Genomic DNA, 115,343 nt, shown 5'->3' with positions numbered 1-115,343 from the left:
CATCGAAGTCCGGAAGCCGACACCTTACCCCCGCTGACCACCACTGTCCGGCGGTCCGGCCCACCCGTCCGGGGCACCCGGTTCACCGCGGACAGTCCGGTCCGGGCCCCGGCGAGCGCATCCCCAGCGAACCTCGTGCGCATTATGCCGAAGTCGATTCGGACGGGGTCCGTCGCACCCGGAAAAAGAAGCAGCGGCTTCCGCTGAACCTCGGTCAGCCCGGGCTTCCGGACGAAACGGAGGAGCCGGTTCTGAGCAGCGTCGGTGATCGTGTGGAGGGTGGTTTCGTAAGCCCCGCGTTCGCACGTCCTGTCGAACCCGCCTTCGCCACTCGACTCCGGCCTCCGGCGGTCGCCCCGTTCACTCGTCGCTCAGGCTCACTGCAGTCAGTCACACTGCTCATCAACTCTCCCGGCAAGAAGGCGAGTTCCACGGTTAACGGTAATCGAGGGGCGGGGTGGTGTCAGCGGGTCGCGCGACACGGGTTCTGTTGCGAGGAGGCGGCGCGGCGTCGGCCGAAGTGGCGCCCGGAGCGCATAACAAGATCTTGCCAGGGCGCCCCTGCCGGGCACGGCCGGTTCGGGGAGCGGCCGTGGACGGTGGACGGCGAAAAGTGCGGCTGCCCCCGCCGATCGGCGGGGGCAGCCGTGGGGTGTGCGCGGTGGGTGGAGCTACCGCAGGGTGATGGCCCTGGTCGAGGTCTGCTCGACCCGGTTGCCGTCGTCGTCCCAGGCCTCTGCCCGGAGGCTGACGGCACCGGAGGTCTCGGCCAGGGCCGGATAGGCGAGGGTGACGGAGTAGACGCCTTCGCCGCGCTTGCGGACGGTGGCGTTCTCCCAGTCGGCCCCGTCGTCCGTGGAATAGGCGAGTTTCAGCCCGGCGATCTCCGGCATCCCCTCGGTGGATTCGGGATGTCCCACGTCCACCGTGAAGGTGTGCTTGCGGCCCGCGGGGACGGTGCTGTCCAGGGACAGGCTGCCGGACAGGTCGTAGCCGACGAACACCAGCGGCTGCGGGTTGCACGGGTCGGTGTTGCCGAGTTGCACGAGGAAGCACATGTCGTTGGGGCCTGTGGTGTCCTCGTCACGGACGCGGGAGCGGAACGTCCACTCGTTGGCCGTTCCCCCGCCGCTCTGACTGATCCGGTAGGTGCCCTCCTCCTTCGGCATCCGGAACGCCGGGACGGGCAGCGGGGTCTTGACCCGCTCCAGCTCCACGCCGTCGCGGGTCACCGTGACGTTGGTGTTGGCGACCGTGGGCCCGCTCTCCGTGCCGTCCCCGATCACCTGGTCGTAGGTGGGCAGGAGCAGATCGCCCTGGACGCAGAACGAGCAGCCCAGCTTCCAGTCGACGCCGGGGACGTTGCCGCCCCGTACCCACCCGGGCGTCAGCGGGGTGGAGAGCCAGTCGAACGTGGTGCGCAGCGGCCGGTCCACGACCGTGGAGACCGAGCGGTCGGCGGTGGGCTGCACGGTCTGGACGTGGACGTTGCGCAGCGCGTCGGGGTAGAAGCCGCCCACGTACACCGGGCGCTCGCTACCGGACCGGAACGCCGAGCCGACCGCGAACGAGACCTTCTCCAACGGCTTGTGGCTGTGCCACGCCTCGGTGGTGTACCGGCTGTCGTTCGCCTGGCGGAAACGGGACTTGACGGTGGCGAGCTGGTTGTTCTTGTAGGTGTAGGTGAGGCTCGCCGGGATCTGCCCTTCCTCGTACCGCAGCAGGCTGTACGTGTAGTCGATGCCGGGGTTGCTGTCGATCTCGACGGTGACCGGTCCGCTCTCCATCTGGGTGCGGATCTTCTGTCCCTCGTCGGGCAGGATCTGGCCGACGGGCAGCGGGACCCGCTCGTTCTCGCGGCCGCCGGTGGGCACCGAGCACCCCTGGTGCACGTACTTGGCGTAGAGGAGCACGCCGACGGCGCCGGCGTCCTTCAGCTGCTGGAGCCGGTCGTTGAACAGGATGCAGCCCCAGTTGGCCCCGTCCTCCTGATCGGGGGTCATCATCAGCAGGGCGACCTTGCCCTTGAGGTCCGCCCCCGCGATGTCCTCGGCGGTGGCCAGGCCCGCGTCGGCCACCTGCCTGCGGTAGCGGCCCTCCGGGAACGGTGTGAACTCGCCCCGCGGGGAGGAGAACTCCCCGTCCGACTTCCCGTAGGTGTACACGTCCAGGGGTGTCCTGGTGGGAGAGGTGACGCCGATGTCGAGCTGGGAGTTGGCCAGTGTCGTCCTCGTGGAGAACAGGAACTCGCCCTTGGTCACCTTCCTGGTGGGCGTGAAGTACCGCTCGCCCTGGAACAAGCCGAACGACCCGGACAGGATCGGCGTCCCGTCCCACGCTGTCCGCACACTCTGGACCGCGATGCCCTCCCACTTCTGACTGCTCGGGCGAGGTGTGCGGTACTGCAGCCGCACCGCGTCGCGGGCGTCCAGGGTGATCTCGGCCCCGTCCTCGCCGACGGCCACTTCGGGCTCGTACAGCCGCGTGACGGTTCCCGGGCCGCCGTCCTCGGTGTTGGCGAGAAGGGAGCCTTCGACACTCCAGGTACCGGGCTGGACCAGGAACTGCGCGTGGCCCTCACCGTAGCTGTTCGCCCCCTGGCTGTAGACCTCGGGCACGTCCACGGCCGAGGCGCCGACCGAGAGCATCTCCGGGTCGGCGGGGTCGCCCTTGCGGTCGATCACCTTGACGTCGAGGCGGACCTTCTTCGGCTGGCGCTGCAGGTTGACCGGCGTGGCCACGCGGTTGCCGCTGTCGTCGGCGGCGACGACGCTCCCGTAGTAAGAGCCCTCCTCCAGACCGCCGGGGTCGACGGTGACGGTGGCGTCGGCGGTGGCGTGCGCCGGGACGGTCACGGTGCCGGCGCCGGTGGTCAGCCGCCCCTCGGCGCTGAAGTCGCCGGTGAGGGTGAGGGTGACGTCGGTGTCGCCGTCGTTGGCGTACGTGATCGTACGGTCCACCGGGTCGTTCTCGCTGAACTCCACGGTGCCGTAGTCCACCGCGCCGGTCGTCGCCGTCACCTGCTGGCCGGTCGCCCGCGCCACGTCCAGCCGGCCGGCGCCCTGCTCCGCGGGGCTGTGGCCAGCGTCCCGGGACGTGGACATCAGGGCGGTCTTGAGCCGGGACCAGGACCAGTCCGGGTGCTGCTGCGCGAGGACCGCCGCGGCGCCCGCGACGTGCGGGGTGGCCATCGAGGTGCCGTTGGCGGCGGTGTAGTCGTCGTCCACGGGCGTGCCCATGGACGTACCCGAGGCGCGGGCGGCGGCGATGCCCGCGCCGGGCGCCGCGATGTCCGGCTTCAGGGCGCCGTCGCCGAACCGCGGGCCGCGGCTGGAGAAGTCCGGCAGGGCGTCGGACTTGTCGGTGGCGGCGACGGTCAGCGCGGCGTCGGCGGTGCCGGGGGCGCTCACCGTCTCCCTGCCGGGGCCGTCGTTGCCGGCGGCGATCACGAACAGGGAGTCCGTGGAGCTGGTCAGCTCGTTGACCGACCGCGACAGCGGGTCGCTGCCGTCGGTGGCGGAGCTGCCCAGGCTCATCGACACGATCTTCGCGTCGACCTCCTTGGTGGCCCACTCCATACCGGCGACGATCTGCGAGGTGCTGCCCGACCCGGCGTTGCTGAGCACCTTGCCGACGGCAAGCTCCGCCCCCGGGGCGACACCCTTGTACGAGCCGTCCGAAGCCGCGCCGGAACCGGCGATGGTGGAGGCGACGTGGGTGCCGTGGCCGTGCTTGTCCACGACCTCCTCGCCCTGGACGAAGCTCTTGCTGGCGGCGATCCTCCCCGCCAGGTCCGGGTGGGTGGCGTCCACGCCGGTGTCCAGGACGGCGACGGTGACGCCGGTGCCGTCCAGGCCCTTCCGCCACGCCTCGGGAGCGCCGATCAGCGGCACGCTCTCGTCCAGTACGGCCTCGACCTTGTCGTCGAGCCACACCTTCGCCACGCCCCCGGCGAGCGTCTTCGGCGCCTTCGCCGAGGCGCCCGCGCCGCCCGGCCCGGGCAGCTTGCCGCGCAGCGCCTCCCAGAACCGCTCGGCGCCGCCCTTGTCCACCTTCACAGCCGCGCCGTGCAGCGAGTCCAGCGACAACGGCGCACCGGCCGCAGGCAGTTCGCGCGCGGTGCGGGCCACGGACCCCTGCGGCGCGTCCCCCCGGTAGCTGAGGACCAGCGGCAGCCTGCCGGTCCGCGCGTCGGCGAACCCGTTCTTCGCCAGGTGGGCGACGTCGAACAGCTTGCGTTCCAGGATTCCGGCGCGTACAGCGGCCTGTGCGTCGTCGGGGATGACGAACGTGCCTTCCGGCCCGGAGTACGTCTCGAACGTCGGGATGTGCCCGTCCGGCCGCCGCTGCGGGTCCGCGGTGACCGAGAAGCGCCCGGAACCGTCCCGGGCGACCTGCACGGTGTCCCCGGTGATCAGGGTGACCGACCACGAACGGGCCCCGGGGCCCGATACGGGTACCACCTCGCCGCCGGGGGCGACGGCGGTCCTGCTCCCGGGTTCGGCGGCGGCCTGCGATGCCATCGGCGTCAGCGTCCCGGCGGCCAGCGCGGTCACCGCGACGCCGATGACCAGGCGCCGCCGGGACCGCGCCCGGCGGGGCACGGGCGATCTACTTGTGGACATGCGACGTTCCTGCCTTCCTCGGCACGGGGAAAGGGGATGCGTGCGGCCGGTCAGGCGTCCACCCAGCCCTCGTCCCCGGACTCCCCCTCGTGCTCGGACTCCCCCTCGGCGGAGGCGGAGCGTTTCGGCGCCGCGTCGGACCACGCGGACACGCCGAACAGGGGGGAGCTGTCGGGGAGCGGTGACGCCGGCTCGTCCGCGGCGGACGCGGCCTCACCGTCGTCGGGGCTGACGGGATGTGTCTGATCGGGCATGTCAGCCAGGGTCGCCGGGCGGCGCGGCGTCTCCCACCGTAGAACTACGGGTTCTGACCTCGGTGCGACCGGAGGTGGTTGGCCAGTTCGACGCGTGAACGCAGGTTGAGCTTCCGCAGGATCGTGCTGACGTGGCTCTCCACGGTACGTACCGAGACGAACAGCGTCTCGCTGACCTCCTTGCTGGTCAGCCCGCTGGTGACGAGTTCGGCCACCTGCATCTCGCGGGGCGAGAGGTGCAGTCCGTAGCCGCGCCGGCCGCCGCGGTGCCGGGCGGGCGCACGCCGGCCGGCGCGGTCCAGGTCCCAGGCGGCGCCGAGTTCGCGGTAGCCGTCGACCGCGGTGCGCAGCGCCTCGGCGGCGGCGGCCGGCTCACCGGCCCTGGCGAGGCTGACCGCGGCCTGCTCGCTCGCCTGGGCCCGCTCGTACGGGCACGGGATACGGGCGTACGCCTCCGCAGCGGCGGCGAAGTGCCGGGCCGCGGCGCCGTGGTCGCCGTCCGCGGCGGCGAGGAAGCCGCGGGTGTGGGCGAACGCGGCGGGCGCGAACGGGAGGTCCAGGCCGTCGGCCGCGGTGCTGTACCGGGCCGGCAACTCGCGGGCCTCCGCGGTTCGTCCGGCGGCCAGCAGCGCCTCGGCCAACGGCGGCAGCACCCGTACCGCGACCGGCCAGAACGCCTTCAGCTCCCAGATCCGCAGCGCCGCACGGGCCGCGTCCACCGCGGCGTCCACGCCTCCTTCGGCGTCCTGGCCGGCAGCGGCCAGCCGCAGCGAGGCCGCCACCGGGAGCAGCAGCACGTCGACGGCCGCGGACTCCAGTGCCTCCTCCCGGGCGGCGGCGAGCCGGGCACCGATGCCGTCCAGTTCCCCCCGGGCCAGCGCCAGCCCGGCCGCGACGCACTCGGCGGTGAGCCCGCCCTTGGGCCGGTCCCGAAGCCTGGTGTGCAGGTCCGCGGCCCGTTCGTCCAGGCCGGCCCAGTGGCCGAGGTCGTAGTCGAGCACGAGGCGCACCAGGTCGTCGAGGAGGCGGAGGCGGTGACCGCCGCGGCTCTCGGCGGCGGCGCCGAGCAGCCGCTGTACGGTGCCGAACTGCCCGGCCTGGCAGGCGCCGTCGGCGATCGAGACGTACGCGTTGACCTCCCTGGGGTGCTCGGGGATGCCGCCGGTCAGCTCCAGCACCCGGTCGGTCAGCGCGGCCCACCGCGGGTCGCCCTGCATCACCCGGATCATGGTTATCTTGCCGAGCGCGAAGGCGGCCCAGGCCCGCTCCCCGATCCGCGGGACGAGGGCCAGCGCCCGGTCGGTCCAGGCCACGTGCTCGGCCGCGGTCGCCTCGGCGCCGTACGGCAGCCCCAGCATGATCATGGCCCAGGCGGCCAGCACCGGGTGCTCGTCCAGGTCCTCCAGCGCCGCGGCCGCCGCGCCGCGCATCACGGAAGCCTCGGACCCGGCCTGCTCGTGCAGCAGCACGGTGAAGAACCGCAGCTGGCCGCGGACCGCCCGCGGCTGCTCCGCGGCGAGGGCCTGCTCGAACAGGTCGAGCACGTCCGCGTAGCGGCGCGCCTCGATCGCCGTGCGGCCCAGTTTGACGGTGAGTTCGCCGCGCCGGGCCGGCGCGAGCGGGGCGGTGCGCAGCACGTCCTCCAGCAGCCGGGCCGCCTCGGTGTCGTCGGCGAGCGCCGCCGCCTGCTCGGCGGCGGCCTCGGCCGCGTCCACCCAGGCGTCGTACCGGCGGGCCTGGCGCAGGTGGTGGGCGACCTGCCCGAGCGGGACGGGGGTGCGGGAGCGCACGGCGGCGGCGGCCCGGCGGTGCAGGTCCTGGCGGCGGGGCAGCAGGATCGACTCGTAGACGGCCTGCGCGGCCAGGGCGTGCCGGAAGCCGACGGTGCCGTCCTGCTCCTGGAGCAGCCCGGCGGCCAGCCCCTCGGTCAGTCCTTCCAGGGTGTCCGCCGCGGGCACCTGGCTGGTGGCGGCGAGCACCTCCACCGGCACCGGCTCGACCAGCACCGCCGCCGCCCCGACCACCGCCTGCCCGGCCGCGGAGAGGCGCAGCACCCGGCCCAGCACGGAGTTGCGCACACCGACCGGGATGTCGAGGTCGTCGATGGCCCGCCGGGACCAGCTTCCGCCACGCAGCACCAGGCTGCCGCGCTCCCGCAGCAGGGCCAGCAACTCCTGGATGGCGAACGGGATCCCCGAGGCCCGCTCGCAGAGGTGCACGGCGAACTCCTCGGAGACGTGCGCGTCGGTCCGCAGGATCGCGGACGCCAGCAGCCGGGTCTGCGCCGCGTCCAGGGGGCGCAGCGCCAGGTGGGTGTGTCCGACGCCGATCCGCGGCCGGGCGGTGACCTGCCGCAGCGCGGCGCCGGTCTCCTCACCGCGGTAGGTCAGGACCACGGTCAGCGCGGGCGGCGGATCGTCCAGCAGATAGCCGAGGAAGTCCACCGTCTGCTCGTCCGCCCAGTGCGCGTCCTCGATCACCAGCACGGCGCGGCCGACCTCGGCCAGCAGGCTGACCAGGCCGCGGAACACCCGGTGCCGCTCGGCGGCGTGGTCGTGCAGCGGGGCGGGCGCCTCCGGCAGCCGCTCGGCCAGCTCGGGCAGCAGCGGCCGCAACGCCCCCGTCACCGCGGACAGCCGCCGCCCCGCGGCCACGTCCCCGACCCTGCGCACCGCATCCAGCACGGGCCCCAGCGGAAACGGCTCCCGGATCTGCCGGCAGCCCCCGACCAGCACCCGCACCCCGGCCAGTTCCCCGTGCCCGGCCATCTCACCGACCAGCCGTGTCTTCCCGATCCCGGCCTCCCCCTCGACCACGACCACGCCGGGCGCCCGGCCGACGGCCCGTACGAGCCGGCGCAGCTCGTCGTCCCGCCCGACCAGGGCGGACGCCTCGGGCGCGGGATCAGCCTGCTCTTGCGGCACCGACGGTCACCAGCCCTTGGATCCACGCGGAGCCGCCGGAGGGCTTCGCGGCGCCGCGGTGCGGAAGAGAACCCAGGAAGTATCGCCAGAACGGGATCGCTGAAACAGCCCCTGATCATGGCGGAGTTGCGTCACGCCCCGGTATGGCACGCGGCGGCCGACCCGTTGAGCCGTCACACCGCAGACGGGTGCACGGGGGACGCGCTCAAGGTCGCCGACCCGGGCTCGTAGCCCTCCGCACCCGCGCCCGCCGGGCCGTCACGCGACGGGGTGCTGTCTCGTCTCCCTGGAGAGAAGCAGTATGGGGCGGACCGAGAAAGGTGAGCGGGTGGAACATCCGGCGGACCGGGAAGTGGGAGTGGCCCGGTCCACGGCGGCGACGGCTGGTATCGGACGGCGGAACGGGAGTGGGACCATGCGTGAGATTGTGATCGTCGGCGGCGGTTACGCGGGCTTCTACACGGCCTGGCGGCTGCAGAAGAAGCTGCGCAAGGGCGAGGCGCGCGTCACGATCGTGGACCCCCGCCCGTACATGACCTACCAGCCGTTCCTGCCCGAGGTGACCGCCGGATCGATCGAGGCGCGGCACGCCGCCGTCTCGCTGCGGCGGCATCTGCGCCGCACCCGGGTGATCGCGGGGACGGTGACCGAGATCCACCACGCGAAGCGCACGGTCACCGTCCGGCCCGAGCACAGCGAGGACTACCCGCTGTCCTACGACATCCTGGTGGTCACCGCGGGCGCCGTGACCCGCACCTTCCCCATCCCCGGCGTCGCCGAACACGCAATCGGCCTGAAGCACGTGGAAGAGGCCGTCGCCATCCGCGACCGGCTGTTCACCGCGTTCGACCAGGCGGCCTCCCTGCCTCCGGGCCCCCGGCGCCGCGCCCTGCTCACCTTCACGTTCGTCGGCGGCGGATTCTCGGGCGTCGAAGGCTTCGGCGAACTCCTCTCGCTGTCCAGGGCCGCGCTCAGGTCCTACCCCGAGCTGAGCGCCGACGACCTGTCCTTCCACCTCGTCGAGGCCCGCGGGCGCATCCTGCCCGAGGTGACGGACAAGCCGGGCGCGTGGGTGGTGCGCTCCCTGGAGAAGCGCGGCGCCCGCGTCCACCTCAACGCCCAGATCGAGTCCGCCAAGGACGGCCACATCGTCCTGTCCGACGGCGAGGAGTTCGACTCGGCACTGATCGTCTGGACCGCCGGCAACGCCTCCAACCCGGTCGTCCACAACCACACCGACCTGCCCCTCGACGACCGCGGCCTCCTCCTGACCCGCGCCGACCTCCGCGTAGGCACCGGCGGCGAACCCCTCGCGGACGTCTGGGCAGCCGGCGACGACGCCGCCATCCCGGACCTGGCCTCCCACGTCCCCGGAGCCCTGACGATGCCCAACGCGCAACACGCCGTCCGGCAGGGCAAACGCCTCGCCAAGAACATCGTCGCCAGCCTCCGCGGCCGCAGGATCCGCCCCTACCGCCACGACAGCCTCGGGGTGGTCGCCACCCTGGGCATGGGCCGCGGCATCTTCCAGTACAAGCGCCTCGTGATCAAGGGACTGCCGGCCTGGCTGATGCACCGCGGCTACCACGTCCTGGCCGTACCCACCTGGGAACGCAAGATCCGCGTCCTGGCCGTCTGGTCGACCGCGGCACTCTTCGGCCGGGACATCGTCTCGCTCCAGTCGGTCCAACACCCCCGCAAAGCCTTCACCAACGCCTCCAAGCCGGACCAGGCCGCCTGAACGAGCCGCGGCCGCCGCCGGCCGGGGCGCTGCCATACTTCTCCCCACCATCCAGGCGTGAAGTCGGGCAGGTGTCGGTGCATGCGGAGAACCGCGGCGAGACTGGCGCACCGTCACGTGCGGCGGCTCTCCCGCCGGTCGGCCGACCGCCTCATGGCCATTGCCGCCGAGACAGGGCTCGCCCACCAAGGCAAGCGCACGTGGCTCGCGGAACGGAACGAGTATGAGCGCTGCTACCTGATCCCGGTGCCCGCCGCCCCCCTGAGGTCCGCGGACGTACGCTGCCTCGTGGCGCTGCTCGACGACAGGAACCGGGCGGTCTGGATGTCCCTGGACGTCAGCCCCTGGCGAGTCCTCGGGCTGCCGAAACTCAGAGGGCGCGAGTTGACGGACGTCGTGGGCAGCCTCGCCGCCGCCAGTCCGGTGATTCGGTGGGACGGCACGCTGAGCCCGGGAGCCTCGGAACTCGAGTGAGGCTCGCCGGGGCCCACACGGCGTCAGGTCGTGAGCGGCACCGCGTGGATCTCGTCCGCCGGGTGGCCGGCGCGCTCGTGAACGCGCATCACCGCCTCCGCCGACGGCGCCTCCGACAGGCAGTAGACCTCGCCGGACTGAGGGTCTGCCCAGGCTTGCTTGAAGCGCACACCCTCCTCGGTCTCGATGGCGCGGTCCGCGCGGTGCGCTTCCTGCAGTTGCTCGTCCGTGATCCCCTGCATCCCGTGGTGAACGTCCATGAACTCGGCCATGATCATGCACCTCCTGATCGCCGGTACCTCCATACTGCACCCGGCACCGGAAGCGCACCTGCTGAGCGACCACGCGTCATCGATCAGTCGCCCAAGGTGGTGGAAACCGCGCTTGGAGGAGTCCCGGGACGCCCCGCACCATGCGCGCTTTCGGGTCATGTGACAGGCCGTGTTCGCCCGCCGACCGGCGAGGCGGAGATCACCCCGGTCCACACTTCGCGACAATGACCCGGAAGACATCCGAGTCCAGGCGAAAGGTACAGACGCGGCATGGGCGACGGCCGGCTCAACCTCGCCATGGTCGACACCGCGCGGGTACCCCCGCTGCTGGCCCTGGCAGCCCTGGTGGTCACCTTCCTCGTCACGCGCAGCATCACCCGCATGATCCGCGCCGGCCGGGGACCGTTCCGGAACGTCAACCCCGGCGGGATGCACATCCACCACGTGGTGCCGGGGGTCGTTCTCATGGTGATCGGGGGCTTCGGCGCGATCTTCGTGGAGGGAGGCGTGGTCGCCGAGTCCGTGGTCGCCGTCGTGTTCGGCATGGGCACGGGTCTGGTGCTCGACGAGTTCGCCCTGATCCTCCACCTGCACGACGTCTACTGGAGCGAGCAGGGCCGCACCTCGGTCGAGGTCACCGTGCTGACGTCCGTGGTCGTCGGCATGATGCTGATCGGCTCGTCCCCCTTCGACGTGGACGACCAGGGAGGGCTGCAGGAGCAGGGGGCGCTCCTGTGGGCGCTCAACCTCATCCTCGGCACCCTCATCGCCGTGGTCTCCTTCGCCAAGGGCAAGTTCCGCATGGGCGTGCTCGGCGTGGTGATCCCCTTCATCGGCGCGGTCGGCGCGATCCGCCTGGCCCGTCCCAAATCGCCCTGGGCCCACCGCTTCTACACCCACCGACCGCACAAACTCGCCCGCGCCACCCGCCGCGCGGCCCGTCACGACGCCCACTGGAGCGGCCTGCGCACCCGCTTCCAGAACGCCATCGCAGGCGCCCCCAACAAGCCCGAGCAGCAGGACCGCGACGGGGACGACCCGCCACCGCCGCCCGAGTAGTCCGGGGGACCGGGCAGGTCCGCCGGAGCCGGCTTCCGACCTCGAACTTCTCGCGAAGTCGCAGGTGCCTGGGTATGGTGCGGCAATGCGGTCACTTGACTACGCGGCGGTGTTGCCGTTACTGAGTAACGTCGAAGTCGTTGCCTCCACCGTCGTCGCCGTCTGCACCGCGATCACAGGAGCCATCGCCCTCACACGCGCCATCCGTTCCAACCAGCGGACGGTGCGGGCGAAGAACCTCAAGATCGGCTGGCAGGTCGATTCGGGCCCCGACTCGACAGGCGCCCTCGTCCTCAACGAGTCCACGGCCACGTTCCAGAAGTTGGTCGTCACTGTCACCTGTGGCGCACACCTGCGTACGGCCCGCAAGGACATCGCCGTCCTCAAGGCGGGCGACGCGCATCTGTGGCAGAGCGACGACGTCCACCGGTCGGTGAGGGCCAGGCCGTCTCCCGCGGATGCCTCGACCAGGCACCACGGCACACCGCACGATGTGCAGATCACCTTCCGGGACGGCAAGGGCTACTGGTCTCTCCACGAAGAGCGGCTCGACCGGGTGCGTTCGCTGGTGGTCTGGGCGGAGCGGACCCGGGCTCGCACTCTGGCGAAATACTTCGGGTCTTCCAGTGCTTTCCGCAGAAAGTACGCGGTCTCCGTCAGGGTGGAGTCGTTCGACCGCACCGAGGCGCTGGAAGAAGCGCTCACCGCACTCGTCGCGACCGGCCGCCCACCACGCGGCTACCACGTTCCGGATGTGGTGGCCGGGCCGCATGACTGGATCGGGCGCGTCGTGCAGGAAGGCTCGGTGCTGGAGCCGCCGTTCAGCCCTGCGGGGCTGGCTCGGATCTCCCCTGTCGCCGTGGAAGCGCTCACCAGCCAGGACCAGCTCTACGCGATACCGTACGTCTTCGACAGCGTGGCTCTGATCCGCAACAACGCGCTTGCGGGCAGCGGTCCGATGCCGACGACGTTCGCCGAGGCCGTCCGCGCCGGTGACGCAGCCGTCGAAGCCAAAGGGATCGAGGACGGCACCGGGGTCGCGCTCCAGGTCGGCTCCCCTGATCCGGCGGGGAATGCCGGCGACCCGTACCACATGTGGCCACTGTTCTCCAGCTGCGGCGGGACGTTCTTCGGCCTGCGCGGGACTCCCTCCGCAACGGGCGGCGCCGACAGGTTCGAGGACATCTCAGCGTGGCGCGAGAACTTCGTGAACGCGTTCGACCGGCTGAGCGGGCTCGGCACCGGCCCGGGCGGCAGCGGCGCGCTGAACCCGGACATCGGCCGCGCGGAAGCATTGCCGCTCTTCTTGGAGGGCCGCGCCCCGTTTCTGGTCTGCTCCTCACGGGCCCTCGCCTCGATCAAGGAGCAGCGCATGGACGTGAGCGTCGCCGCGGTACCTCCGCTGGGTGACGGGCAAGCCGTGTCGATGGTCTCGGTGTACGGCTTCTACATCTACCGGGGGGCACCGAACGTTCCCGCGGCACGCGACCTGGTGACCTCCTATCTGTCCCAACCGGACGCGGGTGAAGACCTCAACAGACTTCAGCAACTGGTACCCGTGCAGGAGGAGGCGATGGGCACCGTCGCCGCCCGGGACGCGGTCCTGCGTCCGTACATCGGTCAGTGCGGCGACGGCCAAGTGATGCCGTCGTGGCCGGAGATGCGTGCAGCGTGGCAGCTCCTCGGGCATACCGAGTACAAGGTGCTGGCCGGCGAGGGCGACCCGCGCGCCGTGGCCGGGGAAGCCGCCGAGGCCGGATGGGAGCTGCTCCGGGAGGCACGCGGCCCTCGGCCGACCTGATGGTTCGGGTGCGCGGCACCCGGAGCCTCCGGGGTCTCCACACATCTCGGTACGGCTCAGCTGTCCGGGGTGGACGGGCGGAGTGGAGCCAGGTTCGTCCCGGCTCCACTCCGTGGTGCGGGTGTGTCACTGGAACTGTGCGAAGAACCTCCAGATCTCTGCTTTGGTCCAGGTGGTGACGCCGCTTTCGCCGGTGGAGCCGTCGACCGGACCGGGTATGTGCCCGCCGTCGAACGCGGCCCATTGGACCGGGTACCCGGCACGGCAGCCCGAGTAGGTGGTGGTGATGTGCGTTCGGCTGCCCGGTGCGGGCTCGCGCGGGCTCTGCGGGGTGCAGCCGTTGTTGCTGACGAATTTGTCGCGCAGGGACCGTCCTTGCGAGATGTTGAGCACGGAGTCGCCGATGCCGTGGATTCCGAAGTAGGCGATGGGCTGGGTGCCGCCGCTGCACCCGCTGATCTGGGCGCCGGATATGACCGCGACGGCCCTGAAGACGTCCGCCCGGCTGCATGCGAGTGCGTAGCTCATTCCGCCGCCCCAGCTGAATCCGGTGGCGAAACGCTGTGCCGTGTTGACACAGAGGTCACCCTCGATCAGCCGGATCATGTCGTCGACGAAGGTGACGTCCTCACCGTTCGAATTGGCCCAGCCGTTTCCGAAGCCCTGGGGGGCGACGAGGATCGCGCTGTTGTTCGACTGTTCCTGCTGGCCGTAGTAGGACCAGGCGGTCCCGCTCGTTCCGCCCGAGGCGACGTCGCCGGCGGTTCCGCCCCGCCAGTGGAACGCGAAGATCAGCCGGTAGGGGTGGTTGTTGTCGTAGTTGGTGGGGACCCTGAGGATGAAGCTGCGGCTCTGACCGCCGCTTTGAATCGTGTGCGTACCGCTGGTCAGGGTCGGGGCGCTGCCGCATCCGCCGCCGCCGTCGGACGACAGCTTGATCATCTGCCATTGCTGGCTGGCGCCGCCCCCGTCGGTGTACTGGACGACGTTGGCGCCGTCGGCGGTGGAGTCGCCCTGCACCTGCACCGCCTTGCCGCTGTTGCGGTTGATCAGCCGGACGTGGCCGGCGTCGGAGTCGGCCAGGCGGAACTGCTGGTTGGCCCCGTTGTGGTCGGTCCACTGCTGGATCGCGGCACCGTCGGCGGTGGAGACGCCGGCCACGTCGAGGACCTTGCCCGAATGCCGGGCCTTGAGCCGGTAGAAACCGTCGCCGGAGTCCACGAACTGCCACTGCTGGTTGGCTCCGTCGTGGCGCGTCCACTGGCTGACCCGTGCGCCGTCGGCGGTGGACACTTCGGCGACGTCGAGCGCCTTGCCGCTGTGGCGATTGACCAGGACGTACCAGGCGTTGGTGTCCACCGTCGCCGCCTCGGCGGGCGCCGGATTCGCCACGGCGAGCATGCCGATCGCGAGGGCCGCCGCCACCACGGCGGCGATCCGGGACCACCAGCGATGTCTTCGCGGAGGGGCGGAGGAAGCCGTGCCGTAGGTCTTCATCGATTCACCCTTTCGCTCAATCAGGCTCCCTCAGGTGCGGGTCCAGAGTTGGTTGCTGCCGTTCGAGCAGGTGTAGAGCTGGATCGGGGTGCCGTTGGCGGTGCCGGTTCCGACGGCGTCGAGGCAGAGGCCGGACTGGACGCCGACGATGGATCCGTCGGAATTGAGGCGCCATTTCTGGTTGTCGCCGCCCCAGCAGCTGTAGATCTGGACTTTGGCGCCGTTGCCGGTGCCGGCGGCGTCCAGGCACTTGTTGCCGTAGACCCTGAGCTCGCCGTCGGCAGTGGACTCCCACTGCTGGTTGGTGCCGCTGTTGCAGTCCCACAACTGGACCTGGGTGCCGTCGGCGGTACTGCCGTTCGGCACGTCCAGGCAGCGGCCCGAACCGGCGCCCCTGATCTGTCCGGAATCCCCGGGGGGCGTGGTGGAGCCGCCGTTGAGGGCGTTCAGGACGGCGGTGTAGGCGGGCTTCTTGCTGCCGTCGCCGTTGAACAGCAGCGGCGTGTCCTGTGCCCGCCAGGAGTCGGTGTCGCGTACGCCCCAGACGGTGATGCCCAGGCAGCGCGGGACGGCCAGGCAGTCGTTGGTCACGTTGGCGTAGGTCGTGGGCGAGGCGCCCTGGATGTCGAGTTCGGTGATGGCCACGTCGACGCCGAGGGCGGCGAAGCTCTCCAGGGTGGTGCGGAAGTTGCTGTTGTACGGGCTGCCGCTGTTGAAGTGCGACTGGAAGCCGACGCAGTCGATCGGTACGCCGCGCTGTTTGAAGTCCCGGACCATGGCGTACACGGCCTGGGTCTTGGCCCAGGTCCAGTTCTCGATGTTGTAGTCGTTGTAGCAGAGCTTGGCGGCCGGGTCGGCGGCGCGCGCGGTACGGAAGGCGACCTCGATCCAGTCGTTGCCGGTGCGCTGCAGGTTGGAGTCGCGCCGCGCTCCCGAGTTCCCGTCGGCGAACGCCTCGTTCACGACGTCCCACTGGGTGATCTTGCCCTTGTAGTGGCTCATCACGCCGTTGATGTGGTCGATCATCGCCTGGCGCAGGGTGCTGCCACTGAGGCTCTGCATCCAGCCGGGTTGCTGGGCGTGCCAGGCCAGGGTGTGGCCGCGCACCTCCTTTCCGTTCTGCACCGCCCAGTTGTAGACGCGGTCACCGGCGGAGAAGTTGAACTGGCCCCGGTTCGGCTCGGTGGCGTCGATCTTCATCTCGTTCTCGGCCGTCACCGAGTTGAACTCGCGGCTCGCGATCGACGTGTACGCCGAGTCGCCCAGCCTGCCCGAGGCGATGGCGGTGCCGAAGTAGCGGCCGCTCTGGGCCGCCGCGGCGCCGAGCGTGCTCTCCGCGGCGTTCGCGGGCGGCGGTGCGGCCAGCGTGGCGACGGTACCGAGGACGCCGGCGACCAGCGCCAACAGCAGGCCGCGGAGCTTCCGGCGGATACCGGGTCTGGGAAGGGCATACGAGCCCATGGCTGTGCCTCCAAGGGAGAAGTCACGGAAGGACTGAAGGGCGGCGGAGTGCATCGTCTGCTCTCGCTCGGCAGACGGACGGGGCGGGGAGGAACGGGGGCGCGGCACGGAATCACCGGCCACCGCGGTCAGGGAACCGGGACGATCTCAACCGGCACGGACAGCATCCGCGCGGCCGGCGGGTGACGTACTGCGGGCGGCGGTGTTTCGACACGGGCATGGGCGTGCTCCATAGCGGCTCAGCCGGGGGACCGCCTCGGGGCGTCGCGTACCTCTCCGACGGCGCGAAGAGCCAGGACGCACTGGTGCGAACCTCACCGGGACGAAACGGGGTGGCACAGCGCTGTGGTGCGCGGATCTGTCGTGCAGCGGTACGTGGGGATCTGCCGTGCAGTGCAGATTGCTCGGGGCCGGGGGGTTCGAAATATCGAACTATGGTCAGCCCCTCAAACACGGATGATTGAGGGCTTGACGGTGAGTCGTCAACACTTTCCACGGAAGAGTTTCCGTTGTGCGCCCGAAAATTTCGGAAGCAAGGCGGGTCGAACGGGGAGCCGCCACGCCCCCCGCTCCGCCGTCGGCAGGATGGCGCAGGGCCGGGCCCAGGGCGAATCCGGGGCCGGGGTGGCGTGCGGACGGGTGGGCACAGTTGTGGACAGGTCGACAGAAGGTCTTGACCGGAAGCCCTCACATTCCTAGCTTGTGGCGTCGGAACATCCGGGAACTCTCCGAAACATTTCGAGACTGCCCCCGCCCCCGGCACGCCTGCCCCGCGGTTCACAGGGGTCACCTCACCCCGCCCTCAAAGGAGACCCTCCGATGCGGTTTCGCCACTCCTCCCCGGTCCACCTGAGACGCTTACTCGCCGTCCTTGCACCCTTGCTCCTCGTGGCCACCTTCCTCGGCGCCCAGCCCGCCGGCGCGGCGACCGTCGACACCAACGCCTGGTACGTGCTGGTCAACCGCAACAGCGGCAAGGCACTCGACGTCTACAATCTGGCGACCGACGACGGCGCCCGCATCACCCAGTGGGCCAGAAACGATCAGAACCAGCAGCAGTGGCAGTTCGTCGACTCCGGCGGCGGTTACTACCGCATCAAGTCCCGCCACTCCGGCAAGGTGCTGGACGTCCACAACTTCTCCACCGCCAACGGCGGCTCGATCGTCCAGTGGGCCGACCTGAACGGCACCAACCAGCAGTGGCGGCTGGCCGACAGCCCGGACGGGCACGTGAGGTTCGTCGCGCGCCACAGCAACAAGGCCCTCGAAGTGCAAGGCGGCTCCACCGCCGACAACGCGAACATCGTCCAGTACGACGACTGGGGCGGCGCCAACCAGCAGTGGCAGCTCGTCAAGGTCGGCAGCAACAACCCCGGCCCCTGCGATCTTCCGTCGACATACCGCTGGACATCAACGGGCGCGCTGGCGCAGCCCAGGCCGGGGTGGGTCTCGCTCAAGGACTTCACCGTCGCCCCCTACAACGGCAGGCAACTCGTCTATGCCACGACGCACGACACGGGGACGACGTGGGGTTCGATGAACTTCGGCCTGTTCACCGATTGGCCGGAGATGGCCTCGGCAAGCCAGAACACGATGTCAGCCTCCACCGTCGCGCCCACGCTCTTCTACTTCGCGCCGAAGAACATCTGGGTGCTCGCCTACCAGTGGGGCGGGACCGCCTTCTCCTACCGGACGTCGAGCGACCCCACCAACCCCAATGGCTGGTCATCCCAGCAGGTGCTCTTCTCCGGAAGCATCTCCGACTCCGGAACAGGCCCCATCGATCAGACGCTCATCGGCGATGGGACGAACATGTACCTGTTCTTCGCCGGTGACAACGGCAGGATCTACCGGGCCAGTATGCCGATCGGGAACTTCCCTGGCAGCTTCGGCACGAACTCGACGGTGGTCATGAGCGATACGACGAACAACTTGTTCGAGGCCCCGCAGGTCTACAAGCTCCAGGGCCAGAACCGCTATCTCATGATCGTCGAGGCGATCGGCTCGCAGGGCCGCTACTTCCGCTCGTTCACGGCCACCAGTCTGAACGGCTCATGGACACCCCAGGCCGCGACCGAGAGCAATCCCTTCGCCGGCAAGGCCAACAGCGGCGCCACCTGGACCAACGACATCAGCCATGGTGAACTGATCCGCACGAGCCCCGATCAGACCATGTCCGTCGATCCCTGTCACCTGCAGTTGCTCTACCAGGGACGCAGCCCCAACTCCGGCGGCGACTACGGCCTCCTGCCCTACCGTCCGGGCCTGCTGACACTGCAGCGCTGACGACGTGACAGGTGTCCGACTCCGGTATGGAGAAGGCGGGCTCGGCGAAAGGCCGAGCCCGCCCGGTCACGCGACAACGTCAGCGCTCAAACGGCGACGGAGCACCGAGTCGGGCAACACGGGCAGCATGGAGACCAACTCCCGAATCCCCCACCGCGGCGACTGGCCCGGCGACGGCCACGAAGACCTCCTCGTCACCGACGGCAGCGGAATCATCATCTACGACGGCATCAACCCCGACGCCCCCACCCGGCCGGGCCGAGTAGACCGGTCACAATGCACTCTGACCTGCATGCATACAGGCAAGTGGGGGTGTTCGAAAGATTCACGCGTTGAAGCGGAACACCGACTGCACAGCCTTGGCCTGCGGAAACACCCGAACGCCGAGCGGGATTCAGCCGGTTTCAGCCACCGGAAACGGCCGGGCCGTCGAACACTGATGTCCAGCTTGGCAGATCCCTCGACCGCTTCCCCTGGGCTAAGGGCCCGCGGCTGGAGGAGGTTCGGCGAAGTTCTGTGTCCTCGATGTGAAAGGTGCCGGCGAGGTTCCTCCCGATTACACTAATGGCACCATGGCTGCCATGTGAGCACTGCATTGTCTTCGTCAAATTGAAGAGATGTGTGCAACTCGAAGAGCATTGCCGCTGAGCCGATGAGGACAGACACCCTGCAGTATGGCCACATGCCACCGGCCCGTCGATGTCGTTCCCCACGACTGGCTCAGCCCGGAGGGCATGCGTTCACCGATAAGAACCCACCCTGGTCATGTCAGCCGGTGGGCGAGGGAGGCAAGGACGGTGCCTGGCACGAAGCGGACGAACGGTGGGCAGTCACCGGGCAAGGGCGGACCCAGCCGCCTGCCCAGGTCACTGTACGAGAAGGAGATGCTCCGTCTGCAGACCGAGTTGGTGATGCTCCAGGAGTGGGTCCGTGCTGAAGGGGAGCGGCTCGTGGTGATCTTCGAGGGCCGCGACGCGGCTGGTAAGGGAGGCGCGATCAAGCGGGTCACCGCGCTTCTCAACCCCCGTGTCGCGCGCATCGCCGCCCTGCCCGTGCCGACAGAACGCGAGCGAACACAGTGGTACTTCCAGCGTTACGTCGCGAGGCTCCCCGCCGCGGGTGAGATCGTGCTGTTCGACCGCAGTTGGTACAACCGCGCCGGCGTCGAGCACGTCATGGGCTTCTGCACTCAGGAGGAGTACGAGCGTTTCCTGCACCAGTGCCCCGTCTTCGAGCGGATGCTCATCGAGGACGGGGTCTTGCTGCGCAAGTACTGGTTCTCGGTGAGCGACGCCGAGCAGGAGCGGCGGTTCCGGCAGCGGCTGAGCGATCCGGCACGGCGCTGGAAGCTCTCGGCGATGGATCTGGAGTCCATCACTCGCTGGGAGGCGTACTCCCGGGCCAAGGACGAGATGTTCGTGCACACCGATCTTCCCGAGGCGCCGTGGTTCGTCGTGGAGAGCGACGACAAGCGGGCTGCCCGCATCAACATGATCGCTCACCTGCTGTCCACGGTCCCTTACCGAGAGATCCGGCAGCCGGAGCTCCGCCTGCCGCCCCGTCCGCCGCCGAGCGGGTACGAACGCCCACCGAAGCACCTTCAGACGTACGTGCCGGACCACGCCTCCGCATTCCTGAGCAGTTCCCGGCGCACGCCGTAGAGTCCCCGACCAGACGTCGTCACACTGTCTGCCTGGAAGAGCTGCGCCGGGCACTCGCGCGCAACCACCGCGACGTGGAGGGCATCTGCAACCGGCTTCTCGACGAACTGGTCACCGAACCCAGCACCGACTACCTGTCCCCGCGCCTCCGCCTCCAACGCCAAGCCAGCGACACCCTGGGCAACGCACTGGCTGCGGGCGACGACTCCGAGGAGCCGCCGCCCGCAGCAGTAGGTGTCCGTTGACGTTGCCGTCGGCGTTGCCGTCAAGCGCCTCGTGAGGGGCCGTCGGAGCTGCAGGAGTTACGCCTCGCATCGGCGCCCCTGCCTGCAAGACTTCGCGCCGCCCACCCCGCCGCCGGGCGACACGACCGACCGCATGTGACCCTCGGCGCGTTACGCGCGGGAAACCGGCGGCAGCCCTTCCCGGTAACAGGCGCTGCATAGACATGGCACCCCACCGCACACACCACACGTCACCACATCGTGGCATGTGTATACCGCGCTACGACGAGGGGCCTTGATGTCATACGAGCCGCGCGTGCCGACCGATCTCCCCGCCACGCCCGCAGCCGCCGCCATATCCGCCGAACTTCCCGTGGCGTACGAGGCGTTGGCGTCGCGCTTTGGACGGCGGGGTCTGCTGCGCATCGCGGCGGGGCTCGGTGCGGCCGGTGGGATGGTGGCCGCGGGTACGCACTCCGCCGCCGCAGCGCCCGCCGGGCCCGCCGCCGTCTCCCGCCCGCAGCGCATCCTGCAGCCCGGCAGGGGCCCCATCGACGGTCAGCACTATCTGCGCGCCACACCGGACACCGTCAGGTGGGGCTACGTGCCCGCCCGCGACGCCGCCCCCGTGCTGCACGTACGGTCTGGCGAGACGGTCACCGTGGACGCCCTCTCGCACGAGGGCCTGCTGGAGGACCAGGGCCGCGACCCCGTCGCATGGTTCGGTGAGCACGGCGTCGGCAGGGACCAGGTGCTGCGGGACGCGGTCGACCTCGCCCGCGACTATTCCCGCACACCCCGCTCCTTCGACACCGACGGCCCGCACGTCGTCCTGGGCCCGGTGCATGTCGAGGGTGCAGAGCCCGGCGATGTACTGAAGGTGGAGACACTGTCGCTGCTGCCGCGCGTGCCCTACGGCGTGGTGTCGAGCCGACACGGCAAGGGCGCCCTGGCCCGCACCCGGGACGGCGGCGCCCCCGCCGGCATCACCCGCGACGAGGTCATGCCGCCCGTCGACACGGACGGCCGGCCGTCCGCCGAGGACCCCGAACAGTATGGAAATGTTTCGGTGTTCGCACCGATCCGCAGCGGCGGCGCGGCCGGTGGCCGAGACGGCCACGGTGTCCTCCCGATCGACGGTCCCGGCGAGGTCACTTTCCCGCTCAACCCGCACATGGGGCTGATGGGCACCGCGTTCGCCGATGCCGCCTCCCTCACTGACCCGCTGCTCAATTCGATCCCGCCCACCCTCGGCGGCGGCAACATCGACATCCGCCACCTCGGGTCCGGCTCCGCGTTCTACCTCCCCGTACACGCCGACGGCGCCCTCTTCCACACCGGCGACCCGCACTTCGCGATGGGCAACGGCGAGGTGGCGCTCACCGCGCTCGAAGGATCGCTGCGCACCACCTTCCGCCTCACCGTCTGCAAGCCCGGCTCCGGCGACGCCCCCACCGTCGCGTACCACTACCCGTTCGGCGAGACCGACGAGGCGTGGCTACCCATCGGCCTCTCCGACCCGGACGGCTCCGCCGGAGCCGGGGGCCAGGGCTCCGATCTGGACACGGCGATGCGCCGCGCCGTCGTCAACGCCCTCGACTTCCTCCAGGCAGACCTCGGAATGCGCCGCCCGGTCGCGTACGCGTATCTGTCGGCGGCGGCCGACTTCGAGGTGTCACAAGTGGTCGACCGGACCACCGGGGTGCACGCGGTGATCAGGAAGAGCGACTTCGGCCGCTAGCGCCACTGACCCCTCAACTCGGGCCAACAGCACGCACATTGACGAGACCCAAAGGAACGCAGGCAGCATGAAGACAGCGAATCGAAGAAGGTTCCTCGGCCTCGCGGCCGCGGCGGGCGCCGGTGCGGTGCTACCCCTGGGCGGGCGCCCGGCCTCCGCGAGCTCCCTTCCCGACCCCACGGTGTGGCGGGAATTCGGCACGCCGCTCGTGCCCGCCACCGGGCACGGCCCGCTGTCCGGACTCAATGTGGCAGTGAAGGACCTGTTCGCCGTCCAGGGGCACCGGGTGGGCGCGGGCAACCCCGTGTGGCTCGCCGAGAGCCGCCCGCAGGCGACCACCGCCGCGGCGGTCGCCGCGCTGCTCGCTGCGGGTGCCGACGTCGTCGGCCTCGCCCGCACCGACGAGTTCGCGTACAGCCTCGCCGGCACGAACGGCCACTACGGTACGCCGCCCAACCCCGCGGCCCCCGACCGGATTTCGGGCGGCTCGACCTCGGGACCTGCCAGCGCGGTCGCCCTCGGTCAGGCCGACATCGGACTCGGCACCGACACCGGCGGCTCGATCCGGATCCCCTCCTCCTACCAGGGCCTGTACGGCATCCGCCCCAGCCACGGTGCGATCGACACCACGGGGCTGCTGCCGCTCGCCCCGTCCTTCGACACGGTCGGCTGGATCGCCCGCGACGCCGACACCCTGCGCGCCGCGGGCCGGGTGCTCCTGCCACGCGCCACAGGGCCCGCACCGTCGGCCGCGGTGTTCTCCCAGGAGATCGTCGACGTGGCCGACACGGAGGTCTCCGCCTCGGTGCGGCGGGCGCTCGCCGGGTGGCGGGGCGCGGCAGATCTGCCGCACCTGGGCACCGTACGGTTCGACGCCGGGGTGCTGCCGGGATGGGTGCGCGCCTTCCAGACCAAACAGGGCGTGGAGGCATGGCAGCACTTGGGCCCGTGGGTCTCGCGGCACTGGGACTCCCTCAACCCCGACGTCCGCTCCCGCTTCGAAGCAGCCTCGCGCTACACCCCCGCCGACCTGGCCGCCGCCGAACGCGTGCTGCGCGAGGCACGGACCCGCGTTGACGACCTGCTCGGGGACCGGATCCTGCTCCTACCGTCCGCGTCCTCGGTGGCGCCCACCCGCAAGGAGGCCGCCATCGGTGGCCCGGCGATCGAACAGACCCGGGCACAGACCTTCCAACTCACGTGCCTGGCGGGCCTGTCGGGCCGCTGCGCCGTCAGCGTCCCCATCCGCAGCCGCACCGCTCCAGTGGGCCTGTGCCTCGTCGGGCCGCAGGGCAGCGACCGCCACGTCCTGGATCTCGCGGCGCGGGTGTCGGCGGCGCTGTAGGCGGCGGCTGTGGGGGTGTGGCGAACCGCCCGCCCCGCACATTCCCGCCGAGGTGGCGCGCGGTCCGGGCAAGCTTGTCCATGGCAAGTCGAATGAGCGGCGCCCCCCGTCGCACGCGGCACCGGCGTCCAGGGCAGCGTTGCCCCGCCGAAACTCACCCGCCCTGATGGGAGACAGCGTGCGGAGTGTGAAGCGCGGCAGCTGTGACTCATGGCGCCGGGGCTCTCGCCCGGCTGACGAGAGCCCCCCCCGTGCGCGCGTTCGACCGATGAATATGACGGCTCGTCAGTTCACCCGGCCACATCCAGCCACCATGACGGTGACCGCACCGTCACACGCCCCTTCCGGTAGCCCTCCTACCTGCGCACACGTGAAACCCGCAGCTATCACCCAGCTACTCAAACATTCCGCGGGACCGCGACGACACACCATCCGCACAACCCACAAAACACCCCCTGACCTGCGAATTCATCGCGTGGGGCCAGGGGCGGGATCATTCACACATTGAAGCGGAACACCGGGCGCACAATTTCGGCCTGCGGAAACACCGGAGGACGGGGCTGGATCCAGCCATTATCCAGCCGCCGCAAACGGCCGATCCATGACCCCAGTTTTTGCTGGATCCACGGGCCACGCGAGACTCCACGCTGGCACCCCCTACGCTGGGCCACGAGGTTATCCGGCCGCAGGATATTCTGCTTGATCCGTCCCCAGCTCCGACCCATCGGGCGGGCCGGACCGGACTCCTTGATGTAAGTAAAGAGACTCCAAGCACAATAAAAGAAAAAGAGCACCGAGGAAACTCCCGGGAATCCCACCAACTCCTACACAGACCCATTACTTGGCGGAACTTCAAGTTTGATACCGCGACTTCAGGCTGGCGAGTATCTTCACTCCTCAAGGCCAGACTGAAGCCGCTGCCAATCCTCCTGGTGACCACGCCAGGCGGTGCTTGCGTAGATCGCGGTCTTCGCCTCAGGCAAAGACAGGCCAAGCACACGAGAAGCTACGTAAATCGCTTCGATCGGCGACAAGCCCAGTTCCCGCAGTTCTCGGAATACCGGTTCCCGCTCCACTTGCCCTCGGCCCGTGATACGCGACGCCAACCCGTCCAGTCGAGACCGATCCATTCTTTAATCCCCCAGCTTCTTGAGTCGTTAGTACAATGGCGGTTGTAGGGTGGGTTCATGCCTGGTCCGAAGCCGTTGCCGGTGGTGCTGTCCGATGACGAACTACGTGTGTTGCGGCGCTGGTTGAGGAAGCAGACGGCTTCTCAGGCTCTGGTGCTCCGGTCGAGGATTGTGCTGACGTGTGCGGAGGGTTCGTCGAACGCGCCGGTCGCGGATGACCTGGGGATTTCGCGGGAGACGGTGCGCAAGTGGCGCGCGAGGTTCGTCAGGGACCGGCTGGAGGGCCTGACGGACAGACCGCGTCGGGGGCCGCCGCGGAGGATCACGGACGAGCAGGTCGAGGCACTGGTGACCAAGACCCTGGACGAGAAGCCTTCGTCGGGGGATTCGCACTGGTCGACGCGGTCGATGGCCGAAGCGACCGGCATGTCGCAGTCCGCGGTCTCGAGGATCTGGCGGGCGTTCGGGCTCAAGCCCCACACGGTGCAGACGTGGAAGCTGTCCACAGACCCGGAGTTCGTCACCAAGGTCCGCGATGTCGTCGGGATCTACCTTTCCCCGCCCAAGAACGCCCTGGTCCTGGCCGTGGACGAGAAAACGCAGATCCAGGCCCTGGACCGCACCCAGCCCGTCCTGCCCCTGGCGCCGACGACGCCGGCCAGGATGACCCACGACTACGTCCGGCACGGCACCACCAGCCTGTTCGCTGCCCTGGACATCGCTTCCGGGTCGGTCATAGCCCAGCACTACCGCCGCCACCGCCACCAGGAGTTCCTCCGCTTCCTGAAAACCATCGACGCGGCCGTCCCGAAGGAACTGGACCTGCATCTGGTCCTGGACAACTACGCCACGCACAAGACCGAAGCGATCAAGAAGTGGCTACTGCGGCACCCGCGCTTCCACCTGCACTTCACCCCAACATCCGCATCCTGACTGAACCTCGTCGAGCGATGGTTCGCCGAGCTGACCTGCCGAAAGCTCCGCCGCTCGACCCACCACAGCGTCATCGAGCTGGAACGCGACATCTGCGGCTGGATCAACGAGTGGAACAAGGACCCCAAGCCGTTCGTGTGGACCAAGACCGCCGACGAGATCCTCGAAACCCGCGCCGCATACTGCACACGAATTAACGACTCAGGACACTAGGATTTTTGCGACATCCAAGGTCATCGCCCCCGGGCACGTGTAGCTGCCATCCGGCTTCGGGATATGCCGCTCATAGTTAGCACGACGGCGCTAAACCCCCGGGATCTCGCCTGCTCGGCGATGGAGTGCTTCATCTGGCGGACTGCATCTGGCCCAATCGGGGCGCGACTCAGTCCTTGGGTCCCCTTCGGGAAGACCATCAGTCCGTTTAGGTGCACGGTATCTACGGCCACCCCGGCTACTTCGGCGGCCCCACGTCCACTACACCCTCGAAGAGAACTGATTGAGTTTCGGATCAATAAGCCTGCCACTTCCGGCGCATCACACTACGAATGAAGAGGCTCAGCCTCCGGCCGAGGTGTCGGTAATTCGCATCCGGAGGGCAGGTCATTCATTCTGCCCGCCTTTTCAATTTGAAAAACTCCTATCATCGCGAAATTGTTCGAGCATAAAATCAGCCAGCGAGGCAGCGCACTTAACCATACCGCGTTCCGGCTCTTCGATTGAATACCCGAAAACAGAACAATCTATTTCATCACTTCGCAGCATGTAAAAGATGTATCCTTGATGCGCCATGAAGACAACATATTCACCAGTTCGTACGGGATCATTAATATCTCCCGATGACAGCTCTCGTTGCAATTCCTCCTTCAATCCGAGCATATCAGGATAGAAGATGTCTTCAGACGCAAGCACGGAATGACCCTTGAATCCGCGACCGCAAAGAGACAGGAATTCTCTATAGGACGCAGGAAGGGGGCATCCTTGATCATCCTCCACCTGCCTGATCTCCGAAGCGGTGGCGGCTTCAGCCTCATCCAAACGTCCGCCGGCATCCACGATGCTGTTTCGCACGGTATACTTCGCCATCATTTTAGTCTATCTCTCTTGTGGACCTTGCGGTGGAAATCTCCAGCACATCGCATAATATCAATTCGAGCGCATCGCTGGGCACATCAGCACCCCACGCAATTCTCACATGGGGAGTCTTCCATCAAGCATGCACTCGATCTCACACTCCTAGTGATCGTGATCCTGTTGTTGTTACTTTGCTTTGATTTGCACGTTGGACTGATGTGGATCTGAACTCTGAACAGGCCGCTGAGCTACGGGTGTTGACCTGGAGCCCGTCTGTTTCTGCTGATGTGGCGACGCGGGCCGGGATCCTGCTGTGGGAGGGCGAGGTCGACGCCGCGGGGACATCGCGGAGTTGGCCGGGTTTCGCTGTCGACCGTAGCCCGCTGGAAGAGCCGATACGCTGAATCGGGGCTTGCCGGTCTGATCGGAAAGAAGCCCGGCCGGGGACGCGCGCAGGTGCCCGCGCGGACACCCGGCCGGGCGATCGCGTTGACGAAGACGACTCCGCCGGCCGCCTCCGGGCTGTCGCACTGGTCTGCCCTGCCCCTGGCCGACTACCTCAACCGGCATGAGGTATCTCGGTGTCCTGGCATCCGCGGTTTGCGGACAAGGTTGCCAATGTCGTGGGCCTGTACCTGGACCCGCCCGGGGCGCGGGGTCCTGCCTTGGACGAGAAGACGCAGATCCAGGCCCTGGACCCAGCCGGCGCTGCCGGTCACGTTCGCCGCAATCGAGAAGCGCACCTACGACTACATCAGGCACGGCACCACGAACCTGTTCGCCGCGCCGTCGCCACCGGCGAGGCACTCGGCAAGTGCACACCGAACCGGAACGCCGCCAACTTCCTGGCCTTTTTGAAGAAGGCGGTCAAGTCGCATGCCGAAATGCAGATCCACGTTGTCCTGAACAAGGGCAACCTCTCCACCCACACGACCCTCGAAGTGAAGGCGTGGCTGGCGAAGCACCCTCACGTGCACTTTCGCTTCACTCCCGTCGGCTCGTCCTGGCTCAACCAGGTCGAGATCTGGTTCGGCATCATCACCCGGCAGTCCATCCAACCGAGGCACGTTCCCCAGCGTCCACGTGCCGGTCAGACAGATCCACGATTACATCGACTCCTGGAACGCGAGCGTGAAGCCCTTCATCTGGACCGCGACCGCGACCGAGATCCTCGCGAAGGTCCGGCTCGTTCAGACCGCGTGAAGAAGCTCATAAACAACAATTTGAAATAAATCGAACCGGGTCACGAGACACCAGCGCAGCGTCGAAATTCCTGCTGGGCATCAAAATGACACTGCGGACTCGTCACGACTGGGCATCGTCGGTGATGGTCGCGCAGTCCCTCAGCGCATCTGGCACACCGTGATTGACACCTGAGAGCCACCGCCCTTGCCCGCGTCTCTCGCCTACACCCTCATTCTCCGATCCCAATACGAATCCAGACGTTTGGGTACCTCTCAGCGAATTGATCTATAACGCCTCCGCAAGACGTGCATGGGGTCTTGCCGATTTGGAGAGTCAGAATTCCACGCTGGCCGGACGGCGCGCCGAGGGCTTCGGCAGCACGCTCCAGAATCTTATATTCGGCGTCTGCTCCGCGTGAGAATTTTCCACCTGATGTACTTACAGTCTCGAATACGGGGTTGCTTGGCTTCCCTACCAAACCTGCCTTGTCCGGCCCGCTAGCTGCATTGAATACCTGCGAACCATCCTCAGTTTGCAGAACTCCAGAAGCTACTACTCTCTTCTTGCCGATATTCCAGGTACTGCGGATTTTTCCAATATTTGCAGCAACGACCGCGTTATGCACGCTAGCCAGTCTCTCAACGCCTCCTGCTATGCGGAGCCCCTTGGACAACCTGCCAAGAAGCGTGCCTGCCTTCCCCCACGGCGTAAATGCTGCGGCCAACCATCCACAGTCTCCTAGAGCTCCGCTATCGCAACTTCTGACAGTTGCTGCTGGAATTAGACCGAATGAGTCTGCTTCTATGTGCTGCGCAACGCAATCGGAATCGCAAACCCAGTCCGGAACGGGAAGTGGGGGTGCCTGCGGCTGGGGACTGGGGGATCGATCGTCACTGCTCCCGGTTTTGGAGCCGCATGGCGAGCCGTTCATGTTCAGACAGGGACTTGGGTTGTAGTTGGTGGGGCTGCTGCTGATGATCTGAATGGGGCGTCCGGTGCCGGGTCCCGTGCCGCCGATGGGGCAGCCGACTCCGCAGGCGTCGGCTCGGCTGAGTCCCTCCGGGTCGCTGAACGTCAGCGGGCTGCTGCCGGCGTAGGAGTAGCCGTGCAGTGATTCCGGATCAGTGGGATCCATGATCGGGTCGACGGAGAGGAAGCGGCCGGTAAGCGGATCATATTCGCGGGCGCCGAGGTGTTGCAGACCGGTGCTGGTGGTGTCATCGACTCCGCCGACGAAGCCGCGGGTTCCGGGCCAGGGCCCGTGGGGTGTGCCGCGGAGGGCGCCGAAGGGCAGGTTGCGGCGTTGGGTGAGGTTGAGGGTGTCAGCGTCGATGGCCAGGTTGCCGGTGCCGTTGTGGTCGGCGAGGGTGAGGGACCAGTTGCCGTCGTTTTCGAGTACGGCCTGGTTGCCGTTGCCCAGTGGGACGTAGCGGGTGGCCTTGCGGGTGGTGCTCCCCTTGGGGAGGAAGACCTCGGTGTGGTCGCCCCAGTAGAGGGTGGCGCCTGAGGGGGTGCGGGCGATGAGTCGGTTGCCGTCTGCGTCGTAGACGTAGTCGGTGACCTTCTCGGCTCCGCCGTCGACCTTCCTCAGCTGGCCTTCGGCGTCCCAGGTGAGTTGCTGGGATGCGCCGTCCTGGGAACGGGTGGTGGTGTTGCCGGTGGGGTCGTAGCTGAAGTTGTCGGTGGCGGTGCCCGATTGTTCCTCTGTGGTGACCGAGGTCAGTGTGTGCGGTTGAGGAGTGCCCGGCGCCGGATAGGTGTAGGTGCGGTTGACGTCTCTGCTGGTGTCGCCGCCGATGTCGTGCTGCGCCTCGGTGAGGCGGTTGCCGACCTTGTCGTAGGTGAAGGTTTGCCAGTACGGGGCCGGGCCGCCGATGCCCGTTGCCGGCGGTGCGGTCTCGCAGGCGGTGTCGGCCTCTGTCCAGGCTTCTGTCAGGCGGCGCAGGTGGTCGTACGTGAAGCACTGCGTGTCGGTCCCGGTGCGGGAGACGTCTGAGATGGAGAGGAAGTTGCCTGCCTGGTCGTACTGGTAGGTGTTGTGCTGGTCGACGCCGGGCTGGCCGGGGCGGTCGACGCGCGAGGTCTTGAGGCGTTGGGTGCCGCCCTCGTAGGTGTTGGTGACTTTGGTTCTCTCTGCGTCGCCGGTGGCGCCGAGGAGTTGCGTATAGGGCTTGCCGAGGAGCGTGTAGGTGGTGTCGGATCGAACGCCGTCGGAGACGACCGCAAGCGGCCACTGGGTGTTCGGGTCGTACTCGTAGTTCCAGCCCTTGGCAGCGATATTGCCGACCGTAGAGAACGTGCGGGACTTGACCAGCCCGCTCGCGGTGTAGGCGGTGCCTTCCTGGTAGGTGCCGGCGAGGGCGCCTTCTGCAGGAGGGATGACGGTGGCCTGTCTGGATGGGCGGTAGTAGTCGTCGTACTGGGTGACCTTGTGGGTGTAGGCGCTGCCTTCCACGTAGCGGGTGGACTCGGCGAGCTGGCCTTGTGCGCCGCTCAGGGTGTCGTAGATCCACTTCGCTCGGAGCTCTCCGGACGGCGCGCCTTCCCGCAGTTCGGTCTGGCGGCCGAGTCCGTCGTAGATGTTGACGAGCTTGACGTCGCGGGCGTCTGTGGAGGACACGAGTTGGCCGCGGTCGTCATAGGTGGACGTGCTCTTGCCCTTGTCGGGGTCGTTCGCTTCGACCTGGCGGCCGAGTTGGTCGTAGGTGTACGTCCAGGCGTTGCCGGCCGGGTCCGTGACCTTCGCGAGTTCGCCTCGTGGAGTGTGATCGTAGGCGATGGTGTCGTAGCTCGATGTCGGGGACCGCTCGTGGTGCTGACGGACCTCGGTGGTCTGTCCGCGGGCGTCAGTTAGCGTCGTTGTGGTGGTGTCGCCAACCGGTGGGACGACGGTGACCCGGTCACCGTGGTAGGTCGTCTTGGTGGTGGCGAGGACTTCGCCCCCGTCTCCGCTGCCGGACATGAGACGGTTCTCGGTCTCTCGGCCGAGTCCGTCGTGCACGTGGCGGGTTTGCGTTTCCACGTCCTCGGCGTCGTTGGGTTCGAACAGGATGCGGCTCTGGCCGCCGTCGGCGTGGTAGGGGGCGAAGGTCTGATCGACCAGACCACGCTCGTCGTAGAAGTTGTCGGCGATGAGGCGGCCCCCATTGGGGCCGGCTGTTTGTGTCTGGCGCTCGCGGAGGAAGCCGTCGTAGAGGGTGTACGAGGGGATCTGGTTCGTGACTGTGAGCCCCAGCGTGCGGGTGGCCACGGCGACCGGCTGGTTCTCCTCGACGAAGTACGTGAACTCGTAGTCCGGCAGCGTGCCGGTGAGCCTGCCAGCCAGCCAGATCTTCGTGGTGCGGCCCAGCGCATCGTAGGTGTAGGCGGTGCGCTTGTCGTTGGTATCGAGGATCGCCGACGGCTGGCCGCGCAGCGGTTCCAGTTCGCGGACCTCGGTCTGGGCCGTGCTCGCGTTCCCCTCGAGTGCAGGGGGTGTTGTCTTCGTGACCTTGGTCGGGAACCCGCTGGTCGGGGTGTAGGCGATCGTGGTGGTGCGGCCGTCGGTGCGGGCGTTGCGCTGTGGCGGATCCGTGCCTGTGACGGTGACGTTGGCGGTCAGGTCGGTGGCCGAGCGCTCGCGCCCGTAGCTGTCGTAGGTGGCGCCGCTCTCCAGGTAGGTGGCAGTGGTGCCGTTGTGGGATTTCAAGGTCGCCACCGCGGTGGCGTCCCCCGCAGTGGGCGTGTCTCCGTAGGAGCCGGAGTCGTATGCCGTGCGGACGTCGTTGACGACGTCCTTGGAGCGGTCGACCGTGTCGTCGCAACTCGCCGCCACGGTCTCCACCCGTCCTGGCAGGGTGAGGATGTTGGCTTCGGCGTTGGTGGCGTAGGTGGTACGGGTGCACCGGTTGTCGGCGGCAGTCGAGTTGTCTCCGAAGTCATCGACCTTGGTGATCCGGCCAGCGACGGTGTCATGGGTGCTGGCCGTCGAGGAGACGCGCCACTTGCTGCCGGCGCCCTGGTCGAGGGAGACCCAGTTCTTGGTGTATGCGGTGCCGCTGAAGTTGGCGGTTACCGTGCCCCAGTTGCGTTCCTTCTTGGCCGTCTGGTGATGCCAGGGGCGGTTGACGGTCTTGCTCAGAACCTTGCCGTCGGGCGCGGAGTAGTCGACGGTCTTGTACGCGAACCCCGCCGCCGACTCGTGATCGGTGATGGGATCGCCTTCGCCATCGCCCAGCGATATCTGTACGCTCCTGGTGCCGCCGCTGGTGCTCTCACGGTCACCGTGCATGCCGCGTAGGAAGTAGCTGTCCTTCTGCGACTTGAGTGCGGACTCGCCGCCGGCTCCGCCGGTCTTGACGCGAACGTGGTCGTAACCGCGCCACTGGGACCAGGTTTTGAACTTTTCCTTGGTCAGGCCGTCGTCATCGTCGTAGTGCCAGGCTGCCCCGCCCAGGTACTCGTAGCGGGTGAGTTTGTCGGGTGCGCCGCCCGTCCGATCGGTCTCCGTAAGGAACGTGGCAACGTATTTGTTGAACCACTGGCGTTCCGGGTCGTCGCTGGACGATCCTCCGATGTACTGGGGGAAGCAGCGAGTGGTGTTGCTCTGCGGAGTTGGCAACGAGTCCCAGGAGCAGGCTTCCCCGGAGTAGTTGACGGATATTCGGCCACCATATTCGTCCTCGACATCGGACAGTCGGGCTTTGATGAATGGTGCGTAGCCGTCGCCCGTCTTGTCGAGTCGATTTGCCTTCTGGATGTAGGTGAAGGTGGTTTTCGGCAGTGCGATCGTTGGGGATGCGGTGTGGCCGGTGCGCTGTATCGAGTCCAGTAGCAGTTGGTAGTCGATGTCGGCCTGGCCCCAGCGGTGCTGAAGTTTCCAGGAGTCCACGCTGGCGTAGCTGCCGTCGCTCTTCAGGACCTCGGTGTTCACGCCGGTCAGGCGCTTGCGGGTCCAGAAAGTCGGTGCCAGCCGGCCGTTGTCGCAGTCCACGTCCGCGCTGCAGTTGAGATCCCACGGAGTGTCGTACCAGTAGAAGGAGTCCGTGGAGATGCTTCCGCAGTCGGTCTGGGTGTTGGGCAGGCAGCGCTCGCTGCTGGTGAAGTCGACCTTCGCCAGCGGTTTGGTCCCGTAGACGGCCGAGGACTTCAGGCCGTACTCGATGCGGTCCAGGTTGCCGCCGCGGTCGTAGCGGGTGTTGTTGGTCGCCTTCAGATTGCGGCCGTAAGAGTTTTCTTCCTTGTTGTAGTAGTAGGCGATGGCGTTGCCGTGCGGGTCGACGACGTAGTCGAGGTTCCACCGCCAAGCCTGCTGACACCACGAGGATCCGAAGCCTGCCGAGTCATGGCAGGGTTCATCGGCATCATCGCCGAATACAGGAACGTTCCAGGTGGAATCGGTAGTTTCGTCACCCGAAGCCCATCCTGGCAGCCGGTGGTAGCCGTAGTAGTACCGAACCCCGTTGGGATCGGTGACGCGCCAGTACTCGTCGTTGTTGTCACCGTTGTTCCGGTCGCTGGATGTCAGCCGCTTGATGAGCGTGCCGTCGTCCTTCTTCAGCTTCCACTCGTCATTCCCAGCTGGGACCAGCTCACCGCCCTTGCCGTTGATGGCAAGGAATGCGTTGTCGTAGCCCCAGCACTGGTCGCCCGGCTTGTTCCCGTCGGGGTTCTCCACCCCGTCGTCCGAACAGGACTTGTAGCGGCGCTCGATGTAACCCGGCCAGAGGTCGAAGCCGTCACCGACCCAGGAAGACTGGTTGTTGGTACCACCGGTGCGGCCGTCCACCGAACCGGACGAGTACGACATCTGTACGGTCGGATGCAAGCCTCCTGGGACCTGGGGTATCTGAAAGTCGTAGCCCCATGTGAAATCGCCTGTGTTCAGTCCCACGTTCCACGCGGCCGAAGGCGTCAGCGGCGTGGCCTTGAAGTCGCCCTGGCCGCCCTCCTCCGCAGCCACAGCAGCGAGGATCGTGGGGGTGCTGCCCCCTACGACGACGTCCGCGGCGTTCAGGGTTTGCTGCTCGGTGTCGTTGGTGGTTTTGACCGGCTCGCCGGTACGGCACTCCGGACGGACTGGGCGAGTCAGGGCACAGGCCCGCAGTTCCGTAAGCGTCAGGCGAGAGCCGTACGCGCCACCGAAGGACTCGGCGAAGTCCGCATAGTCCAGCGTGACATCGACCGCCCCTGACCGGCCACGGGCTTCCGCTGATCCTTGGTCCTGCTCAGGCTGAGACTCAAGGGTGAACACCGGGCCGACAATACCCGCGCTGCGGGCCGTAGCGCGGTCCAGCATTTCCACACGAACAGTGCCCTGGAGAGGATCGGCGTCGGTGTGTTCTCCGTGGTTCGACGGGGTGCTGAGCCGTATAGGCAGATCGCCTGCACGGATGTCACTTGCAGCGCGGCCCTGCGGTTTCGGGGCCAGGTTCACCGTTGCCGTGCCAGGTTCCGCCCACGAGGCCTGCGGCTTGTCCCCCGGAGTTCGAGGGCCAGGCGTGGTCTTGCGCGGCTTGACCTTGTCGGCGGGGCCGCCAGGCACAGACTTCCCCGGATCCGGGGCCTCGGACGCGGCACGAGAGCCACCGGCCACGGCGTTCGAGACCGCCGTCGCTGTCGGTGTCGCCTGCAGCAAGGTGCCGGTCATCACCGCGGCACACAAAAGGGCAATCGCTTGCCGAGCACCGGCTATCGGTCTGTGTACGCGTGTCCTCTTCGTCATCGTCCCCACCCCTCGCCTGCTGATGTGCGCACGCCGTGGCCCACGCGGTTGTCGAAGTGTGCTGCCTGCCTCGGTTCGTGCCGATGCCTAATCGGCATTCGGTACGTCCGTCGGCAACTCGAACCACTCACCAGCGATGCGCCCCACCTGCGCATCCGATAAGGCACCTTGGAAGGTCCACACGTCGTCGACCGCACCGGGCCAGTACTCACCCCACGTACCGCCGGTCTTGGCCCTTCCGACCTCCAGCGAGGCGCTTGCCTTGAACGTCAGGACGTTCTCGCCCCACGGCACCTGGTCCACACACGTCGGGTCATCCGCTTCACCGTCTCCGTCGTCGTCGGCGCAGGCGATCTCCTCCAGCTGGCCGTTGACGTACAGGCGAGCTTCCTTCCGGAAGCCGTCGTAGACCAGGGCCAGGTGGTTCCACGACTGCACGTCGTCGAACGCCTCGTTCTCGACACGCGAGACCGCAGCTACTGCACTGTCCGCACCCGGCAGCGCGAGTTGCCATCGGCCTGGCTTCTCCGGGTTCTGACTTGGCACGTAGCGCACTTGGAAGGCACTTTGCTGGGCTCCGGCGGCGCTGAGCACCGTCTTCGCGGCGGTGGGTGCCGCGGCTGCCTGCGCCCAGCCGGTGACAGTGAAGCTTCCCGTGGTGTCCACCGGAACGCCGGAGGTTGCTGCGTGGTCGTCCACGCCGTCGAGGAGCAGACCGTTCGCCCCCATAAATGCCCCGGAGAAGTCGACGGAGGCTCCCCCGCGCAAGGTCATCCCGGTTCGCCGAGGCGAGTCATCCGGGGTGACGGCCGGACTGGCCCCATCGGTCTCCTCGAACATCCACCGGCCGGTGGCCTCTGGTCGCTGCTTGTACATCTGCAGCACCTCGGCGGCTGATACCGGACGGTCGAACAGTCTCACGTCGTCGACGGTGCCGGGAAAGTGACTCTTCAACGCACCGTTCAGGGAGCTGGCACCAATGAGCATGGACTGATCCGCGTAGAAGGCATCGACGAGCGTCGTCTCGCCGGCCTTGCGGCCGTTGACGTAGAGGGTCAGAGTGTTGGCCGTGGTGTCGTGAACTCCGACAAGGTGCGCCCACGTGCCTGCGTACGCAGTGGTCCCTTCCGGCTGCAGGGCGCGGATCGGGCGGGCGTCCGGTGAGTCGGAGTCGAACTGGGTGAATCCCCAGCGGTCGTAGGCTTCGGAGTAGTACAGCTCGAAGCCGGGTGCGTAGCGGCCTGTCTGGGCCACGACAGCCGCGGGATGGTTTGGCTTGCTGTCCAGCTTGGCCCAGGCCGAGACCGTGAACGAGCGTTCCGAATTGATATGGGGCCCCGACGTCTGCCCGATCTTCGCGTAACCGTCTGTGCCGTTGAACTTCGCTGCCTTGCCCGCTATCCCGGGCACGCCGGTAGTGGTGCCGCCGTGGTAGTGGGCGGGCAGCACGCCACCGCGCCCGGATATCTCCGTGGTTCCAGCCTGCTCGTCGAGTTCGAATACGGCTACCGCGGGGCGGCCGGGGTCGCCGACGGACTGCTTCGCATAGAGCTTGTCGACTTCGTCCTGAGCTATGCGCTTGTCGAAGATCTGCAACTTGTCGATGGTCCCGGGAAAGAAGTCCTTCGCTACGCCACTCCCGATGCCTGCACCGATGTGCAGACCCCGCCGGGCGTTCCAAGTTGCGGTAAAGGGGGTCTCCCCGACCAGCTCGCCGTTGACGAACAACTGCAGCTTGTCCTCGACTGAGTCGTACGAGCCGACGAGGTGCGTCCACTCCCCGACCACGACTCCGCCGGCGGCAGGGGCCATGGCCCGATAGACCACCGCATCCGGAGAGTCATCGGAGAAGCCATTGAAGATCCAGCGGTCGTACGAGGCCGAGTAGTGAAGTGCGAAGCCCATTCTCGTGTTGCCCGGTTGGGAAGCCACCACCGCCGAGCCAGTCGTTGGCTTGGCATCCAGCTTTGCCCATGCCGATACCGTGAATCCGCCAGTGTTGTTGATCACGGAAAGATCTGTGGACGCGTACGCGTCGGTTCCGTTCAGTTGCAGTGCAGTCCCGTCGACCCCGGCGCCACCGGTGGTGGCGCCACCGCGAAGCGCGAGCGTTCTGGGAGGAGTGGAGCCTTGTCCTTCGGTCGCACCGGCTTCTTCATCGAGCTGCCAGGTTGCCCGGTCCGGCTGGCCGGCCTTGACCCGGAACTGGTACGTGCGGATCTCGCTCCTGTTGCCAGCAGCGTCGTACGACCTCACGGTGACGAAGTTCAGGCCCGGCCGTTCGGGGAGGATCTTGACATCCTTCGCAGCACCACCGGATGTCGAGACTTCATTCGCCGAGATGGGGTCACCGTTGACCCCGTATCGATAACGGACAACATCGGTGTCGGGGGCATCAAAGGTGAAAGTGCCGTACTGGCCCACACCGTCCCACCACGGATCTTCCGGATTTGCCGGATCGGAAGCCGGATACTCGCCGGAAGAAATGCTCGGCGCCTTGGGGACACTGGCATCGTAAACGAAATAACAGCCCGTCCGGTCGCCGGCATACGACCACGGCGAGTACTGCGCCCCGTCATAGGCTCGCACATACCAGTGAACGGTCTTGTTCTCAGGGATCTTTGATGTGCCCTCAGTCGGCAGCGACATGCGGAAGCTCGCCCCAGAGCCCTTGGAAGGGGTCCGGGCAGGCTTCCACCGGGCAATCAACCCCTTCCCGTCCCCAGCATCCCACTTGGCCTGGAACTGCACCGAAACACTGTCGCCATCCGGGTCAGTAATGTCATCGGCGCGAATCGTGCCCAGAGATCGGACGTACGCCTTGTCATCCGGTCGCTTGCAGACACCGCCGTACTCCATGGTCAACTGCGACATCTTCACCTGCGGCGGGGGCCGGTTGTATTTAACCCGCAGAAACGCCTTGTCTGAGAATCGCTTCCAGCCGTACCGGTCGTCCTCGCTGGAGGCTCGCATGCCGAAAGTCATCGTCGACCACTTGTTATTGGCGGCTTGCTGAACCACAGCCTTGACTCCGAACTCGGCGTCCTTTGCGGCACAGCCGTCGTAGCCGTAGGCAAACGATCGGGAGTCCACCTGATCAAGCCAGAAGCCCGACCCACTGTCCTGGCTGTTCCACGTGGTCGACGAACTGATGTCCTTCGTACGCCACAGCTCCACGCCACGGTCAGCACACGACGCCGACCAGACATTACGAACCACGAACTCCGCCGAAAGGATCGACTTCCCTGCAAACCGGGACGTGGGAATCCGATAGAAAAGCCGCTTCGTGTCGTTGGGGTTGCAATAGTTCCAGTTGCAGTAGCCCAAGCCGGCGTTGTCCTCACCGTTGAACTTCCACTGCGGCGAGCCAGCCCAGTACTTGGAGACGAACGTCCAGGCAGAAGCCCGCGGCGAGTACCACTGCGGATCGATGAACACCGGGTAGACGGTGTCGGCCCCCTTCAAAACCTGAGCATCCGGCGTCAGGAGCAACTCACCGCCGCCCTCAGTCACCTCGGCCGCCACCTCGGCCAGCTTGCCGGACTCCGAAGCACCCGGCTCATCCTCCGAAGCAGGCATGGCGGCATCCTTGGCGCTGGTGCCGCCCGCCGCGCCGCTGGAATCCCACATCATCGGCTGCGGTGCCTCGAATACCGCCGACCCAGCCCCTGCATCGATCGCAGCAAGTCCGCCCCCGCCGACCTCCTGCACCTCCATGTCGCCGGCTGCCAGCTCCAGCCGCAGCTGCTCCAACTCCGGGTTCTGTGCCGCTTCGGCGGTCTTGACCACCACGAGCTGAGTGAAGCCATCCGGCTGTGCTCCCAGCCTGAGATCCACCCCAGGGAGCACGTCACGATATGTCGCCGTGTCAGCTTCCAAAACCGGCTCAGGCAGGGTGCCCGACCACGACAACGCCAGCGTGCGGCCGGCCTTCGTCATGCGCACCAGCGGAGCGTCCCCGCCGCCGGAGAATTCCAGCCCGACCGTCGTCGCCTTGGTCGCCACCATGCCGCCAGCCGAAGGAGCCAAGTCCGTGTCGACAGGCAACCACTCGCCGCCGACCCGAGCGTGCACCGGCCTTACGTACTCGCGCGCTTCAAGGTTTCCGTCCGGAGTAGCAAACACCTCGCTGCTCTCCCCACGCAGCGAGGTGACTTCCACCGGCTCGTCTGAGCGCCTGGCCCGGGTCAGGGCCTGTTCCTCCGTGGCGGCCTCCTCCTCGGCCGCTCGCTCTGTCGACGCCTTCGCAGACGAAGCCGTGCGTACGTCGTTGGTGGCTGCGGTTGCCTGCATCTGAGGGGCTAGGCCCAGCAGCATGATCACACCGAGGCCGATGGCAGATCCTGCCCGAAATCTTCGCCCACGCGTAGCCAGCTTCACGAGCCCCCACCCCTAGAGACACCGAAAGTAACAGCGATGAAACTTAACGCAACCAACATGCCTGAACTAGGGGGCCTTATCGGGCAATTAACATAAGTGTCCTATCAAAAATGAGATCCACATCACGGTTGCCTATGAATCGAGCACAACTTGCTTACGAGGGAAACGTGTTCAGGCGACCCGGCTGAGGACCCTCCGCCGCTACGGACCGAGGCGCCACACCCGGGGTGCGGCTATCCCGAGTCCGCATGCCGACTTCGCGCTCAACACGGGGAAGTGGCCGCTGCTTGCGGAGGAAGTCTCGGCAGTGGGCGGGCAAGGGCCACACGTCGGGGCCACGACCTGCGGACTCGTGGTGCCAAATCCGCTACACCACGTCGCGGGACGCGAACCTCATCCCTGACCTACTCCAGATCGAGCCGCACGGTATCGGCGTTACAGGCCGGTTCCCAGTTGATGACCGGCCTGCGATGCCAGTTGCGTCACTCCCCTGGATCCGCCGCCTGGCAGGCCCGCCAGGCAACGCAACGCGAGACCGACGGCCGCCCTCCCGTACGCGCACTCAACATGGTGGACATGACGGTGCGTCAGTTCATCCAGCCACAATCCAGCCACCGTGTCGGTGACTGCACCGTCACACACCGCTTCCGGCAGCCCGCCCACGCCTCCGACCTGCGAACACGTGAAACCCGCAGCTATCACCCAGCTACTCAAACATTCCGCGGGACCGCGACGACACACCATCCGCACAACCCACAAAACACCCCCTGACCTGCGAATTCATCGCGTGGGGCCAGGGGCGGGATCATTCACACATTGAAGCGGAATTCCACTACGTCGCCGTCGCGCATCGCGTAGTCCTTGCCCTCCATGCGGGCCTTGCCCGCTGCGCGGGCTTCCGGGACCGAGCCCGTGGCCACCAGGTCGTCGAAGGAGATGACCTCGGCCTTGATGAAGCCCTTCTGGAAGTCCGTGTGGATCACGCCCGCCGCCTCCGGGGCCGTCGCGCCCTTCTTGATGGTCCAGGCGCGGGCCTCCTTCGGGCCTGCGGTGAGGTAGGTCTGGAGGCCCAGGGTGGCGAAGCCCACGCGGGCCAGGGTGACCAGGCCCGGTTCCTGCTGGCCTACGGACTGGAGGAGTTCGAGGGCGTCGGCCTCGTCGAGTTCGGCGAGTTCGGATTCGAGCTTGGCGTTGAGGAAGATGGCCTCGGCCGGGGCGACCAGGGCGCGCTGCTCGTCCTTGAAGGGCTCGTCGGACAGTTCGTCCTCGTCGACGTTGAAGACGTAGAGGAAGGGCTTCGCCGTCAGCAGGTGCAGGTCGTGGAGGAGTTCGGCGCGCTCGGTGCCCTGGGCGATGCCCGCGGCGAAGAGGGTCTGGCCGGCGTCGAGGATGGCCTTGGCCTCCTCGATGGCGGTGAGCTTGGGGCCCAGGTCCTTCTTGATGCGGGATTCCTTCTGGAGCCGCGGGAGGACCTTCTCGATGGTCTGGAGGTCGGCCAGGATCAGCTCGGTGTTGATGGTCTCGATGTCGTCCTTGGGCGAGACCTTGCCGTCCACGTGGACCACGTTCTCGTCCCGGAAGGCGCGGATGACCTGGCAGATCGCGTCGGACTCGCGGATGTTGGCCAGGAACTTGTTGCCCAGGCCCTCGCCCTCGCTCGCGCCGCGCACGATGCCGGCGATGTCGACGAAGTCGACCGTCGCCGGGAGGATGCGCTGGGAGCCGAAGATGCCCGCCAGGGTGCCGAGGCGGGGGTCCGGGACGCCGACGACGCCGACGTTGGGCTCGATGGTGGCGAACGGGTAGTTGGCCGCCAGCACCTCGTTCTTGGTCAGGGCGTTGAAGAGGGTCGACTTGCCGACGTTCGGCAGGCCGACGATTCCGATCGTGAGCGACACGTGAACGACTTCCTACGAGGTACGGGGACGGGGGCGCGACACGGCGGGGACCCCGACGACGATTCTACGGGTGTCCCCGCGCGCCCCGTGTGTGCGTCCTGTGGGACTCCGGCACTCCGAATGAGCGCATTCTGTGCCCCTCGCGGGGTTTCGCCTGCTGGGGGGCCTACCGTGGAGCGATGCAGCATCACCGTACGAATACGGATCCTGACGGAGAGCGACGGCAGGCTCACGTCCCGCGACCGGCCCGCGAGCCCGACCCCTCCGGGGCCGCCGGGCCGGAGGAGAGCGCCGTCGTGTACCGGGCCGCGGTGCGGCGGCCGGTGCCGCCGGTGCTGCGCACGCTGCTGCGGCCCGCCGGGCCGCGGCTGACGGCGGCCGGCGGAGGGCTGCTCGCGGTGGCGGCGATGCTGGGCGCCGGGGCGTTCGTGCAGGTCGCGATGGGGACCGCGCCGGTGTTCTACGGGGTGGTGTTCCTGCTGCTCTCGGTGTGCTGCGCGCTGTGGATCCGGCCCTCGGACGTCATCGCCGCGCCGATCGCCATGCCGATCGCCTTCGCCGCCGGCACCCTGGCCCTCGGCGAGGGCTCGGACGGCGTCTCCTCGCACGTGATGGCCGCCGGCACGACCCTCGCCCTGGAGGCGCCGTGGCTCTACGGGGGCACCCTGCTGGCCGCCGCCCTCGCCCTGCTGCGGCACTTCGCCCTGCTCGCCGTGCGGCGCAGCCCGGGCGGGGGCGGGGAGCCGCCGGCCCGCCGGCCGTCGTCCTCCGGCGCGCGGCGGCGGGCGCAGCCGCGGTCGCGGCCGGCCCGTCCCGAGCAGCAGGGCGCCGCCGTCAGTCCGCCGCCTCGGCGGCCAGCGCCGCCGCCTCGGCGCGCAGGTCGCGGCGGAGCTCCTTCGGCAAGGAGAAGGTGAGCCGCTCGTCCACCGGCTGCACCAGGTCCACGTCCGCGTAGCCCCGCTCGGCGAGCCACTCCAGCACGCCGTCAACGAGTACCTCCGGCACCGACGCGCCCGACGTCACGCCGACCGTCGTCACGCCCTCCAGCCACGCCTCGTCGATCTCCTCGGCCCCGTCGATCAGGTACGACGCCTTGGCGCCCGCGTCGAGGGCGACCTCGACGAGCCGCTGCGAGTTCGACGAGTTCTGCGAGCCGACGACGATCACGAGGTCCGACTCCGCGCCCACCTGCTTCACCGCGACCTGCCGGTTCTGCGTCGCGTAGCAGATGTCGTCGCTCGGCGGGTCCAGCAGGTTCGGGAAGCGGCCCTTGAGCCGGTCGACCGTCTCCATCGTCTCGTCCACCGACAGCGTGGTCTGCGACAGCCAGACGACCTTGTCGGGGTCGCGCACCTCGATGCGGTCCGCGCCCTCCGGGCCGTCGACGAGCTGGATGTGCTCCGGGGCCTCGCCCGACGTGCCGATGACCTCCTCGTGGCCCTCGTGGCCGATGAGCAGGATGTCGAAGTCGTCCTGGGCGAACCGGACGGCTTCCTTGTGCACCTTCGTCACCAGCGGGCAGGTCGCGTCGATGGAGGCGAGCCGGCCCTGCTTCGCCTCGTCGTGGACGACGGGGGCGACGCCGTGCGCGGAGAAGATCACGATGTTGCCCGGGGGCACCTCGGCCGTCTCCTCGACGAAGATCGCGCCTTTGCGCTCCAGCGTCTTGACGACGTACTTGTTGTGCACGATCTCGTGCCGCACGTACACCGGTGCGCCGTACTGCTCAAGCGCCTGCTCGACCGCGATCACCGCCCGGTCGACGCCGGCGCAGTAGCCCCGGGGAGCGGCGAGAAGGACGCGGCGGGCGGGCTGCGGAGCGCTCGAAGCAGTCATACCGCCATGGTACGGAACGCCCCGTGCGCGGTTCGAGGGCGCGGCGGCCCGCGACCCGTCCGCCGGAGCCGCCCGGGTGTCGTACCCCGCCGTTAGGCTCGGGGCCATGGCGGTGAACACGGCAGAGACGCCCATGCCCGTGGGGGTGGTCTCGCGGAAGATCGGCGGCTGGATCGACCGGCTCGGCGCGCTGTGGGTGGAGGGGCAGATCACCCAGCTGTCGCGGCGGCCGGGCGCGGGCGTGGTCTTCATGACGCTGCGCGACCCGGCGCAGGAGGTCTCCCTGACGGTGACGTGCTTCCGCGACGTGTTCGACAAGGTGGCGGATGTCATACAGGAAGGCGCCCGCGTCGTCGTCTTCGCCAAGCCGGTCTGGTACGCGCCCAGCGGCCAGCTCTCGCTGCGCGCCGCCGAGATCCGCCCGGTGGGCGTCGGCGAACTGCTGGTGCGGCTGGAGCGGTTGAAGAAGGCGCTGGCCGCCGAGGGGCTCTTCGCGCCGGAGCGCAAGAAGCCGCTGCCGTTCCTGCCGCGCCGCATCGGGCTGGTGACGGGGCGCGCGTCGGCGGCGGAGCGGGACGTGCTGGAGACGGCGCGGCACCGGTGGCCCGCGGTGCGGTTCGAGGTGCGGCCGGTGGCGGTGCAGGGGGTGCACGCGGTGCCGCAGATCGTCAAGGCCGTGCAGGAGTTGGACGGCCTGCCGGAGGTGGACGTCATCATCGTCGCGCGCGGCGGCGGCAGCGTGGAGGACCTGCTGCCGTTCTCGGACGAGCAGCTCGTACGGGCCGTGGCCGCGTGCCGTACGCCGGTGGTCTCCGCGATCGGCCACGAGCCGGACAACCCCCTGCTGGACCACGTGGCGGACCTCCGTTCCCGTACGCCCACGCACGCCGCCAAGGACGCCGTGCCGGACGTCGGCGAGGAGCACGTGCGCATAGAGCAGCTCCGGCAGCGCGCGCTGCGGGTGCTGACGGGGGTGCTGGACCGCGAGGAGCGCGGGCTCGCGTCGTGGCTGAGCCGGCCGGCGATGGCCGAGCCGTACGGGATCGTGGACGAGCGCGCGGAGGTCGTGGACGCGGTCCTCGCGCGCGGGCGGCGCACGCTGGCGCATCTGCTGGACCGGGCGGACTCCGAGCTGGAGCACACCCGCGCCCGGGTCGTCGCCCTCTCCCCCGCCTCCACGCTGAAGCGCGGCTATGCGGTGCTCCAGCGGCAGGACGGCGCGGCGGTGCGCGCTGCGGACGAGGTGAGCGCGGGCGAGGAGCTGCGCGCCCGGGTCGCCGACGGGGAGTTCGGTGTCACGGTCGGCCCGGTGTCGTAGGCGGGTCCTAAGGTGGGGGCCATGGCAGAGACGAAGGACCGGGGGACTCTCGGCTACGAGCAGGCGCGGGACGAGCTGATGGAGGTCGTGCGCCGGCTGGAGTCCGGCGGTTCGACCCTGGAGGAGTCCCTGGCGCTCTGGGAGCGCGGGGAGGAGCTGGCCCGGATCTGCCGGCAGTGGCTCGACGGCGCCCGCGAGCGGCTCGACGCGGCGCTGGCGGCGGAGTCGGACGACGGGACGGGCGGCGCCGGGGGCGACGCGGGGGCCGGGGAAGCGGAAGAGGGCGGTCAGGACGCGGAGTCGGACGCCTCGGACCGTAAGGGCTGACGACGCCTCGGACCGTAAGGGCTGAGGGCCTGCGGCTGTACGGGCCGGGGGCCGCCGGCGTCGGTCGCGCATCGTTGCGCGGCCTCGGGCGGCCCGCTCACAGCTCCTTGAGTACGGACCTGTTCGGGGCTCCCCGGCGTCCGCTCACTTCTCCTTGAGCGCCGACGCCATCCGCTCCATCTGCTCCATGCTTCCCGTGCCGGTGACCACGGTCGTCACGCCGTCGCCCTTGTTCACCAGCGCGTCGTACGCCTTGCCCCGGTAGTGCGCCCACTCCTCGCCGGCCACCTGCCGGCTCTCGCCGGTGGGCCGCGCCTCCTGGGTGACCCTGCGGATGAAGGCGTCGGGCTTCTTGCTCCCCTGCTCCACCGCCACGTACTCGTCGTCGGGCGTGACGAAGCCCAGGTGCCACGTCGTGCCGTGGTCGCCGGTCCCGCGGTACGTCACGGAGTTGGCCCGCCAGTCGTCCGGCAGCCCCACCGGTGCGACGACCGGGAACGGTGCGGCGCGGCGGGCCTGGCCCAGCTCCTGGTCGTAGGCGACGGCCGCCATCTCGTTGCCGTCGCCCTCGCGCGGGAGGACGCCCCAGTAGACGAAGAGCGACACCCCGCAGGTGACCGTCAGCGCGCCCACCAGATTGCGCACCGTCCGCATGCTGTTCCTGTCTGCCACCCCTCCATCGTCCCTCATCGCGGAGTGATCTCTTCCCCGGGGTGCGGGCGCCCGGCCTGACGGCGACGAACCGACCCGCTCATCCGAGGGGCGGTGTGCTCATAATGGCGATAAACGGATAGGCTTTGGGCGCCCCCTCCCGCCACTCCGGCCGTCGACCGAGCGGAAAGGTCCTCACGGATGCCGCAGTCCAATGAGACGCCCCACCACCTCCCCGAGCAACTGGAGGTGGCCCCCGAGGCCCCCGACCGCAACCTCGCCCTGGAGCTGGTCCGGGTCACCGAGGCCGGCGCGATGGCCTCCGGCCGCTGGGTCGGCCGCGGCGACAAGAACGGCGCGGACGGCGCCGCCGTACGCGCGATGCGGACCCTGGTCAGCACCGTCTCGATGAACGGCGTCGTCGTCATCGGCGAGGGCGAGAAGGACCACGCGCCGATGCTCTTCAACGGCGAGCGCGTCGGCGACGGCACGGGACCCGAGTGCGACGTGGCCGTCGACCCGGTCGACGGCACCACCCTGACCGCCAAGGGCATGGGCAACGCCGTCTCGGTGCTCGCCGTGGCCGAGCGGGGCTGCATGTTCGACCCGTCCGCGGTCTTCTACATGGACAAGCTCGCGACCGGCCCCGAGGCCGCCGAGTACGTCGACATCAACGCGCCCGTCGCGGTCAACATCCGCCGCGTCGCCAAGGCCAAGGGCGGCACCACGGGGGACGTCACCGTCTGCGTGCTGGACCGGCCGCGCCACGACGGGCTGGTGCAGGAGGTCCGCGAGGCCGGGGCGCGGATCAAGTTCATCTCGGACGGCGACGTCGCCGGCGCCATCATGACCGCCCGCGACGGCACCGGCGTCGACCTGCTGCTGGGCGTCGGCGGCACCCCGGAGGCCGTCATCGCGGCCTGCGCGATGAAGTGCCTGGGCGGTACGTTCCAGGGCCGGCTCTGGCCGCGGGACGACGCGGAGCGGCAGCGGGCGCTCGACGCGGGGCACGACCTGGACCGTACGCTCCTGATCGACGACCTGGTGCGCGGCGAGAACGTGTTCTTCGTCGCCACCGGGATCACGGACGGGGAGCTGCTGCGCGGCGTGCGCTACCGCGCGGACCGGGCGTTCACGCAGTCGCTGGTGATGCGGTCGAAGAGCGGCACGATCCGGCAGATCGAGTCGGAGCACCGGCTGTCGAAGCTGCGGGCGTACAGCTCGGTCGACTTCGACCGGGCCCAGTAGCGGGGCGCGGCCGGCGGCCGGCGCACCGGGCCGGTGCCCCCGCGCATTGCGGCGCGACGGGTGAGCGGTGCGGCCGGGTGGCGGGTGCGTACGGACGACGCCCCCGGCAGAACCGTTTGTCCGGACCCCCGGACCCCGCGGGCCGCCTCAGCCCGCCTGGGCTATCCCCCGCGGGGCCGTCAGCTTCTCCGCCGTCTCCCGCCGCCTGCGCCGCGCCTGTACGACCCGTCGCTCCGCTGCCGTGAGGCCGCCCCAGACGCCGTACGGCTCGGGCAGCAGCAGCGCGTGCTCCCGGCACTCGACCATCACGGGACAGCGCGCGCAGACCCGCTTCGCGGCGGCCTCGCGCGAGAGCCGGTCGGCGGTGGGCTCCTTCGACGGAGCAAAGAACAGCGCGGCCTCGTCCCGCCGGCACACCGCCTCCGTGTGCCAGGGATCCCCCTCTTCCCGCCGTCCGGAGCGCTGGATCGGCACCCGGGCTTCCTGCAGGGACTGCTGGTGGGACTGCAGCACGGTCCACTCCTGACGACGGCGTTGGCGGATCAGGGACAAAGCTGTCTCGTAAGGCGTACGACCGTTCGCACCTGCAGCCGTACGGAGGAGACGATGCACGTGCTCTACCCGCTGTGCGCGCGCTTATGCGCCGAGTGGCCACCCGGGATGGAGGTGCTGCTTCCGGGTCTGCGGGGGCAGTTGGGAGTGGTGGAACAGGGTCAGTGACCGAGGCCGTGCTTGCGCATCCGGTCCGTCAGGTTCTTCAGGAACTTGCCCTTTTTGCCCTTTGCGTCCACGCCGCCGAAGAGCGCGAAGCCGGTGACGACCACCACCGGCGCACGCGGGTCCTCCGCCTCCTGCGCGTGCACGTCGAAGCCGCCGAAGACCGCCGTGCCGGAGCCGCGCAGCGACACGTTCTCGGGGACCTTGATGTCGACGCCGCCGAAGATGGCGGTCGCGTTGATGACGATCTCCTGCTGGTGGAAGACCGCCTCGGTCAGGTCGATGTCCACGCCCCCGAAGAGCGCGAACGCCGTGGTCCTGCGCCCCACGCTCCAACGCCCCTTGCGCGTGGAGCCGCTGAAGACCGCGACGAGGGTCTGCGACTGCGGCTGCGGGTACGACGGCGGGGGCGGCGCCGCGGCGGACCCGGCCGCACGCCGGCCGACCGGCAGGTCGCGTACGAGCGGCTCCAGCTCGCCCACGGTCTTGGCGTTGTAGACGCCGTCGATCCGCTCGGCGTGCTCCTCCGGGTCCAACCGCCCCTCGGCGAGCGCCTCGCGGAGGATGTCGGCGACGCGGTCGCGGTCCGCGTCGGACGCGCGCAGCTCTCCCTCCGCGACCGGCTTCTTCGACAGCGACGGCTGGGCGGCGGGCACGGGGGCGTTGTCGCGCGGGGTCTCGTCCACGGGCCCAGCGTAACCAAACGCGATACATCGTGACTAGGCCCCTCGGGCGGGCGGAGGGGCACCTCGCCACGCCGCGCCCGGGCGGCCGTCCTAACCTGGAGGACGCACAGCCGCCGCCGGCCGACGACAAGGAACGCGATGACCGCCACCGCCCGCCCCGCCAGCCCCGCGTTCCAGTACACGGACCTCCTGCCGCTCGGCGCGGACGACACGACGTACCGCCTGCTGACAACAGAGGGTGTGCGCACGGTCGAGGCGGGCGGGCGTACGTTCCTGGAGGTCCGGCCGGAGGCGCTGCGGCTGCTCGCCGCCGAGGCGATGCACGACATCTCGCACTTCCTGCGCCCCGCCCACCTCGCCCAGCTGCGCGCCATCTGCGACGACCCCGAGGCGTCGCCCAACGACAAGTTCGTCGCGCTCGACCTGCTGAAGAACGCCAACATCTCGGCGGCGGGCGTGCTCCCCATGTGCCAGGACACCGGCACGGCGATCGTGATGGGCAAGCGCGGGCAGCACGTGCTGACCAAGGGCCGGGACGAGGAGGCGCTGTCGCGCGGGGTGTACGACGCGTACACCAAGCTCAACCTGCGCTACTCCCAGATGGCGCCGCTGACCATGTGGGACGAGAAGAACACCGGCAACAACCTGCCGGCGCAGGTGGAGCTCTACGCCGCCGACGGCGACGCGTACAAGTTCCTCTTCATGGCCAAGGGCGGCGGCAGCGCCAACAAGTCGTTCCTCTACCAGGAGACGAAGGCCGTACTCAACGAGGCGTCGATGCTGCGCTTCCTCGAGGAGAAGATCCGCTCGCTGGGCACGGCCGCCTGCCCGCCGTACCACCTCGCGATCGTCGTCGGCGGCACCTCCGCGGAGTACGCGCTGAAGACCGCGAAGTACGCCTCCGCGCACTATCTCGACTCGCTGCCCACCGAGGGCTCCCCCACCGGCCACGGCTTCCGCGACACCGAGCTGGAGGCGAAGGTCTTCGAGCTGACGCAGACGCTCGGCATCGGCGCGCAGTTCGGCGGCAAGTACTTCTGTCACGACGTGCGCGTCGTCCGGCTGCCGCGGCACGGCGCGTCCTGCCCGGTGGCCATCGCGGTCTCCTGCTCCGCCGACCGGCAGGCGCTGGCGAAGATCACGGCGGAGGGCGTCTTCCTGGAGCAGCTGGAGCACGACCCGGCGCGCTTCCTGCCGGACACCACCGCGGCGGAGCTGACCGCGGGCTCCGCCGGCGGCATGGACGAGGCGGTGCGGATCGACCTCGCCCGGCCGATGGCCGAGGTGCGCGCGGAGCTGACGAAGTACCCGGTCAAGACGCGGCTGTCGCTCACCGGCCCGCTCGTCGTGGCGCGCGACATCGCGCACGCGAAGATCAAGGAGCGCCTGGACGCGGGCGAGGAGATGCCGCAGTACCTGAAGGACCACCCCGTGTACTACGCCGGCCCGGCCAAGACCCCCGAGGGCTACGCCTCCGGCTCCTTCGGGCCGACGACGGCGGGGCGGATGGACGCGTACGTCGAGCAGTTCCAGGCGGCGGGCGGGTCGATGGTGATGCTGGCCAAGGGCAACCGCTCCAAGCAGGTCACCGACGCCTGCGGCGCGCACGGCGGCTTCTACCTGGGCTCGATCGGCGGTCCCGCCGCGCGGCTGGCGCAGGACTGCATCAAGAAGGTCGAGGTCCTGGAGTACGAGGAGCTGGGCATGGAGGCGGTCTGGAAGATCGAGGTCGAGGACTTCCCGGCGTTCATCGTGGTGGACGACAAGGGGAACGACTTCTTCACCGACCCGGGTCCCGCGAAGCCGTTCGTCACCAGCATCCCGGTGCGGGGCGCGGCGAAGCCGTAGCGGGGCGCGCAGGACGGCCGCCGCGGCCGGGGCAGCCGGGGCGCGCGAGGCTCGTGCGGGCGGTGCGGGGCGGCCGGGTCGCGCCGGGCGCCCCCCGCGGACGTACGAGCCGGGCCGTACGCCGGCGCCCTCAGCCGCGGCGCCCGGCCGCCGCCCGCCGGCGCAGCGCGTACACCGCTCCCCCGCCGGCCAGCACCAGCGCGGCCGCTCCCAGCCCGTAGCCCACGGCGCTGTCGGAGTCCTCGGCGGCCTGCGGCTCGGCGTCGCGGTCGCCGCCGCGGCCGTCGTCGCGGCCCGCGTCACCGCCCCTGCCGCCCTCGGCCTCGCGCGCCGGCGCGTCGGTCAGCTTGTCGATGTCCGGCGCGCACACCACCGCCTTCTCCGCGCCCTTCTCGTACGCGCACGCCGTCGCCGCCAGCTCACCGGCCGTCGGCGCCCCCTTCGCGAGCCGCGTCCGCGCGGTGAACTCCGCGCTCTTGTTCCCCTTCAGGTCCGCCGTCCAGCTCACCTCGCGGCCGCCCCGCACCTTGCCGCCCGCGCCCGGCTCGACCAGCTCCAGGTCCTCCGGCAGCGTCTGGCGGACCACGAGGCCCTCGATCGCCCCGTCCTGGAGGCTGGAGACGCGGATCGTGTACGTGGCCTCCTGCCCCGGGCCGGAGGTCTTGCGCGCGTTGTCGATGGTGATCTTCATCGCGGGGCCGGTGACCCGCGGCACGTCCTTGCCCTTGTCGTCCCCCTTGTCGCCGTCCTGCCCGGCGGCGCCCGCCGGCTGGGCCGCGGCCGCGAGCAGGGCGCAGGCGAGCGCGGCGGCACGGGCGGCACGTGCTCCGCTGCGGAAACGACGGGTGCGAAGGCTGGTCGTCACGTCACTCCTCGGGACTCCGGGCCGGATCCGGCCCTGGCCTGCTGATCTCTTTGTTCGCTACTGCTCTCTTCCGATTTCTCCCGGTCCCGGTCGATTCCACCGCGTCACCGCCCGGGCCCGCGGCAGCTGCGGCGGCAAGTCCGCGGCCGTCCCCGCCGAATCCACCGTTCGGCGCACGGGCGGTGTCGGTGAGCGGTCGTATCCTCGGCAGCATGAGCCAGCCCGCTGACCCGTCCCCCGCCGAACGCCCCGCATCCGACGGCTTCCGCATCGAGCACGACTCGATGGGCGAGGTCCGCGTCCCCGCCGGCGCCAAGTGGCGCGCGCAGACGCAGCGCGCCGTGGAGAACTTCCCGGTCTCCGGGCTGCGGCTGGAGTCCGCGCACATCGCCGCGCTGGCCCGTGTCAAGGCCGCCGCGGCGAAGGTCAACGCCGAGCTGGGCGTGCTGGACGCGGACGTCGCCGCGGCCGTGCAGGCGGCGGCGGAGGAGGTCGCGGCGGGCCGCTGGGACGGCGAGTTCCCGGTCGACGTCTTCCAGACCGGCTCCGGCACCTCGTCGAACATGAACATGAACGAGGTGCTGGCCACCCTCGCGCAGGAGAAGCTGGGTGCCGAAGGGCCGGTGGTCCACCCCAACGACCACGTCAACGCCAGCCAGTCGTCGAACGACACGTTCCCCTCCTCCATCCACATCGCCGCCACCGGCGCGGTCGTGCAGGACCTGATCCCGGCGCTCACCCATCTGCAGGCCGCGCTCGCGGGCAAGGCAGAGGAGTTCGCGGAGGTGGTGAAGTCGGGGCGTACGCATCTGATGGACGCCACGCCCGTCACCCTCGGCCAGGAGTTCGCGGGGTACGCGGCCCAGGTCGGCACCGGCGTCGAGCGGCTGCACGCCTCGCTGCCGCGGCTGGCCGAGCTGCCCCTCGGCGGCACCGCGGTCGGCACGGGCATCAACACCCCGCCCGGCTTCGCCGCCGCCGTCATCGCCGAGGTGGCGCGGACGACCGGGCTGCCGCTGACCGAGGCCCGCGACCACTTCGAGGCGCAGGGCGCCCGCGACGGCCTCGTGGAGGCGTCCGGCCAGCTGCGCACGATCGCGGTCGGGCTCACCAAGATCTGCAACGACCTGCGCTGGATGGGCTCGGGACCGCGGACCGGGCTCGCCGAGATCGCGCTGCCCGACCTCCAGCCCGGCTCGTCGATCATGCCGGGCAAGGTGAACCCGGTGGTCCCCGAGGCCGTACTGATGGTCTGCGCCCAGGTGATCGGGAACGACGTGACGGTCACCACCGCCGGCGCCTCGGGCAACTTCGAGTTGAACGTGATGCTGCCCGTCCTCGCCCGGAACGTACTGGAGTCGATCCGGCTGCTGGCCAACGCCGCACGCCTGCTCGCCGATCGCACGGTCGACGGCATCACGGCGCACGCCGGGCGCGCCCGGGAGTACGCGGAGTCGTCCCCGTCCGTCGTCACGCCGCTCAACCGGTACATCGGCTACGAGGAGGCGGCCAAGGTGGCGAAGAAGTCGCTGGCCGAGCGCAAGACGATCAGAGAGGTGGTCCTCGAAGGCGGGTACGTCGAACGCGGGCTGCTCACGGAGGAGCAGTTGGACAGTGCACTGGACGTGCTGAGGATGACCCGCCCGTGAGGCACTGCTGGATACCATCGTCGGATGCACGGGCCAGACGCGACGCTTGACAGCGACCAGAACGTCTCAGGCGGCCGGTGGACGCCGGGGGACCACATCCTCTGGCGCTACCGCGCCCACCCGGCGCCCGGCACCGCCGGCGCGGCCGGCAGACCCGGCGGCACCCACGACGGCCCCCGTGCTCCCGGCGGCCCCGCCGACGGTCACCACAGCCCCAACGGCCACGGCGGCCACGACGCAGACGCCCCCCGCGAGGCAGGCCTGCTGGGCCGTACCGTAGCCGTCTGCCGCCCGGTCACCGTCGTCCGCGACGACGCCGAGACGCTCGCCGTCTGGGTGGCGCCCGACACCGAGTGCGTGCGCCCCGTGCTCGCCGACGGCACCGAGTTACACCGCGAACCGCTTGCCACCCGCTACACCAAGCCCCACCGCCCGCTCCGCACCCGCTGGTTCGGCGCCGGCGTGCTCAAGCTGGCCCGGCCCGGCGAGCCGTGGTCCGTCTGGCTGTTCTGGGAGGTCGACTGGACCTTCAGGTCCTTCTACGTCAACCTCGAGGCGCCCCGCGTGCGCTGGGCCGGGGGCGTCGACTCCGAGGACCACTACCTGGACCTCGTCGTCCACCCGGACCGCTCGTGGGAGTGGCGGGACGAGGACGAGTTCGCCGCCGCGCAGCGGGCGGGACTGATGTCCGCATCCCGGGCCGCGGCCGTGCGGGACGCCGGCCGCCGGGCGGTCGACGCCATCGGGGCGTGGGGGCCGCCGTTCTCCGCCGGCTGGGAGCTTTGGCGCCCCGACCCGAAGTGGACAGTTCCGCTTCTTCCGGCGGATTGGGACCGCACACCGGCGCGCTTGTCTTCATGAGCCTCTTGCTGCGCCCCGGTAGGTCAAACGTAGGATCGACGTCCACAGCACCGCAGTGCCCACAACTCAACCCGCCCTGTGGAGACTTGGGTGGATACGGCCGGATGGACGGTACCGACACGTGACGGAGCGCGACAGGCGGCGGGCAGCCGCCGAGCGGACGGAGTCCGGCAACACCCTTGCCGCCTCCGGCACGGACGAGGCGGTGTCGCCGACCGCAGCCACCGCGGACCCGGGCGAAGCCATCCCCGATCCGCGTGACGCCCTGCACCGCGCGAAGCCGGCGCAGGGCCCGAAGTCCACGGCGGACGCCGCCGGCGGCGTGCCGGCCCACCAGGGCGCCGAGGACACCCCCAGCGGCGGCCGCCCGCGCCCCCAGCCGGGCGGGGGCCGCGAGGGCGGCCTCGGCCGGCCCGGCGGCCGGGCGCCGGAGGAGGACGCCGCGTCCGCGCGGCTGCGGTTCCTCGGCGCGGCCACGCGCCGGATCGCCCGCGGCATCGACCTGGACGAGATCGTCCTCGGCCTGTGCCGCTCCGTCGTCCCGTCCTTCGCCGACGCGATCCTCGTCTACCTCCGCGACCCGCTGCCCGTCGGCGACGAGCAGCCGACGGAGCCGTTCCGGCTGCGGCTGCGGCGTACGGACCGGATCACCGACGGCGTGGAGGACGTCGACAGCATGGGCGGCAGCCGGCTGCTGCCCGCGGCGACGGAGCCGGAGACGCCGGGCCTGGGCGCGGCCGAGCAGGTCGACGTCGTACGGGCCGGGGCGCTCCTCGAAGTGCTGCGCGGCGTCCGCCCGGTGTTCGGCGAGACGCTGGCCGCCCGCGCCGCCCTCATCGAACTGCTGGGCCGCGAGAGCCCGCTGGCGAACGCGCCGGCCGACAAGCGCACCATCGTCGCCCCGCTGCGCGGCCGGCGCCGCGTGATCGGGGTGGCGGTGCTCGTACGGGGTCCGGCGCGGCCCGCGTACGGGCAGGACGACCTGCTGATCGCCGCCCAACGGGCCACGCACACGGCCCTCGGCGTCGACAAAGCGGTGATCTACGACCGCGAGGCGTACATCGCGGACCAGTTGCAGCGCACGATGCTGCCCGAGTACCTGCCGGAGCCCACCGGCGTCCGTCTCGCCAGCCGCTACCGGCCCGCGGCCGAGACCGCGCGGGTCGGCGGCGACTGGTACGACGCGATCCCGCTGCCCGGCAGCCGGGTCGCGCTGGTCGTCGGCGACGTCATGGGCCACTCGGTGACCTCCGCGGCGATCATGGGCCAGCTGCGTACCGCGGCGCAGACGCTGGCGCAGCTCGACCTGCCGCCGCAGGAGGTGCTGCACCACCTCGACGAGCAGGCGCAGCGCCTCGGCGACGACCGCATGGCCACCTGCCTCTACGCGGTCTACGACCCGATCGCGCACACCCTCACCGCCTCCAACGCCGGCCACCCGCCGCCGGTCCTGCTCCGCCGCGACGGCACCAGCGAGGTGCTGGACGTACCGCCGGGCGCGCCGATCGGGGTGGGCGGCGTGGGCTTCGAGGCGGTGGAACTCCAGGCGCCGCAGGGCTCGACGCTGCTGCTCTATACGGACGGCCTGGTCGAGTCCCGGCTGATGGACGTCTCCACGGGCATCGACCAGCTCTGCGCCCGCCTGACCCGCACGGCGGCGCTCACCGGCCCCGGCAACCCGCCGCCGCTGGAGCCGCTCTGCGACGAGGTGCTGGACGTCCTCGGCCCGGGCGACCGCGACGACGACATCGCGCTGCTCGCGGCGCGGCTCGACGGCATAGCGCCGAGCGCGGCGGCGCAGTGGTCCCTCGACCCGCGGGCGCAGGCGCCGCGAGAGGCTCGGTCGCTGGCACGCGGCGCGCTGGCGGGCTGGGGCCTGGAGGAGCTGACGGACATCGTGGAGCTGCTGGTGAGCGAGGTGGTCACGAACGCCGTCCGCTACGCCCAGCGCCCGGTCACGCTGCGCCTGGTCCACACGGACCGGCTGCGCTGCGAGGTGGTGGACGACGTCCCGCAGCTGCCGCGGATGCGGCGGGCGGGGCCGGCGGACGAGGGCGGTCGGGGGATGTTCCTGGTGAACAAGCTGGCCCGGCACTGGGGCGCGGAGCGCCTGAGTGTGGGCAAGGTGGTGTGGTTCGAGATCTGACCGCGGTCCCGCCCCTGCGGGGGCGGGAGCGCCTCAGCGGGCGCAGTCCGGCAGCGGGGGCAGCAAGGCCGTCTGCGTGAGCTGGATGACGTCCTTCGTCTCCGTCGCCTTCGCCTCGCCCTCCGGGTACGCCACCGCCAGCCCTCCGTCCCGCGCCAGCGCGTACCCGTAGCGCGGCGTGACCCGCGCGTACGACCGCGACCGCAGGTCCAGTGCCCACGCCGCCTCCGTCGTACGCCACGTCACCAGCTCCCCGCTCACCTGCACCTGGTCGATGCCCCCCAGCTCCGGTTCCGGCACCGCCCCGGCGCCGCCGCCCCGTACCAGCGCCAGCGGCTCCGGCCAGCCCTCCCGCCACACGTACAGCCGCGGCCGGTCCGGGTCGCCGCCCGCCCACGCCCACGTGCGGCCGTCCGAGGCCACGTAGCGGACGTTGCGCAGGGCCGCGATCGGGCCCGGCAGGTCCGCCGGGCGCAGGGTGTCCATCGAGACCGCGGCCAGGCGGGTCTCCGGCCGGCCCGACGACTCGCCCTGGCGCAGCCACACCAGCAGCCCGCCCGCCGCGAACGGCGTGTCGGCGACGCCCTCGTACACCGTCCGCCGCTCGCCGCCGTCCAGGTCGCGCGCGTACACCGCCGACCGGCCGCCGCCCGTGCCCTGGGCCCAGAACAGCCGCCCGGACCGCACCACGGCCTGCACGAAGGGCCCCGGCACCGCGCTCTGCCCGCCGCCCGCCGACTCCGCCTCCGCGACCGCCTCGCGCCGCCCGGTGGTCGCGTCCCAGGCGTAGAGCGTCCAGGGGCTCTCCAGCTGCCGGCCCTCGACAACGTCGAAAACCAGCCATCTCCCGTCGAAGTCCGCGCTGCCCACCTGGTGTTCCACCGGGTCCGCCAGGCGCATCACCCGCCGCTCCTCGTCGCCCTCCCGCAGGACGACGGACCGTCCGGCTGCCGGGCCCGACCCCGGGCCGGACATCTGGAGCACCGACCAGCCGGCTCCCGGGCCGGCTTCCGCGAGCACCGCCCGCTCCCCCTCGGGCACCGGAACGCGCCCGGCAGCCAGCGCGTCGGACCACCCGCCCGGCAGGTCCACCTCGCAGGCCCGGTCCCGTTCGGCCGCTCCGGTGGGCGGCGGCGCCGTCGGCGGCGCCGCCGTCGTGGGGGTGGCCGTACGCGACCCGTCGCCGCCCCCCGACGAGCACGCGGGCGTGCCCGCCAGGAGGACGGCCGCGCCCAGCGCGGCGGCTACGCCGCGGGCGCGGAGCGCGCCGGGCCGGGGCTCACCAGACGTACCCACGACCGCCCATGATGGTCGTGATGGTGTCCGACGAGATGGTCGCGGTACGCGGCACGCTGCCGGCCCACGAGATGACGCTCGTCGGCACCCCGCCCACCGGGTCGCGGTACTGCACGGTGCGGGCGCCGTCGTCGCTGTGGCCGTCGATCGAGACCCAGTGGAATATCTCCCGGTTGGGGTGCCCGACGAGGTGCGGGCCGCCGACGACCTCCCAGGCGTTGCCCGCGATGGCGTAGTCGCCGGACGTGTTGTGCACGATGTGGTCGCGGAAGTTGGCCTTGTCCGTCGCGGTCGGCGTGTACGGCAGCGCCTTCGGCACGTAGCCGGCGCCCGGCAGGCGGTAGTTGAGCACGTCGGGGATGGGGTAGCCGGTCGGGTTGGGGACGTTGGCGTTGATGCCGTACCAGGCCGTGCCGGAGGAGTTCGTACGCAGCTCGCTGCCGGCCTGCGTCTGGGACCGGTTGCCGACCTCGTCGCGCGCGGACTGCGTGATCACGAGGGTGGCGGGCCCGCAGTAGTAGGAGTTGATCTGGGACTGCTGCACGGCGCCGGAGGAGAGGATGGCCGCCGCGCCGGCGCCGCCGCTCGCCGTACGCGCCGCGGCCTGTTCCTGCGCCGCGCCCTGCGCCGCCGCCGACTTCTCGGCGAGCAGCCGCTGCTGCCCGGCCGTCAGCCGCTCCGGCGGGAGGGTGTCGGTGCGCTCCTTGTACGCGCCGGCCGCCGCGGCTCCCGGCGAGGGGCCCGGCTCGGCCGCCTGCGCGGGGCCGCCGGTGAGCGCGAGGGCGGCGACCAGCAGGCCGCCCGCTCCGGCTGCGGACACGGCTCGGATAGAGGACATCGCTGTCTCCTGTCGTTCGTGGGGGTGACACGGGGACGGTGATGCCGGCGTCTGCTCCCGCAGGCGGCTCCATTCTGACCGGTGTAGACCACCCTCCGGAAGGGGGCATGACAACTCACCCGTCCCGGCCTCACCCCCGGCCACCCGACCCGGATCAGGAGGCAACCCCCTCCACCGCTCCCACCAGCCGTGATCTACTACACACCCCGTCTATACACGGCACGTATACACACGGTGTAGAGTCCTCGGCATGACGATCGGCCACACCCTCCTCGGGCTCCTGGAGTCGGGCCCCCGACACGGTTACGACCTCAAGCGCGCCTTCGACGAACGCTTCGGCCACGACCGCCCGCTGCACTACGGGCAGGTCTACTCGACCATGTCCCGGCTGCTGAAGAACGGCCTCGTCGAGGTCGACGGCATCGAGCCGGGCGGCGGCCCCGAGCGCAAGCGCTACGCCATCACCGACGCCGGCGTCACCGACGTCGCCGGCTGGCTCACGACGCCGGAGAAGCCGGAGCCGTACCTGCAGTCGACCCTCTACACGAAGGTCGTGCTCGCGCTGCTCACCGGCCGCGACGCGGCCGAACTCCTCGACGTCCAGCGCGCGGAGCACCTGCGCCTGATGCGCGAACTGACGCGTCGCAAGAAAGGCGGCGACCTCGCCGACCAGCTCATCTGCGACCACGCCCTGTTCCACCTCGAAGCCGACCTGCGGTGGCTGGAGCTGACCGCCGCCCGCCTCGGCAAACTCGCCGCGGAGGTACGCGCATGAGCACCACACCCCCCACGGACCCCTTCGCCGCGGACGCCGAGCCGGCGCCGATCCTCACCGCCACCGCCCTGCGCAAGGTCTACGCCGGCACCCCCGCGCTCGACGGCGCGGACTTCGCCATCGCGGCCGGCGAGACCGTCGCCGTCATGGGCCCCTCCGGCTCCGGCAAGTCCACGCTGCTGCACTGCCTCGCCGGCATCGTCCCGGCCGACGACGGCACCGTGACGTACGCGGGCCGCGACCTCGCCGCGCTCTCCGACGCCGAGCGCAGCGCCCTGCGCCGCCGGGAGTTCGGCTTCGTCTTCCAGTTCGGCCAGCTCGTACCTGAGCTGACCTGCGTGGAGAACGTCGCCCTGCCGCTGCGCCTGACCGGCCTCGGCCGCCGCGACGCGGAACGCGCCGCCCGGCCCTGGCTGGAGCGCCTGGAGGTGGACGACATCGCGCACCAGCGGCCGGGCGAGGTCTCCGGCGGCCAGGGCCAGCGCGTCGCGGTCGCCCGCGCGCTGGCGACGACGCCGCGGGTGGTCTTCGCCGACGAGCCGACCGGTGCGCTGGACTCCCTCAACGGCGAGCGCGTCATGGAACTGCTCACCGGCGCCGCGCAGGACAGCGGTGCGGCCGTCGTCCTGGTCACCCACGAGCCGCGCGTCGCGGCGTACGCGGACCGCGAGGTCGTCGTACGCGACGGGCGCACCCGCAGTCTGGAGCCCGTCGGCCGATGAGCGACCTGACCTACGCCGGGAAGACCGCCGGCACCGGGACCGCGCAGCCCGCGGGCCCGCCCCCCGACCCCCGCGGCCCGCTGCGCACCTGGGCCGACGACCTGCGCATGGGCCTGGCCTTCGCGCTCCGCGGCGGGCGCGAAGGCTGGATGCGCACCCTGCTCACCGCGGTCGGCGTCGGCCTGGGCGTGGCCCTGCTGCTGCTCACCACCGCCATCCCCGGCGCCCTGGCCGGCCGCGACCAGCGCGGCGCGGCCCGCGCCGAAGTCCCCGCGTCCGACGCCGAGTACGTGGGCGGGACCGTGCTCGTGGGCAACGTCGACACCGAGTACCACGACACCATGGTCCGCGGCCGGCTGCTGCTCCCCGAGGGCCCCGACGCCCCGCTGCCCCCCGGCCTCGACCGCTTCCCGAAGCCCGGCGAGATGGTGGTCTCCCCCGCGCTCGCCGACCTCCTCGACGACGCCGGCTCGGACCTGCTGCGCGAGCGCCTCGACTACGGCATCGCCGGCACCGTCTCCGACGCCGGCCTGATCGACCCCGGCGAGCTGGCGTACTACGCGGGCAGCAAGGACATCGCGGCCGCCGACGTCAACGTCAGCCGCGTCGCCGCCTTCGGCGAGGACGCGGACGACCAGGCGATGGAGCCGGTGCTGGTGCTGCTCGCGATGATCGTGTTCGTCGCGCTGCTGATGCCCGTCGCGGTGTTCCTCATCGCGGCCGTACGCTTCGGCGGCGAGCGCCGCGACCGCCGGCTCGCCGCGCTGCGCCTCGTCGGCGCCGACGGCCGCGCGGTGCGCCGGATCGCCGCCGGCGAAGCACTGGCGGGCGCGCTGCTCGGGCTCGTGGCCGGCACGGGGCTGTTCCTCCTCGGCCGGCAGCTCGCGGGCGGCGTCACCGTCTACGACATGAGCATCTTCGCCTCCGACCTCGACCCCTCGCCGGCGCTCGCCCTGCTGGTCGCCGCGGCCGTGCCCGCGGCGGCCGTCGGCGTCACGCTGCTCGCGCTGCGCGGCGTCGTCATCGAGCCGCTGGGCGTCGTACGGTCGGCGCGGCCCAGGCGGCGGCGCATCTGGTGGCGGCTGCTGCTGCCCGCCGGCGGACTCGCCCTGCTCGCGCCGATGATGGGCCGCGGCGACGACGCCGGCGCGTTCCCCGAGTGGCAGGTCATCGGCGGCACCGTACTGCTGCTGACCGGCATCACCGCGCTGCTGCCCTGGCTCGTCGAGGCCGTGGTCGCCCGCCTCGGCCGCGGTCCGACGTCCTGGCAGCTGGCCGTCCGCCGGCTCCAGCTCAGCAGCGGCACCGCAGCCCGGCTGGTCAACGGCATCGCCGTCGCCGTCGCCGGGGCGATCGCGCTGCAGATGGTCTTCACCGGCGTCGAGGACGACTACAAGGAGGAGACGGGCCACGACGCCGGCCGGTACCAGCTGGCGGTGTACGCGTCGGCCGGACAGGACGTCGGCGTGGGCGACCGGATCGAGGGGACCGAGGGCGTCAGCGAGACCGTCACCAGGGTCAGCACCGTGCTCGCCGGCAAGAAGCGCAACCCCCGCAACTCCGTCACCCTGAGCGTCGGCTCCTGCGCGGAGCTGCGCGAGATGGCGAAGCTTGCCGGCTGCCGCGACGGCGACGCCTTCTACCTCACCGACACGTACGGCAGCGCCGACAGCACCCACATGGCCACCGCCGGCGACCCGCTGTACCTCGACCCGTCGTACGACGGCATGGCAGGCAAGGCGCTCCGCTGGGCCCCGCCGTCGGACATCCGTCCGGCCAGGGCCCGCGCCGACTCCGACGGCAACAAGTACGACGGCATCGTCGCCACCCCCGGCGCCGTCCCCGACGTCCGCGACTCGGGCGCGTTCACCGCCTGGGTCGACGTGCGGCTCGACCCGGCCGTGCCGGAGGCGGCCGAGCGTGTACGCAACGAGGTAGCCGGCGCCGACCCGCTGCTCTCCGTCCACACGCTGAACAGCGAGATCTACGAGGAGGACTTCGCCGGCATCCGCACCGGGCTCGCGGTGGGCGCCGCGTGCGTGCTGGTGCTGATCGGCAGCAGCCTGCTCGTCGGCCAGCTCGAACAACTCCGCGAGCGGCGCAAGCTGTTGTCGTCCCTGGTCGCCTTCGGCACCCGGCGCTCCACGCTCAGCCTGTCCGTGCTCTGGCAGACGGCGATCCCGGTGGCACTGGGCATGGCCCTGTCGACAGCGTTCGGGCTCGCGCTGGGCACGGTGCTGATGCGCATGACGGACACGCCCGTCGCGGTCGACTGGCCGTCGGTGCTGACGATGGCGGGGGCCGGCGCCGGGGTGGTCGCCGCGGTCACGGCGCTGAGCATGCCGCTGCTGATCCGGCTGATGCGCCCGGACGGGCTGCGCACCGAGTAGGCGGGCCCGAGGGGGGCCGAGGGGGAGGACCGGGAGCGGCCCGGCGCGCGTCATAGGGGGGCGCGCCGGGCCGCTCCCGTACGGACCGGAGCGGGCCGCTCCGTTCTGTAGGGTCGGGCGCGTGGCACTCGACGCGCTCAAGTCGGCCCTCCCCGGCTACGCCGGGGACCTGCGCCGCAACCTCACCTCGGTCGTCGACGACGGGCCGCTGCCGGAGCGGCAGTTGTGGGGCGCCCTGCTCGCCTGCGCCATCGCCGTGCGCTCCCCCGCCGTGCTGCGCGCCGTGGCGGCGGAGGCCAGGGAGCGGCTGACGCCCGAGGCGTACGACGCCGCCGGGGAGGCCGCCGCGGCGATGGCGGCGAACAACGTCCTCTTCCGCGCCCGGCACCTGCTCACCGACCCCGAGTACGCCCGGCTGCGCACCGGGCTGCGGACGAACGTGCTGGGCGCCCGGGGCGTACCGAAGGCGGACTACGAGCTGTGGTGCGTGGCCGTGTCCGCCGTGGGCGGCTGCGGGGCGTGCCTGGACGAGCACGAGCGCGCGCTGCGGCGGACCGGCGCCGACCTGGAGACGGTGCACGAGGCCCTGAAGGTCGCCGCGGTCGTCCAGGCCGCGGGCACGGTCCTCGACGCGGAGGCGGCGCTCGGCAACGGCTGAACACGGCCGGGGGCCGTCCCGTACGCCCCCTCGCGCCGCACCGCCGCATCAGGCTGCCGCATCCCGCATCAGGCCGCCGCGTCAGAACGCCGCGTCGGACCGCCCCGTTCAGGCCTCCGCGTCAGGCCCTGGGCGTCAGCCCTTCGCCTCGCCGCCGTTGGCCGCCTCCGGGCCGCCGCCCGCTCCCGTCCCCGCCACCTCCGCGTCCGTGCCGGGCGCGGGGGTGTCGGTGGGCGTGGCCGGCGAGACTTCGAGCGCCGTGGCCCCGTGCGGTGGTGGTCCGGGATCTTCGACGTGTTCGCGGTGGTACGCCTTGAGATATCCGACCGCCGTGTTGAGCACCGCGATCAGCGGCACCGCCACCACCGCGCCCGGGATGCCCGCGACGAGCGTGCCGATGGCCACCGCGAGCACCACCGCCAGCGGGTGCACCCGCACCATGCGGCCGAGGATGAACGGCTGGAGGATGTGCCCCTCGATCTGCTGCACCAACAGCACCACGCCGAGCACCAGCAGCGCTGTGACCATCCCGTTCGTCACGAACGCCACCACCACCGCGAGCGCGCCGGAGACCAGCGCACCGACGAGTGGCACGAACGCGAAGAGGAAGATCAGCACGGCCAGTGGGACGGCCATGGGCACGTCGAGGATGAAGATGCCGATGCCGATGAACACCGCGTCGATGAGCGCCACCAGCACGGTGCCGCGCACGTAGCCGGTGAGCGTGGCCCACACCTTCGGGCCCGCGCCCGCCACGGCGTCGCGTGCGTCGGTGGGCACGAAGTTCAGGCACCAGCGCCAGATGCGCTCGCCATCGTAGAGCAGGAAGATGGTGACGAAGGCGGCGATGGCGGCGCCGGAGAAGAACTCCAGCACGTACGAGACGCCTTCGAGGCCGGCGGAGGTGACCTCGCTGGAGTTCTCGCCCAGCCAGTCGCTTATCTCGTTGCCGATGTTGTTGATCTGCTTTTCCTGCACGTGGAACGGCCCGTCGATGAGCCATTCCTGCGCGTCTTCGATGCCCTGCTGGATGCGGTTGGTCAGATCGTCGATGTTCTCCATGATCTGCCAGACCACGAACCAGCCGATGAGGCCGATCGCGACGAAGCCGCCGATGAAGGTGGTGGAGGTGGCGAGTCCCTGGCTGAAGCCCCAGCGGCGCAGCCGCGCGACCGTCGGCTGCAGCAGCGCGGTGACGAGCAGGCCGACCGCGAAGGCGATGACGACGAGGCTGACGACGCTGATGATCTGCATCAGCACGTAGATGAGGCCGGCGAGGACCAGCAGCCGCCAGCCGACCTCGGCCGCGACCCGCATCCCCCACGGCACGACGCTCGACGGCGCCGGCCGCGGCGGCGGGCCCGGGGGCCGGGCGTCGGCGGCCGGTTCGGCCGGCTCGGGCACGTCCCGGCGGGCGTCCTCGACGGCGGGCCGGGCGGCCTTCTCCGCGGCGGCAGCGGCGGCGGCGCGGCGCCGCTCGGCCATCCGGCTGGCCCGCTCGCCCACCCCGCCGAGCCAGTCCGTCATCTTCGACATAAAGGTCCTCACGCCGCCTACGGTCCCGCCGCAGTACCGTCCGTCACCCGCACGACCGTACACGGGTCACGCCCGCGTCCGCGGCCTGCTCCGGTCAACTAGGACGTGCCGGACGAGGACGGCGGTTCCGCGGGGCACGCGAAACGCCCCGGCTCCCCCGCCGCGGGCATGCGAAACGCCCCCGGCGGTGGGGCCGGGGGCGTGTCACGTGCGGGCGGCGCGGGGTGCTGCGCCGCGGTTCAGTACCAGCCGTTGGCCTGCCAGAACTCCCAGCCGCCGCAGGGGCTGCCGTAGCGGTCGTTCATGTAGTTCAGGCCCCACTCGATCTGGGTGGCGGGGTTGGTCTGCCAGTCGGCGCCGGCCGAGGCCATCTTGTCGCCGGGCAGCGCCTGCATCAGCCCGTACGCACCGGAGCTCGGGTTGGTGGCGGTGTAGTCCCAGCCCGACTCGTGGTCGACGATGTTGCTGAAGCACTGGTACTGGTCGGCCGGCACCATCTGCCGGGCCATGGCCTGTACGTCGGCGACGGAGTAGGACGACTGCGGGGCGAAGTCGCCCGCGTCGGCGGATGCCGACTCGGACTCGGCCGCCGAGCGGCTGGCGGCCTCGGCGGCCTCCCGCTCCTTCTCCGCGGCTTCCTCGGCCGCCTTGAGCTCGGCGGCCTCCTTCTTCTCCTCCGCGGCCTTGGCGGCGGACTTGCGTGCCGCCTCCTCGGCCGCCTTGCGGGCGTCCGTGTGTGCGGCGTCCGCCTGGGCGTCCGCCTGCTCCGTGAGGGAGGCGGTCTGCACCTGGGCCGTGGCGCCAGCGGGTACGTCGGCGAGGAGTGTCGCGTCGGCGGCGGCCGCCTCGACGTTGGCCGTCGAGTCGTCGCCCTTCTCCGCGCCCGTGGCCACGCCGACGACAGCGCCGACAGAGGTGACCGCGGTGGCGGAAGCCACGGCGAAACCCCGGACCGAAATCCGGCTCACACAAAGTCCTTCCAGCGTCGCCCGCTTCGGTGACCTCGCGGACGCGTCCCTGCCCCTGACACTGGCCTCCCCTTGTTCCGGACCGCCGACTGTGGCGGACCGACTGGTCACGGGAGGCGCGGGCCCGGCAGCCCCCGCGTCCGCGGGGACCAGTACTGCGCTCGGGCGGCGTACGGCGGCTCTGTTCAGTTGAGTCGTGCTGCACCGGGGTCGGTGCGGGGCCGTACGCAGGGCCTGACGAGTCCCAGACTCTGCCGGAGACGGACACCCGGACGCAATTCCCCGTCCAGTGGGAAAGCTCACACCGCGTTTGCCCCTCGCTGTTGACGGAAACCCGTGCGGAACACTGGGCGCAACAGCTAAGCTGCTGCGCCCAGTTCACACGTTCGGGAAGTGGCACGGGGAGCAGTATCCCGTTATACCCGGCCGTCTTCCAGCATTTCGGTCACCAGCGCGGCGATCGGCGACCGCTCCGAGCGGTTGAGCGTCACATGGGCGAAGAGCGGGTGCCCCTTCAGCTTTTCGACGACGGCCACCACACCGTCGTACCGGCCGACGCGCAGATTGTCCCGCTGTGCCACGTCATGGGTGAGTACGACGCGGGAGTTGGTCCCGATCCGCGAGAGCACGGTCAGCAGAACGTTCCGCTCCAGCGACTGCGCCTCGTCGACGATCACGAACGCGTCGTGCAGCGAACGGCCCCGGATGTGGGTCAGCGGCAGCACTTCGAGCATCCCGCGCGCGATGACCTCCTCGATCACCTCGCGCGAAGTGACCGCGGACAGCGTGTCGAAGACCGCCTGCGCCCAGGGGCTCATCTTCTCGGCCTCGGTGCCCGGCAGATAGCCGAGTTCCTGCCCGCCGACCGCGTACAGCGGCCGGAAGACCATCACCTTCTGGTGCTGCCGGCGCTCCAGCACCGACTCCAGGCCCGCGCAGAGCGCCAGCGCGGACTTGCCGGTGCCGGCGCGCCCGCCCATCGACACGATGCCGACGTCCTCGTCCACCAGCAGGTCCAGTGCGATCCGCTGCTCGGCGCTGCGGCCGTGGATCCCGAAGACCTCCCGGTCGCCGCGGACCAGCCGGATCCGCCCGTCCGGGGTGACCCGGCCGAGGGCCCTTCCGCGCTCGGACTGCAGCACGAGCCCGGTGTGCACCGGCAGCTCGTCCGCCTCGGGCACGGAGACGACGTCCGCCGCGAACAGTTCGTCGACCTGCTCGCCGCTGAGCATCAGCTCGGACATCCCGGTCCAGCCGGAGTCCGTGATGGCCAGTTCCGCGCGGTACTCCTCGGCGGCCAGGCCCACGGACGACGCCTTGATGCGCAGCGGCAGGTCCTTGGAGACGACGGTGACGTCCTGCCCCTCCGCCTGGAGGTTGCGCGCGACGGCCAGGATGCGGGAGTCGTTGTCGCCCAGGCGGAAACCGGCGGGAAGCACCCCGATGTCGGTGTGGTTCAGCTCCACGCGCAGGGTGCCGCCGAGGTCGCCCAGCGGGATCGGCGCGTCGAGCCGGCCGTGCTTGACCCGGAACTCGTCGAGCTGGCGGAGCGCCTGGCGGGCGAAGTAGCCCAGCTCCGGATGGTGCCGCTTGGCCTCGAGTTCGGTGACCACCACGACGGGCAGCACCACCTCGTGTTCGTCGAACCGCGCCATGGCCCTCGGGTCGGCCAGCAGGACGCTCGTGTCGAGGACATAGGTGCGCCGGTCAGGCTTCTTGCTGTTCACCACGGATGGACGAACCCCCTCGGATGAGGTCGGCACGCGACGGAGTCGCGGGGATCGGGCCGGGCGTCCGGCCCCGGGCGGCCACGCGGGCGCGCAGGACCGGGCCCCGGCCCTCCGCTCCGTCCGTACGTGCGATGGTGCGCTGCGCACGGACCTCGTGATGCGGCACGTGGTGCAAAGGGCCCTCCCGGGCGGGCGGTGCGGTGGACCGCCTGCTAGCACGGATATTCCCTCGCGAGCCCCGGGGCATGCAATGCCTGTGACCGACGGGCCGAAACGGTGGTTATCTGGTAGGAGAGGGGTAAAGGGCGCGCCGGGGTGGTTTCAGCCGCCGAAACGGCGGTGGCGGGCCGCGTAGTCGCGCAGTGCGCGCAGGAAGTCGACGCGGCGGAACGCGGGCCAGAAAACCTCGCAGAAGTAGTACTCGGAGTGCGCCGACTGCCACAGCATGAACCCTGACAGCCGCTGTTCGCCGCTCGTCCGGATGACCAGGTCGGGGTCGGGCTGGCCGCGGGTGTAGAGGTGCTGCGCGATGTGCTCCACCTCGACGGTCTCGGCCACGTCGGCGAGCGTACGGCCCTGGTCGGCGGCGTCGCCGAGCATCGAGCGGACGGCGTCGGCGATCTCCTGCCGGCCGCCGTAGGCGACGGCGACGTTGACCAGGACGGCGCCGCTGCCGGCCCCCGTGCCCACGTCGAGGGTGGCCTCCTCGGCCTCCTTGAGGATCCGCTGGGTCTGCATGGGCAGCAGGTCGAGGTTCCCGACGTGGTGCACCCGTGCGCCGCCGCGCACGGCGACGCCGGAGACGGCCTCCTCGATGATGGCGAGCAGCGGGTTCAGCTCGGGCTCCGGGCGGTCCAGGTTGTCGGTGGACAGCAGCCAGAGCGTGAGCACCTCGACGTCCGTCTCGCGGCACCAGCGGATCAGCTCGTGGATCTTCTCGGCGCCGGCCTGGTGGCCCTGCGCGGCGGTGCCCCCCGCGGCGCGGGCCCAGCGACGGTTGCCGTCCAGGATGACGCCGATGTGCTTGGGCACACGGGCGGGGTCGAGACGGCGCTCGAGGCGCTTCTCGTATACGCGATACACGATGCCGCGCCAGGTCATCCCGCGTTCAGCCCTTCCGTCGCACGTTCGGAGTACCCCCCGGAAGGCGCCACAGTACTGCCGGTTGTGCCACAGTCCTGTCACAGGGGCGCACCGGGTTCGTGATAGGCAGGTTTTGTGAACAGTCTTTTGCCTTACCTGCCAGCAGACACCCGCTACGACGCCATGACCTACCGCCGGACGGGTCGCAGCGGCCTGAAGCTCCCGGAGATCTCCCTCGGCCTGTGGCACAACTTCGGCGACGACCGCTCCCTGGAGTCGCAGCGCGCGATCCTGCGGCGCGCGTTCGACCTCGGCGTGACCCACTTCGACCTGGCGAACAACTACGGCCCGCCGCCCGGCTCCGCGGAGGAGAACTTCGGCCGGATCTTCGCCGCCGACTTCCGCCCGTACCGCGACGAGCTGGTGCTGTCGACCAAGGCGGGCTACCTGATGCAGCCGGGGCCGTACGGCGAGTGGGGCTCGCGCAAGTACCTGCTGTCGTCGCTGGACGCGTCGCTGGCCCGCATGGGCGTGGAGTACGTCGACATCTTCTACTCCCACCGCTTCGACCCGGACACCCCGCTGGAGGAGACGATGGGCGCGCTGGCGTCCGCCGTGCAGCAGGGCAAGGCGCTGTACGTCGGCGTCTCCTCGTACACCGCGCAGCAGACGCGCGAAGCCGCCCGGCTGCTGCGGGAGATGGGTGTACGGCCGCTCATCCACCAGCCCTCGTACTCGATGATCAACCGCTGGACCGAGGACGACGAGCTGCTCGACACCCTGGAGGCGGAGGGCATGGGCTGCATCTCCTTCGCGCCGCTGGCGCAGGGGATGCTGACCGACAAGTACCTGGACGGCATCCCGGAGGGCTCGCGGGCCGCGCAGAACAAGTCGCTGGACCCGGAGCTGCTGACGGACGAGGTCGTCCGGCGGCTGCGCGGGCTGAACGAGATCGCGCGCGGGCGCGGGCAGTCGCTGGCGCAGCTCGCGCTGGGCTGGGTGCTGCGGGATCCGCGGATGACGTCGGCGCTCATCGGCGCGTCGAGCGTGGCGCAGCTGGAGGCGAACGTCGCGGCGCTGGGCGCGGCGGAGCTGACGGCGGCGGAGCTGGCGGAGATCGACGGGTTCGCCAAGTCGACGAGCGGCGTGAACATCTGGGCCGGACGCGGCTGAGAGCCGGTGTCCGGGGGGCCGGAAGGGCCCGTCCGCAGAAAGGGAACGGGCCGGTCCGTGGGGGGGATACGGACCGGCCCGAGGGGGGGAGTTCCACCATAACCCAGGGTGAGGGGTGCTCAGTACCGGAACGGACGGGTCACCTCGAAAAGTGCTCGCTCCGTGACGTTCCGTATACGAACTGCGCTGCGATCAGGTCACTCGCACGGGGCGGTTCGCGGCTCACAGGAGTGGTTCGGGGGGCGTGCGGGGCGTACGGGCGGCCCCGTGCCCGCGCCGCTCAGCCGGCCGCCAGTCCACCGACGACGAGCCCCGCGAAGGCTCCGACGATCATGAACGGGCCGAATGCGATGCCCGTCTTCCGGCCGACCCGGCGGGCGGCGAGCATGGTGACCGCGTAGCCGGCGCCCAGCAGCAGACCGGCGAACGAGCCGGTGAACAGGACGTCCCAGCCGTACCAGCCGAGCGCGACGCCCAGCACGAGGGCCAGCTTCACGTCCCCGAAGCCCATGCCGGCGGGGTTGATGAAGAAGAGCAGGAAGTAGACCGCCCCCAGCGCGATGCCGCCCAGGAGGGCGCGCGTCCACGAACCCGCGCCTCCAACGAGCGCCGCACCCCCCAGCAGCACCACGGCCGCCCCCGCCAGCGGCAGCGTCAGGATGTCGGGAAGCCGCCGCACCGCGCGGTCGACGGCGAAGAGCAGCACGCCGAACGGCGCCAGCAGCAGCCAGACGGCGAGTTCCGGCTCGGCGCCGGTGGCGGCGGCGAGCGCGGCACAGGCGGCGGCGGTCGCGGTGGCCGGGAGCCAGGCGCGCAGGCCGTACGGGCTCCCCCCGCACTCCTTGCACGTCGCCGGGCCGGCCCAGCCGGGGAGCGGGTGGTCCTGCGGGCAGCGGTCGCGCCACGGCTCGTCGGCGGCCACGGAGAGCCGGTAGGCGGCCCGGGGCAGCAGGGCCCCGGCGGCGGCACCGTAGCCGGCGGCGAGGGCGGCGAGGAGGACGGCGAGCACGGGGTGAGCCTAACGGCGGTCCGGCGGGCGGGGCAGGGGCGGGTCGGCGGCGGCGCCGCGGCGGTACGGTGGCCGCTTCGGGGGCTCGGAGGCCGACGGCCCGGAGGCACGGGGGCCGGGAGGTTCCGCGGTCCGGGAGGGGCCGAGGGCCGGGGTTCGCGTCGGCCGGGAGATCCGGGGGCCCCGGGGACCGTCCGGAGTCCGGCTCCGGGCCCGTAGCGAGACCACCGGGAGCTGCCCGCCATGCCCAACTGGCCCGACGGACCGGCCACGCTCACCGTCGGCGGCGGCACGGACCCGCTGCCGCTGGAGGTGGCGTCCTCCTTCGCCCGCCGCAGCCGCGGCCTGCTCGGCCGCGACGGCCTGGCCGGCGCCCTCCTCCTCACCCCCGCCCAGGGCGTGCACACCCTCGGCATGCGCTTCGCCATCGACGTCGCGTACCTCGACCGCCGGCTGACGGTCCTGGCCGTACGCACCATGCCCCCCGGCCGCCTCGGCCGCCCCCGGCTGCGGGCCCGGCACGTGCTGGAGGCGGAGGCGGGCGCGTTCGCCGGCTGGGGCGTACGGCCCGGGGTGCGGCTGGGCGTCGGCCCGGCCGCGGCGGGTGCGGACTGACCGGGCGGCGGGTGCGTCAGTGGCGCTCGCTACGATCGAAAACGACCGTGGTCGCGGCCGGCACACCGGGCGGCGGCACGGACGGCGTACGGACGTACAGGGGGCATCACCGTGGGGATATTCGGGCGCAAGCCGCGCCGCGACGGGCGCGACACCACGCGCGACGCCTCGTTCGAGTTCTTCTCCGAGGACGAGGGCGCGCGCTTCCGCGCCGGGGTGCACGCGGCCTTCGCCGAGCAGGGGCTGGAGGTGACGGTCGGCGCGGACGCGGTGACCGACAGCTCGGGCCGGCAGTTCGGCCTGGGCAACCTGGCGGCGGTCTGCCACAACGACGCCCGCGGCCCCCGCGTCTGGCCCGAGCTGACCCGCCGCCACATCGGCATCATGCTGCGGGCCATGGACGGCCCCTCGGTGCTGGACACCATGCCGGCGGAGAAGTTCCGCGCCCAGCTCTACCCGCGGCTGCTGCCCGACGAGATGGCCGGCTCGGACGGCTTCGACTACGCCCGTCCGCTCGCCGAGGGTCTGCGCGAGGTGCTCGCGCTCGACCTCCCGGAGAGCGTCATGGTCCTCCCCCGCTCCTCGCTGGAACCCTTCGGCGACGTCGCCGTGCTGCGGGCGCGGGCCCTGGACAACCTGCGCGCTCTGCCCGTCGAGGCGCACGAGACGATCGAGCAGGAGGAGGGCGCCCGCGTCGACGTGGTGATGGGCGAGTCGATGTTCACGGCGAGCCTGGTGCTCATGCTGGACGAGCTGGTGCCCCGGGTCACCGGCCGCGCGCTGAGCACGGACGGCGCGCTCGTGGCGGTGCCGTTCCGGCACCAGATCGCGTTCCACGCGATCCGCGACCGGCATGTGATAGCCGGCCTCAACACCCTCGCGCAGTTCGCCGCGGCGGGCTTCGAGGAGGGCGTCGGGCGGATCACGCCGGACGTCTACTGGTGGCGCGCCGGATCGCTGACGCGGCTCAGCGCGATGGAGGAGGACGGCATCAAGATCATGGTGGACGGCGAGTTCCAGGCCGTGCTGGAGCGGCTCATCGAGGGCTGAGCCCGGCATCCGGCGGGCGCCCGGGAGTTGCCCGGTGGCGGACCGCCGGCGGCCGGTGGACCGGGTCCCCGCAACGCGCCCCGAGCGCCCCTGGCAAGCTCGTGGGCACCCGGCCTACGGTGGAGGGCCGAAGAGCCGGCGGAAGACTGCGGCTGGAGTCGAAGGAAGCAGCCATGGGCGACTGGTGGTCCATCGAGGTGTCCGACGCGCACTCCTCCGCACTGCGGTGGAAGGACGCGTACGAGTACGCGCTCGTCGAGTCGGCGATCAGCAACCGGGCGACGACATGGGAGTGGCACGTCCACTCCCGCGGGATCGTCTTCGAGATCGCGTTCCGGGACGAGAGCGACGGCGAGGCGTGGTGCCGGCTGCCGGGCGTACGGGCGGCGCTGGACGCCGTACCCGACCCGGCCGCCGGCCTCCTCGTCCGCCGCGGCCCGGACGGCACCCCGTGTTGCCGCGGACCTCGGCGGCCGCGCCCCGCTCCGTCCGCTGCCGCGGAGGAGTCGCCGGATGGCCGGGAGGCCGGCGGCGGTGAGGCGACTACCACCGCAATGGGCTCCGGCGCCCGGGGCGCGACCCCGGTGCCCCCGCCCTGTGCAGGCTGAGGACGGGGGCGCGGGCCGGAAGTGCCCCCGGGAGAGGGGTCCGCTCCGTCCCGCCCAAAGAATCCGCGGGACGGGGCGGCGGCGGCAAGGTGTTTCAGCCAGGGCCGAAACATGCAGGCGGGGCACGCCGCCGCGCGCAGGACGGCGGGGGAACGCACGAAAGCGGCGGGAACAAGGGGATTCGCGGGAACTATGCGCCGTGCCGTCTCGTCATTCGTTTCGAGGTCTTGCGCCCGCAATGGGCGACCTTGGGCGCGTCGTGGTCCGGCGCGCGGTACGTGACCATACGGCGGGGAGACCGATGAGCACCGAGCACGGCCCTGATGGCCTGGAATGGCGGAGGAGCAGCTACAGCCGCGGGGCCGGGGCCAAGTGCGTGGAGGTCGCCGCCGGGGCCGGGGTGGTGCACGTACGGGACTCCAAGACGCCGGACGGGCCGGTGCTGACGTTCACGCCGGAGGCGTGGGCGGCGTTCACGGTCTACGCGACCCGTACGCCGGGGACGGTACGGCGGTTCTGAGCGGGGCACTCAGGAGGTCCGGTGCACCCCGGCCGGGCAGTCGCCGCCCCGCTGCCGGACGAAGCCGAGGGAGTCCCCGTGCCGGATCTCGTCGCCGTCGCGGTCGTTGACGACGACCACGGGCAGCTTCTCGACGCAGTCCGCGAGGAGTTGGCGCAGGTGCGCCTCCTTGATGCCGACGGCGATGCGGCGGCCGGGGGCGTCGTCGGCGAGGTCGGTGGAGATGACCGTGCGCACCGCGGTGCCGCCTTCCCACTCGGTCTCGACGCCGACGACGTGCTCGGCGAACTCGGCGGGGGCGTAGGTCGACGCGCCGGCGGACCGCCCGGCGGCGGGGGGCCGCGGCCCGGAGTCGTCGGGCAGGCCCCGTAACACGTCGTCGACGAGCCACAGCACGCCGCCCAGCACGACCACGACACCGGCCGCGACGGCAACCACCCGCAGCTTGCGCCCCGTTGACGGCATCATCCGCATTCGCCGCACCCGTCGCATTCGCCGCATCAGACGCCTCGGCCGCATCCGTCGCACGAAGGCCACGCGGTCCTCGCCCCCTCCCGGCACGCAGGCGCACCGAGGCGAGCATACCGGGCACGACGGACATCCGGGTCACTGCCCCCGGGGGAAACTCACCTCGACCCGCCGGTTCTGCTTGCGGCCTTCCTCGGTCGCGTTGTCGGCGATGGGGTAGTCCTCGCTGTAGCCGCGGACGACGTACGTGACGTCGGCGGCCTGGAGGGTGTTGGTCAGCTCCTGGTGCACGGCGTTGGCGCGGTTCTTGGAGAGGGTGACGCCGTGCTCGTACGACCCGAGGTCGTCGGTGAAGCCGAAGACGCGGACGGTGTCGGGGTCGTTCTGCTCGATCTCGTCGGCGATGGCGGCGATACGGGACCGGGCCTGGCCGGTGAGCTTGGCGCTGTCCTTGGGGAAGAGCACCTCGGCCTGCAGCGCGATGGTGATGGTCGAGTTGGAGTCTGACCGCCGCTCCTCACCGCCCTCGGTCTCGACGACGGAGACGATGTCCAGCACCTTGGGCTCGTCGAGGGTGGCGCCGTCCTCGAGCTGGAGATCGGGGTCGTTGGCGTCGGTCTCGACGGGGGGCGGCGCGGAGGTGGTGGTCCCGGGCGGGGAGGACGGCACGGGGACGTCGTCCTGCGCGGGCAGCGCGTGGGCGACGCCGGGGGTGGCGACGAGGAAGGAGGCGACGGCGAGCGCAGCGGCTGTGCGGGAGGGCATCGCGGTGCTCACCTCAGTCCGTGATCTCGACCGTGACAGGCGGGAACGTGGGCAGTTGGAACTCGACCTCGGTGGTGTCGTCGGGCGGCGCGGGGAACTGTATGTAGACGGGAACAGTCTTGCCGGCATCGAGGATGCTCAGCCCGGAGGTGCACAGGCACCGCTTGTCTGTGTCGCGCAGAGCGTAGTAACGCTTCTTCCCGTCCCCGTCCACCAGCGTGGCGCCCATGAGCGAGGTCTTGTCGACCCCTTCCTCACTGCCGGCCCACAGGTGCGTGTCCAGGTAGGACTCCTCGCCGGTGTTCTCCAGCTCTCCGTTCAGAGTGACGAAGCCACCGGAGTCCCGCCTGATCTCCATGACGCCGAGCACGACGCCCGCCTGGTTCTTCACCTCGACGATCGGCTCCTCCGGGACCTCCTCCTCGCCCTGGTCCTGACTTCCGCCTGCCTGGCCGTTCTTGTCCTGCCCCTGGGAGGACTCGGACGACTTCCCGTCGTCGCCACCGTCCCCGTCGTTGCCGCTGCCGCAGCCGGCGGCGGAGAGGGCCAGGCCGACAGCCAGCGCCGCAGCGGCGATCCCCTGGGCGGCTCTGCTCGTGCGCCACATGCTCATGTGCCGGGTTCCTTCGCTTCATTCGACGAGACGTACGGAGAAGAGGTCCTCCGGGTCGGGCAGGAGGTCGATGTCTTCGGGGTCGATGGACCAGTCGCCGCCGTCGCATTCGAGCTCCAACGGCGGCGGCTCGTCCCGGTCTTCGTCCCGGTCTTCGTCCCGGTCCTCGTCACGGTCCTCGTCTCCGCCACCGCCTTCGTCGCCGCCCTCGGGCTCCTTCAGGTCACACCGGGATTCGAGCACTGCCGTCGCCGTGGCCTCGGAGCGCTTGCTCTCCGTACCCGGTACGAGCGTGTCGCCCACGGCCTCCCTGTTGCGTACCGTCACCGTGAAACCGTCGTCCGGGTCGTACACGCGGTCGCAAGCCGTCGTGTCGGCGTCGTTCTTGGCGGCGAAATCCTGCGCCGCGGCGCAGGCGGACCCGTACTCGAAGCCCTCGCCTCCGAGGAGGTCGTCCCACGAGTCCGGGTCGAGGAGCGTGTCCAGCAACCCCTCCGACAACTGCTCGCGCGCGTCGTGGGCGGCGGCCAGCGCGGCGGCATCGGCCGCCCCCTGGGCGTAGTTGCGGTGCGCCACGGCTTGGCCTACGGCGAAGTACGCGACGGCCAGGAAGAGCAGTCCGCCGATGGCCGTGATGTAGAGGGGAAATGCCTGCCCGGCATCGGACCTCAGGGCAGCTTGTCGATCTGCGCCTTGATCTTGCTGAGGATCGTGTCCCCCAGCCCCGATTGGATGAGTACCAGCACGATCACCACGGAGACCGCGATGATTCCCAGATACTCCACCGCTGTCTGCCCCCGATCGCGCTCGCGGCCGCGGCGCAGCCGCTGGGTGGCGGCCAGGGACCTCAGCAGCACGTCGTTGGGTTTCCACATGCGGTCTACCTCCGGAGTCGGACAACGCGGCCGTTGCCGTCGGTCCGTAAAGCCAATTGTGGTGGGTAACAGCGGACTTGGCGTCAGGAACGGTCATTTTCCGTCCTCCCCCTCGCCGCCCGCCTTACACCTGCGGCGGCCCGCGCCGCAGCGCGTCCACGTGCGCAGCGTAACCGGCCGCTCGCCGACTGTCCCACACACCCCTCGCGCATGCGAAGAGGGCGGAGCGGAATACGCCGGGATGTCCGCCTGCCGGGTGGTGTCGGGCGGTCCGGGTACCGTCGGCGCATGACGAGACTTGCCACCGTGTTCATCCCCCAGTTCCCTCCCGAGCAGCTTCGAGCCGTGGCCCGGGCCGCCGACGAGGCCGGGATCGACGAGTTGTGGGTGTGGGAGGACTGCTTCTACGAGAGCGGGGTCGCCACCGCCGCCGCCGTGCTCGCCTGGACCGAGCGCGTGCACGTCGCCATCGGGATCCTGCCCGTGCCGCTGCGGAACGTCGCGCTGGTCGCCATGGAGGCCGCCACCCTGCACCGGCTGTTCCCCGGACGGGTGACGCTCGGGGTGGGGCACGGGGTGCAGTCGTGGATGGGGCAGGTCGGGGCGCGGGCCGCCTCGCCGCTGACGTTGCTGCGGGAGCACCTGACCGCGCTGCGCGCGCTGCTCGCCGGGGAAGAGGTCACCGTCGACGGGCGGTACGTCAAGCTCGACGGCGTCGGGCTGGCCTGGCCGCCGGCCGCCGCGCCGCCGGTGTTCTCCGGGGGTACGGGGCCCAAGACGCTGCGCCTGACGGGAGAGTCGGCCGACGGGACGATCCTCGCCGGGGGTGCCTCGCCCGAGGTGGTGCAGGAGGCCACCGAGGCGGTACGGGCCGGGCGGGAGGCCGCCGGGCGGGGCGGGGAGCATCCGCTCGTCGCCTCGATCCTCGTCGCGACCGGCCCCGGCGCCGAGCGCCGGCTCGCCGAGGACGCCCGCCGGATGGGCTGGGATCCCGCCGCGGAGGCGCATGTCGCCGGGGACGCGGCGGCGGTCGCGGCCGCCGTGGACCGCTGGGCGGCGGCCGGGGCGACGACAGTGGTGCTCCAGCCGACGGCCGACGAGCCGGATCCCGTGGCCTTCGTGCGGTGGGTGGCGGAGGAGGTGCGTCCGCTGGTGTCGTAGCGCCGGCACGGCAGTCCCCCTCCGCTACTCGGTCAGCACGCCGAACTCCGAGCCCGACCCCAGATACACCGCCGTCACCAGCAGGATGATCGTCGCCGGCACCATCAGGCTCGTGATCAGCAGAGTCGCCTTCGGGATGGCCCGGGACGCGCGGCGGCGCGCGTTCTGGGCGTCGGTGCGCCGCTGGTCCGTGGCGATCTGTATCAGTGTCTCCACGATCGGCGCGCCGAGGTCCTCGCCCTGCTGGAGGGCGGTGACGAACTGGGCGACCTGCTCGGAGTCGTTGCGGCGGCGCAGCTCCTCGAACGCCTGGCGGCGCGAGACGCCCATGTCCATCTGGCGCAGGGTGATGCGCAGTTCGTCTGCCCAGGGGCCCGAGTAGCGTTCGCTGACGCGGTCCAGCGCCTGCCGGAAGCCGAGCCCCGCGCTGACGACCACGGCGAGGACGTCGAGGAAGTCGGGCAGCGTGCGTTCGATGACGTCGCGCCGTTTGCGTACGGCCGCCCAGATGCCGACCTCCGCCCAGCCGTAGCCGAAGGCGGCCAGCATCAGGGCGCCGGCCCACTGGCCGGAGGAGAGCAGGGTGAGCGCGCCGCCGTAGCCGATGGCGGCGTAGACGGCGCGGCGGGCGGCGTAGCGGTCGATCGTCAGGCCGCCGGGGTTGCCGGCGCGGTCTATCTTGCGGCGCTTGTTCTCCACCGCCCGCCGGCCCATCAGCTTCAGCACCAGCGGCGCGAACCGCATCCCGAGCCGGTCGATCAGCGAGCCCACGGCGGTGGTGCGGGTGGCGCCGATCTCCAGGGCCACCTGGAGGTCGCTGGGGAGCTTGACCTCGGCGCGGTAGACGCGGATGCCGCTGAGGACGCCGAAGACGGCGAGGCCCACGGCGGCGGCGAGGAGCAGGCCCAGGGTTCCGTATTCCATGTGAGTCCCCGGCCCTTCAGACGTCGATCTTCGCGAGCCGGCGGATGAGCAGGATGGCCAGCGCGTACAGCCCGACGGCCGTCAGCACCGCGCCCTGGCCGAGCGGCGAGGAGCCCATGCGCTCGATGGAGCCGGGCATCACCTGGTCGGTCAGCAGCAGCGTGCCGATGCCCATGACGGGCACGGTGTACGCGGTCAGGGTGACCTGCGAGAGCTGGGTACGCACCTCGCGCCGGGTCTCCTTGCGGTCGTTGAGGGTGCCGGTGAGGTTCCGCAGGGAGCCGACGACCTGGCCGCCGGCCTTGTTGGAGAGCACCAACGTGGAGACGAGCACGGACAGCTCGCGCGACGGCAGCCGCTCGGCGAGGTCGCCGAGGGCGTCGTCGAGCGCCACGCCGACGGCGAGCTGGTCGGTGACCTTGGTCAGCTCCTCGCCGGCCGGGGCCTCCAGTTCCTCGGCGGCTATGCCCAGTGCGGTGCGCAGGGCGAGGCCGGCCTGGGTGGCGTTGGCGAGGATGCGGGAGAGGTCGGGGAGCTGGTTGATGAACGCCTCGATGCGCTTCTGCCGCTGCCAGTTGAGGTAGGCGTGCGCGCACCACAGCCCGATGAGCCCGGAGATCGGGCCGAAGAACGCGGCGAACAGCGCGTCGGCGAGCAGCCAGAGCACGGCGACGCCTCCGAGCGCGTACACCGTGAATTCGCCCGGTGTGACGTCCAGCCCGGTCGTCGCGATGCGCCGCTCCAGGTACCGGCCGATCCGCGTCGGCCGCACCCGCCGGTCGACCTCCGCGAAGCGGCGCCGGGGGCGGCGGTCGCCGGCGTCGGAGAGCCGGTCGAGCAGTTCGGCGCGGCGGGCGCGGCCGGAGGCGTAGACGGCGACGCCGCAGACGGCGAGCGCACCGGCGAGCAGCGCCAGGCCGACGACGAGTGCGAACAGCTGCTGGCGGTCCATCACCTCGCCTCCCGTGTCTGCAGGTGCCGCTCCGACGGCGCCACCCCGAACGCCGGGGGGACGGGTTCGCCGGCGTAGAAGAGGCGGTCGCCGGTGCGCCGCGGCAGCGGCGAGAACTCGAACTGGCCCCGGACGATGCGGTCCGAGCTGATCGGCAGGGCGCGGAAGCGGCAGACGGACACCAGTTGGTAGACCTCCCGGCCGCGGGACGACAGCATCACGATCTCGTCGATCTTGCGGGTGCCGTCGGTGTGCCGCGCGAGCTGCACGATCACGTCGACGGCGGAGTTGATCTGGTCGCGCAGCGCCTCGAAGGGGACCTCGACGTCGGACATCGACGCCAGCGTCTGCAGCCGCATCAGCGCGTCCTCGGCGGAGTTGGCGTGCACGGTGGCCAGCGACCCGTCGTGGCCGGTGGACATGGCCTGCAGCATGTCCAGCGTCTCGCCGCCGCGGACCTCGCCGACGATGATGCGGTCGGGGCGCATGCGCAGCGAGTTGCGTACGAGGTCGCGGATGGTGATCCGGCCCTTGCCCTCGACGTTCGGCGGGCGCGACTCCAGCCGGATCACGTGCGACTGCTGCAACTGCAGCTCGGCGGCGTCCTCGACGGTGATGATGCGCTCGTGCTCGGGGATCAGCCCGGACAGCGAGTTCAGCAGGGTCGTCTTCCCGGCGCCGGTGGCGCCGGAGACGATGACGTTGAACTTCGCCCGGACCAGGCCGGAGAGCAGCAGCAGCATGTGCTCGTCGAGGGTGCCGAGGCCGATGAGCTCGGCCAGGGTGTACGAGCGCGGGAAGCGGCGGATCGTCAGCGTCGGCCCGGTGAGGGACAGCGGCGGGATGATGACGTTGACGCGCTCACCGGTGGGCAGGCGGGCGTCGACCATCGGGGTCGACTCGTCCACGCGGCGGTTGACGGTGGAGACGATGCGTTCGATGGTCTGCATCAGCTGTTCGTCGGAGGCGAAGCGCAGCGGCAGTTGCTCGACGCGGCCGGCGCGCTCGACGTAGATCCGGTCGGGGCCGTTGACCATGATCTCGGTGACGCTCGGGTCCTCCAGCAGCGGTTCCAGGATGCCGAGCCCCAGCGCCTCGTCCACGACGCGGCGGATGAGCTGCGAGCGCTCGGCGGTGGAGAGGACCGGGCCCTCGCGGCTGAGGATGTGGCCGAGCACCCGCTCCAGCCGGGCGCGGCGTTCGGCGGGCGACAGCGCCGACATCTCGGCGAGGTCGATCTCCTCCAGGAGCTTGGCGCGGTAGGTGGGGACGAGGGTCTCGCCGTGGCCTTCGGTGGTGTGGTCGGGGGTGGTGATACGGGACCGCAGGCTCATCGTCAGTCCTCCCCCCGCGGCATGGTCGAGCTGCGCTCCACCGAGCCGAAGTTGCCGATGCCCGGGATGACGGAGGGGATCTCGACGCTGGCGGTGACGGTGACCTCGCCGCTGCCGGAGGAGACCTCGAAGCCGGCGTCCAGCCAGTCGCTGATCGACGCCTCGCCGGCGGCGCCGGCGGAGGACGGCGGGTCGTCCAGGGATTCCATGCGGGCGGCGGCGCGGGCGGCGGTGCCGGCCTGGGAGGCGGTGTAGGCGGCGAGGCCGAGTTGCACGGCGGCGAGCGCGATGAAGATGAGCACGGGCAGGAAGCCGATGTACTCGACGGCCACGGACCCGCGGTCCCCTCGCCGGGGCGGCGAGACCGGGGAGGCGCCTGCGGCGGACGAGCGGTGCCGTCGCCTGGCCGGGCCGGCCGGCGGGGTGCCCGCCTCCTGCGCGCAGCGCCCGGCCTGGCCGCCGGGCCGGCCCGGCGAGACCTCCGCCACCGGCGACGCGCGGAGCCCGGCACCAGCAGCCACCCGGTCCCGTGACCCGGGATCCTCGCGCCAGGCCGGCCCGGCCGGCGGGGCGTCCGCCTCCGGCGCGCAGCGCCCGGCCTGGGCGGCACGCCGCGCCGGCGGGCCGGCGGGCCGGCGGCGGGCAGGCGGCTTCCGGCTCCCGGCCGGACCCGGCGCCCCGCGGAGCGTGCTGCGCACCGTCAGCCTCCCTCGTCCGTCGCGCCCGCGGTGCCGCTGACCGTGAACGGGAAGTCCAGCCCGCCCGGGAAGAGCACCGGCACCTTCAGGTCGACGGTGGCGGTCGTGACGCCGTTCGACGTGCCGACCGACACCGAGGCGTCCCAGGCGTCCGGCAGGTCCTCCTCCGCCGCGGCGGCGGGGTCGTCGCCGACGGCGGCGGCGCGTGCGGCCATGTCCGCGGCGTTGCCGGCGAGCGAGTACGTGTAGCCGACGAGGACGAACTGCCAGACGACGACGAGGACCAGCGCGATCAGCGGCAGCATCCCGGCGAACTCCACCGACACCTGCCCCCGGTCCCCCCAGCGCCGCCCCCCGCGGCCGGGCCCGGGCGCGCCCGGGGCGCCGGGCGGCAGCGCCGGCTTGGCGCCGGGCGGGGCGACCTGCGGTGCGGGCCCCGCGCCGCGGCCGCCGGCGGCGACGGCGCCCGGACCGGCGCCCGCGCCCAACGCCCGCTGTGCGGCGCCACCGAGCGCCCCCGGGCCGCCGGCCGCACCGGCGCCCGGCCCCGCTCCCGCACCCGGACCCGCCTGGTCCGGCACCACCGTCAGCCCCAGCTCCCCCGCCACCGCCCACAGCGCCTGCCGGACCGTCGACTTCTGCTCCAGGTCCTGCAGCCGCCCCGCGTCCACCAGCGGCTGCAGCTCCTTGAACGCCGCCGGCACCGCCGTCCGCGCCACCGTCGTCCCGGTGGCCCGCGCGATGATCGACGGCTGGATCTCGGTGTTCCTGGTGAGCCGGTTGACCAGCACGACGGTGTCCTCCGCCTTGCGGATCTGCAGCCGGTCCCACAGCCGCAGCATGCGCTTCGCGCCGCGTACGGAGATCACGTCCGGCGTCGTCACCAGCAGCGCGACGTCGGCGAGTTCGACGGCCGCGGCGTTCGGCGTGGTCACCTGGCTGCCGCAGTCGAGCACCACCACGTCGTAGCGCGACCGCAGCGCGCTCAGCGTCTGCCGCGCGGCCCGGTCGTCGACGTCCTCGCCCCGCTCGCCCTCCGAGGGCGCCAGCAGCAGGCCGAGGCCGGTGTGGTGGGTGAAGACGGCGTCCTGGAGCACGCGCGGCGAGATGTCCTTGATGCCCGCCAGGTCCGCGACCGAGCGGCGGAACTGCACGTCGAGGTACGAGGCGACGTCCCCGGACTGCAGGTCCAGGTCGGCCAGCGCCACGTGCCGCCCGGCGGCCCGCGCGGCGAGCGCGAGCTGCACCGCGGCGACCGTGGTGCCGACGCCGCCCTTCGCCCCGCTGACGGTGACCAGCGTGCCGCCGGGGCCGCCGAACGCCTCCGGCCCCGTCGCGGCGCCGAGGTGCCGCCGGACGCCACCGCTCCACTGCGCGGCGGCCTGCACCCGGGCGGCCAGCTCCTCGTACGCGAGCGGCAGCCCGACGACGCCGCGGGCGCCGGCGTCCATGGCGGCGGAGTAGCCGGCGGGCGAGGTGTCGGCGGTGACGAGGACGGTGCCGACGGCGGGGAAGCGCAGCGCGACGTCGCGGATCAGCTCCAGCGCCGGCACGGGCCCGATCCGCTCGTGGACGAGGAGCACCTCGGGCAGTTCGGCCACGCCGGTGCCGGCGAGCGTCGCGAGGTGGTCGAGCAGCGCGACGGAGTCGCCGATCGGCGCGGCGGGCTCGGCGTCGGGCAGCTGGTGGAGCAGCGAGACGGTGGCGCGGGCGGCGTCGGGGTCGGCGATGACGGGCTGGATGCGTACGGTCATGGCCGCCGGCCTCCTTCCGCCGCGCAGGTGGGCCGGGCGGCGGCCCCTCGCCGGATGCGGATGGTCATGTGCGGCCCCTCACCGGTCCTCGTCGAGGGTGTACGTGCGGTCCTCGGGGGCGATGTCCGCGTCCTCCTCGCCGGGGGCGACCAGCGCGAGGCGCACGTGGGTGGCGAAGGACTCCGCGTACGCCACGCGCTGCGCGTCGGAGGTGGCCAGGGCGAAGGTGATGGGCACGGCCTCGCCCTCGTCGGCCCGGGGGTCGTCGTCGCCGGTGCGCTCGATCGGCGTCAGCTCGCCGACGTCGATGACGCGGGCGCCCGCGACGATCACCTGGGAGACAGGCTTGTCGCCGTCGCCCTGGGCGTCGAAGGTGGCGAAGATGTTGACCCGGGCGCCCGGGGTGATCTTCCCGGCGACGCCGGTGGAGGCGTCGATCATGATGGCGATCTCCTGCTGTCCGGGCTCCAGTTCGGGGCGGCCGCTGACCATGTCGCTCTGCAGCAGCGAGCCCTCCTTCAGCGGCGTAAGCGCGACCTTCCCGGCCAGCTCGTCCGGGTCGGTGACCGCGGTGTCGGGCAGCCAGCGCTTCGGCATGGTGGTCTTCTCGTACTGGTCGGCGCCGAGCGGCTCGTACGCCTCGACGTCGGTGGTGAGCCGGTACGCGGTGGCCTCGTCGCCGACCTTGGACTCCACGTCGCTGACGAACGCCAGCACGCCGGCGAAGGCGCCGAGTGCGACGAGGACCGACAGCAGGACGAGGATGATGCCGCGACGCTGGCGTGAGTTCATCGACGGGACCTCAACGGTTGATCTCGGGGGGTGACGGTATGGCCGCGCCGGCGGCGGGCCGGTGCGGCGGCTGCGCTGCGGACTGCTGCGGCGGCGGCTGCGCCACGGGCGGGGGCGCGCCCTGCGGCGGCACGGCCTGCGGCATGGACTGCGGTACGGCCTGGGACACGGCCTGCGGCATGGCCTGCGGCACCGCCCGCGGCGGCGCGGGCGACGGGGCGGCGGGGCCCGGGGGCACCGGGGTGGCGCACAGCAGGCACCGGTCGCCGATGATCTCCAGCCCGCACCACGAGCAGCGCGCCCGCTGCACCGACGCCACCAGCCGGCTCAGCACCAGCGGGTCGGTGATCCCGGCGGCGAACTCGCACACCTTCTCCGTCGCCCACCACGGCGCGGACGCGGCCGGCAGCGGCGCCATCTCCATCGCCTGCACCCGCCAGCCGGCAGCCAGTTCGCCGGTGACCCAGGCCGCGTCGGCCCGCCCGGAGGCGTGCACGAGCCCGGTGGCGAAGTCGGGCCCCGGCGGCACGGGGTCGCGGCCGATCCGTACGAGCTGGGGGCGGGGCGCGGCGAGGACGGCGAACTGGGCGCCGGGCACCCAGGAGCGGGCGTGCGCGCCCAGGGTGACCGGCACCCGGTCGAGCTTGGCGACGCTGCCGAGCACCGCGCCCGCGTGGATGTAGTGCGTGAGCAGCCGGGCGGCGGTGGCCAGTACGCCGGCGCCGAGGTCGGCGGTGGACAGCTGGAGCAGCTGGCGGGCGATGACGGCGACGGCCAGCGGCGGTAACGGCAGCGGGATCAGCGCCATCCGGTCGCTCTCCAGCACCGACCGCACGGTGTGCAGCCGGCGGACGACGGCTGCGGGTGCGGCGGCGGGGTGGAGCACGACAAGGAAGCCGTGCTGTTCCAGCACGGCGGACACCTCCGCCAGCGCCTCCTCCAGGGGCTGTTCCCGCGGGTGGCGGAGCGCCATCACCGTGGGCCCCGGGAGGCCGGGCGGGCCCTGCCGGCCGAGCGGCCCGTGCCGGCCGGGGGCGGGGAGCACGAGGTCGGGGCTGGTGACTGCGATGGCTGTTGGCACGTCGGGCGTCCCCCCACCGGTCTCAGACACGCTCTGAGCACCATAACCGGGACGTGGGCTGCGGAAACACCTTTTGTGCAAAGAGGGTTGGGGGTGCGCGGCGGCCGGCCGGGGACCGGGCGGACGCGGCCCTTCCCCGTGCGCCTCCCGTACGGGAAGACTTGACACCCGCATTGGTCTGGACCAAGTTGTGCGGCGCACACCCTGCACCGAGCCGCACCATCCCTGCGCCGTACGCACCCGCCACCGACTACCCCGCACGGTCCCGCTCCTCACGCGCTCCCCCGATACGGAGGCCCCCGTGTTCCGAGCACGCAGACCCAGCCAGCCCCGCACGGCTCACGCCGTCCCCACCACCCGCAGGCCCTTCGCCCGCAGGTCCTTCCGCCGGCTCGCCGTCGCCGCGGCCGGCGGCCTGATCGCCACGCTCCTCGGCGCCCCGCTGGCCGCGAGCGCCGAGCCCAACCTCGTCCAGAACCCCGGCTTCGAGTCCGGCCTCAGCGGCTGGACCTGCTCGGGTACCGCAGGCACCACCGTCGCCACCCCCGTGCACTCCGGCACGGCGGCGCTGCGCGCCACCCCGGCGGGGCAGGACAACGCCCGCTGCACGCAGAGCGTCGCCGTCAAGCCCAACTCCGCGTACCAGCTGAGCGCGTGGGTGCAGGGTTCGTACATCTACCTCGGCGCGAGCGGCACCGGCACCACCGACGTCTCGACCTGGACCTCCGGGGCGTCCTCGTACACCGAGCTGAAGACCGGCTTCACCACCGGGCCGAACACCACCTCGGTGACGGTCTACACCCACGGCTGGTACGGCCAGCCCGCCTACCACGCCGACGACATCACGCTCACCGGCCCCGGCGGCGACCCGGGCACCATCCCCGCCGCGCCCACCGCGCTCGACGTCACCGGCACCGCCGCCCGCTCCGTCTCGCTGGGCTGGTCGCCGGTCACCGGCGCGACCGGCTACAACGTCTACCGCGACGGCACGAAGGTCCTCAGCACGAGCGGCGCCTCCGCGACCGTCACCGGGCTGACGCCGTCGACCGCGTACCAGTTCCAGGTGACCGCGACCAACGCCGCCGGCGAGTCGCCGAAGTCCGCGGCCGTCACGGGCACCACCGCGCCCGACAACGGCGGCGGCCCCGGCGTGCCGAAGCACGCGGTGACGGGCTACTGGCAGAACTTCAACAACGGCGCGACGGTCCAGAAGATCCGCGACGTCAGCAGCCAGTACGACATCATCGCCGTCGCCTTCGCCGACGCGACCGCCACGCCGGGCGCGGTGGCCTTCAACCTCGACTCGGCCGGGCTCGGCGGCTACACCGTCGCCGAGTTCAAGCAGGACGTCGCCGCCAAGCAGCAGGCCGGCAAGTCCGTGATCATCTCGGTCGGCGGCGAGAAGGGCACGGTCTCGGTGAACTCCGCGGCTGCGGCCGTGAACTTCGCGAACAGCCTGTACGCGCTCATGCAGGAGTACGGATTCGACGGGGTCGACATCGACCTGGAGAACGGCGTCAACTCCACCTACATGACGCAGGCGCTGCGCCAGCTGTCGCAGAATGCGGGCCCCGACCTCGTCATCACGATGGCGCCGCAGACCATCGACATGCAGTCGACCGCCGGCGAGTACTTCAAGACGGCGCTGAACATCAAGGACATCCTCACCGTCGTCAACATGCAGTACTACAACAGCGGCACGATGCTCGGCTGCGACGGCGGCGTGTACGCCCAGGGCACGGTCAACTTCCTCACCGCCCTGGCCTGCATCCAGCTCGAAGGCGGGCTGGCGCCCTCGCAGGTCGGCCTCGGCGTGCCGGCGTCCACCCGCGCCGCGGGCGGCGGCTACACCGCGCCGTCCGTCGTCAACGCCGCGCTCGACTGCCTCGCCCGCGGCACGAACTGCGGCTCGTTCAAGCCGCCGCGGACGTACCCCGACCTGCGCGGCGCGATGACCTGGTCGACCAACTGGGACGCCACCGCGGGCAACGCCTGGTCCAGCGCCGTGGGACCGCACGTGCACGCCCTGCCCTGACCGGCCGTCCGCGGCCGGCCGCCTCCCGCACTGCCGGCCGCGCCGACGGCCCCGGCCCGCCCGCCCGGCGCAACCCGGGCGGGCGGGCCCTTTTCCTACCGGGGCACCGACCCCGCTACCAGGGCAGGTCCCTGATCTGCTGCACGCACAGCACGATGAAGAGCAGCCCGGAGACGGTCAGCAGGGAGTTGCTGAGTGCGCCGTTGCGCCACTGCCGCGGCGTGCGGTCGGTGTTGAGCAGCCACACCAGCGTCAGCGCGAGAAACGGCATGAAGAACGCGCCGAGCACGCCGTACGTGATGACGATGGCGAACGGCTCGTCGAGCCAGAGCAGCGCCATCGGCGGGAACGTCAGCCACAGCAGGTACGCGCGGAACGGCAGCGACCGCTCGCGGCTGCCGGCGGCCACCTCGCGCGCGCTGCCGTCGCCGGCGCCGCGCCCGCCGCGCACGTTCTCCACGAAGTCCGCGAAGAGCAGGCTGACGCCGTGCCAGACGCCGATGAGCGAGGTGAACGAGGTGGCGAAGAAGCCGACGAGGAAGAGGTTCGCGGTGGCCGGGCCGTACCGCTCCTGGAGGATGTCGCCGAGGTCGACCAGGCCCTTGTCGCCCGACTCCAGCGAGAGGTTCGTGGAGTGCAGCAGCTCCGCGCCGACGAGCAGCATCGCGACGACGAAGATACCGGTGGTGATGTACGCGACCCGGTTGTCCAGCCGCATCACCTTCAGCCAGCCGATGTCGGTCCAGCCCTTGGCGTTGACCCAGTAGCCGTACGCGGCCATGGTGATCGTGCCGCCGACGCCGCCGATCAGGCCCAGGGTGTAGAGCAGCGAGCCGTCGGGCAGCGTGGGCCACAGTCCGGCGAAGGCGTCACCGGCGTTCGGGGTGACGCGGACGGCGACGTAGACGACGACCACGAACATGACGCCGACGAGGACCGTCATGACCTTCTCGAAGACCGCGTAGCGGTTGAACCAGACGAAGGCCAGCCCGACCAGGCCGGTGAGGATGCCCCACACCTTCAGGTCCGGCCCGTCGGGGAAGAGCGCCACGAGCGGCAGCGCGGAGGACGACATCGCGGTGGCGCCGTAGACGAAGCCCCAGACGACGACGTAGATCGCGAAGTAGACGGAGGTCCAGACGCCGAGGGTGCGCCAGCCCTCGAACAGGGTGCGGCCGGTGGCCAGATGCCAGCGGCCGACGGCCTCGGCGAGGGCGACCTTGACGACGCAGCCTATGACGGCGGCCCAGAGCAGGGTGTAGCCGAATTTGCTGCCGGCGAGCAGCGTGGCCACCAGGTCCCCGGCGCCCACGCCGGTGGCGGCGACGACGATTCCCGGCCCGATGTAGCGCCACTTGGCCTTTCTCATCTCCGGCGGTGCGGACGCAGGCCCGGTGCGGTCAGCCATGAGCGGCTCCTTCGCAGCTCGTCCCCCCTGCGATCTCCGGCATTGAAAGGGATCCGCGGAGGGCCGCACAAGAGGGCGTACGCGACGGAACACACCTGCGGGCACCCGGCGTCCTCTTGACCTGACCACGCCAGGTTCAGAACCATTGACGCGCACCACAGCCCCACACGACACGACGTCGCCATGCACCACCCCACACCCTCCACATCCAGGAGCAGGCATGCGACTACGCATTCGGTCGGTGACCCTGACCGCGGTGCTCTCCCTCACCGCAGCCGGCGCGCTCAGCGCCGCCGGCGCGGAGCCCTCCGACGGGCCGGCGCGGACGGGCGCGACGAGCGCCGCGCAGGCCCAACCGGACGAGCAGATCCGCCAGTACGAGATCGCGGGCCAGACCGGCCGCGAGGCCCGTACCCGCCTCGCCGCCACCGGCGTGTCCGTCGACGAGGCCCGCGACCACTCCGTGGTCGTCTCCGCCGACGGCGCCCAGGCCCGGCAGCTGCGCGCCCTCGGCTACCGGCTGGAGCAGCTTCCTGCCCCGCCGGCCCGGCTCGCGGGCGAGCCCCCCACGACGCTCGACTTCCCGCCGGCCGACTCCGGTTACCACAACTACGCGGAGATGACCGCGGAGATCGACCGGATCATCGGCGAGCAGCCGGACCTCGTCAGCAAGCAGGTCATCGGCACCTCGCACGAGGGCCGCGACATCGTCGCGGTCAAGATCAGCGACAACGTGAGCGCCGACGAGGACGAGCCCGAGGTCCTCTTCACCCACCACCAGCACGCCCGGGAGCACCTGACCGTCGAGATGGCGCTGTACCTGATGGGCGAGTTCGCCGACGGCTACGGCACCGACCAGCGGATCACCGACGTCGTCGACGGCCGGGAGATCTGGATCGTGCCGGACCTGAACCCGGACGGCGGCGAGTACGACATCGCCACCGGCGCGTACCGCAGCTGGCGCAAGAACCGCCAGCCGAACTCCGGCTCCAGCGCGGTCGGCACGGACCTCAACCGCAACTGGGACTACCAGTGGGGCTGCTGCGGCGGCTCCTCCGGCAGCCCGTCGAGCGACACCTACCGCGGCAGCGCCGGCGAGTCGGCCCCGGAGGTCAAGGTCGTCGCCGACTTCGCGCGCAGCCGGGTCGTGGGCGGCGAGCAGCAGATCACCGCGGGGATCGACTTCCACACGTACAGCGAGCTGGTGCTGTGGCCGTACGGGTACACGTACGACGACACCGCGCCGGGGCTGACGCAGGACGACCACGACGCGTTCGCCGCGGTCGGGGAGAAGATGGCCGCGAGCAACGGCTACACGCCGCAGCAGTCCAGCGACCTGTACATCACGGACGGGTCGATCAACGACTGGCTCTGGGCCGACCAGAAGGTGTTCAGCTACACGTTCGAGATGTACCCCGGCTCGGCGGGCGGCGGCGGGTTCTACCCGCCCGACGAGGTCATCGAGCGGGAGACCAGCCGCAACCGGGACGCGGTGCTGCAACTGCTGGAGAACGCCGACTGCATGTACCGCTCGATCGGGAAAACTTGCTAAACACAGTCTACTAGGGGTTGATCGATGACGGGAGCAGTGTGCTGGCGTTAGCTGTCACGGGTTCCCGTCATCGATAGCCTCGGAGCATGAGTGACTTCGTACAGGTCTACACGGCGACTGAGACCAGGGAAGCGGCCGTGGCGCTCGGCCGGAGCGCGACGCAAGCGCGGTTGGCGGCAGGTGTGCAAGTGGTCGGCCCGGTGGTCTCGCTGTTCTGGCATCTGGGGGAGTTCGGTGAGGGCGAGGAATGGCAGGTGATCTTCAAGACCACGGCGGACCGCTACATGGCGCTTGAAACGCACCTGCTAGAGCACCACCCGTGGGACAACCCGGAGATCACGGCCGTCCCGATTATTGCCGGCGCGCAGCGCTGTCTGGACTGGGTACGTCAGACGGTGGCAGAGGAACCAGGCAACGGACCAACCTGATTTATGCGGCCCGGCGCAGCACCTCGGCGACGGCCTCCAACGACCGGTGAGGGTGCAAGCGGGTCAAGAAGGTGCGGGCGCGCTGCCTGGGACGAACGGAGCCGACTCCCGCCGAAAGATCGATCACCCTGCCGATCACCTTCGCAGACTGCTCGACCTCCCCGGCGTCCAGATAGGCGTGTGCGAGCCACGAGAGGTAGAGAGCCTTGTCGCGGGCGTGTGCGTCGTCGAAGTCGGCAAGAGCGGCTTCGAGTTCGGGTACGGCACGCAGCGGGCGGTGCAACTCCGCCCAGCAGCGGCCCTTCATGATCTGCAACTCACGTCCGTCGACCCATGATGCCCACTCGGGTCCCGGGTCGTTGGCGCTGCTGTTCAGAGCCTCCTCTGCTTGAGCGAGTGCGCGTTCCGTCTCTTTCGCCTCTCCGGCACGGGCATGAGCCCAGGCCCGGCGTTCGTACAGCAGACCGCGGACGCTGGGCGGCACATCGGATCCCGCGGCATTGCACGATGCGACCGCAGTGGCCACTCCTGACGCTGCGCTACTGACCTGCTGATACGCGAGGAAGGCAAGGGCATTGCCCTCAAGGGCCGTGTTCTTCGCCTCTCTGGCAGCCTCGTGCGCTCGCCGGTAGAGGGCGGACGCCTCCCGCTGGTCTCCGGCGTCGAATGCGGCCCAACCTGCTTGCTGCGCCTGTTCGGCGACAACGGTGAGCAACTGCCTTCCAGTCGCCTCCGAGTAACTGGCGCGGCGCATCAGGCGCACCGTGTCGTCCAACTCGGCGCGGTAGACGTGGCGTGTATCCGCCCCGCCCAGAACGTCGTCCAAGCGGCGAAGCCGGGAAGAACGCAACCGCAGATGCTCTACGTCCCGACGCCCAAGACGAGATCCCGCCCCGCTCTCGGGGAGCATGCTGGCGACTCCTATGAGCCCTGTGGCCGCAAGGATCCTCCTGCGCTGCACGTCGTCTCCTTCTTGATCGGCTGTTGCCGCCCTACCGGGCCCAGGGACACCTACCGCGCTCAAATGATCAGGTAGAAGCAGCGGGTGACTCTCTTGGCCACTCGGTGCCCCATCCGGTTGCGCCTGCTCCCAAGGGCGTGGCGCCAAACCGACGAGATGACCGGGGATGGCCAGTGCATCCGCAATGCGCGTGATCTTCTCGTAGGTGGTGATCGCACCCTCGCCCCGGGCTAACCTCCCTACCCGCTCGGGCTTGATGTCGCAGGCATTGGCGATCTTCACGAAGCTGATTCCGCCCCATTGCCGAGCCAGCTTGAACACCTTGCCGAAATCATGGCATTGCAGTGCGGCCTGCACATCGGCCCGGTTGAGGACGTGCGCCGGTAGAGCGGCTGGCGACATGTGGTCTGACATGCGAGTTCCCTGCCATCTGTCTCTACGGAATCAGCAGCCGATCCATCCCCGGAGTGTACCCATCATGGGTACCCCCCTCGCTGGGAATCGAGATCGGCACCTCTTCGCCCATCCTGCTGGCCATGAGGACGACGGCAGCGGCGAGAGATGAACACGCGGTGATGACGTGGAAGTGGCGGCGGCATCCCCGGTGTGTGGCGCTGGCGCGGGCTCAGTTGCGTAAGGCGTTGGCCCGGTGGGATCTGGCCGGGATCGCGGAACCGGCTGTCCTGGTGGCCTCGGAACTGGTCACGAACGCGGTCGTGCATGCGGGTGCGCCGGGGCGGGAGGTCGCTACGCGCTTCGTCCGTCAGGACGGTGGGGTGCGTATCGAGGTGCATGACGCCTCGGATGTGTGGCCAGTGCCGCGTGTGCCCGGTGATGACGGGGGCTTCGGGCTGCACCTGGTTGAGGAGTTCACCGCTTCCTGGGGGGTCGAAGAGCGTGAGATCGGCAAGACCGTCTGGGCTGTGGTGGTCGATCCGGCTGCGGCGACGAGTGATGCTCCGTCAGATGAGGGCGATGCGTCGTGCGGCAACGGTTGATGGTCGTGTTATGGATCACGGCGTGCGTGGTGGTGTCCGTGTGGCTGGCGCAAAAGGGGAACTCCTCTTGATGCTCGGCACTCCTGGCCACCCCCGTGCCCGTGGTGATCAGGTAGACCCCCGCCTGGTCCTGCGTAGAAGCTTCGCAGGATCGGGCGGGCCGGGCGGGCCGTCGTTGTGCCGGCTCCGGCGGCCCGCCTCAACTGATCAGCCCTTTTTCGGCGTCGGGTGGCAAGGGTGTCGGCTCTACCTGAGAGGCAGGGCGGAGTGCCGTGGATGCAAGGGACCGGCGCTCTCGTCCTTACAGCTCCCCCGTGGTGCCTCGCCCTGTGGGTGTTGCGGGGATGGTCGGCGAAGCGCTCCCTCCCTTCGCCGATAGGGCCCGGCCCTGTGACCTGTCTAATCCTCGCAGGCGCGGGGCCGGGCCCACCCAAAGGCGGCTTCTGCGTGGGGGGAGGTGATGATCATGACTTGCCCGGCATCGGTGGCCGCATGACTTCAAACGGCAAGAGCGCGACGTGCAGTAACAGCGGATATTCGACCGGCACGTGAGCGTGATCGGCGTCTTGACGCTGCCGGAGAGCTGATGACCGGACCACCCCGAACCTTGGCGGGAGAGGGTGGTCCGGCTGGGAGCCGCGTGCGACCCCGGTGCCGAGGGTACCGGGGCGCTCGTCGTGTCTTGGTCCAACTCGGCAGATCGGTTGGGGAGTTCGGCCAGAGACAACGGTCAAGGAGTGATCCGGCACATGGGTGACCCTGGGGACGCGGGGTTTGAAGAGGAGGAGGCATTCGACCTGGATGCGGTGGTGTGGTTGCCGGGGGTGGATTACCTGAGCGGCTGGCATGAGGCGCAGACGGCGGCGGACGAGTTGGCCGGCGCGCTGGGGTCCGCGGGCGTGGACACGTCCGGGGTGCGGGCGCGGGCGGATACCGGGTGTGACGGTGCGGGGGTGGTGCGGCTGGTGCTCCCGGTAGCAACGGTGCGGGAGATCGCCCGGCTCGCCCGGGGCTCCGCGGGGAGGCTGCGCAAGGCCAGTTGATCCGCCGTCTGTGAACGCGGCCGGCGTGTGCGCGCCTGTGAGCGCGGGTGGCTGGAGAGGGTTGGGACGGGAGCTGCCATGGGGTGGGAGATCATGGGGCCGTAAGCTCACCGGCGATCGGGCTGGTTGTGGACCTGCCCGTAATGGGCCGATGTGGCCCCATGATCTTAGGGCCCCGCCCCATGGTGGCTGTCTCAAGCCTCGTAAGCCACCCGCCCCAGCCACGCCAGCCCGGCGCCACTGGAACCGGGCGGTGCGAGCTGGCTACGGCTACCAAGGGCCCGTCCTCGGCGACAGGGCGGCGGGCGCCTGGCGGGATCGGCCGCCAGGCCGCACGCCCGCCGGGAGCGCCCCGGCCGCCCGGCGCGCCGCAAGGCGCGCCCTTGAGTAAGTAGAGACAGGTTTCGACACTTGGCTCTCCGAGTCCTTGTCTTGTCTCTGTCCGAGTCTGTTCAGCCGTGTCCGGTCACGGCGGGTTCTTTACGGTGCGGCACCGGGCGTTAACCAGCGGCCTAGGAGTCGTTGGGGCGCTCAAGTTCGGCCAGCAGGCTGGCGAGGTTGTTGCGGCTGATCAGGGTGCGTGGGTGTTCTGGGCCCAGCACTCGGGCGCGGATGTCGTGGACGGCTCGGTGTTCGCGCTCGGCCTCCTCCAGCCGCCCCAGCGCCTGCAGCACGCGGGCGAGGTTGTTGCGGCTGGTCAGGGTGTGGGGGTGTTCTGGGCCCAGCACTCGGGCGTAGATGTCGTGGACGGCTCGGTGTTCGCGCTCGGCCTCCTCCAGCCGCCCCAGCGCCCGCAGCACGAGGGCGAGGTTGTTGCGGCTGATCAGGGCGTCCGGGTGCTCCGGGCCCAGCACCCGGGCGCGGATGTCCAGGGCGGCCCGGTTCTCGCGCTCGGCCTCCTCCAGCCGCCCCAGCGCCCGCAGCACGCTGGCGAGGTTGCTGCGGCTGATCAGGGTGCGTGGGTGTTCTGGGCCCAGCACCCGGGCGTAGATGTCGTGGACGGCTCGGTGTTCGCGCTCGGCCTCCTCCAGCCGCCCTAGATCCTGCAGCGCGCGGGCGAGGTTGTTGCGGCTGATCAGGGTGTCGGGGTGTTCTGGGCCCAGCACTCGGGCGCGGGTGTCGTGGACTGCCCGGTGTTCGCGCTCGGCCTCCTCCAGCCGCCCCAGCGCCTGCAGCACGCGGGCGAGGTTGCTGCGGCTGGTCAGGGTGTCGGGGTGTTCTGCGCCCAGCATCCGGGCGCGGATGTCCAGGGCGGCCCGGTGTCCGCGCTCGGCCTCCTCTAGGCGCCCCAGCGCCTGCAGCACGCGGGCAAGATCGTTGCGGCTGGTCAGGGTGTCGGGGTGTTCTGCGCCCAGCACTCGGGCGCGGATGTCCAGGGCGGCCCGGTGTCCGCGCTCGGCCTCCTCCAGCCGCCCTAGATCCTGCAGTACGCGGGCAAGATCGTTGCGGCTGGTCAGGGTGTCGGGGTGTTCTGGGCCCAGCACTCGGGCGTAGATGTCGTGGACGGCTCGGTGTTCGCGCTCGGCCTCCTCCAGCCGCCCCAGCGCCCGCAGCACGAGGGCGAGGTTGTTGCGGCTGATCAGGGTGCGGGGGTGTTCTGGGCCGGAGGTGGCTTTCCTGGCTCGGTGGGCGGTGCGCCAGCCGTTCTCCGCCAGGTGAAAGCGACCTTGGTCGTATGCGGTTGCGGCGATCTGGTCGGCATCGTCAGCAGCACACTCGGACAGAGTGGTGCGAATAGTGTCGTCGGGGACGTGTTCGCCGGGGGCGCTTTGGCGTTGGACGACGTCGGTGAGGTAGTCGAAGACGTGAACGCAGTCGTCGTCTTCGGGTTGCAGGAGTGCGGTGGTGGCCCTGCGTGGCCGGGTGGCCCAGTCCCACGCGTGCTGTAGCGGTTCCGGCCGCAGGCGGGCCCCTCCGCGCTGGGTGAGGTAGTGCTCGTGGGTGACCTGCACCAGGCGGCGAGGAAGGGGCGCGGTGTGGCCGGCTCGGCGGATGTCGATGGCGGCGGCGATCAAGGCTGCTGCGCGGGGGTGGGTAGGGGCGTTGGGGTCGGTGTTGGGGCTGAAGGCGTCGAGCCAGTCACGCAGCAGGTCCGGGCCGGCGGCGAGGTATTCGGCGATGCCGTAGGTGTCGGCGTGGGGCAAGGCATCGGCGATCCGCGGGTCCCACTCGCAGGTCTCGGCGCGTGCCAGTTCGGCGGTGCTGAAGATCCGCTCCAGGCGCAGGGTGTGAGCTTGTTCCAGGGCTTCGCGGGCTTCGCTAGAGGCGACGCGGCCGGCCTCGTCCTGGATGGCTGTGCTGTCGGTGAGGCGGGCCTGTTCCGCGGCGCGCAGGGTGGCCAGGATGACCCGGTGGTGACCGCTGCCCCCCAGAACCTTTGCTACGCCAGTCCGGGTGAGCCCGCCGGTACCCAGGTGCTGTTCCAGGTCGTTGAGCCACAGCACACACTTCTTGGTGCCGGCGGCCTGCGCCAGTGCCGCCGGGATGGCCGCACGATCCCGGGGTGCAATCAGCACGTGGCCCGGCAGCGTCGCGCGCATCGCCTCGTAAGCCGCGCGGGACTTGCCCGCGGTGGAATCTCCCACCAGCAATACGAAACCACCGCCTGCCAGCCGTTCGCGTAACTCCCCGTCGATATCGCGTGGCACGTACACCGGGACCCGCTCCGCCGCGGCGGCCGCGGCTGCTTGAGGTTGGTCCGGCGGGCTGAGGGCGATGCTGGGGGCGGGGTGCACACCGAGTCGGAGAGGGTCAGCTGCTTGCGCCACCGTGGGTAAGCGCCCGTTGGGGAGGACCAGGCAGCCGTCTTGGACCTTCAGGGCATGCTCGTCGCGTTGCTGGGCGGCACGTTGGTAGCGCTCCTGCCACACCGCGGCCACCCCGACCAGGACCGCCGCGCCCCCTGCCGCGCAGCCGAGTGCCCATGTATTGGTGACGTCGAATGCCGTCAGGATGGCGGGAGCGGAGGCCAACAGGACCAGCCCGGCCACGATTAGCAGAAGCCGGCTCTCTCGCCACCTGCTCGCACCCATAACGACCCACACCCCCGGGGCACCCTGACTAGCGGCCTCGTACCCACCTGCACAACGACCCAACATGCCACGTCTCGTTTGCAGGCCAGCCCGGCTGGCTCGGAACTCTATAGGCGTGCACGGCCCGTAGAGGCTCGTTCCGGCCGTCAGTCGCGTACGGGGGTTAGATGACGCGGGCTGTCGGTGGTGATGCGGTAGGCGGTGCGGGCGCGTTCCCCGCTGGTGCGCAGTTCCTCAAGGAGTAGCGGCCGGTCGTCGGTGCCGTGGGTGACGCGGGTGGTGTGCAGGACCGGGGTGGCGTCGGGGAGTTGCAAGGCGGTGCGTTCGTCGGGCAGGGGCATGCGGGCGGCGGCGTACTCGACCCAGGTCAGGTTGTGTCCGGCCGCTTCGAGGATGGCGTAGACGTTGGCCGACTCGGCGTCGGGGTGCTCGGCCAGTTTGGTGCCCTCGGCGGTGGCGAACGGCAGCAGCATCCGGTACGCCAGGCGGGTGCCCGTGGCCGGGTCGACGTACAGCCGGTCGATGCCGAACAGTGCTTCGTCCTCGTCCAGTCCGAGGAGTGGAGCGGTCTCGGCGGTGGTGTGGGTGCGGTAGATGCTGGGCGCTTCGGCAAGCTCCCACCCCTGTAGTCCGGTGGAGTACGCCCCGTCCGCGTCGCGGGTGACGGTGCGGTCCACGGTGGCGCTGGCGCTCGGCCGGCCGCGTACGAAGCTCCCTTTGCCGTGGATGACCTCGATGAGTCCTTCTGTGCGTAGGGCGGCGATGGCGTTGCGGACGGTCGGGCGGGAGACGTGGTAGCGCTCGATGAGCTGGGTTTCGGACGGCAGCAGGGTGCCGGGTTCGAACTCGCCGGTGGTGATGGCGTCCCGGATGGCGGCGGCTACCTGCTTGTAGAGCGCTCCGGGGCGCTGGAGTCCGTCCATGACCAGCCTCTCTCTGCGTGGCATGCCTCACATGTACGTCACTCGTCAGCATAAGTTCTTGCGGCTCGACGTCAAGCCATGCATCCTTGTCACTCGTCAGTACGAGTGACGTGCTGGCGTTGTCGAGAGGTCAAGGAGACCCAAGCAATGCAGTCCATACCCGTGGACACCTCCCGCCTCGGCGTACTGCGGTGCGCCGTCGCCCCCGAAGCCAAGCTCAGCAACTACGACACAGGAGAGATCAAGAAGGACCGCGACGGGAACACCGTCTACACCGTGGGTGTAATGGTCCGTCAGGACGGGCGGCGCGCCTCCGTCATCGAAGTGGCCGTGCCCGGAGAGCCCAAGGGCGTCACCGAGGGCGCGGAGCTGCGCCTTACGGGCCTGGTGGCCTTCTCGTGGCAGATGGGCGACCGGCACGGGATCAGCTTCCGCGCCGACGCCATCACCCCCGCGACCGCCACCCCGGTCAAGGCCGGTGGCGCCGGATGAGCTGGTTAATGATCGCGCTCGCGCTGGCAGTGCTGGCCTGGGTGTTCGCCGGCGGCGGCCTGTTGAAGCGGCGCCGTCCGGCCTGGCACTGGTACCTGACCGGCTACCCGATCACCGCGGCCCGGGTTCTGGTGACCTGGCGCAAGGTCGCCATACTCACCGACCTGGCTGTCTCACCCCGTCCGCACCGCGGGCTGCTGGGTGACCTGGTGGTCAAGGGTGAGGCCCTGCGGCCGGTGCCGCCGCGCCTGTCCTTCCCCCGGGCGACCCGCATGGGGCTGACGGTCTTGGTGCGGCTGCATCCGGGGCAGACCCCGGCGGGCTACCTGGCGGCGGCCGATGCGCTGGCGCACGCCTGGAAGGTACACGCGGTGCGGGTCACCTCCCCCGAACGCGGCCTTGTGCTGCTGACCGCGACGGCCACCGACCCGCTTCAACGCCCCGGGCTCGTCACTGCCCCGCCCCGGCTGCTGGCGGCACTGGTGGGTGCGCTGGAAAGCGGCGGGGCGTGGGTGATGGACCTGCGGCTGGTGCCGCACTGGCTGATCGCCGGGGCCACGCGGTCGGGCAAGTCCACGCTGCTGGCGCGGCTGGTCACCGAACTGGCGCCGCAACCCGTCGCCCTGGTCGGCATCGACTGCAAAGGCGGCATGGAACTGGGCCTGTTCGCCCGGCGGTTGAGCGCGCTGGCCACCTGCCGCCGCGAAGCCGTGGCCGTACTCGGGGCCCTGGTGGTCGAGATGCAAGAGCGCATGACGGACTGCCGCGAGGCAGGAGCGCGCTCCATCTGGGACCTGCCGGACAAGCTCCGCCCCGTACCCGTCGTGGTCCTGGTGGATGAGCTGGCAGAGCTGTACCTCTCGGACGGCCGGCGGGAAAGCAAGGCCGAGGCAGAACAGTGCTCCACCTACCTCCTGCGCCTGGCGCAGCTCGGCGCCGCCCTCGGCGTGCACCTGGTCGTCGCGGGGCAAAGGGTCGGCTCGGACCTCGGCCCCGGAGTCACCGCACTACGCGCCCAACTCGGCGGCCGGATCTGCCACCGCGTCAACGACCCCGGCACCGCGGAAATGGCCCTCGGAGACCTGAACAAGGATGCCGTGACGGTGGCCCAGTCCATCACCGCCGAGGAAGCCGGAGTAGCCGTATGCACCGGCCCGGACGGCGGATGGAGCCGCGCCCGCTCCCACCTCACACCCACCGACGAAGTCACCGCCACCACGACCCGGTACGCGGCACTCACCCCGGAACTGCCCGCCGTGGCCGACGCCCTGGCCGCGGTGAAAGGGGGCGAGTCGTGACCAGCGCCAGCGCGGCCGTCTCCCTCGTCGTGCTCTTCGGGATCATCACCGCCCTGCTGGTGCGCTCAAAGGACGTGCGCGCCTGGGAAGCGGCCTGCATCGGCCTGTTCGGGCTCTACCTCGGACAGACACCGGTGATCCACACCATCGACGGGTTCATGACCTGGATCACCACCGGCTTCGCCCACTTCTAGGCAGAAAGGAGCCCCCTATGGCGATGCGCCGCGTGCGCTGCCCCACCTGCAAAGGCGAAGGATCCCGGCCCACCTGGACCGGTCGGCGGCGGCGCTGCCGGATCTGCCGGGGCGTCGGAACCATCCGCTGACCACCAACCACCCGCACAACCCAAGGAGCGATCAGCCATGGATCAACCCCACCCACCCGCATCCAATCGTCCGGCCGCTGCGGCGGCCCACCCCGGAAGGTCACCACCATCACCCCGGACAACACCCCGGCTGACCGGCGCGCCGCACTCCAGCACGCGGCGCGCCCGCGTCAACTCCCCACCACAGACCAAGACCTCATACGCCTGGCCCAACACCCCCGCTTCCCCCGCTGGCTCCAGCAAGTCACCGCAACCGGCGGGTGCGCACACCCGGTGCACCTGACCGGCTCCACCACCACGCACGATCCCGCGACCGGTGAAGTCCTGCACCACTACGACACCCGCGACGAACCGCACGAACGGCTGCTTCTACGCTGCCGCAACCGCCGCGCAGCCGTCTGCCCGCCCTGCTCCCGACTCCACGCCGGAGACACCTTCCACCTCGTCCGCGCCGGACTCACCGGCGGCAAGACCGTACCGGCGGCCGTACGCGACCACCCCCGGCTCTTCGTCACCCTCACCGCCCCCAGCTTCGGCCCCGTCCACCGCACCACCAACGACGCCAAGCCCTGCCGCCCCCGCCGCCACGCCGGACGCTGCGAACACGGCCGCCCCCTGGCCTGCCCGGCAGTGCACGTAACGAACGATCCGATGGCAGGCACGCCGCTGTGCCCCGGCTGCTACGACTACCCGGCACACGTGCTCTGGCACGCACACGCCGGACGGCTGTGGAAGGCGTTCACCGACAACCTGTACCACCACCTCGCCACGCTGACCGGCCGCAGCCGCACCGGCCTACGCCGCACCGTACGCATCTCCTACGCCAAGATCGCCGAATACCAGCGGCGCGGAGCGGTCCACGTTCACGCCGTGCTACGCCTCGACGGACCGGACGGCCCCGACGCGGCGCCCCCGCCGCGGGCCTCCGCCGGCCTGCTGACGGAAGCCGTTCACAGCGCGGCAGCGGCCGTCTGGCTGTTCGCGCCGTACTCGGCGGCCCTGGGTGAACACGAACTGACCTGGGGCACCCAACTCGACGCCCGGCCCCTCCGCGCCTTCGACGCCCCCGACGCGCTCAGCGATGACGCCGTAGCCGCCTACGTCGCCAAATACGTCACCAAAAGTGCCACCGAAACCGCCGCGGGCCTCGACCACCGCATCACCAGCCGACACGACATCCAAACCGCCCCCGTCTCCCCCCACACCCGCACACTGATGATGACCTGCTGGCGCCTCGGCGGCCTCCCGGCATACGCCCACCTGCGCCTGCGCGCCTGGGCACACACCCTCGGCTACCGCGGACACATCCTCACCAAATCCCGCGCCTACTCCACCACCTACGGAGCACTACGCGCCGAACGAGCGGAACACCAGCGCGGAGGCGAAACAGCGCCCGGCGAACTCATCACGGCCACTGAGGCGCACTGGCGCTACGCCGGCAGCGGCCATTCGCTTGGCGGCGCGCTCCTGGCCGCCGGGATTGCGGAAGACCTCGTGACGAACCGCGAGATCGCCCGCGAAGAGCTGGCCGCAGGTGGGCGGTGGTCGGATGCCTGATGCCGTGATCGGACGGTTCCACCCCGGCCACCACATCGAGCACGCCGAAACTCGCTGCCACTGGCGGGTGGCGACGCACTATCCGCACGTGGCACGAGCCATGTCCCGGATGGTCGGGGCCCCCATGGATGGCCTGAGCCCTGCTGCTGACGGCTACTGGGAGCTGGTCACCGTCTCCTCCTCGGTCCGCATCGTCTTCGAGACGGCAGACAACACCAGCGTCGCGTTCCGGGTGGCAAGCGTGCATGACCTCGGAGTCTTCCTCTTCGACTCCGGATGCTGGGATCTGGAAGAGATCGTCGGTGGCACCACGGAACTGTGCACCCGAGCCGCCGGTACGACGCTGTGCGAGCTGTCGCTTCAACCGGTGCTGTTCACCACCAGAACCGGCCGGACGGTGCTGTACATCAAACCGGCAATCGACGTCATCGGCACCTGGACGAGCAGCCCGGCGGTGAGCGCATAACGAGCCCCGGCACACATCTCGTCTGCCGGGGCATCGATCGCGTTTAGGCGCAGTGCATGTCAGGTCACTGGGTCGTAGACGTTCGTGCCGGTCATCGCCACCCGGGGCTTCCGTCCGCGTGGAAAGAGGGTCACCCTCACATCGAACTCCGCAAGGATCTCCCTCCGGGCGGCATCATCCGGCGCCGACTGCCACTGCTGGGCGATGGTCTGGCCGGTGGGCACCGTGCGCATCCCCGCCGCGCGTTCGGGCAACTCCCGAAGTTCGCTGATCTCTTCTCCCATGCGGGTGTACTCGGTGCGGAACCACTCCGCGTCGTCCGGCGCGTCGTACAGCCCCGCCTGCCGGTCCTCCCGCAGCCGGGCGCGGTCGGCCTCCAACTCCTTGATCCGCACGGCGTAGCCGGTGCCCGGGTCGTACTCCCGCCGCATCACCATCCCGGCCCCGTACCGGCCTAGGAACCACTCCTCCACCTGTTGGTCCAGCGCGGGGATGACCATAGTCGGGGCGGGCTTGCAGCCCTGCGAGGAGGGAATACCGCGAACCCGGGCGGTGCAGCCGTAAGACCAATTCGCGGCACCGCCGCCGGAGAGATACAGCCGCTGCCCGCAGTTCCCGCAGTACGCCAGTCCAGACAGCCGGTAGGCGGCCTTGGGCGCCCGGCTCTTGCTGTGCTTCGGCGCGGTCTTGGCCAGCAGCGCCTCGCGGGTGGTGTGGTCCCACAACGGCGGCGCGATCCGCACCGGATGCCCGTCAGCGCCCACGACCGGCCTACGGTTGTGCATTAGATAGCCCAGGGCCGCCTGACTGGTCAGGATGTGAGTCAGCGCCTTGGCTCTCCACTCACCGCCCTTGGGCTTCCGTCCGTACATCACTGCCCGATGATCGCTCGGGGACAGCACCCCGGCGCGTGTCAGCCGGGCTGCTTCGGTCGCTGGCGTGATCGTGCCCGTGGTGTCGGTCAGAAGGCGCTCGGCAACCTCCCGGATGATCTCCGCTGCTGGCGGATCGATTTCCACGTGCTCGATCCGGGCTTTGGGCGTCAGCCGCACGAACCGGTAGCCGTAGGAGTTCAGTTGATTGGGCCGACCGTTCGCGCGTGCCTGTCGAGCTGCATCCCGGTTGCGCTTCTGGATCGCCCGCAGCTCCATCTGCGCGCCGAAGGATTCCATGGACAGCCTCATCTCGTCCGCCGGATCGTCCAGATTCCACGGGCCGTCGTGCCCGTAGGTGACCAGCAGCCGTCCGGACTCGTGGATCATGTAGGCGGTGTTCAGCACATCCCGCTGATTGCGGCCGACCCGGTCCACGGATGACCCGGCGATACCCGCGTACGGGCCCGCCTCTCCCCGCAGCCACGGGCCTAACCCCTCCCGCCCCAACGGGTCGGTAGCGCCGCTGACCTCCCAGTCGTCTGCCCACGCGATCACATGGCCGCCTACCGACTCGACTGCCGAAAGCACCTGCTCAAGCTGCTTCTCCGGGCTGCTGGTCGCGTCCGACTTCCGGCTCAGCCGCCGCACACCCACCAGGCACTTCCCGCACCCGTCGTACTCGGTGGTGATCACGTCCTCCATGATGCCTCTCCGCTCCCGCCCTTGAACTGTGATTAGGCGAAGTGCTTGATCGGCAAGGAGGGCGAGTACTGCGGCTGACGCCGGCGGCGCGCCCCCGCGGGCGGGGGCGCGCCGTGCCGTACGGGCCGGGGGCCGGGTCCGGCGGTCAGGCGGCGCGGCCGTAGCCGGCGAGCGCGTCCCGGGCGGAGGTCTCGCGGGCGGGCGCCGCCTGCGCGCCGCGCTCGGCGGCCTTGAGCCGGCGTGCGGCGTTGCGCTCGCGCCGGTCGAAGTAGAGGGCGGGGCCGACCAGGATCGCGGCCATGAGGATCAGGACCAGGGTGCCGACGGTGTAGTCGAGGATCGCGTTCATGTCCTCTACGGTCCCGGATCCTTGCACACACAAACAGTGGCAGCTCTGCCATAGGGCTTCGAATTACTGCCAGGCGTGCGGCATACTGTCCGCATGCTCTCCAAAGTGGTGTGTCTGCTCACCGACGAGGTCAACGCCTTCGAGCTGGGCGTCATCTGCGAGGTCTTCGGCATGGACCGCCGCGAGGAGGGCCTGCCGGTCTACGACTTCTCCTTCGCCGCCCCCCGCCCGGGCCGCGTCACCGTCCACCCCGGCCTGCCCGTCGAGGTGGCGCACGGCCTGGAGCAGTTCGCCGGCGCCGACCTGATCGCCGTCCCGGCCGGCCAGGAGTTCGCGTACCGCGACTTCCCGCCCGAGCTGCTGCACGCGCTGCGCGAGGCCGTCGCGCGCGGCACGAAGGTGCTGAGCGTGTGCACCGGCGGGTTCCTGCTCGCCCAGGCCGGGCTGCTGGACGGCCGCCGCTGCACGACGCACTGGATGTTCGCCGACCGCCTCAAGCGCGAGTACCCGCGGGCGCTCGTCGAACCGGACGTCCTCTACGTCGTCGACGGCCCGGTGCTCACCTCCGCCGGCACCGCCTCCGGCATCGACGCCTGCCTCGCCCTCGTCCGCGAGGAGCAGGGCAGCAAGGTGGCCAACGCCATCGCCCGCCGCATGGTCGTACCGCCGCACCGCGACGGCGGCCAGGCGCAGTACATCGACCGGCCGGTGCGCGGCATGTGCGACGACGACGCCATCGGCCGGGTGCTGGCCTGGCTGCAGGAGCACCTGGACGAGGACGCGACGGTGGAGCAGCTCGCGGCGCGGGCGCATCTGGCGCCGCGTACGTTCGCCCGCCGCTTCCAGCAGGAGACGGGCACGACGCCGTACCAGTGGCTGCTGGGCCAGCGGCTGCTGCTGGCACAGCAGTTGCTGGAGGAGACCGACGCCACGGTGGACGCCATCGCCGCCCGCGCGGGCTTCGGCAACGCGGCGACGCTGCGGCACCACTTCCTGCGCCGGCTGGACACCACGCCGAACGCCTACCGGCGGACGTTCCGCGGCCCGGCCGTCGGCGCGGGGCGCTGACGGCCGGGCCGGGGCGCGGCTCCGGTCAGCCGAGCACGGCCAGGCAGTCGATCTCCACGAGCAGCCCCGCGGGCAGCCCGACGTACACGGTCGTACGCGCGGCCGGCGGCTGCTCCAGCTCCGCGAAGTAGGCGTCGTAGATCTGGTTGAACTCGGCGAAGTGGGCGGTGTCGGTGAGGTACACGCGGATCATCACCGCGTCCTCCCACGACGCGCCGCCCTCCTCCAGCACGGCCTTGACGTTGGACAGCGTCTGCTCGGTCTGCGCACGCAGATCCGGGCCCGCGGGGGTCGGGGGCTTGCCCTCCTCCGCCGGCAGGAAGCCGACCTGTCCTGCGACCTGGAGGATGTTGCCCTTGCGGACGCCCGCGGAGAAGCGCGCCGGCGGCGGTACGTGGGTGGCGGGGGTGACGTCGGTCTTCTTGGCCTTGTCGCTCATGCGGGCACTCTTCCGGAGTAGTCGTCACTGATCGCTGCCGCCGTGCGGCGGAGCTGCGGGAGGAGGGTCATCAGCTCGTCCGCGGTGACGACGACGTTCGGCGCCGACAGGGAGCAGGCGGCGGCGGTACGGCCGTCGGCACCGCGGATGGGGGCGCCGATGCAGTTGATGGACTCCTCGTGGCCGCCGAAGTCGGCGGCCCACCCCTGCTCGCGCACCGCGGCCAGCTCGGCGAGCAGGGCCTGGGCGTCGGGCGTCGAACGGGGGGTGTACATGGGGTATTCGAGCCGCTCGGCGACGGCGCGCCGCTCCGGCTCGGGCAGGTCGGCCAGCAGCAGCTTGGCCACGGCCGCGACGGTGATCGCGACGGGCCGGCCGATGCGCGAGTACATGCGCACCGGGTAGCGGCTGTCGACCTTGTCGATGTACATCACCTCGCGGTCCTCGTAGACCGCGAGGTGCACGGTATGCCCGGTGGCCTCGCCGAGCCGCACCAGGTGCGGGTGGGCGATCTCGCGTACGTCCAGGCTCTCGGCCGCCGCCTGGGCGAGGGCGAAGAGCCGGGCGCCCAGGCGGTAGCGCTGGTCGTCCTGGCGGTAGACCAGGCCGTGCTCATGGAGGGTGCGCAGCAGCCGCATCGCGGTGGTCTTGTGCACGCCGAGCCTCGTCGCGACCTGCTCCAGGCCCGCGGGCCCTTCGGCGAGCATCGGAAGGATGGCGAGTGCGCGGCCGACCGACTGGCTCATCGCGTCCTCCCACCGTGCGCCGTGCCGTCTGCGGCGGCCGGTCCACCGTTGACCAGCCGTTCGCCCGGATGTTAGACAGCGGTGTCGATATACGCAATGCACGTTGCGCGGTGCGCAACCAACCTGCTGGAGGGCTTCATGGCGTCCCTCGCCGAGCTGGCGGAAGAACGTATCGACCACCGCTTCAAGGGCCTGCCGCCCGACGCCGCCGGCCTGACCGCCGGCGATCTGGCCGCCGAGCGGCGGTCGTTGTTCACCGGCGGGTTCACCACCCCCGTGCTCGCGCTCTCCGCGCCCGCGCTGGCGCACAACCTCGGCGCGCTCGCCCGCTTCGCCGCCGCCCACGGCCTGGCCTTCGCGCCGCACGGCAAGACGACGATGGCCCCCCAGCTCTTCGCCCGCCAGGTCGACCAGGGCGCCTGGGGCATCACGGTCGCGGTCCCCCACCAGGCGCGGGTGGCGCGGGCGTTCGGCGTCCGGCGGATCTTCCTCGCCAACGAGCTGGTCGACGCCGCCGCGCTGCGCTGGCTCGCCGCCGAGCTGGCCGCCGACCCGGACTTCCGGCTCGTCTGCTACGTCGACTCGGTGCGCGGCGTCGAGCTGATGGACTCCGCGCTGCGCGCGGCCGGGGCCACCCGTCCGGTGGAGGTCACCGTCGAGCTGGGCGCGGGTCCGGACGCGCGCACCGGGGCCCGTACCGAGGCCGAGTGCCGCGCGGTCGCCGAGGCGGCGGCGCGGGCGGGCACGCTGCGGCTCGTCGGGGTCGCCGGGTACGAGGCGGAGGCGCCGGGCGCGGACGGCGAGGTGGTACGGGGCTGGATGCGGCGGCTGCTGGGCCTGGCCGCGGAGCTGGACGCCGCGGGGCTCTTCGCGGAGACCGACGAGATCGTGGTCAGCGCCGGGGGCAGCGCGTGGTTCGACGCCGTCGCCGACGGCTTCGCGGCGGCGCCGGAGCTGTCGCGGCCGGTGCTGAAGCTGCTGCGCTCGGGGGCGTACATCAGCCACGACGACGGGCACTACAGCCGGGTGACGCCGTTCAACCGGGTGCCCGGGGAGGGTTCGCTGACGCCGGCCTTCCGGCTGTGGACGCAGGTGGTCTCGCGGCCGGAGCCGGGGCAGGCGTTCGTCAACGCCGGCAAGCGGGACGCCGCGTACGACCTGGACCTGCCGGTTCCGGTGGCGGTGCGCCGGTTCGACGCGGCCGGCGGGGCGGGCGCGGAGCGGGCGGCGACGGGGATCACCGTGCGCAAGCTCTCGGACCAGCACGCCTGGCTGGACGTCGCCCCCGACGGCGTCGAGCTGGAGGTCGGGGACTGGGTGGCGCTGGCCCTGTCCCACCCGTGCACGATCTTCGACAAGTGGCAGCTCATCCCGCTGGTGGAGGAGGACGGTACGGTCACGGAGTACGTACGGACCTTCTTCTGAGCGGCACCGGGGGGCGGCAGACATGGACCTGGTGATCCGCGGCGCCCTCGTCGTCGACGGCTCGGGCGCGCCCGGCCGCCGCGCCGACGTGGGGCTGGCCGGCGGCCGGATCGCCGCCGTCGCCCCCCGGCTCACCGGCCGGACCGTCCTCGACGCCGGCGGCCTCGTCCTCGCCCCCGGCTTCGTCGACATGCACGCCCACTCCGACCTCGCCCTGCTGCGCGACCCCGCGCACACCGCCAAGGCCGCGCAGGGCGTGACGCTGGAGGTCATCGGCCAGGACGGGCTGTCCTACGCGCCCGTCGACGACCGCACCCTCGGCGCGCTGCGCAGCCAGATCGCCGGCTGGAACGGCGGCGGGCCCGGCGACGACGCGGTGGCGTTCGACTGGCGCACGGTCGGCGAGTACCTCGACCGCCTCGACCGCGGTCCCGACGGCCCCAGCAGCCCTGGGCTGGCCGTCAACGCCGCGTACCTCGTACCGCAGGGCACCGTGCGGATGCTGGCCCTGGGCTGGGAGGACCGGCCGGCCACGGACGGCGAGCTGGCGCACATGAAGCGGCTCGTCGCCGAGGGGATGGAGCAGGGCGCGGTCGGGATGTCGTCGGGCCTGACGTACACGCCCGGGATGTACGCGCCGACCGCCGAGCTGGCGGAGCTGTGCCGGGTCGTCGCGGCGTACGGCGGCTACTACTGCCCGCACCACCGCTCGTACGGCGCCGGTGCGCTCGGCGCGTACGCCGAGATGCTCGGCCTCGCCCGGGACGCCGGCTGCGCGCTGCACCTCACGCACGCCACCTTGAACTTCGACGTCAACGCCGGCCGCGCCGCCGAGCTGACCGCCCTGCTGGACCGGGCGCTCGCCGAGGGCGTGGACGTCACGCTGGACACGTACCCCTACCTCGCCGGCTGCACCACGCTGGGCGCACTGCTGCCGAGCTGGGCGGCGGTCGGTGGCCCCGAGGCGACGCTCGCACGGCTGCGGGACGCGGACACGGCGGCGCGGATCCGGCACGCGCTGGACGTCGAGGGCTCCGACGGGTCGCACGGGGTGCCGATGGACTGGTCGACGATCGAGGTCTCGGGCACCGGCGACCCGGCGCTCGGGCACTGGGTGGGGCGGCGGCTGCCGGACTTCGAGGCGGCCCGGCGGCTGCTGCTGGACGACCGGCTGGCGACGACGATCCTCCAGCACGTCGGGCACGAGGAGAACGTCCGGGCGATCATGGCCCACCCCGCGCACACGGGCGGCAGCGACGGCATCCTGCACGGCGCGAAGCCCCACCCGCGGGCGTACGGCACCTTCCCGCACTACCTCGGGCACTACGTCCGCGAGCTGGGCGTCCTCACCCTGGAGGAGTGCGTCCACCACCTCACCGCCCGCCCGGCGGCCCGCCTGCGGCTGCCGGACCGGGGACTGGTGCGGGAGGGGTACGTGGCGGACCTGGTGCTGTTCGACCCGGCGACGGTGGCGTCGGGCGCGACGTACGACGAGCCGCGGCGGGGGCCGGTGGGGGTGCCGTACGTACTGGTGGGCGGGGAGTTCGTCATCCGGGAGGGCCGTCGGACGGACGCGGTTCCCGGGCGGACGATTCGGCGCGGCCGAAGAGGTTGACGGCCACGGCGATGTCGTAGGCGTAGCCGAACAGCTCTTCTCCGCTGCTGGTGATCACGGCGTTCAACCGGGCCGCCGCGTCCTGGCGCTCGGGCGTGATCCGGCTGGCAAGGAAGGCGGCGCGCCCGGTGTACGTCCCCGAGTCGCGCCAGCGCCGCAGGTCGTCCAGGCCGACGGACCGGTCGGGGCCGAGGGTGATGTCGGTGATCAGCAGGTCGAACGGGAGGCCGGCCATCTCCCGCTCGGCCTCCGCGCGGCCGCGCACGACCACGACCCTGCCGCCGGCGTCGCGCAGCAGACCGATGTGGGCCCCGTTGTGGTCGGGGCGGTCGTCGATCCACAGGATCCGCATGCCCTCCAGCACGAGCGGGGACCCGCCGCGGGCGGCGTCGGTGTCGCCCATCGACGGCGGCTCGATGTGGTCCGGACTGGAGAAGGCGGGGCGGGAGTAGCCCAGGCGCGGTGTCCGCCCGCTCCGGGCCGGCGGAGGCTGCGCATGGCTCGCCACCGGCCGGGAGGGCTCAGGGAACCGCCCCGCCCCCGCGGGCCCGCCGAGGGTGCCGGAGATCATGCCCCTCTCGTCCACGTACACGGCCCCCACCGGCTGCGCCTGCCCCGCCCCCGCCAGGGCCGCCGGCGCGCCCTCGCGGAGCAGGACCAGCAGACGCTCCGCGTCCGGCAGCCGGAGCAGCTCCCCCAGTAACGACGTGAACCCCTTGTCGGCGGCGTGCTCCGGGAAGCCGACCGGCAGCCGCCGCTCCAGCTGCTCCAGCGCCTGCGCCGGGTCCTGCTCCGGCACGGGCGCCGACAGCTCGTACTGCTCGAAGAAGGTGCCCGTCTCGGCGACCGAGGCGAACTCCGGCGACGCACCCGGCGCGGGCGGTGAGACCGGCGACAGGAGCGCGCGGCGGACCCGGCGGTACGTCGAGAACTCCTGCACCACGTCGCCGCCCGGGGCGCCCGCCGCGCCGGTCATCATCCGGTAGAACTCCGGATAGAAGTACTGCAGCAGCAGCGTCCTGATGACCGCCTCCGGGCGGAACCCGGACCACACCGGGTTCAGCGTGGCCTCCAGGACGAAGCCGTTCACCAGCCGCTTGATCCGCCGCGGATTGCGGCCGGACCGCTCCACCAGCAGCTTCTTCAGCTCGTCGTCGAGGATGCCGTGGATGCCCGCGGTGCGGGCGCACCACTCGACGTAGCGGCCGACGCCGTCGTTGTCCGCGACGGGGATGCGGTAGCTGGTCTGGAAGATCTTCTCCATGAACGCAGAACCCGCCGGCGACAGGTCGCGCAGCAGCCCGTTGGGGCCGAGCGCGGAGCGGTCGCAGCCGACGACGAAGACGAGTCCGGGCACGTCGAGGTAGACCTTCAGGGCCTCGCAGACGGCGAGGACGGTCTCCTCGGAGCAGCGGTCGAGGTCGTCGATGAAGACGACCAGCAGCCGCCGCGGCCGGTTCCCGGCCCACTCGCGGGCCATGCGCTCGATGTCCTCGCGCATCCCGTTGCGCGCCTCGGGGCCCGCGTCCCAGCTGGTCCACAGCTCGTCGACGAGCCCGGCCGCGCCGAGCGCCCCGCCGAGCGCCGTGGTGACGGCGCGTAGGCCGCGCACCACCGTGCGTCCGCGGGACATCCGCGCCAGCGCACGCTTGAGGGTGCGGCGCTCGAAGCGGACGAGGACCGACTTGACCAGCCCTTCGAGGGCGTCGGCACCGGTGGAGGTCCAGGCGTTGTACCAGACGGTCTCGACGTCGGGCTCGGCCCGCAGCCGGGCGTCGACCAGGCGCATCAGGCTGGACTTGCCCATCCCCCAGCCGGCGTCGACGGCGAGGGTGAAAGGCGTCGAGGCGCGGGAGGCGTGCAGCAGCCGGGCGAGCTGGGCGGCGGCCGGACCGGTGCCGAGGACGTCGTCCCCGGGGGCGGCCACGGGCTCGTCGTTGACGAGGGCGAGCGTGCCCTCGCCGAGGGTGGCGAACGTCGGTGCGCCGGTGGGAGGTTGGGCCGCCATCCGGGCATTGTGGCAGGTGCGGCGGGGCCCGGGAGGGCGGTCGGACATGTGACCGGGCTCGCACACGGGGCGCCGGTTATCCGGAGGCGGGGTGCCGGGACGGCCCGTACAGTGGCCGCATGCAGGTGATCCAGTCAACGAAGCTCGCCAACGTCTGCTACGACATCCGGGGCCCCGTGCTCGAAGAGGCGATGCGGCGCGAGGCGGCAGGTCACCAGATCCTCAAGCTGAACATCGGGAACCCGGCCCCGTTCGGCTTCGAGTGCCCGCCGGAGATCCTGGAGGACCTCCTCCGCACGGCGGGCAGCGCCCACGGGTACGGCGACTCCAAGGGCATCCTGCCCGCCCGCCGCGCCGTGATGCAGCACTACCAGACCAAGGGCATCGACCTGGACGTCGAGGACGTCTTCCTCGGCAACGGCGTCTCCGAGCTGATCCAGATGTCCATGCAGGCCCTCCTCAACGACGGCGACGAGGTCCTGATCCCGGCCCCGGACTACCCGCTGTGGACGGCCGCGGTCTCCCTGGCCGGCGGCACCCCGGTGCACTACCACTGCGACGAGCAGGCCGACTGGATGCCCGACCTCGACGACATCGAGCGCCGCATCACGGACCGCACCCGCGCCCTGGTCGTCATCAACCCGAACAACCCCACCGGCGCCGTCTACGACGCGGAGATGATGCGCGGCCTGACCGACATCGCCCGCCGGCACGGCCTCGTGGTGTGCTCCGACGAGATCTACGACAAGATCCTCTACGACGGCGCCACCCACGCCCCCACCGCGACGTACGCCCCCGACCTGCTGGTCCTCACCTTCAACGGCCTCTCCAAGGCGTACCGAGTGGCCGGCTACCGCAGCGGCTGGCTGGCGGTCTGCGGCCCGAAGCAGGACGCCCGCAGCTACCTGGAGGGCCTGACGATCCTGGCGAACATGCGCCTGTGCGCCAACGTCCCCGCCCAGCACATCGTCGCCACCGCCCTCGGGGGCCGCCAGTCGATCAAGGACCTGATCCTCCCGGGCGGCCGCCTCCTGGTCCAGCGCGACACCGCGTACGAGCTGCTCACCCAGATCCCGGGCGTCACCTGCGTGAAGCCCAAGGGCGCCCTCTACGCCTTCCCCCGCCTGGACCCCAAGGTCCACAAGATCAAGGACGACGCCCGCTTCGTCCTCGACCTCCTGCGCGCGGAGAACATCCTCCTGGTCCAGGGCACCGGCTTCAACTGGCCCCGCCCGGACCACTTCCGCATCGTCACCCTCCTCGAAAAGGACGGCCTGACGGACGCCATCACCCGCATCGGCACCTTCCTGGACGGCTACCGCCAGCGCTAGCCCGCCCGCTTCAGCGGGCCGGCTGTGTCACCTTCCCCGGGTCCCGAACGTCAGTGACACACCATCGCTCCGTCGGAAGGTCGCGTGACCGTGGACCCCACTGAATTCCTGGCTGCCCGCTTCGACGAGCAGCGTCCGCATCTGAAGGCGGTCGCGTACCGCATGCTCGGTTCGCTGGCCGAGGCCGACGACGCGGTCCAGGAGGCGTGGCTGCGGCTGGCCCGGTCCGACGAGCGGGAGATCGAGAACCTGGCCGGCTGGCTCACCACCGTGGTGGGCCGGATCTGTCTGGACATGCTCAGGGCGCGCAAGCGCCTGGGTGAGGAGTCGCTGGACGCGCGGCTGCCCGATCCCGTCGTCAGCCGCGAGGACGGGACCGACCCCGAGCAGCAGGCGCTGGTGGCCGACTCGGTCGGGCTGGCGCTGCTGGTGGTACTGGAGTCGCTCAGTCCGGCCGAGCGGCTGGCGTTCGTCCTGCACGACATGTTCGGTCTGCCCTTCGACCAGATCGCGCCGATCGTCGACCGCACGCCCGCCACGGCGAAGAAGCTGGCCAGCCGGGCGCGGCAGCGGGTCCGGGGCGCGGCGCCGCCCGCGGACCCGGATCCGGCCGACCAGCGCCGGGTGGTGGACGCCTTCCTGTCCGCCGCGCGGGGCGGCGACTTCGAGGGGCTGCTGTCGCTCCTCGATCCCGACGTGGTGCTGCGCGCGGACGGCGGCGTGCTCACCGGGGGGCTGCGGGTCATCCGCGGCGCCGGTGCCGTGGCGGGGCAGGATGCCACGTTCCGGCGCATGGCCACGGCCGCGGCCGCGCACCCCGCGCGGGTCAACGGTCTCGCGGGGCTGGTCAACACCATCGACGGCGAGTTGGTCTCCGTCATGAGCTTCACCGTCGCGGGCGGCAGGATCGCCGCCATCGACATCCTCTCCGACCCCGAGCGCCTGGCCCTGCTCGACCTGGACACCGCGGCCGGCTGATCCCGCCCCAGAACGGTTCCGCCGGCCGGTCACCTTCCCCCCCGTCCCCGACGTCAGTGCGGTGAACGAGCCGATCGGGCGGGCTCCGACGGCCCGCCCCGCCGAAGGGACACCCACCCGTGCACACTCCTGAGCAGGCCGCCGAGGCCCGCACCTCCCGCTTGCCCGATCCGCAGCAGCTCGTCCCCGAACTCGGCGACATCAGCGCCGCGCTGTTCAAGGCCGCAGGCAACGGGGCCGTCCCGCGGAGCACCGTCGGGCTGGCCCACCTGCGCGCGGGGCAGCTCGTCGGGAACACGTACCTGACGGTCCTGCACACCGCCAACCTGCGCCGCGCGGAGGTGCCGGAGGAGAAGATCACCGCCGTCGCGTCCTGGCGGGACGCCCCGTACTTCACCGAGGCCGAGCGGGTCGCGCTGGAGCTGGTGGAGGCCGTGCTCACGCCAGGCACGGACGGGCCGCGGGTCCCCGACGAGCTGTACGCGCGGGCGGAGGCGCAGTACGACGACAAGGCGCTGGCCACGCTCGCGATGGCGATCGGGCAGGTCGGCTTCTTCATCCCGCTCGCGCTGATCGGAAGGCCGCTGCCCGGTGCCGCGCCCGCGGAGCAGTGGCGCCCGGCGAAGACCGCGTAGCGCCAGGACACCTCCCCGGAGGCCGCCCACGGCCGCCGCCCTCCCGGCGGCGGCCGGTCCGCCTCACGTCACGTACGCAGCCGAAGGGTTACCGCCGTCATGACTTCCGCACGCCCCTCCGCGCCCCCGAACCCGTCGGGGGCCGTCCTCGCGTTCCTCTGCCTGGGCCAGTTCATGGTCTTCCTCGACGTGTCGATCGTGAACCTGGCACTGCCCTCCATCCGGGAGGCGCTCGGGATGTCCGAGGTCAGCCAGGAGTACATCGTCACCGCGTACGCCACCGTGCTCGGCGGCTTCCTGCTCCTCGCCGGCCGGCTGGGGGACACCTTCGGCCGACGCCCGCTGCTCCAGGCCGGCTTCGTCGTCTTCGCGCTGGCCTCGCTGGCCGCCGGCCTCGCGGTCGACGGCCCCATGCTGATCGCCGCGCGCGCGGTCCAGGGCCTCGGCTCGGCGCTGATCGCCCCGTCCGCGCTGGCGCTGCTGACGAGCAGCTTCCCCGAGGGGCCGCAGCGCAACAAGGCGCTCGGCGTGTGGGGTTCGCTGGCGGGCATCGCCTCGATCGCGGGCGTCATCCTCGGCGGGCTGCTCGCCGACGGGCCCGGCTGGGAGTGGATCTTCTACCTCAACGTGCCCCTCGGCCTGGGCGCCGCGCTGGCCGCGCCCCGGATCGTCCCGGACAGCCGGGGCGCGGAGCGGGAACGCCGCCGCCCGTTCGACACCTTCGGCGCGCTGACGCTCACTTGCGGGCTGCTGCTGCTCATCTTCACGCTCGGCGAGGCCACCCGCATCGGCTGGGCGACCGGCCGCACACTCGGCAGCCTGGCCGGTGTCGCCGTCCTGCTCACGTCGTTCGTCGTCATCGAGTCCCGGGCGGCGGCGCCGATCATGCCGCTGGGGTTCGTACGCAGGAAGACGATCCGCATCGCGAACATCTCGGCGGTGCTGGTCTTCGGCACCTTCTCGGCGCTGTTCTTCTTCGCCAGCATCTTCATGCAGCAGGTCTACGGCTACTCGCCGCTCAAGGCGGGGTTCGCGTACCTGCCGCTGGCCGTGGCCGTCGCGGCGGGCGCGGCGGTGGCCTCCGCGCTGCTGGCGAAGCTGGCGGCGCGGACGGTGCTGATGGCCGGCCTCGCCACCACCGTCACCGGGCTGATGCTGATGTGGCGGGCCCCGGCGGGCGGCGCGTACGCCGCGGACCTGCTGGCGCCGTTCGTCCTGCTCGGCCTCGGCTGCGGGATGGTGTACGTGACGCTGCAGATCGCGGCGTTCACCGGGCTGAACGAGGCGGAGGCCGGAACCGGCGCCGGGCTGATCAACACCAGCCAGGAGGCGGGCGGCGCGCTCGGCCTCGCGATCATCACGACCGTCGCGTACAGCGGTCTGTCCGCAGACCTCGCGGCCGCCGGCGGTGACCCGCAGCTGGTCGTGGCGGCCCAGGAGGCCGCCAACCACGACGCGTTCCTGGCGGCGGCGGCGGGCGGCTCCGCCGCCCTGGTCATCGCGGCCCTGCTGATGCCCCGCGACCGCAGGACCGCCACCGCCGCACAGACCGCCACCGACCGGAGCCGGGCCGGCGAACCAGTGAGGTGATCCCACAAGCGGGCCCCTCAACCGCGCCCCGTCTCCTGCGCCGTACCCGGGCGGCTCGCGCGTGCGTGACTCACGGCCTGTACTGGGACTGCAGCCTGGCCACCTGTCCCTCTCCGTCGAAGCTCAGGTCGTACCCGATGCCTGCGGAGAGCCCGGGGTCCAGTTGCTTCAGCAGGGTGACGAACTCGTTCTGGGAGGACGGCAGAGGCTCGCCCCGGCTGACACCGGAGGCGTCGTCGCCGCGCACGGGTGTCGTGAGCAGGACCCGGGCGTCCTTGACCATGGTCACCGGGGTGAAGTCCCCTTCGCCGGGGATGATCTCCCAGGTGTCGAACTGAGTGTTGATCTTCTTCTGGGCGGGCCGCACCGACAGGTGGGTCAGTCCGCCCTCACGCCAGGCGTCTTCGATCGTGACGAACTGCTTGGTACCGGCCCACGGGGTCTTACCCGTCGATGGCCGCTCGTCCTGCGAACCTTCCCCCTCGTCAGGCGAAACGGCCCTCCCACCACCGTCGGCCGGTTCGGTGTGCGCCGCCGCGACCGCGGTGGGACCGTCCGCGGTCTCCTGGCCGTTCTCCCCGCATCCCGTCAGGGCGAGGGCTCCGAAAGTGGCAACGGTGAGCAGGCACAGGGTGGCCCGGCGGTGTGCGGCAGTCATGGCAGCGTTCTCCTGGAAGCCGGTGTGGTGGGAGTTACACGGTCTCTACGCCCCACACCGCCCCGCGGGTTGCATCCTGGTCGGGACTTTCGGCTTCCGCTCACGCTCACTCGACTGTCAGCCAGAACGCTTCCCGCAGTGACTGAATCCGCCCCTCACCGTCGTAGTCGATCGCGAAGGCCCACCGTGGGGCGCCCTGCAGCCGGTCCACCAGATCGCCCAGCCGCACGTCCCGCGGCTCCCCGCCGGCGGCCTGCTCCACCTCGACCGGTGTCCGCGGCGAAAGAGTCACCTGGTGCACCACTCCGGTGGGTACGGCCTTTCCCTGCTCGGCACGAAGCTGTTCCACAGTGACCTCGACCGCGTCCACCAGCAACTTCGCGTCGTACACATAGCCCAGTTCGCTGGCGTACTCCTCCCCCGGGCCCGGTGTCGGCGGTACGAACGAGGGCGTGCTCCGCGACGGCGCCGGATCCGCGGCGGTCGTCGCGGGCTCCCGGCCAGGACCGACCAGCGACACGCCTCCCACGACGACAGCGGTGGCAAGGAGCAGGCCGCCGGATATCCGGGCTGCCCGTCGACGGTGCCGACGCCGGTCACCGCGCAGCCGGATCTGCTCCGCGGCCAGCGGTACGGCGAGTCGCCGGCCCTCGGCGGCCAGGCCGGCGAGGTGCTCGTCCAAGCTTGTCTCGTCAGCCACGCTCCACCTCCGAGAATCGCTTCGTGCGCAGATCCAGTTCGGTATCGGCCAGGATCTTCGCCAGTGCGGCCCGCCCCCGGCTCAACTGTGCCTTGACCGTACCGACGGGGCAGTTGGTCTCGGCAGCCACCTGCCTCACCTCCAGATCGCACAGGTGATGGAGCACGATGGCCCGCCGCTGCGCCGCAGGGATCTGCCGCAGGGCCTGCACCAGCAGCACATGATGGATGTCGGGCGGCGGCACGTCAGGGGGCGGCCCCTGGTGCCGCGTGAAGGAGAGCGCGGTTCGCACTCGCCGCCACCGGCTGACTGCCAGCCGCCAGGCCACGGTACGCACCCACGCCTCCGGCGCACCCTCCTCGTCCAGCTGTGCCCGGTGCTCCCAGGCCCGGACGAAAGCTTCCTGGACCACGTCCTGCGCCTCAGCACGGTCGCCGGTCATGGCGTACAACTGGCCGATGAGTCGCCCTGCGCTCCCGGCATAAAAGGCGTCGAACGCCT

The 115,343-nt window shown here is 70.9% G+C and carries 91 protein-coding genes and 2 pseudogenes (1 of these 93 cut by a window edge); 47 read left to right on the top strand and 46 right to left on the bottom strand.

The window, feature by feature from the left end:
- Window positions 1–671: 671 nt before the first annotated feature.
- From LG396_RS15630 to LG396_RS15620, 3 genes are read right to left on the bottom strand one after another with little or no spacing between them, the layout of a single operon-like run.
- Entirely contained in the window at window positions 672–4,625 is a 3,954-nt protein-coding gene (locus tag LG396_RS15630) for a S8 family peptidase (RefSeq protein ID WP_225795218.1), read from the bottom strand.
- A gap of 50 nt (window positions 4,626–4,675) precedes the next feature.
- Window positions 4,676–4,879, bottom strand: a complete 204-nt coding sequence (locus tag LG396_RS15625; RefSeq protein ID WP_225795217.1) for a hypothetical protein — start codon at window positions 4,877–4,879, stop codon at window positions 4,676–4,678.
- 44 nt (window positions 4,880–4,923) lie between these two features.
- Window positions 4,924–7,803, bottom strand: a complete 2,880-nt coding sequence (locus LG396_RS15620) for a helix-turn-helix transcriptional regulator (protein ID WP_225795216.1) — start codon at window positions 7,801–7,803, stop codon at window positions 4,924–4,926.
- 415 nt (window positions 7,804–8,218) lie between these two features.
- Here LG396_RS15620 and LG396_RS15615 point away from each other — a divergent pair, with 415 nt between their 5' ends.
- Complete coding sequence (locus LG396_RS15615; RefSeq protein ID WP_225795215.1) at window positions 8,219–9,544, top strand: NAD(P)/FAD-dependent oxidoreductase; 1,326 nt, start codon at window positions 8,219–8,221, stop codon at window positions 9,542–9,544.
- Window positions 9,545–9,625: 81 nt separating this feature from the next.
- On the top strand, window positions 9,626–10,018 hold the full coding sequence (locus LG396_RS15610; protein WP_225795214.1) for a hypothetical protein: 393 nt from the start codon (window positions 9,626–9,628) through the stop codon (window positions 10,016–10,018).
- A gap of 23 nt (window positions 10,019–10,041) precedes the next feature.
- On the opposite strand, the gene LG396_RS15605 is transcribed toward LG396_RS15610, so the two are convergent.
- Entirely contained in the window at window positions 10,042–10,290 is a 249-nt protein-coding gene (locus LG396_RS15605) for an SCO4226 family nickel-binding protein (RefSeq protein ID WP_026276933.1), read from the bottom strand.
- Window positions 10,291–10,560: 270 nt separating this feature from the next.
- Here LG396_RS15605 and LG396_RS15600 point away from each other — a divergent pair, with 270 nt between their 5' ends.
- Together LG396_RS15600 and LG396_RS15595 are read left to right on the top strand one after the other, a co-directional pair.
- On the top strand, window positions 10,561–11,349 hold the full coding sequence (locus LG396_RS15600; RefSeq protein WP_225795213.1) for a hypothetical protein: 789 nt from the start codon (window positions 10,561–10,563) through the stop codon (window positions 11,347–11,349).
- Window positions 11,350–11,434: 85 nt separating this feature from the next.
- Window positions 11,435–13,150 carry a sugar ABC transporter substrate-binding protein gene (locus LG396_RS15595; RefSeq protein WP_225795212.1) on the top strand — a complete coding sequence of 572 codons (1,716 nt, stop codon included), beginning with the start codon at window positions 11,435–11,437 and terminating at the stop codon, window positions 13,148–13,150.
- Between the two features lie 126 nt (window positions 13,151–13,276).
- Here the strand turns inward: LG396_RS15595 and LG396_RS15590 are convergent, their stop codons facing one another.
- Window positions 13,277–14,647, bottom strand: a complete 1,371-nt coding sequence (locus LG396_RS15590; RefSeq protein ID WP_225795211.1) for an RICIN domain-containing protein — start codon at window positions 14,645–14,647, stop codon at window positions 13,277–13,279.
- Between the two features lie 30 nt (window positions 14,648–14,677).
- Window positions 14,678–16,108, bottom strand: a complete 1,431-nt coding sequence (locus tag LG396_RS15585; protein WP_225795210.1) for an endo-1,4-beta-xylanase — start codon at window positions 16,106–16,108, stop codon at window positions 14,678–14,680.
- 819 nt (window positions 16,109–16,927) lie between these two features.
- On the opposite strand from LG396_RS15585, the gene LG396_RS15580 reads away from it, so the two are divergent.
- The 6 genes and pseudogenes from LG396_RS15580 (at window position 16,928) to LG396_RS15555 (ending at window position 25,641) form a co-directional block, all read left to right on the top strand.
- Window positions 16,928–18,394 (top strand): non-reducing end alpha-L-arabinofuranosidase family hydrolase, encoded by a 1,467-nt coding sequence (locus LG396_RS15580; RefSeq protein WP_225795209.1) that lies wholly within the window; start codon window positions 16,928–16,930, stop codon window positions 18,392–18,394.
- An 857-nt stretch (window positions 18,395–19,251) separates the two neighbouring features.
- Complete coding sequence (ppk2, locus tag LG396_RS15575) at window positions 19,252–20,055, top strand: polyphosphate kinase 2 (protein WP_037741091.1); 804 nt, start codon at window positions 19,252–19,254, stop codon at window positions 20,053–20,055.
- A gap of 74 nt (window positions 20,056–20,129) precedes the next feature.
- The gene (locus tag LG396_RS15570) at window positions 20,130–20,300 is read left to right on the top strand and encodes a hypothetical protein (RefSeq protein ID WP_225795207.1); all 171 of its coding nucleotides are present in this window, start codon (window positions 20,130–20,132) and stop codon (window positions 20,298–20,300) included.
- Window positions 20,301–20,595: 295 nt separating this feature from the next.
- The gene (locus LG396_RS15565; RefSeq protein WP_225795206.1) at window positions 20,596–22,020 is read left to right on the top strand and encodes an acetamidase/formamidase family protein; all 1,425 of its coding nucleotides are present in this window, start codon (window positions 20,596–20,598) and stop codon (window positions 22,018–22,020) included.
- A 67-nt stretch (window positions 22,021–22,087) separates the two neighbouring features.
- Window positions 22,088–23,365: an amidase family protein gene (locus LG396_RS15560; protein ID WP_225795205.1), complete on the top strand. Its 1,278-nt coding sequence runs from the start codon at window positions 22,088–22,090 to the stop codon at window positions 23,363–23,365.
- Between the two features lie 1,187 nt (window positions 23,366–24,552).
- Window positions 24,553–25,641, top strand: a pseudogene (locus LG396_RS15555) (IS630 family transposase).
- A gap of 408 nt (window positions 25,642–26,049) precedes the next feature.
- Here LG396_RS15555 and LG396_RS15550 read toward each other — a convergent pair.
- Window positions 26,050–26,511 carry an SMI1/KNR4 family protein gene (locus tag LG396_RS15550; RefSeq protein WP_225795204.1) on the bottom strand — a complete coding sequence of 154 codons (462 nt, stop codon included), beginning with the start codon at window positions 26,509–26,511 and terminating at the stop codon, window positions 26,050–26,052.
- Window positions 26,512–26,784: 273 nt separating this feature from the next.
- Between LG396_RS15550 and LG396_RS39940 the strand changes: the two are divergent.
- Window positions 26,785–27,060, top strand: a pseudogene (locus tag LG396_RS39940) (helix-turn-helix domain-containing protein); the annotation flags it as partial.
- Window positions 27,061–27,080: 20 nt separating this feature from the next.
- On the top strand, window positions 27,081–27,731 hold the full coding sequence (locus tag LG396_RS15540; RefSeq protein ID WP_225795203.1) for a transposase: 651 nt from the start codon (window positions 27,081–27,083) through the stop codon (window positions 27,729–27,731).
- Window positions 27,732–27,913: 182 nt separating this feature from the next.
- On the opposite strand, the gene LG396_RS15535 is transcribed toward LG396_RS15540, so the two are convergent.
- From LG396_RS15535 to ychF, 3 genes are all read right to left on the bottom strand, one after another.
- A complete protein-coding gene (locus tag LG396_RS15535) occupies window positions 27,914–34,312 on the bottom strand; it encodes an RHS repeat-associated core domain-containing protein (protein ID WP_225795202.1) in 6,399 nt (2,132 codons plus the stop codon).
- 162 nt (window positions 34,313–34,474) lie between these two features.
- The gene (locus LG396_RS15530) at window positions 34,475–38,704 is read right to left on the bottom strand and encodes a LamG-like jellyroll fold domain-containing protein (RefSeq protein WP_225795252.1); all 4,230 of its coding nucleotides are present in this window, start codon (window positions 38,702–38,704) and stop codon (window positions 34,475–34,477) included.
- A gap of 872 nt (window positions 38,705–39,576) precedes the next feature.
- Window positions 39,577–40,665, bottom strand: coding sequence for a redox-regulated ATPase YchF (ychF, locus tag LG396_RS15525; protein ID WP_225795201.1), 1,089 nt, complete (start codon window positions 40,663–40,665; stop codon window positions 39,577–39,579).
- Between the two features lie 179 nt (window positions 40,666–40,844).
- Between ychF and LG396_RS15520 the strand changes: the two genes are divergently transcribed.
- Window positions 40,845–41,579, top strand: a complete 735-nt coding sequence (locus tag LG396_RS15520) for a DUF6542 domain-containing protein (RefSeq protein ID WP_225795200.1) — start codon at window positions 40,845–40,847, stop codon at window positions 41,577–41,579.
- On the opposite strand, the gene LG396_RS15515 is transcribed toward LG396_RS15520, so the two are convergent.
- Entirely contained in the window at window positions 41,500–42,501 is a 1,002-nt protein-coding gene (locus tag LG396_RS15515) for a 4-hydroxy-3-methylbut-2-enyl diphosphate reductase (protein WP_064751388.1), read from the bottom strand. The two genes, LG396_RS15520 and LG396_RS15515, sit on opposite strands and share 80 nt — an antisense overlap.
- A 106-nt stretch (window positions 42,502–42,607) precedes the next feature.
- Between LG396_RS15515 and xseA the strand changes: the two genes are divergently transcribed.
- Both xseA and LG396_RS15505 read left to right on the top strand, forming a co-directional pair.
- Window positions 42,608–43,819: an exodeoxyribonuclease VII large subunit gene (gene xseA, locus LG396_RS15510; protein WP_018842663.1), complete on the top strand. Its 1,212-nt coding sequence runs from the start codon at window positions 42,608–42,610 to the stop codon at window positions 43,817–43,819.
- 21 nt (window positions 43,820–43,840) lie between these two features.
- The gene (locus LG396_RS15505) at window positions 43,841–44,146 is read left to right on the top strand and encodes an exodeoxyribonuclease VII small subunit (protein ID WP_027768620.1); all 306 of its coding nucleotides are present in this window, start codon (window positions 43,841–43,843) and stop codon (window positions 44,144–44,146) included.
- A 144-nt stretch (window positions 44,147–44,290) separates the two neighbouring features.
- Here the strand turns inward: LG396_RS15505 and LG396_RS15500 are convergent, their stop codons facing one another.
- The gene (locus LG396_RS15500) at window positions 44,291–44,818 is read right to left on the bottom strand and encodes a DUF4245 domain-containing protein (protein WP_225795199.1); all 528 of its coding nucleotides are present in this window, start codon (window positions 44,816–44,818) and stop codon (window positions 44,291–44,293) included.
- Window positions 44,819–44,998: 180 nt separating this feature from the next.
- Between LG396_RS15500 and glpX the strand changes: the two genes are divergently transcribed.
- Complete coding sequence (glpX, locus tag LG396_RS15495; RefSeq protein ID WP_018834541.1) at window positions 44,999–46,045, top strand: class II fructose-bisphosphatase; 1,047 nt, start codon at window positions 44,999–45,001, stop codon at window positions 46,043–46,045.
- A 147-nt stretch (window positions 46,046–46,192) separates the two neighbouring features.
- On the opposite strand, the gene LG396_RS15490 is transcribed toward glpX, so the two are convergent.
- Both LG396_RS15490 and LG396_RS15485 read right to left on the bottom strand, forming a co-directional pair.
- Window positions 46,193–46,558, bottom strand: coding sequence for a WhiB family transcriptional regulator (locus tag LG396_RS15490; RefSeq protein ID WP_018834542.1), 366 nt, complete (start codon window positions 46,556–46,558; stop codon window positions 46,193–46,195).
- A gap of 200 nt (window positions 46,559–46,758) precedes the next feature.
- Complete coding sequence (locus LG396_RS15485) at window positions 46,759–47,448, bottom strand: DUF1707 SHOCT-like domain-containing protein (RefSeq protein ID WP_018834543.1); 690 nt, start codon at window positions 47,446–47,448, stop codon at window positions 46,759–46,761.
- A 138-nt stretch (window positions 47,449–47,586) separates the two neighbouring features.
- Between LG396_RS15485 and LG396_RS15480 the strand changes: the two genes are divergently transcribed.
- Window positions 47,587–49,296, top strand: a complete 1,710-nt coding sequence (locus tag LG396_RS15480; RefSeq protein ID WP_225795198.1) for a fumarate hydratase — start codon at window positions 47,587–47,589, stop codon at window positions 49,294–49,296.
- A 130-nt stretch (window positions 49,297–49,426) separates the two neighbouring features.
- Here LG396_RS15480 and LG396_RS15475 read toward each other — a convergent pair whose 3' ends face one another.
- Window positions 49,427–50,161 (bottom strand): DUF11 domain-containing protein, encoded by a 735-nt coding sequence (locus LG396_RS15475; protein ID WP_225795197.1) that lies wholly within the window; start codon window positions 50,159–50,161, stop codon window positions 49,427–49,429.
- Between the two features lie 212 nt (window positions 50,162–50,373).
- On the opposite strand from LG396_RS15475, the gene LG396_RS15470 reads away from it, so the two are divergent.
- The 3 genes from LG396_RS15470 to LG396_RS15460 all read left to right on the top strand — a co-directional run bounded on the left by LG396_RS15470 (window position 50,374) and on the right by LG396_RS15460 (window position 54,817).
- Window positions 50,374–51,810, top strand: coding sequence for a class II fumarate hydratase (locus tag LG396_RS15470; RefSeq protein WP_018834546.1), 1,437 nt, complete (start codon window positions 50,374–50,376; stop codon window positions 51,808–51,810).
- Window positions 51,811–51,834: 24 nt separating this feature from the next.
- Complete coding sequence (fomD, locus tag LG396_RS15465; protein WP_225795196.1) at window positions 51,835–52,671, top strand: cytidylyl-2-hydroxypropylphosphonate hydrolase; 837 nt, start codon at window positions 51,835–51,837, stop codon at window positions 52,669–52,671.
- A 121-nt stretch (window positions 52,672–52,792) separates the two neighbouring features.
- Window positions 52,793–54,817 carry an ATP-binding SpoIIE family protein phosphatase gene (locus LG396_RS15460; protein WP_225795195.1) on the top strand — a complete coding sequence of 675 codons (2,025 nt, stop codon included), beginning with the start codon at window positions 52,793–52,795 and terminating at the stop codon, window positions 54,815–54,817.
- A gap of 33 nt (window positions 54,818–54,850) precedes the next feature.
- Here the strand turns inward: LG396_RS15460 and LG396_RS15455 are convergent, their stop codons facing one another.
- Window positions 54,851–56,113: a hypothetical protein gene (locus tag LG396_RS15455; RefSeq protein ID WP_225795194.1), complete on the bottom strand. Its 1,263-nt coding sequence runs from the start codon at window positions 56,111–56,113 to the stop codon at window positions 54,851–54,853.
- The gene (locus LG396_RS15450) at window positions 56,097–56,951 is read right to left on the bottom strand and encodes a cysteine peptidase family C39 domain-containing protein (RefSeq protein ID WP_225795193.1); all 855 of its coding nucleotides are present in this window, start codon (window positions 56,949–56,951) and stop codon (window positions 56,097–56,099) included. Before LG396_RS15450 ends, LG396_RS15455 begins: the two co-directional genes overlap by 17 nt.
- Window positions 56,952–57,201: 250 nt before the next feature.
- Between LG396_RS15450 and LG396_RS15445 the strand changes: the two genes are divergently transcribed.
- The 4 genes from LG396_RS15445 to ahpD all read left to right on the top strand — a co-directional run bounded on the left by LG396_RS15445 (window position 57,202) and on the right by ahpD (window position 61,496).
- Window positions 57,202–57,726, top strand: a complete 525-nt coding sequence (locus LG396_RS15445) for a PadR family transcriptional regulator (RefSeq protein WP_018834551.1) — start codon at window positions 57,202–57,204, stop codon at window positions 57,724–57,726.
- Window positions 57,723–58,448, top strand: coding sequence for an ABC transporter ATP-binding protein (locus LG396_RS15440; RefSeq protein WP_051642388.1), 726 nt, complete (start codon window positions 57,723–57,725; stop codon window positions 58,446–58,448). Before LG396_RS15445 ends, LG396_RS15440 begins: the two co-directional genes overlap by 4 nt.
- On the top strand, window positions 58,445–60,838 hold the full coding sequence (locus LG396_RS15435; protein ID WP_225795192.1) for an ABC transporter permease: 2,394 nt from the start codon (window positions 58,445–58,447) through the stop codon (window positions 60,836–60,838). Before LG396_RS15440 ends, LG396_RS15435 begins: the two co-directional genes overlap by 4 nt.
- Before the next feature lie 121 nt (window positions 60,839–60,959).
- Window positions 60,960–61,496: an alkylhydroperoxidase, AhpD family gene (gene ahpD, locus LG396_RS15430; RefSeq protein WP_018834554.1), complete on the top strand. Its 537-nt coding sequence runs from the start codon at window positions 60,960–60,962 to the stop codon at window positions 61,494–61,496.
- A gap of 135 nt (window positions 61,497–61,631) precedes the next feature.
- On the opposite strand, the gene LG396_RS15425 is transcribed toward ahpD, so the two are convergent.
- From LG396_RS15425 to LG396_RS15410, 4 genes are all read right to left on the bottom strand, one after another.
- On the bottom strand, window positions 61,632–63,032 hold the full coding sequence (locus LG396_RS15425; protein ID WP_225795191.1) for an AI-2E family transporter: 1,401 nt from the start codon (window positions 63,030–63,032) through the stop codon (window positions 61,632–61,634).
- 239 nt (window positions 63,033–63,271) lie between these two features.
- A complete protein-coding gene (locus LG396_RS15420) occupies window positions 63,272–64,000 on the bottom strand; it encodes an aggregation-promoting factor C-terminal-like domain-containing protein (RefSeq protein ID WP_225795190.1) in 729 nt (242 codons plus the stop codon).
- Window positions 64,001–64,416: 416 nt separating this feature from the next.
- Window positions 64,417–65,730, bottom strand: a complete 1,314-nt coding sequence (phoH2, locus tag LG396_RS15415) for an RNA 5'-3' helicase PhoH2 (RefSeq protein ID WP_018834557.1) — start codon at window positions 65,728–65,730, stop codon at window positions 64,417–64,419.
- A 321-nt stretch (window positions 65,731–66,051) separates the two neighbouring features.
- A complete protein-coding gene (locus LG396_RS15410; protein ID WP_037740454.1) occupies window positions 66,052–66,831 on the bottom strand; it encodes an isoprenyl transferase in 780 nt (259 codons plus the stop codon).
- Between the two features lie 117 nt (window positions 66,832–66,948).
- On the opposite strand from LG396_RS15410, the gene mgrA reads away from it, so the two are divergent.
- Entirely contained in the window at window positions 66,949–67,986 is a 1,038-nt protein-coding gene (gene mgrA, locus LG396_RS15405) for an L-glyceraldehyde 3-phosphate reductase (RefSeq protein WP_078523803.1), read from the top strand.
- Window positions 67,987–68,266: 280 nt separating this feature from the next.
- On the opposite strand, the gene LG396_RS15400 is transcribed toward mgrA, so the two are convergent.
- Window positions 68,267–68,995 (bottom strand): prepilin peptidase, encoded by a 729-nt coding sequence (locus LG396_RS15400; RefSeq protein WP_100299128.1) that lies wholly within the window; start codon window positions 68,993–68,995, stop codon window positions 68,267–68,269.
- Window positions 68,996–69,238: 243 nt separating this feature from the next.
- On the opposite strand from LG396_RS15400, the gene LG396_RS15395 reads away from it, so the two are divergent.
- The 4 genes from LG396_RS15395 to LG396_RS15380 all read left to right on the top strand — a co-directional run bounded on the left by LG396_RS15395 (window position 69,239) and on the right by LG396_RS15380 (window position 71,788).
- Window positions 69,239–69,610 carry a DUF192 domain-containing protein gene (locus tag LG396_RS15395; protein WP_225795189.1) on the top strand — a complete coding sequence of 124 codons (372 nt, stop codon included), beginning with the start codon at window positions 69,239–69,241 and terminating at the stop codon, window positions 69,608–69,610.
- Window positions 69,611–69,721: 111 nt separating this feature from the next.
- Window positions 69,722–70,660 carry a DUF1444 domain-containing protein gene (locus LG396_RS15390; protein WP_037740445.1) on the top strand — a complete coding sequence of 313 codons (939 nt, stop codon included), beginning with the start codon at window positions 69,722–69,724 and terminating at the stop codon, window positions 70,658–70,660.
- 119 nt (window positions 70,661–70,779) lie between these two features.
- The gene (locus LG396_RS15385; RefSeq protein WP_225795188.1) at window positions 70,780–71,268 is read left to right on the top strand and encodes a hypothetical protein; all 489 of its coding nucleotides are present in this window, start codon (window positions 70,780–70,782) and stop codon (window positions 71,266–71,268) included.
- A 301-nt stretch (window positions 71,269–71,569) separates the two neighbouring features.
- Window positions 71,570–71,788, top strand: a complete 219-nt coding sequence (locus tag LG396_RS15380) for a DUF397 domain-containing protein (RefSeq protein ID WP_026276051.1) — start codon at window positions 71,570–71,572, stop codon at window positions 71,786–71,788.
- Between the two features lie 9 nt (window positions 71,789–71,797).
- Here the strand turns inward: LG396_RS15380 and LG396_RS15375 are convergent, their stop codons facing one another.
- From LG396_RS15375 to LG396_RS15355, 5 genes are all read right to left on the bottom strand, one after another.
- Window positions 71,798–72,253 (bottom strand): hypothetical protein, encoded by a 456-nt coding sequence (locus tag LG396_RS15375; protein WP_225795187.1) that lies wholly within the window; start codon window positions 72,251–72,253, stop codon window positions 71,798–71,800.
- A 141-nt stretch (window positions 72,254–72,394) separates the two neighbouring features.
- The gene (locus LG396_RS15370; protein ID WP_145901753.1) at window positions 72,395–73,021 is read right to left on the bottom strand and encodes an OmpA family protein; all 627 of its coding nucleotides are present in this window, start codon (window positions 73,019–73,021) and stop codon (window positions 72,395–72,397) included.
- 13 nt (window positions 73,022–73,034) lie between these two features.
- Window positions 73,035–73,634, bottom strand: coding sequence for a hypothetical protein (locus LG396_RS15365; protein ID WP_225795186.1), 600 nt, complete (start codon window positions 73,632–73,634; stop codon window positions 73,035–73,037).
- Between the two features lie 18 nt (window positions 73,635–73,652).
- Window positions 73,653–74,306: a pilus assembly protein TadG-related protein gene (locus LG396_RS15360; protein WP_225795251.1), complete on the bottom strand. Its 654-nt coding sequence runs from the start codon at window positions 74,304–74,306 to the stop codon at window positions 73,653–73,655.
- On the bottom strand, window positions 74,303–74,509 hold the full coding sequence (locus LG396_RS15355) for a hypothetical protein (protein WP_018834569.1): 207 nt from the start codon (window positions 74,507–74,509) through the stop codon (window positions 74,303–74,305). Before LG396_RS15355 ends, LG396_RS15360 begins: the two co-directional genes overlap by 4 nt.
- 288 nt (window positions 74,510–74,797) lie before the next feature.
- Between LG396_RS15355 and LG396_RS15350 the strand changes: the two genes are divergently transcribed.
- Entirely contained in the window at window positions 74,798–75,670 is an 873-nt protein-coding gene (locus tag LG396_RS15350; protein ID WP_225795185.1) for an LLM class flavin-dependent oxidoreductase, read from the top strand.
- Window positions 75,671–75,694: 24 nt separating this feature from the next.
- Here the strand turns inward: LG396_RS15350 and LG396_RS15345 are convergent, their stop codons facing one another.
- From LG396_RS15345 to LG396_RS15315, 7 genes are all read right to left on the bottom strand, one after another.
- On the bottom strand, window positions 75,695–76,594 hold the full coding sequence (locus tag LG396_RS15345; RefSeq protein ID WP_225795184.1) for a DUF5936 domain-containing protein: 900 nt from the start codon (window positions 76,592–76,594) through the stop codon (window positions 75,695–75,697).
- A gap of 16 nt (window positions 76,595–76,610) precedes the next feature.
- Window positions 76,611–77,546 (bottom strand): type II secretion system F family protein, encoded by a 936-nt coding sequence (locus LG396_RS15340; RefSeq protein WP_130457042.1) that lies wholly within the window; start codon window positions 77,544–77,546, stop codon window positions 76,611–76,613.
- Entirely contained in the window at window positions 77,546–78,880 is a 1,335-nt protein-coding gene (locus LG396_RS15335) for a TadA family conjugal transfer-associated ATPase (protein ID WP_018834573.1), read from the bottom strand. The genes LG396_RS15340 and LG396_RS15335 overlap by 1 nt, the downstream gene beginning before the upstream one ends.
- A gap of 2 nt (window positions 78,881–78,882) precedes the next feature.
- A complete protein-coding gene (locus LG396_RS39710; protein ID WP_308190107.1) occupies window positions 78,883–79,578 on the bottom strand; it encodes a TadE family protein in 696 nt (231 codons plus the stop codon).
- Window positions 79,579–79,580: 2 nt separating this feature from the next.
- Window positions 79,581–81,332, bottom strand: coding sequence for a CpaE/TadZ family protein (locus LG396_RS15325; protein ID WP_225795183.1), 1,752 nt, complete (start codon window positions 81,330–81,332; stop codon window positions 79,581–79,583).
- Window positions 81,333–81,410: 78 nt separating this feature from the next.
- Window positions 81,411–82,124, bottom strand: a complete 714-nt coding sequence (gene cpaB / locus LG396_RS15320; RefSeq protein WP_018851648.1) for a Flp pilus assembly protein CpaB — start codon at window positions 82,122–82,124, stop codon at window positions 81,411–81,413.
- A gap of 10 nt (window positions 82,125–82,134) precedes the next feature.
- Window positions 82,135–83,169 carry a hypothetical protein gene (locus LG396_RS15315; RefSeq protein WP_037740425.1) on the bottom strand — a complete coding sequence of 345 codons (1,035 nt, stop codon included), beginning with the start codon at window positions 83,167–83,169 and terminating at the stop codon, window positions 82,135–82,137.
- A 337-nt stretch (window positions 83,170–83,506) separates the two neighbouring features.
- Between LG396_RS15315 and LG396_RS15310 the strand changes: the two genes are divergently transcribed.
- Window positions 83,507–85,240 (top strand): chitinase, encoded by a 1,734-nt coding sequence (locus LG396_RS15310; protein ID WP_225795182.1) that lies wholly within the window; start codon window positions 83,507–83,509, stop codon window positions 85,238–85,240.
- Between the two features lie 115 nt (window positions 85,241–85,355).
- Here the strand turns inward: LG396_RS15310 and LG396_RS15305 are convergent, their stop codons facing one another.
- On the bottom strand, window positions 85,356–86,648 hold the full coding sequence (locus LG396_RS15305) for an Nramp family divalent metal transporter (RefSeq protein ID WP_225795181.1): 1,293 nt from the start codon (window positions 86,646–86,648) through the stop codon (window positions 85,356–85,358).
- 220 nt (window positions 86,649–86,868) lie between these two features.
- On the opposite strand from LG396_RS15305, the gene LG396_RS15300 reads away from it, so the two are divergent.
- Entirely contained in the window at window positions 86,869–88,200 is a 1,332-nt protein-coding gene (locus LG396_RS15300) for a M14 family metallopeptidase (protein WP_225795180.1), read from the top strand.
- Window positions 88,201–88,286: 86 nt separating this feature from the next.
- The gene (cutA, locus tag LG396_RS15295; RefSeq protein ID WP_225795179.1) at window positions 88,287–88,628 is read left to right on the top strand and encodes a divalent-cation tolerance protein CutA; all 342 of its coding nucleotides are present in this window, start codon (window positions 88,287–88,289) and stop codon (window positions 88,626–88,628) included.
- Window position 88,629: 1 nt separating this feature from the next.
- Here the strand turns inward: cutA and LG396_RS15290 are convergent, their stop codons facing one another.
- Window positions 88,630–90,003, bottom strand: a complete 1,374-nt coding sequence (locus LG396_RS15290) for an NsdA family TPR-like regulatory protein (RefSeq protein ID WP_225795178.1) — start codon at window positions 90,001–90,003, stop codon at window positions 88,630–88,632.
- A 122-nt stretch (window positions 90,004–90,125) separates the two neighbouring features.
- Here LG396_RS15290 and LG396_RS15285 point away from each other — a divergent pair, with 122 nt between their 5' ends.
- Complete coding sequence (locus LG396_RS15285) at window positions 90,126–90,587, top strand: ATP-binding protein (RefSeq protein ID WP_225795177.1); 462 nt, start codon at window positions 90,126–90,128, stop codon at window positions 90,585–90,587.
- Between the two features lie 749 nt (window positions 90,588–91,336).
- On the top strand, window positions 91,337–91,630 hold the full coding sequence (locus LG396_RS15280; protein ID WP_225795176.1) for a hypothetical protein: 294 nt from the start codon (window positions 91,337–91,339) through the stop codon (window positions 91,628–91,630).
- Between the two features lie 512 nt (window positions 91,631–92,142).
- On the opposite strand, the gene LG396_RS15275 is transcribed toward LG396_RS15280, so the two are convergent.
- Both LG396_RS15275 and LG396_RS15270 read right to left on the bottom strand, forming a co-directional pair.
- Window positions 92,143–94,215, bottom strand: coding sequence for a tetratricopeptide repeat protein (locus LG396_RS15275; protein ID WP_225795175.1), 2,073 nt, complete (start codon window positions 94,213–94,215; stop codon window positions 92,143–92,145).
- 593 nt (window positions 94,216–94,808) lie between these two features.
- Window positions 94,809–95,585: a GntR family transcriptional regulator gene (locus tag LG396_RS15270; RefSeq protein WP_225795250.1), complete on the bottom strand. Its 777-nt coding sequence runs from the start codon at window positions 95,583–95,585 to the stop codon at window positions 94,809–94,811.
- A gap of 147 nt (window positions 95,586–95,732) precedes the next feature.
- On the opposite strand from LG396_RS15270, the gene LG396_RS15265 reads away from it, so the two are divergent.
- From LG396_RS15265 to LG396_RS15245, 5 genes are all read left to right on the top strand, one after another.
- Window positions 95,733–96,077 (top strand): SCO3933 family regulatory protein, encoded by a 345-nt coding sequence (locus LG396_RS15265; protein WP_225795174.1) that lies wholly within the window; start codon window positions 95,733–95,735, stop codon window positions 96,075–96,077.
- Window positions 96,074–97,375 (top strand): FtsK/SpoIIIE domain-containing protein, encoded by a 1,302-nt coding sequence (locus tag LG396_RS15260; protein WP_225795173.1) that lies wholly within the window; start codon window positions 96,074–96,076, stop codon window positions 97,373–97,375. Before LG396_RS15265 ends, LG396_RS15260 begins: the two co-directional genes overlap by 4 nt.
- Window positions 97,372–97,569 carry a hypothetical protein gene (locus tag LG396_RS15255; RefSeq protein WP_225795172.1) on the top strand — a complete coding sequence of 66 codons (198 nt, stop codon included), beginning with the start codon at window positions 97,372–97,374 and terminating at the stop codon, window positions 97,567–97,569. Before LG396_RS15260 ends, LG396_RS15255 begins: the two co-directional genes overlap by 4 nt.
- A gap of 239 nt (window positions 97,570–97,808) precedes the next feature.
- On the top strand, window positions 97,809–99,257 hold the full coding sequence (locus LG396_RS15250; RefSeq protein WP_372483513.1) for a replication initiator: 1,449 nt from the start codon (window positions 97,809–97,811) through the stop codon (window positions 99,255–99,257).
- Window positions 99,250–99,723 (top strand): hypothetical protein, encoded by a 474-nt coding sequence (locus LG396_RS15245; RefSeq protein WP_225795171.1) that lies wholly within the window; start codon window positions 99,250–99,252, stop codon window positions 99,721–99,723. The genes LG396_RS15250 and LG396_RS15245 overlap by 8 nt, the downstream gene beginning before the upstream one ends.
- Window positions 99,724–99,782: 59 nt before the next feature.
- Here the strand turns inward: LG396_RS15245 and LG396_RS15240 are convergent, their stop codons facing one another.
- Window positions 99,783–101,300 (bottom strand): recombinase family protein, encoded by a 1,518-nt coding sequence (locus LG396_RS15240; protein ID WP_225795170.1) that lies wholly within the window; start codon window positions 101,298–101,300, stop codon window positions 99,783–99,785.
- A gap of 145 nt (window positions 101,301–101,445) precedes the next feature.
- Window positions 101,446–101,649, bottom strand: a complete 204-nt coding sequence (locus tag LG396_RS15235; RefSeq protein WP_225795169.1) for a hypothetical protein — start codon at window positions 101,647–101,649, stop codon at window positions 101,446–101,448.
- Window positions 101,650–101,742: 93 nt separating this feature from the next.
- On the opposite strand from LG396_RS15235, the gene LG396_RS15230 reads away from it, so the two are divergent.
- Window positions 101,743–102,717 carry a GlxA family transcriptional regulator gene (locus LG396_RS15230; protein ID WP_225795168.1) on the top strand — a complete coding sequence of 325 codons (975 nt, stop codon included), beginning with the start codon at window positions 101,743–101,745 and terminating at the stop codon, window positions 102,715–102,717.
- A gap of 25 nt (window positions 102,718–102,742) precedes the next feature.
- Here LG396_RS15230 and LG396_RS15225 read toward each other — a convergent pair whose 3' ends face one another.
- Window positions 102,743–103,156 (bottom strand): RidA family protein, encoded by a 414-nt coding sequence (locus LG396_RS15225; RefSeq protein WP_037740412.1) that lies wholly within the window; start codon window positions 103,154–103,156, stop codon window positions 102,743–102,745.
- Entirely contained in the window at window positions 103,153–103,902 is a 750-nt protein-coding gene (locus tag LG396_RS15220) for an IclR family transcriptional regulator (protein WP_018834584.1), read from the bottom strand. Before LG396_RS15220 ends, LG396_RS15225 begins: the two co-directional genes overlap by 4 nt.
- A gap of 96 nt (window positions 103,903–103,998) precedes the next feature.
- Between LG396_RS15220 and LG396_RS15215 the strand changes: the two genes are divergently transcribed.
- The gene (locus LG396_RS15215; RefSeq protein ID WP_225795167.1) at window positions 103,999–105,327 is read left to right on the top strand and encodes an alanine racemase; all 1,329 of its coding nucleotides are present in this window, start codon (window positions 103,999–104,001) and stop codon (window positions 105,325–105,327) included.
- A gap of 22 nt (window positions 105,328–105,349) precedes the next feature.
- A complete protein-coding gene (locus LG396_RS15210) occupies window positions 105,350–106,942 on the top strand; it encodes an N-acyl-D-amino-acid deacylase family protein (protein WP_225795166.1) in 1,593 nt (530 codons plus the stop codon).
- Here the strand turns inward: LG396_RS15210 and LG396_RS15205 are convergent.
- The gene (locus tag LG396_RS15205; RefSeq protein WP_225795165.1) at window positions 106,875–108,950 is read right to left on the bottom strand and encodes a P-loop NTPase fold protein; all 2,076 of its coding nucleotides are present in this window, start codon (window positions 108,948–108,950) and stop codon (window positions 106,875–106,877) included. The two genes, LG396_RS15210 and LG396_RS15205, sit on opposite strands and share 68 nt — an antisense overlap.
- A 119-nt stretch (window positions 108,951–109,069) precedes the next feature.
- Here LG396_RS15205 and LG396_RS15200 point away from each other — a divergent pair, with 119 nt between their 5' ends.
- From LG396_RS15200 to LG396_RS15185, 4 genes are all read left to right on the top strand, one after another.
- Window positions 109,070–110,281, top strand: a complete 1,212-nt coding sequence (locus LG396_RS15200) for a pyridoxal phosphate-dependent aminotransferase (protein ID WP_018842641.1) — start codon at window positions 109,070–109,072, stop codon at window positions 110,279–110,281.
- 84 nt (window positions 110,282–110,365) lie between these two features.
- Complete coding sequence (locus tag LG396_RS15195; RefSeq protein WP_225795164.1) at window positions 110,366–111,259, top strand: sigma-70 family RNA polymerase sigma factor; 894 nt, start codon at window positions 110,366–110,368, stop codon at window positions 111,257–111,259.
- Between the two features lie 119 nt (window positions 111,260–111,378).
- Entirely contained in the window at window positions 111,379–111,894 is a 516-nt protein-coding gene (locus tag LG396_RS15190; RefSeq protein WP_225795163.1) for a carboxymuconolactone decarboxylase family protein, read from the top strand.
- 99 nt (window positions 111,895–111,993) lie between these two features.
- On the top strand, window positions 111,994–113,484 hold the full coding sequence (locus LG396_RS15185) for an MFS transporter (protein ID WP_225795162.1): 1,491 nt from the start codon (window positions 111,994–111,996) through the stop codon (window positions 113,482–113,484).
- 70 nt (window positions 113,485–113,554) lie between these two features.
- Here the strand turns inward: LG396_RS15185 and LG396_RS15180 are convergent, their stop codons facing one another.
- From LG396_RS15180 to LG396_RS15170, 3 genes are all read right to left on the bottom strand, one after another.
- Entirely contained in the window at window positions 113,555–114,142 is a 588-nt protein-coding gene (locus LG396_RS15180; RefSeq protein WP_225795161.1) for a hypothetical protein, read from the bottom strand.
- 106 nt (window positions 114,143–114,248) lie between these two features.
- Entirely contained in the window at window positions 114,249–114,842 is a 594-nt protein-coding gene (locus LG396_RS15175) for a hypothetical protein (RefSeq protein WP_225795160.1), read from the bottom strand.
- Window positions 114,835–115,343, bottom strand: partial view of a SigE family RNA polymerase sigma factor gene (locus tag LG396_RS15170; RefSeq protein ID WP_037741073.1) — the 3' portion only. 10 nt of this gene lie beyond the right edge of the window; 509 of the gene's 519 nt are visible here — the last part of the coding sequence; its start codon lies beyond the right edge, outside the window — the gene reads right to left on this strand; the stop codon is at window positions 114,835–114,837. Before LG396_RS15170 ends, LG396_RS15175 begins: the two co-directional genes overlap by 8 nt.

The organism is Streptomyces aculeolatus, assembly GCF_020400605.1.
Taxonomy (GTDB): Bacteria; Actinomycetota; Actinomycetes; order Streptomycetales; family Streptomycetaceae; genus Streptomyces; species Streptomyces aculeolatus.
The sequence above is the reverse complement of the archived record's forward strand: the minus strand, read 5'-3'. Positions and strand labels throughout refer to the sequence as shown.

What these genes read in the sequence shown, in the direction of transcription:
- LG396_RS15630 (WP_225795218.1), bottom strand. Translation starts at nt 4,625, where the DNA reads ATGTCCACAAGTAGATCGCCCGTGCCCCGCCGGGCGCGGTCCCGGCGG.
- LG396_RS15480 (WP_225795198.1), top strand. Translation starts at nt 47,587, where the DNA reads ATGACCGCCACCGCCCGCCCCGCCAGCCCCGCGTTCCAGTACACGGAC.
- LG396_RS15285 (WP_225795177.1), top strand. Translation starts at nt 90,126, where the DNA reads ATGAGGACGACGGCAGCGGCGAGAGATGAACACGCGGTGATGACGTGG.
- LG396_RS15470 (WP_018834546.1), top strand. Translation starts at nt 50,374, where the DNA reads ATGAGCCAGCCCGCTGACCCGTCCCCCGCCGAACGCCCCGCATCCGAC.
- LG396_RS15395 (WP_225795189.1), top strand. Translation starts at nt 69,239, where the DNA reads ATGCCCAACTGGCCCGACGGACCGGCCACGCTCACCGTCGGCGGCGGC.
- LG396_RS15450 (WP_225795193.1), bottom strand. Translation starts at nt 56,951, where the DNA reads ATGTCCTCTATCCGAGCCGTGTCCGCAGCCGGAGCGGGCGGCCTGCTG.
- LG396_RS15375 (WP_225795187.1), bottom strand. Translation starts at nt 72,253, where the DNA reads ATGCCGTCAACGGGGCGCAAGCTGCGGGTGGTTGCCGTCGCGGCCGGT.
- LG396_RS15610 (WP_225795214.1), top strand. Translation starts at nt 9,626, where the DNA reads ATGCGGAGAACCGCGGCGAGACTGGCGCACCGTCACGTGCGGCGGCTC.
- LG396_RS15605 (WP_026276933.1), bottom strand. Translation starts at nt 10,290, where the DNA reads ATGGCCGAGTTCATGGACGTTCACCACGGGATGCAGGGGATCACGGAC.
- LG396_RS15350 (WP_225795185.1), top strand. Translation starts at nt 74,798, where the DNA reads ATGACGAGACTTGCCACCGTGTTCATCCCCCAGTTCCCTCCCGAGCAG.
- LG396_RS15365 (WP_225795186.1), bottom strand. Translation starts at nt 73,634, where the DNA reads ATGAGCATGTGGCGCACGAGCAGAGCCGCCCAGGGGATCGCCGCTGCG.
- LG396_RS15185 (WP_225795162.1), top strand. Translation starts at nt 111,994, where the DNA reads ATGACTTCCGCACGCCCCTCCGCGCCCCCGAACCCGTCGGGGGCCGTC.
- LG396_RS15580 (WP_225795209.1), top strand. Translation starts at nt 16,928, where the DNA reads ATGCGGTTTCGCCACTCCTCCCCGGTCCACCTGAGACGCTTACTCGCC.
- LG396_RS15590 (WP_225795211.1), bottom strand. Translation starts at nt 14,647, where the DNA reads ATGAAGACCTACGGCACGGCTTCCTCCGCCCCTCCGCGAAGACATCGC.
- LG396_RS15585 (WP_225795210.1), bottom strand. Translation starts at nt 16,108, where the DNA reads ATGGGCTCGTATGCCCTTCCCAGACCCGGTATCCGCCGGAAGCTCCGC.
- LG396_RS15625 (WP_225795217.1), bottom strand. Translation starts at nt 4,879, where the DNA reads ATGCCCGATCAGACACATCCCGTCAGCCCCGACGACGGTGAGGCCGCG.
- LG396_RS15325 (WP_225795183.1), bottom strand. Translation starts at nt 81,332, where the DNA reads ATGACCGTACGCATCCAGCCCGTCATCGCCGACCCCGACGCCGCCCGC.
- LG396_RS15305 (WP_225795181.1), bottom strand. Translation starts at nt 86,648, where the DNA reads ATGGCTGACCGCACCGGGCCTGCGTCCGCACCGCCGGAGATGAGAAAG.
- LG396_RS15425 (WP_225795191.1), bottom strand. Translation starts at nt 63,032, where the DNA reads ATGTCGAAGATGACGGACTGGCTCGGCGGGGTGGGCGAGCGGGCCAGC.
- LG396_RS15225 (WP_037740412.1), bottom strand. Translation starts at nt 103,156, where the DNA reads ATGAGCGACAAGGCCAAGAAGACCGACGTCACCCCCGCCACCCACGTA.
- LG396_RS15300 (WP_225795180.1), top strand. Translation starts at nt 86,869, where the DNA reads ATGCGACTACGCATTCGGTCGGTGACCCTGACCGCGGTGCTCTCCCTC.
- LG396_RS15245 (WP_225795171.1), top strand. Translation starts at nt 99,250, where the DNA reads ATGCCTGATGCCGTGATCGGACGGTTCCACCCCGGCCACCACATCGAG.
- LG396_RS15240 (WP_225795170.1), bottom strand. Translation starts at nt 101,300, where the DNA reads ATGGAGGACGTGATCACCACCGAGTACGACGGGTGCGGGAAGTGCCTG.
- LG396_RS15180 (WP_225795161.1), bottom strand. Translation starts at nt 114,142, where the DNA reads ATGACTGCCGCACACCGCCGGGCCACCCTGTGCCTGCTCACCGTTGCC.
- LG396_RS15560 (WP_225795205.1), top strand. Translation starts at nt 22,088, where the DNA reads ATGAAGACAGCGAATCGAAGAAGGTTCCTCGGCCTCGCGGCCGCGGCG.
- LG396_RS15335 (WP_018834573.1), bottom strand. Translation starts at nt 78,880, where the DNA reads ATGAGCCTGCGGTCCCGTATCACCACCCCCGACCACACCACCGAAGGC.
- LG396_RS15435 (WP_225795192.1), top strand. Translation starts at nt 58,445, where the DNA reads ATGAGCGACCTGACCTACGCCGGGAAGACCGCCGGCACCGGGACCGCG.
- LG396_RS15265 (WP_225795174.1), top strand. Translation starts at nt 95,733, where the DNA reads ATGCAGTCCATACCCGTGGACACCTCCCGCCTCGGCGTACTGCGGTGC.
- LG396_RS15615 (WP_225795215.1), top strand. Translation starts at nt 8,219, where the DNA reads ATGCGTGAGATTGTGATCGTCGGCGGCGGTTACGCGGGCTTCTACACG.
- LG396_RS15535 (WP_225795202.1), bottom strand. Translation starts at nt 34,312, where the DNA reads ATGACCGGCACCTTGCTGCAGGCGACACCGACAGCGACGGCGGTCTCG.
- LG396_RS15260 (WP_225795173.1), top strand. Translation starts at nt 96,074, where the DNA reads ATGAGCTGGTTAATGATCGCGCTCGCGCTGGCAGTGCTGGCCTGGGTG.
- LG396_RS15280 (WP_225795176.1), top strand. Translation starts at nt 91,337, where the DNA reads ATGGGTGACCCTGGGGACGCGGGGTTTGAAGAGGAGGAGGCATTCGAC.
- LG396_RS15550 (WP_225795204.1), bottom strand. Translation starts at nt 26,511, where the DNA reads ATGGCGAAGTATACCGTGCGAAACAGCATCGTGGATGCCGGCGGACGT.
- LG396_RS15410 (WP_037740454.1), bottom strand. Translation starts at nt 66,831, where the DNA reads ATGACCTGGCGCGGCATCGTGTATCGCGTATACGAGAAGCGCCTCGAG.
- LG396_RS15370 (WP_145901753.1), bottom strand. Translation starts at nt 73,021, where the DNA reads ATGCCCTCCCGCACAGCCGCTGCGCTCGCCGTCGCCTCCTTCCTCGTC.
- LG396_RS15210 (WP_225795166.1), top strand. Translation starts at nt 105,350, where the DNA reads ATGGACCTGGTGATCCGCGGCGCCCTCGTCGTCGACGGCTCGGGCGCG.
- LG396_RS15505 (WP_027768620.1), top strand. Translation starts at nt 43,841, where the DNA reads ATGGCAGAGACGAAGGACCGGGGGACTCTCGGCTACGAGCAGGCGCGG.
- LG396_RS15600 (WP_225795213.1), top strand. Translation starts at nt 10,561, where the DNA reads ATGGGCGACGGCCGGCTCAACCTCGCCATGGTCGACACCGCGCGGGTA.
- LG396_RS15440 (WP_051642388.1), top strand. Translation starts at nt 57,723, where the DNA reads ATGAGCACCACACCCCCCACGGACCCCTTCGCCGCGGACGCCGAGCCG.
- LG396_RS15205 (WP_225795165.1), bottom strand. Translation starts at nt 108,950, where the DNA reads ATGGCGGCCCAACCTCCCACCGGCGCACCGACGTTCGCCACCCTCGGC.
- LG396_RS15200 (WP_018842641.1), top strand. Translation starts at nt 109,070, where the DNA reads ATGCAGGTGATCCAGTCAACGAAGCTCGCCAACGTCTGCTACGACATC.
- LG396_RS15270 (WP_225795250.1), bottom strand. Translation starts at nt 95,585, where the DNA reads ATGGACGGACTCCAGCGCCCCGGAGCGCTCTACAAGCAGGTAGCCGCC.
- LG396_RS15230 (WP_225795168.1), top strand. Translation starts at nt 101,743, where the DNA reads ATGCTCTCCAAAGTGGTGTGTCTGCTCACCGACGAGGTCAACGCCTTC.
- LG396_RS15445 (WP_018834551.1), top strand. Translation starts at nt 57,202, where the DNA reads ATGACGATCGGCCACACCCTCCTCGGGCTCCTGGAGTCGGGCCCCCGA.
- LG396_RS15355 (WP_018834569.1), bottom strand. Translation starts at nt 74,509, where the DNA reads ATGTGGAAACCCAACGACGTGCTGCTGAGGTCCCTGGCCGCCACCCAG.
- LG396_RS15515 (WP_064751388.1), bottom strand. Translation starts at nt 42,501, where the DNA reads ATGACTGCTTCGAGCGCTCCGCAGCCCGCCCGCCGCGTCCTTCTCGCC.
- cpaB (WP_018851648.1), bottom strand. Translation starts at nt 82,124, where the DNA reads ATGAACTCACGCCAGCGTCGCGGCATCATCCTCGTCCTGCTGTCGGTC.
- xseA (WP_018842663.1), top strand. Translation starts at nt 42,608, where the DNA reads ATGGCGGTGAACACGGCAGAGACGCCCATGCCCGTGGGGGTGGTCTCG.
- LG396_RS15520 (WP_225795200.1), top strand. Translation starts at nt 40,845, where the DNA reads ATGCAGCATCACCGTACGAATACGGATCCTGACGGAGAGCGACGGCAG.
- LG396_RS15530 (WP_225795252.1), bottom strand. Translation starts at nt 38,704, where the DNA reads ATGCTGCTGGGCCTAGCCCCTCAGATGCAGGCAACCGCAGCCACCAAC.
- LG396_RS15340 (WP_130457042.1), bottom strand. Translation starts at nt 77,546, where the DNA reads ATGGACCGCCAGCAGCTGTTCGCACTCGTCGTCGGCCTGGCGCTGCTC.
- LG396_RS15345 (WP_225795184.1), bottom strand. Translation starts at nt 76,594, where the DNA reads ATGGAATACGGAACCCTGGGCCTGCTCCTCGCCGCCGCCGTGGGCCTC.
- LG396_RS15235 (WP_225795169.1), bottom strand. Translation starts at nt 101,649, where the DNA reads ATGAACGCGATCCTCGACTACACCGTCGGCACCCTGGTCCTGATCCTC.
- cutA (WP_225795179.1), top strand. Translation starts at nt 88,287, where the DNA reads ATGAGTGACTTCGTACAGGTCTACACGGCGACTGAGACCAGGGAAGCG.
- LG396_RS15595 (WP_225795212.1), top strand. Translation starts at nt 11,435, where the DNA reads ATGCGGTCACTTGACTACGCGGCGGTGTTGCCGTTACTGAGTAACGTC.
- LG396_RS15290 (WP_225795178.1), bottom strand. Translation starts at nt 90,003, where the DNA reads ATGTCAGACCACATGTCGCCAGCCGCTCTACCGGCGCACGTCCTCAAC.
- fomD (WP_225795196.1), top strand. Translation starts at nt 51,835, where the DNA reads ATGCACGGGCCAGACGCGACGCTTGACAGCGACCAGAACGTCTCAGGC.
- LG396_RS15215 (WP_225795167.1), top strand. Translation starts at nt 103,999, where the DNA reads ATGCACGTTGCGCGGTGCGCAACCAACCTGCTGGAGGGCTTCATGGCG.
- LG396_RS15380 (WP_026276051.1), top strand. Translation starts at nt 71,570, where the DNA reads ATGAGCACCGAGCACGGCCCTGATGGCCTGGAATGGCGGAGGAGCAGC.
- LG396_RS15220 (WP_018834584.1), bottom strand. Translation starts at nt 103,902, where the DNA reads ATGAGCCAGTCGGTCGGCCGCGCACTCGCCATCCTTCCGATGCTCGCC.
- glpX (WP_018834541.1), top strand. Translation starts at nt 44,999, where the DNA reads ATGCCGCAGTCCAATGAGACGCCCCACCACCTCCCCGAGCAACTGGAG.